General features: G+C 42.0%; 110 protein-coding genes, 1 tRNA gene, 1 pseudogene, 1 riboswitch and 4 other annotated features (2 of these 117 running past the window's edge). Of the genes and pseudogenes, 97 read left to right on the top strand and 15 right to left on the bottom strand.

Annotation, left to right across the window (positions count from 1 at the left end):
* From icd to EV579_RS08980, 18 genes are all read left to right on the top strand, one after another.
* Positions 1-1222 carry the 3' portion of an NADP-dependent isocitrate dehydrogenase gene (icd, locus tag EV579_RS09070; protein WP_024424789.1) on the top strand. It extends 50 nt beyond the left edge of the window, so the window shows 1222 of its 1272 coding nt (coding positions 51-1272); its start codon lies off the left edge, out of view; it ends in the stop codon at positions 1220-1222.
* 34 nt (positions 1223-1256) lie between these two features.
* Positions 1257-2195, top strand: a complete 939-nt coding sequence (gene mdh / locus EV579_RS09065; protein ID WP_008356047.1) for a malate dehydrogenase — start codon at positions 1257-1259, stop codon at positions 2193-2195.
* Positions 2196-2380: 185 nt separating this feature from the next.
* On the top strand, positions 2381-3109 hold the full coding sequence (locus EV579_RS09060; protein WP_024426141.1) for a response regulator transcription factor: 729 nt from the start codon (positions 2381-2383) through the stop codon (positions 3107-3109).
* Positions 3102-4844, top strand: coding sequence for a two-component system histidine kinase PnpS (gene pnpS, locus EV579_RS09055; protein ID WP_073206924.1), 1743 nt, complete (start codon positions 3102-3104; stop codon positions 4842-4844). The genes EV579_RS09060 and pnpS overlap by 8 nt, the downstream gene beginning before the upstream one ends.
* A gap of 255 nt (positions 4845-5099) precedes the next feature.
* Complete coding sequence (gene polA / locus EV579_RS09050; RefSeq protein ID WP_025092257.1) at positions 5100-7739, top strand: DNA polymerase I; 2640 nt, start codon at positions 5100-5102, stop codon at positions 7737-7739.
* A gap of 26 nt (positions 7740-7765) precedes the next feature.
* Positions 7766-8599, top strand: coding sequence for a DNA-formamidopyrimidine glycosylase (mutM, locus tag EV579_RS09045; protein ID WP_024426140.1), 834 nt, complete (start codon positions 7766-7768; stop codon positions 8597-8599).
* Between the two features lie 174 nt (positions 8600-8773).
* Entirely contained in the window at positions 8774-9406 is a 633-nt protein-coding gene (gene ytaF, locus EV579_RS09040) for a sporulation membrane protein YtaF (RefSeq protein WP_024425705.1), read from the top strand.
* Positions 9407-9419: 13 nt separating this feature from the next.
* A complete protein-coding gene (coaE, locus tag EV579_RS09035) occupies positions 9420-10025 on the top strand; it encodes a dephospho-CoA kinase (RefSeq protein ID WP_024425706.1) in 606 nt (201 codons plus the stop codon).
* A gap of 172 nt (positions 10026-10197) precedes the next feature.
* On the top strand, positions 10198-11220 hold the full coding sequence (locus EV579_RS09030; protein WP_024425707.1) for a glyceraldehyde-3-phosphate dehydrogenase: 1023 nt from the start codon (positions 10198-10200) through the stop codon (positions 11218-11220).
* A 235-nt stretch (positions 11221-11455) separates the two neighbouring features.
* The gene (gene speD / locus EV579_RS09025; protein ID WP_003216492.1) at positions 11456-11836 is read left to right on the top strand and encodes an adenosylmethionine decarboxylase; all 381 of its coding nucleotides are present in this window, start codon (positions 11456-11458) and stop codon (positions 11834-11836) included.
* 182 nt (positions 11837-12018) lie between these two features.
* Positions 12019-12405: a hypothetical protein gene (locus EV579_RS09020; protein ID WP_024425708.1), complete on the top strand. Its 387-nt coding sequence runs from the start codon at positions 12019-12021 to the stop codon at positions 12403-12405.
* A 4-nt stretch (positions 12406-12409) separates the two neighbouring features.
* Positions 12410-12868: a transcriptional regulator NrdR gene (gene nrdR, locus EV579_RS09015; RefSeq protein ID WP_003216720.1), complete on the top strand. Its 459-nt coding sequence runs from the start codon at positions 12410-12412 to the stop codon at positions 12866-12868.
* A 101-nt stretch (positions 12869-12969) separates the two neighbouring features.
* The gene (dnaB, locus tag EV579_RS09010; protein WP_073208397.1) at positions 12970-14394 is read left to right on the top strand and encodes a replicative helicase loading/DNA remodeling protein DnaB; all 1425 of its coding nucleotides are present in this window, start codon (positions 12970-12972) and stop codon (positions 14392-14394) included.
* Positions 14395-14410: 16 nt separating this feature from the next.
* The gene (gene dnaI, locus EV579_RS09005) at positions 14411-15340 is read left to right on the top strand and encodes a primosomal protein DnaI (protein WP_133744292.1); all 930 of its coding nucleotides are present in this window, start codon (positions 14411-14413) and stop codon (positions 15338-15340) included.
* 33 nt (positions 15341-15373) lie between these two features.
* Complete coding sequence (locus tag EV579_RS09000) at positions 15374-16012, top strand: TVP38/TMEM64 family protein (RefSeq protein WP_133744291.1); 639 nt, start codon at positions 15374-15376, stop codon at positions 16010-16012.
* Between the two features lie 60 nt (positions 16013-16072).
* A complete protein-coding gene (gene ytxC / locus EV579_RS08995; protein WP_133744290.1) occupies positions 16073-16942 on the top strand; it encodes a putative sporulation protein YtxC in 870 nt (289 codons plus the stop codon).
* A gap of 43 nt (positions 16943-16985) precedes the next feature.
* Positions 16986-17233 (top strand) — a binding site (T-box leader).
* A gap of 45 nt (positions 17234-17278) precedes the next feature.
* Entirely contained in the window at positions 17279-19219 is a 1941-nt protein-coding gene (thrS, locus tag EV579_RS08985; protein WP_024426134.1) for a threonine--tRNA ligase, read from the top strand.
* 155 nt (positions 19220-19374) lie between these two features.
* Positions 19375-20295: a methyl-accepting chemotaxis protein gene (locus EV579_RS08980; protein WP_133744289.1), complete on the top strand. Its 921-nt coding sequence runs from the start codon at positions 19375-19377 to the stop codon at positions 20293-20295.
* Between the two features lie 53 nt (positions 20296-20348).
* On the opposite strand, the gene EV579_RS08975 is transcribed toward EV579_RS08980, so the two are convergent.
* Entirely contained in the window at positions 20349-21128 is a 780-nt protein-coding gene (locus EV579_RS08975) for an HAD family hydrolase (RefSeq protein ID WP_024426132.1), read from the bottom strand.
* Between the two features lie 176 nt (positions 21129-21304).
* On the opposite strand from EV579_RS08975, the gene EV579_RS08970 reads away from it, so the two are divergent.
* The 8 genes from EV579_RS08970 to EV579_RS08935 all read left to right on the top strand — a co-directional run bounded on the left by EV579_RS08970 (position 21305) and on the right by EV579_RS08935 (position 26880).
* Complete coding sequence (locus tag EV579_RS08970) at positions 21305-23062, top strand: sensor histidine kinase (protein WP_133744288.1); 1758 nt, start codon at positions 21305-21307, stop codon at positions 23060-23062.
* Entirely contained in the window at positions 23059-23796 is a 738-nt protein-coding gene (locus tag EV579_RS08965; RefSeq protein ID WP_133744287.1) for a LytR/AlgR family response regulator transcription factor, read from the top strand. The genes EV579_RS08970 and EV579_RS08965 overlap by 4 nt, the downstream gene beginning before the upstream one ends.
* A gap of 137 nt (positions 23797-23933) precedes the next feature.
* Positions 23934-24377, top strand: a complete 444-nt coding sequence (gene lrgA / locus EV579_RS08960) for an antiholin-like murein hydrolase modulator LrgA (protein ID WP_024425718.1) — start codon at positions 23934-23936, stop codon at positions 24375-24377.
* A 14-nt stretch (positions 24378-24391) separates the two neighbouring features.
* Complete coding sequence (gene lrgB, locus EV579_RS08955; RefSeq protein WP_024425719.1) at positions 24392-25087, top strand: antiholin-like protein LrgB; 696 nt, start codon at positions 24392-24394, stop codon at positions 25085-25087.
* 128 nt (positions 25088-25215) lie between these two features.
* Positions 25216-25347, top strand: a sequence feature (ribosomal protein L20 leader region).
* A 71-nt stretch (positions 25348-25418) separates the two neighbouring features.
* Positions 25419-25934, top strand: a complete 516-nt coding sequence (gene infC / locus EV579_RS08950) for a translation initiation factor IF-3 (protein ID WP_024425720.1) — start codon at positions 25419-25421, stop codon at positions 25932-25934.
* A 24-nt stretch (positions 25935-25958) separates the two neighbouring features.
* A complete protein-coding gene (gene rpmI / locus EV579_RS08945; protein WP_003216324.1) occupies positions 25959-26159 on the top strand; it encodes a 50S ribosomal protein L35 in 201 nt (66 codons plus the stop codon).
* Positions 26160-26190: 31 nt separating this feature from the next.
* On the top strand, positions 26191-26550 hold the full coding sequence (gene rplT / locus EV579_RS08940; RefSeq protein ID WP_007501659.1) for a 50S ribosomal protein L20: 360 nt from the start codon (positions 26191-26193) through the stop codon (positions 26548-26550).
* A gap of 63 nt (positions 26551-26613) precedes the next feature.
* On the top strand, positions 26614-26880 hold the full coding sequence (locus EV579_RS08935; protein WP_075611749.1) for a DUF1294 domain-containing protein: 267 nt from the start codon (positions 26614-26616) through the stop codon (positions 26878-26880).
* A gap of 17 nt (positions 26881-26897) precedes the next feature.
* Here EV579_RS08935 and EV579_RS08930 read toward each other — a convergent pair whose 3' ends face one another.
* Positions 26898-27302 (bottom strand): hypothetical protein, encoded by a 405-nt coding sequence (locus EV579_RS08930; RefSeq protein ID WP_024426127.1) that lies wholly within the window; start codon positions 27300-27302, stop codon positions 26898-26900.
* 179 nt (positions 27303-27481) lie between these two features.
* Here EV579_RS08930 and EV579_RS08925 point away from each other — a divergent pair, with 179 nt between their 5' ends.
* Together EV579_RS08925 and cstA are read left to right on the top strand one after the other, a co-directional pair.
* On the top strand, positions 27482-28570 hold the full coding sequence (locus EV579_RS08925) for a M42 family metallopeptidase (RefSeq protein ID WP_073206890.1): 1089 nt from the start codon (positions 27482-27484) through the stop codon (positions 28568-28570).
* A gap of 344 nt (positions 28571-28914) precedes the next feature.
* Positions 28915-30711, top strand: coding sequence for a carbon starvation protein CstA (gene cstA / locus EV579_RS08920; RefSeq protein WP_024425724.1), 1797 nt, complete (start codon positions 28915-28917; stop codon positions 30709-30711).
* Between the two features lie 43 nt (positions 30712-30754).
* Here cstA and sspI read toward each other — a convergent pair whose 3' ends face one another.
* The gene (sspI, locus tag EV579_RS08915) at positions 30755-30976 is read right to left on the bottom strand and encodes a small acid-soluble spore protein SspI (protein ID WP_024425725.1); all 222 of its coding nucleotides are present in this window, start codon (positions 30974-30976) and stop codon (positions 30755-30757) included.
* Between the two features lie 113 nt (positions 30977-31089).
* Between sspI and EV579_RS08910 the strand changes: the two genes are divergently transcribed.
* The 3 genes from EV579_RS08910 to pheT all read left to right on the top strand — a co-directional run bounded on the left by EV579_RS08910 (position 31090) and on the right by pheT (position 35674).
* Complete coding sequence (locus tag EV579_RS08910; protein ID WP_133744286.1) at positions 31090-31833, top strand: TrmH family RNA methyltransferase; 744 nt, start codon at positions 31090-31092, stop codon at positions 31831-31833.
* A gap of 376 nt (positions 31834-32209) precedes the next feature.
* Positions 32210-33244 carry a phenylalanine--tRNA ligase subunit alpha gene (gene pheS, locus EV579_RS08905; protein ID WP_133744285.1) on the top strand — a complete coding sequence of 345 codons (1035 nt, stop codon included), beginning with the start codon at positions 32210-32212 and terminating at the stop codon, positions 33242-33244.
* Between the two features lie 15 nt (positions 33245-33259).
* A complete protein-coding gene (gene pheT, locus EV579_RS08900) occupies positions 33260-35674 on the top strand; it encodes a phenylalanine--tRNA ligase subunit beta (RefSeq protein WP_133744284.1) in 2415 nt (804 codons plus the stop codon).
* A 64-nt stretch (positions 35675-35738) separates the two neighbouring features.
* Here pheT and EV579_RS08895 read toward each other — a convergent pair.
* Together EV579_RS08895 and rnhC are read right to left on the bottom strand one after the other, a co-directional pair.
* A protein-coding gene (locus EV579_RS08895; RefSeq protein ID WP_133744283.1) for an IS3 family transposase occupies positions 35739-36889 on the bottom strand; the annotation gives its coding sequence in 2 pieces (ribosomal slippage) (positions 35739-36616 and positions 36616-36889; 1152 coding nt in all).
* Between the two features lie 111 nt (positions 36890-37000).
* A complete protein-coding gene (rnhC, locus tag EV579_RS08890; protein WP_249116575.1) occupies positions 37001-37879 on the bottom strand; it encodes a ribonuclease HIII in 879 nt (292 codons plus the stop codon).
* A 179-nt stretch (positions 37880-38058) separates the two neighbouring features.
* Here rnhC and zapA point away from each other — a divergent pair, with 179 nt between their 5' ends.
* The 15 genes from zapA to EV579_RS08815 all read left to right on the top strand — a co-directional run bounded on the left by zapA (position 38059) and on the right by EV579_RS08815 (position 54938).
* Positions 38059-38316, top strand: coding sequence for a cell division protein ZapA (gene zapA, locus EV579_RS08885; protein ID WP_012010831.1), 258 nt, complete (start codon positions 38059-38061; stop codon positions 38314-38316).
* Positions 38317-38323: 7 nt separating this feature from the next.
* Positions 38324-38857 (top strand): CvpA family protein, encoded by a 534-nt coding sequence (locus EV579_RS08880; RefSeq protein WP_024423226.1) that lies wholly within the window; start codon positions 38324-38326, stop codon positions 38855-38857.
* Between the two features lie 114 nt (positions 38858-38971).
* Positions 38972-40684 (top strand): DNA polymerase/3'-5' exonuclease PolX, encoded by a 1713-nt coding sequence (polX, locus tag EV579_RS08875; protein ID WP_133744281.1) that lies wholly within the window; start codon positions 38972-38974, stop codon positions 40682-40684.
* A gap of 21 nt (positions 40685-40705) precedes the next feature.
* Entirely contained in the window at positions 40706-43063 is a 2358-nt protein-coding gene (locus EV579_RS08870; protein WP_133744351.1) for an endonuclease MutS2, read from the top strand.
* A gap of 14 nt (positions 43064-43077) precedes the next feature.
* Positions 43078-43482, top strand: coding sequence for a DUF350 domain-containing protein (locus tag EV579_RS08865; RefSeq protein WP_007501637.1), 405 nt, complete (start codon positions 43078-43080; stop codon positions 43480-43482).
* A gap of 162 nt (positions 43483-43644) precedes the next feature.
* Positions 43645-44100 carry an Imm63 family immunity protein gene (locus tag EV579_RS08860; protein WP_133744280.1) on the top strand — a complete coding sequence of 152 codons (456 nt, stop codon included), beginning with the start codon at positions 43645-43647 and terminating at the stop codon, positions 44098-44100.
* A 99-nt stretch (positions 44101-44199) separates the two neighbouring features.
* Positions 44200-45918: an AMP-binding protein gene (locus tag EV579_RS08855; RefSeq protein ID WP_133744279.1), complete on the top strand. Its 1719-nt coding sequence runs from the start codon at positions 44200-44202 to the stop codon at positions 45916-45918.
* A gap of 168 nt (positions 45919-46086) precedes the next feature.
* Positions 46087-46671, top strand: coding sequence for a TetR/AcrR family transcriptional regulator (locus EV579_RS08850; RefSeq protein WP_024427175.1), 585 nt, complete (start codon positions 46087-46089; stop codon positions 46669-46671).
* Between the two features lie 26 nt (positions 46672-46697).
* Entirely contained in the window at positions 46698-47477 is a 780-nt protein-coding gene (locus tag EV579_RS08845; protein ID WP_025092456.1) for an enoyl-CoA hydratase, read from the top strand.
* A 31-nt stretch (positions 47478-47508) separates the two neighbouring features.
* Positions 47509-48282, top strand: coding sequence for an electron transfer flavoprotein subunit beta/FixA family protein (locus EV579_RS08840; protein ID WP_024427173.1), 774 nt, complete (start codon positions 47509-47511; stop codon positions 48280-48282).
* Positions 48283-48325: 43 nt separating this feature from the next.
* Positions 48326-49303, top strand: a complete 978-nt coding sequence (locus EV579_RS08835; RefSeq protein ID WP_073206874.1) for an electron transfer flavoprotein subunit alpha/FixB family protein — start codon at positions 48326-48328, stop codon at positions 49301-49303.
* Positions 49304-49378: 75 nt separating this feature from the next.
* Entirely contained in the window at positions 49379-50857 is a 1479-nt protein-coding gene (locus EV579_RS08830) for an alpha-N-arabinofuranosidase (RefSeq protein WP_073206871.1), read from the top strand.
* Between the two features lie 246 nt (positions 50858-51103).
* Positions 51104-51418: a thioredoxin gene (trxA, locus tag EV579_RS08825; RefSeq protein WP_007501629.1), complete on the top strand. Its 315-nt coding sequence runs from the start codon at positions 51104-51106 to the stop codon at positions 51416-51418.
* Positions 51419-51557: 139 nt separating this feature from the next.
* The gene (gene uvrC / locus EV579_RS08820; protein WP_024423216.1) at positions 51558-53330 is read left to right on the top strand and encodes an excinuclease ABC subunit UvrC; all 1773 of its coding nucleotides are present in this window, start codon (positions 51558-51560) and stop codon (positions 53328-53330) included.
* Positions 53331-53391: 61 nt separating this feature from the next.
* Positions 53392-53569: riboswitch (Lysine riboswitch) on the top strand.
* Between the two features lie 133 nt (positions 53570-53702).
* Entirely contained in the window at positions 53703-54938 is a 1236-nt protein-coding gene (locus EV579_RS08815; RefSeq protein ID WP_103131856.1) for an aspartate kinase, read from the top strand.
* A gap of 154 nt (positions 54939-55092) precedes the next feature.
* Here the strand turns inward: EV579_RS08815 and EV579_RS08810 are convergent, their stop codons facing one another.
* Positions 55093-55536, bottom strand: a complete 444-nt coding sequence (locus tag EV579_RS08810; protein ID WP_024423214.1) for a YslB family protein — start codon at positions 55534-55536, stop codon at positions 55093-55095.
* Positions 55537-55819: 283 nt separating this feature from the next.
* Between EV579_RS08810 and EV579_RS08805 the strand changes: the two genes are divergently transcribed.
* From EV579_RS08805 to EV579_RS08785, 5 genes are all read left to right on the top strand, one after another.
* Positions 55820-56428, top strand: a complete 609-nt coding sequence (locus EV579_RS08805) for a succinate dehydrogenase cytochrome b558 subunit (protein WP_024423213.1) — start codon at positions 55820-55822, stop codon at positions 56426-56428.
* A gap of 37 nt (positions 56429-56465) precedes the next feature.
* A complete protein-coding gene (sdhA, locus tag EV579_RS08800) occupies positions 56466-58226 on the top strand; it encodes a succinate dehydrogenase flavoprotein subunit (RefSeq protein ID WP_073206868.1) in 1761 nt (586 codons plus the stop codon).
* Position 58227: 1 nt separating this feature from the next.
* Positions 58228-58992 carry a succinate dehydrogenase iron-sulfur subunit gene (gene sdhB, locus EV579_RS08795; protein WP_041115060.1) on the top strand — a complete coding sequence of 255 codons (765 nt, stop codon included), beginning with the start codon at positions 58228-58230 and terminating at the stop codon, positions 58990-58992.
* Positions 58993-59113: 121 nt separating this feature from the next.
* Entirely contained in the window at positions 59114-59575 is a 462-nt protein-coding gene (locus EV579_RS08790) for an acyl-CoA thioesterase (RefSeq protein ID WP_056768074.1), read from the top strand.
* Between the two features lie 77 nt (positions 59576-59652).
* Complete coding sequence (locus EV579_RS08785) at positions 59653-60372, top strand: biotin--[acetyl-CoA-carboxylase] ligase (RefSeq protein WP_133744278.1); 720 nt, start codon at positions 59653-59655, stop codon at positions 60370-60372.
* Between the two features lie 224 nt (positions 60373-60596).
* Here EV579_RS08785 and EV579_RS08775 read toward each other — a convergent pair whose 3' ends face one another.
* A complete protein-coding gene (locus EV579_RS08775; RefSeq protein ID WP_133744277.1) occupies positions 60597-61727 on the bottom strand; it encodes a 2-methylaconitate cis-trans isomerase PrpF family protein in 1131 nt (376 codons plus the stop codon).
* 135 nt (positions 61728-61862) lie between these two features.
* Here EV579_RS08775 and EV579_RS08770 point away from each other — a divergent pair, with 135 nt between their 5' ends.
* The 10 genes from EV579_RS08770 (at position 61863) to EV579_RS08725 (ending at position 69428) form a co-directional block, all read left to right on the top strand.
* Positions 61863-62723 (top strand): LysR family transcriptional regulator, encoded by an 861-nt coding sequence (locus EV579_RS08770; protein ID WP_024423208.1) that lies wholly within the window; start codon positions 61863-61865, stop codon positions 62721-62723.
* A 153-nt stretch (positions 62724-62876) separates the two neighbouring features.
* Positions 62877-64193 (top strand): CitMHS family transporter, encoded by a 1317-nt coding sequence (locus tag EV579_RS08765; protein WP_024423207.1) that lies wholly within the window; start codon positions 62877-62879, stop codon positions 64191-64193.
* A 205-nt stretch (positions 64194-64398) separates the two neighbouring features.
* The gene (gerE, locus tag EV579_RS08760) at positions 64399-64623 is read left to right on the top strand and encodes a spore germination transcription factor GerE (RefSeq protein WP_003184172.1); all 225 of its coding nucleotides are present in this window, start codon (positions 64399-64401) and stop codon (positions 64621-64623) included.
* Between the two features lie 149 nt (positions 64624-64772).
* Positions 64773-65213 carry a MarR family winged helix-turn-helix transcriptional regulator gene (locus tag EV579_RS08755; RefSeq protein WP_024423206.1) on the top strand — a complete coding sequence of 147 codons (441 nt, stop codon included), beginning with the start codon at positions 64773-64775 and terminating at the stop codon, positions 65211-65213.
* A 7-nt stretch (positions 65214-65220) separates the two neighbouring features.
* Positions 65221-66039: a glutamate racemase gene (gene racE, locus EV579_RS08750; protein WP_481747241.1), complete on the top strand. Its 819-nt coding sequence runs from the start codon at positions 65221-65223 to the stop codon at positions 66037-66039.
* Between the two features lie 101 nt (positions 66040-66140).
* Entirely contained in the window at positions 66141-67202 is a 1062-nt protein-coding gene (locus EV579_RS08745) for a GerMN domain-containing protein (RefSeq protein WP_024423204.1), read from the top strand.
* Between the two features lie 151 nt (positions 67203-67353).
* On the top strand, positions 67354-68082 hold the full coding sequence (rph, locus tag EV579_RS08740; protein WP_024423203.1) for a ribonuclease PH: 729 nt from the start codon (positions 67354-67356) through the stop codon (positions 68080-68082).
* Positions 68083-68092: 10 nt separating this feature from the next.
* Positions 68093-68695, top strand: coding sequence for an XTP/dITP diphosphatase (locus EV579_RS08735; protein ID WP_162860205.1), 603 nt, complete (start codon positions 68093-68095; stop codon positions 68693-68695).
* A gap of 14 nt (positions 68696-68709) precedes the next feature.
* Entirely contained in the window at positions 68710-69234 is a 525-nt protein-coding gene (locus EV579_RS08730; RefSeq protein WP_024423201.1) for a YfcE family phosphodiesterase, read from the top strand.
* Positions 69235-69354: 120 nt separating this feature from the next.
* A tRNA-Arg gene (locus tag EV579_RS08725) sits at positions 69355-69428 on the top strand.
* A gap of 397 nt (positions 69429-69825) precedes the next feature.
* Here the strand turns inward: EV579_RS08725 and EV579_RS08720 are convergent.
* Positions 69826-70806, bottom strand: coding sequence for an SDR family oxidoreductase (locus EV579_RS08720; RefSeq protein ID WP_133744275.1), 981 nt, complete (start codon positions 70804-70806; stop codon positions 69826-69828).
* A gap of 114 nt (positions 70807-70920) precedes the next feature.
* Here EV579_RS08720 and EV579_RS08715 point away from each other — a divergent pair.
* From EV579_RS08715 to EV579_RS08690, 6 genes and pseudogenes are all read left to right on the top strand, one after another.
* Positions 70921-71187: pseudogene (locus tag EV579_RS08715) on the top strand (tyrosine-type recombinase/integrase); the annotation flags it as partial.
* Between the two features lie 256 nt (positions 71188-71443).
* Positions 71444-72163, top strand: a complete 720-nt coding sequence (locus EV579_RS08710) for a hypothetical protein (protein ID WP_133744274.1) — start codon at positions 71444-71446, stop codon at positions 72161-72163.
* 262 nt (positions 72164-72425) lie between these two features.
* Positions 72426-72821 (top strand): hypothetical protein, encoded by a 396-nt coding sequence (locus tag EV579_RS08705; protein WP_133744273.1) that lies wholly within the window; start codon positions 72426-72428, stop codon positions 72819-72821.
* A gap of 265 nt (positions 72822-73086) precedes the next feature.
* On the top strand, positions 73087-73683 hold the full coding sequence (locus EV579_RS08700; protein ID WP_126681507.1) for a hypothetical protein: 597 nt from the start codon (positions 73087-73089) through the stop codon (positions 73681-73683).
* An 84-nt stretch (positions 73684-73767) separates the two neighbouring features.
* Entirely contained in the window at positions 73768-74124 is a 357-nt protein-coding gene (locus tag EV579_RS08695; RefSeq protein WP_133744272.1) for an HNH endonuclease, read from the top strand.
* The gene (locus EV579_RS08690; RefSeq protein ID WP_133744271.1) at positions 74117-74437 is read left to right on the top strand and encodes a transglycosylase; all 321 of its coding nucleotides are present in this window, start codon (positions 74117-74119) and stop codon (positions 74435-74437) included. Before EV579_RS08695 ends, EV579_RS08690 begins: the two co-directional genes overlap by 8 nt.
* Positions 74438-74716: 279 nt before the next feature.
* On the opposite strand, the gene EV579_RS08680 is transcribed toward EV579_RS08690, so the two are convergent.
* The 3 genes from EV579_RS08680 to EV579_RS08670 all read right to left on the bottom strand — a co-directional run bounded on the left by EV579_RS08680 (position 74717) and on the right by EV579_RS08670 (position 76902).
* A complete protein-coding gene (locus tag EV579_RS08680) occupies positions 74717-75055 on the bottom strand; it encodes a hypothetical protein (RefSeq protein ID WP_133744270.1) in 339 nt (112 codons plus the stop codon).
* Between the two features lie 16 nt (positions 75056-75071).
* The gene (locus EV579_RS08675) at positions 75072-76619 is read right to left on the bottom strand and encodes a T7SS effector LXG polymorphic toxin (protein ID WP_133744269.1); all 1548 of its coding nucleotides are present in this window, start codon (positions 76617-76619) and stop codon (positions 75072-75074) included.
* Positions 76620-76713: 94 nt separating this feature from the next.
* On the bottom strand, positions 76714-76902 hold the full coding sequence (locus EV579_RS08670; RefSeq protein ID WP_133744268.1) for a hypothetical protein: 189 nt from the start codon (positions 76900-76902) through the stop codon (positions 76714-76716).
* Between the two features lie 191 nt (positions 76903-77093).
* Between EV579_RS08670 and EV579_RS08665 the strand changes: the two genes are divergently transcribed.
* Complete coding sequence (locus EV579_RS08665; RefSeq protein ID WP_103131868.1) at positions 77094-77273, top strand: hypothetical protein; 180 nt, start codon at positions 77094-77096, stop codon at positions 77271-77273.
* 224 nt (positions 77274-77497) lie between these two features.
* Here EV579_RS08665 and EV579_RS08660 read toward each other — a convergent pair whose 3' ends face one another.
* Positions 77498-77893 (bottom strand): VOC family protein, encoded by a 396-nt coding sequence (locus EV579_RS08660; protein ID WP_024427819.1) that lies wholly within the window; start codon positions 77891-77893, stop codon positions 77498-77500.
* Between the two features lie 343 nt (positions 77894-78236).
* Here EV579_RS08660 and EV579_RS08655 point away from each other — a divergent pair, with 343 nt between their 5' ends.
* From EV579_RS08655 to EV579_RS08630, 6 genes are all read left to right on the top strand, one after another.
* On the top strand, positions 78237-78386 hold the full coding sequence (locus EV579_RS08655; RefSeq protein ID WP_024427820.1) for a teichoic acid D-Ala incorporation-associated protein DltX: 150 nt from the start codon (positions 78237-78239) through the stop codon (positions 78384-78386).
* Positions 78387-78400: 14 nt separating this feature from the next.
* Positions 78401-79906 (top strand): D-alanine--poly(phosphoribitol) ligase subunit DltA, encoded by a 1506-nt coding sequence (dltA, locus tag EV579_RS08650; RefSeq protein WP_133744267.1) that lies wholly within the window; start codon positions 78401-78403, stop codon positions 79904-79906.
* Positions 79903-81087: a D-alanyl-lipoteichoic acid biosynthesis protein DltB gene (gene dltB / locus EV579_RS08645; RefSeq protein WP_045034129.1), complete on the top strand. Its 1185-nt coding sequence runs from the start codon at positions 79903-79905 to the stop codon at positions 81085-81087. The genes dltA and dltB overlap by 4 nt, the downstream gene beginning before the upstream one ends.
* Before the next feature lie 21 nt (positions 81088-81108).
* Positions 81109-81345 (top strand): D-alanine--poly(phosphoribitol) ligase subunit 2, encoded by a 237-nt coding sequence (dltC, locus tag EV579_RS08640; protein ID WP_024423191.1) that lies wholly within the window; start codon positions 81109-81111, stop codon positions 81343-81345.
* Positions 81345-82511, top strand: a complete 1167-nt coding sequence (dltD, locus tag EV579_RS08635) for a D-alanyl-lipoteichoic acid biosynthesis protein DltD (protein WP_025092477.1) — start codon at positions 81345-81347, stop codon at positions 82509-82511. Before dltC ends, dltD begins: the two co-directional genes overlap by 1 nt.
* 70 nt (positions 82512-82581) lie before the next feature.
* Positions 82582-83001 carry a YkvA family protein gene (locus tag EV579_RS08630; protein ID WP_133744266.1) on the top strand — a complete coding sequence of 140 codons (420 nt, stop codon included), beginning with the start codon at positions 82582-82584 and terminating at the stop codon, positions 82999-83001.
* Positions 83002-83232: 231 nt separating this feature from the next.
* On the opposite strand, the gene EV579_RS08625 is transcribed toward EV579_RS08630, so the two are convergent.
* Positions 83233-84276 carry a lactonase family protein gene (locus tag EV579_RS08625; protein WP_095409219.1) on the bottom strand — a complete coding sequence of 348 codons (1044 nt, stop codon included), beginning with the start codon at positions 84274-84276 and terminating at the stop codon, positions 83233-83235.
* A 432-nt stretch (positions 84277-84708) separates the two neighbouring features.
* On the opposite strand from EV579_RS08625, the gene ilvE reads away from it, so the two are divergent.
* The 14 genes from ilvE to yihA all read left to right on the top strand — a co-directional run bounded on the left by ilvE (position 84709) and on the right by yihA (position 103055).
* Positions 84709-85623 carry a branched-chain-amino-acid transaminase gene (gene ilvE, locus EV579_RS08620; RefSeq protein WP_122631800.1) on the top strand — a complete coding sequence of 305 codons (915 nt, stop codon included), beginning with the start codon at positions 84709-84711 and terminating at the stop codon, positions 85621-85623.
* Between the two features lie 8 nt (positions 85624-85631).
* Positions 85632-85878, top strand: a binding site (T-box leader).
* Between the two features lie 122 nt (positions 85879-86000).
* Positions 86001-87725 (top strand): acetolactate synthase large subunit, encoded by a 1725-nt coding sequence (gene ilvB, locus EV579_RS08615; protein WP_025092480.1) that lies wholly within the window; start codon positions 86001-86003, stop codon positions 87723-87725.
* Positions 87722-88240: an acetolactate synthase small subunit gene (gene ilvN / locus EV579_RS08610; RefSeq protein ID WP_007501584.1), complete on the top strand. Its 519-nt coding sequence runs from the start codon at positions 87722-87724 to the stop codon at positions 88238-88240. Before ilvB ends, ilvN begins: the two co-directional genes overlap by 4 nt.
* An 18-nt stretch (positions 88241-88258) precedes the next feature.
* On the top strand, positions 88259-89287 hold the full coding sequence (gene ilvC / locus EV579_RS08605) for a ketol-acid reductoisomerase (protein WP_024423187.1): 1029 nt from the start codon (positions 88259-88261) through the stop codon (positions 89285-89287).
* Positions 89274-90827, top strand: coding sequence for a 2-isopropylmalate synthase (locus EV579_RS08600; protein ID WP_024423186.1), 1554 nt, complete (start codon positions 89274-89276; stop codon positions 90825-90827). Before ilvC ends, EV579_RS08600 begins: the two co-directional genes overlap by 14 nt.
* A gap of 18 nt (positions 90828-90845) precedes the next feature.
* Positions 90846-91943 carry a 3-isopropylmalate dehydrogenase gene (leuB, locus tag EV579_RS08595; RefSeq protein ID WP_122631801.1) on the top strand — a complete coding sequence of 366 codons (1098 nt, stop codon included), beginning with the start codon at positions 90846-90848 and terminating at the stop codon, positions 91941-91943.
* A gap of 40 nt (positions 91944-91983) precedes the next feature.
* Positions 91984-93399, top strand: coding sequence for a 3-isopropylmalate dehydratase large subunit (gene leuC, locus EV579_RS08590; protein WP_025092482.1), 1416 nt, complete (start codon positions 91984-91986; stop codon positions 93397-93399).
* Positions 93400-93412: 13 nt separating this feature from the next.
* A complete protein-coding gene (leuD, locus tag EV579_RS08585; RefSeq protein ID WP_024423183.1) occupies positions 93413-94012 on the top strand; it encodes a 3-isopropylmalate dehydratase small subunit in 600 nt (199 codons plus the stop codon).
* Positions 94013-94137: 125 nt separating this feature from the next.
* Positions 94138-95145 carry a DNA damage checkpoint antagonist DdcA gene (ddcA, locus tag EV579_RS08580; RefSeq protein ID WP_133744265.1) on the top strand — a complete coding sequence of 336 codons (1008 nt, stop codon included), beginning with the start codon at positions 94138-94140 and terminating at the stop codon, positions 95143-95145.
* Positions 95146-95385: 240 nt separating this feature from the next.
* The gene (gene tig / locus EV579_RS08575) at positions 95386-96660 is read left to right on the top strand and encodes a trigger factor (protein ID WP_024423181.1); all 1275 of its coding nucleotides are present in this window, start codon (positions 95386-95388) and stop codon (positions 96658-96660) included.
* A 251-nt stretch (positions 96661-96911) separates the two neighbouring features.
* The gene (gene clpX, locus EV579_RS08570; RefSeq protein ID WP_024423180.1) at positions 96912-98177 is read left to right on the top strand and encodes an ATP-dependent protease ATP-binding subunit ClpX; all 1266 of its coding nucleotides are present in this window, start codon (positions 96912-96914) and stop codon (positions 98175-98177) included.
* A 136-nt stretch (positions 98178-98313) separates the two neighbouring features.
* Positions 98314-99975 carry an ATP-dependent protease LonB gene (gene lonB, locus EV579_RS08565; RefSeq protein ID WP_061109431.1) on the top strand — a complete coding sequence of 554 codons (1662 nt, stop codon included), beginning with the start codon at positions 98314-98316 and terminating at the stop codon, positions 99973-99975.
* 171 nt (positions 99976-100146) lie between these two features.
* A complete protein-coding gene (gene lon, locus EV579_RS08560) occupies positions 100147-102471 on the top strand; it encodes an endopeptidase La (protein WP_133744264.1) in 2325 nt (774 codons plus the stop codon).
* Positions 102468-103055 carry a ribosome biogenesis GTP-binding protein YihA/YsxC gene (yihA, locus tag EV579_RS08555; RefSeq protein ID WP_024423177.1) on the top strand — a complete coding sequence of 196 codons (588 nt, stop codon included), beginning with the start codon at positions 102468-102470 and terminating at the stop codon, positions 103053-103055. The genes lon and yihA overlap by 4 nt, the downstream gene beginning before the upstream one ends.
* 211 nt (positions 103056-103266) lie before the next feature.
* Here the strand turns inward: yihA and EV579_RS08550 are convergent, their stop codons facing one another.
* Entirely contained in the window at positions 103267-103752 is a 486-nt protein-coding gene (locus tag EV579_RS08550) for a hypothetical protein (RefSeq protein ID WP_133744263.1), read from the bottom strand.
* Positions 103753-103994: 242 nt separating this feature from the next.
* Here EV579_RS08550 and hemA point away from each other — a divergent pair, with 242 nt between their 5' ends.
* The 8 genes from hemA to ysxE all read left to right on the top strand — a co-directional run bounded on the left by hemA (position 103995) and on the right by ysxE (position 112774).
* Positions 103995-105362, top strand: coding sequence for a glutamyl-tRNA reductase (hemA, locus tag EV579_RS08545; protein WP_024427831.1), 1368 nt, complete (start codon positions 103995-103997; stop codon positions 105360-105362).
* Positions 105363-105369: 7 nt separating this feature from the next.
* The gene (locus EV579_RS08540; RefSeq protein WP_024423174.1) at positions 105370-106200 is read left to right on the top strand and encodes a cytochrome c biogenesis protein; all 831 of its coding nucleotides are present in this window, start codon (positions 105370-105372) and stop codon (positions 106198-106200) included.
* 37 nt (positions 106201-106237) lie between these two features.
* Entirely contained in the window at positions 106238-107170 is a 933-nt protein-coding gene (gene hemC / locus EV579_RS08535; RefSeq protein WP_098677011.1) for a hydroxymethylbilane synthase, read from the top strand.
* On the top strand, positions 107167-107958 hold the full coding sequence (locus tag EV579_RS08530; RefSeq protein ID WP_133744262.1) for a uroporphyrinogen-III synthase: 792 nt from the start codon (positions 107167-107169) through the stop codon (positions 107956-107958). The genes hemC and EV579_RS08530 overlap by 4 nt, the downstream gene beginning before the upstream one ends.
* Positions 107958-108926 carry a porphobilinogen synthase gene (gene hemB, locus EV579_RS08525; protein WP_029706177.1) on the top strand — a complete coding sequence of 323 codons (969 nt, stop codon included), beginning with the start codon at positions 107958-107960 and terminating at the stop codon, positions 108924-108926. Before EV579_RS08530 ends, hemB begins: the two co-directional genes overlap by 1 nt.
* A gap of 27 nt (positions 108927-108953) precedes the next feature.
* The gene (gene hemL / locus EV579_RS08520) at positions 108954-110246 is read left to right on the top strand and encodes a glutamate-1-semialdehyde 2,1-aminomutase (protein WP_024427834.1); all 1293 of its coding nucleotides are present in this window, start codon (positions 108954-108956) and stop codon (positions 110244-110246) included.
* A gap of 136 nt (positions 110247-110382) precedes the next feature.
* Positions 110383-111705 (top strand): LysM peptidoglycan-binding domain-containing protein, encoded by a 1323-nt coding sequence (locus tag EV579_RS08515; RefSeq protein WP_133744261.1) that lies wholly within the window; start codon positions 110383-110385, stop codon positions 111703-111705.
* A gap of 37 nt (positions 111706-111742) precedes the next feature.
* On the top strand, positions 111743-112774 hold the full coding sequence (gene ysxE, locus EV579_RS08510) for a spore coat protein YsxE (RefSeq protein WP_133744260.1): 1032 nt from the start codon (positions 111743-111745) through the stop codon (positions 112772-112774).
* 51 nt (positions 112775-112825) lie between these two features.
* Here the strand turns inward: ysxE and EV579_RS08505 are convergent, their stop codons facing one another.
* Positions 112826-113014, bottom strand: a complete 189-nt coding sequence (locus EV579_RS08505; RefSeq protein WP_003216497.1) for a hypothetical protein — start codon at positions 113012-113014, stop codon at positions 112826-112828.
* Positions 113015-113182: 168 nt separating this feature from the next.
* Positions 113183-113412, top strand: a binding site (T-box leader).
* Positions 113413-113471: 59 nt separating this feature from the next.
* Here EV579_RS08505 and EV579_RS08500 point away from each other — a divergent pair.
* Positions 113472-115343, top strand: partial view of a valine--tRNA ligase gene (locus EV579_RS08500; RefSeq protein WP_103131879.1) — the 5' portion only. The gene runs 771 nt beyond the window's last position; the window shows 1872 of its 2643 coding nt (coding positions 1-1872); it begins with the start codon at positions 113472-113474; its stop codon lies beyond the right edge, outside the window.

Raw genomic sequence — 115343 nt, 5'->3', positions numbered from 1 at the left:
AAATAATCCAATTATCCCGTTTATCGAAGGGGACGGAATCGGTCCTGACATTTGGAAAGCAGCATCAAGAGTACTTGAAGCAGCTGTAGAAAAAGCATATAAAGGTGAAAAGCAAATCACTTGGAAAGAAGTATATGCAGGTGAGAAAGCTTACAATAAAACTGGAGAGTGGCTTCCTGAGCAAACGCTTGAAGACATTCGTGAATACTTAATTGCGATTAAAGGACCACTAACAACACCAATTGGCGGAGGAATCCGTTCATTAAACGTGGCACTTAGACAAGAGCTTGATTTATTCACATGCTTACGTCCTGTTCGCTGGTTCAAAGGGGTACCTTCTCCTGTGAAACGTCCAGAAGACACAGATATGGTGATCTTCCGTGAGAACACAGAAGATATCTATGCTGGTATCGAGTATGCAAAAGGTTCAGACGAAGTGAAGAAGTTAATTGACTTCTTGAAAAACGAATTAGGTGTGAACAAAATCCGTTTCCCAGAAACGTCAGGTATCGGAATCAAGCCAGTTTCTGAAGAGGGTACATCCCGTCTTGTCAGAGCGGCTATCCAATATGCAATTGACCAAGGCCGTAAATCTGTGACGCTTGTTCACAAAGGAAACATCATGAAATTTACAGAAGGTGCCTTCAAAAACTGGGGCTACGAAGTGGCTGAAAAAGAGTTTGGCGACAAGGTCTTTACATGGGCACAATATGATCGTATTGTAGAACAAGATGGAAAAGATGCGGCAAACAAAGCGCAAAGTGAAGCAGAAGCTGCTGGCAAAATCATTGTCAAAGACAGCATTGCAGATATTTTCCTTCAACAAATCTTAACTCGTCCAGCTGAGTTCGATGTTGTGGCTACAATGAACTTAAATGGAGATTACATCTCTGATGCACTTGCAGCACAAGTTGGTGGAATTGGTATCGCACCTGGTGCGAACATCAACTACGAAACAGGACACGCTATTTTTGAAGCGACTCACGGAACAGCACCAAAATATGCTGGTCTTGATAAAGTGAATCCATCTTCTGTTCTTCTATCAGGCGTGCTTTTACTTGAGCACCTTGGCTGGCAGGAAGCAGCTGATCTAGTGATTCAATCTGTTGAAAAAACAATTGCATCTAAAGTCGTCACATACGATTTTGCTAGATTAATGGATGGCGCAACAGAAGTAAAATGTTCTGAGTTTGCTGACGAGCTCATCAAAAACTTGTCTTGATTCTTAAACTTTAAAGTTAAAGGGGAAAAAGGAAATGGCAAACAAGCGTAAAAAAGTATCTGTCATCGGAGCAGGTTTTACTGGAGCAACTACAGCATTTCTAACAGCTCAAAAAGAATTAGCGGATGTCGTATTAGTTGATATCCCGCAGCTTGAGAACCCAACAAAAGGGAAAGCACTTGATATGCTGGAAGCAAGCCCTGTTCAAGGCTTCGATGCGAACATTACAGGCACTTCTAACTACGAAGATACAGCCGGTTCTGATGTCGTGGTCATTACGGCAGGAATTGCAAGAAAGCCGGGAATGAGCCGTGACGATCTCGTGTCAACAAATGAAAAAATCATGCGCAGCGTGACACGCGAAATCGTTAAATATTCTCCAGAAGCCATTATTGTTGTGTTAACAAACCCTGTTGATGCAATGACATATGCAGTTTATAAAGAATCAGGATTACCAAAAGAAAAAGTCATTGGACAATCGGGCATTCTTGATACAGCACGTTTCCGTACGTTTGTTGCTCAAGAATTAAACCTATCTGTCAAAGATGTGACGGGCTTTGTCCTTGGTGGACATGGCGATGACATGGTTCCGCTTGTTCGTTACTCTTATGCAGGCGGTATCCCGCTTGAAACATTGATTCCAAAAGATCGTATTGATGCGATTGTTGAAAGAACAAGAAAAGGCGGCGGCGAAATCGTAAACCTATTAGGTAACGGTAGTGCCTATTATGCACCTGCTGCTTCACTAGTAGAAATGGTTGAGGCGATTTTAAAAGATCAGCGCCGCGTCATCCCAACGATTGCATACCTTGAAGGTGAATATGGCTACGAAGGCATTTACCTTGGTGTACCAACAATCGTAGGTGGAAACGGCCTTGAGCAGATCATTGAGCTTGAGTTGACAGAAGAAGAAAGAAGTCAGCTTGACCGTTCTGTTGAATCTGTTAAGAACGTCATGAAAGTATTGTCTTAATATGAAAAAAAGAAGGCTTCTCTTATGAGGGGCCTTCTTTTTGTTTACAAAACCAATCTTGTCGAAATTTTAAATTGTCCTCTTGTTAAGCTTTCGTTAAAATGAAAGAGAAAGCATGACTTCTCGCTTTTCACATAAGATACAAAAAAACGGATGCAGGGGAAATCACTAATTGGAGGCACAACATGAATAAAAAAATATTAGTTGTGGATGATGAAGAATCGATTGTAACACTTCTAAGCTATAACCTTGAAAGGGCGGGCTATGATGTCGTCACAGCAAGAGATGGGGAAGAAGCGCTTGAAAAAGCAGCAAGTGAACAGCCTGATCTCATTGTATTAGATTTAATGCTTCCGAAGATGGACGGCATTGAAGTGTGTAAACAACTGAGAATTCAAAAAATGATGTTCCCTATTTTAATGCTGACAGCAAAGGACGATGAATTTGATAAGGTGCTCGGCCTTGAGCTTGGAGCCGATGATTACATGACAAAGCCATTCAGTCCTAGAGAAGTGGGTGCTCGGGTAAAAGCCATCTTGAGAAGAGCGCAGCAATCTCAGCCTGTCCCCGCGCAAGAGGAGAAGGAAGAGGTCATTGCAGACCAAATCAAAATTGGTGAACTGCGCATTTTACCAGAACACTACGAAGTCTACTTCCAAGAAGAACGCCTAGAGCTTACGCCGAAGGAATTTGAACTGCTGCTTTATTTGGCCAAGCATAAAGGACGTGTCCTCACACGTGATCTGCTGCTAAGTGCCGTTTGGAATTATGACTTTGCAGGTGACACTCGTATTGTGGATGTACATATCAGCCACTTGCGGGACAAAATTGAAAAGAATACGAAAAAACCAACATACATTAAAACCATTCGCGGCTTAGGCTACAAATTGGAGGAGCCAAAGCCAAATGAGTAAAATTAGAACCCGTCTGTTTTCGGGCCTTATTTTTCTCCTTTTTATTGTGTTTGTTGCACTTGGCCTTTTTTTGGATCACATGTTCCATGTTTTTTATGAAACAAAATTAACGGGAAGAATGGAAAATGAATCGAGCTTTCTTCTTTCTTCCATGGATGGTGATGATCTGCAGGCGAAGCAAAACAAGGAGATCCTCAATCAGGCAAAGCAGCATCTCGATATGAATGCGTCAATTGTGGACCTGAAGGGGAATATCATACATACAACGGGTCAAGCGGAGCAAAGGGGCATCATTCAAAACACACTGAACAATGAACGCCTTCAAACAAAAGGCGTCGTCATTGAGGATGAGAAGGATGCGCTGTTTCATTACGCCGTCCCTATCCTGAAACAAAACAAACCGGTGGGCTATTTATTTCTCCATGCGTCATTCCAGCCTTTAAATGAAATTGACGGCCAGCTTTGGCTCGCATTAGCCGTTTGTCTTGGCTCGGCGATTATTATTATCGTTTTCTTTGGATACCGCATGTCGATGAAATATGTAAAACCGATAGATTATGCCACAAAGGTAGCCAAACAGCTGGAACGCGGGAACTATGATACCAATCATTATGAAGAGCTCATCATCGAAACAAGTGAGCTTAATACATCAATGAAGCGCCTGGCAGAAAGCCTTCAAGAAATGACTAGCACTGGGGAAATGCAGCGGGACCGTCTGCAAACAGTCATTGAAAACATCGGTGCAGGAATTATTTTGATTGATAAGATGGGGTATATCAACCTAGTCAATCGAACCTTCCGCAAGCAGTTTAAAGTGCAAAAGCACATTTACATGCACAAGCTGTATCATGAAGCATTTACACATGAAGAAATTATTGAGCTGATTGACGAAATTTTCATGACAGAAACGAAGGTGCGGAAGTTTTTACGCCTGGCCGTTGACATTGAACGGCGCTACTTCCAGGTGGATGGTGTTCCCATTTTAAGTACAGACGATGAATGGAAAGGAATTGTCCTTGTATTTCATGACGTGACAGAAACAAAGCAGCTGGAGCAGATGCGAAAAGATTTTGTCGCCAATGTGTCTCACGAATTAAAGACACCGATTACGTCGATTAAAGGATTCTCCGAAACTCTTCTTGATGGAGCGATTGATGACAAAGAAGCGCTGACACAATTCCTTTCCATCATTCTAAAAGAGAGTGTCCGTCTCGAAACTCTCATTCAAGATTTACTCGATCTTTCCAAAATCGAGCAGCAGCATTTCAAACTGAATATTCAAGACGCCAATGCGACAGAAATCATTCAAGAGATTGAAGTCCTTTTAAAACAAAAGGCCGCAGAAAAAGGCATTCAATTACAAGTGCGAATCCCGAAAGAGCCTGTCTATGTGATGGCAGATCCGCTGAGGTTAAAGCAAATCTTCCTCAATCTCGTGAACAATGCCCTTACCTATACACCAGAGGGAGGGAGTGTCACCATTTCGGCAAGACCGCGGAAAGGCGCCTATGAATTTGATGTCGCAGATACAGGAATCGGCATGAAGAAAAGCGAGATTCCAAGAATATTTGAGAGATTTTATCGAATTGATAAAGATAGAAGTAGAAATTCAGGCGGTACAGGACTTGGTCTTGCCATTGTCAAACACCTTGTGGAGGCGCATGAAGGAACGATTTCGGTCCATAGCAAACAAGGTAAAGGAACGACTTTTACAGTGAGCCTGAAATCAAAATAGGGAAAAAAGGAAAGTCACGTTAAAATTTACATGATCTTTACAATGGATTCATGTTTAGTTAAACAATCATTGGTAGGATGAATAGGAACCCCTTCATCCAAGGAGCCAATTTTGTAAGGACGAAAACACTTGTTGTTTTCGTCCCTTTTTTTATGCAGGTTCGACTATTTTCTTTTCAAAATAAACTTTGATAAAATGATGATACAATGTGTGAAAGAGACGGCTGAAATGGCTCAGCCGATGGAGGATTAAAACATGACAGACAAAAAGAAATTAGTACTAGTGGATGGAAACAGTCTCGCATACCGAGCCTTTTTTGCTTTGCCGCTATTATCAAATGATAAAGGCGTCCATACAAATGCCATTTATGGCTTTGCGATGATCTTAATGAAGATGCTCGAGGACGAGAAGCCAACCCATATGCTTGTCGCATTTGATGCGGGAAAAACAACATTCCGCCACGAGACATTTAAAGAATATAAAGGCGGAAGACAAAAAACGCCGCCAGAGCTATCAGAACAAATGCCGTTTATCCGTGAACTATTAGATGCCTATCAGGTGAAAAGGTACGAGCTTCCTCAATACGAGGCAGACGATATTATTGGGACATTGGCTGTGGAGGCAGAAAAAGACGGCTTTGAGGTCAAAATTTTTTCAGGAGATAAGGACTTAACGCAGCTCTCAACAGACCGTACGACGGTAGCAATTACGAAAAAAGGCATTACAGAAGTAGAATATTACACACCGGCTCATATTGAAGAGAAATATGGCCTGCGCCCAGATCAAATCATCGATATGAAAGGTTTGATGGGAGATTCCTCAGATAATATCCCAGGAGTGCCAGGTGTAGGTGAAAAAACAGCGATTAAATTGTTAAAGCAGTTTGAAACGGTTGAAAACCTGCTTGAACATATTGACGAAGTCAGCGGGAAAAAACTCAAAGAAAAGCTTGAAGAATATAAAGAGCAGGCAGTGATGAGTAAAAAACTTGCAACGATTCTTGTAGAAGCGCCAATTGATGTATCAAGCAAGGATCTCGCATATGAAGGTCCTCATATGGATCAAGTGATCTCTCTTTATAAAGAACTAGGCTTTCAAACGCTGCTAGAACGTCTAGGAGAAGCACCAGAAACAGGTGAACAGGTCGAAGTAGAAGCATTAGAAGTGAAAAAAATGACCGAAGTAACGGATGAGATGCTGACAGATCATGCCGCCCTTGTGGTAGAACAGCTTGGAGATAATTATCATGAAGCAGATTTGATTGGTTTTGCGATCCATAATGAAAATGGAGCGTTTTTTATCACGAAAGAAGATGCGCTTCAATCAGATGCATTTAAACAATGGGTACAGGATGAAACGAAGAAGAAATGGGTCTTTGATTCAAAGAGAGCAGTTGTCGCCCTCAGATGGCATGATGTCGATCTAAAAGGTGTCGATAACGATGTTCTGCTCGCTTCCTATGTCGTCAACCCTCAGAAATCGTATGAGGACGTCGCAAGTGTGGCGAAGGAATATGGTCTTAACATTGCTCTTTCTGATGAAAAAGTGTACGGAAAAGGAGCAAAGCAGGCGATTCCACCTGAAGACGAACTGAAGGAACATCTTGGGCGAAAAGCAGCGGCGATCTCTGCTCTGCATGATTTAACACTTGAAGCGCTAGAAAAAAATGATCAGCATGAACTATATGAAGACTTAGAGCTGCCGCTTGCCCTCATCTTAGGTGAAATGGAATCCCTTGGCGTAAAGGTAGATATTGAGCGCCTAGAGAAGATGGGTGAAGAGTTAACGAAAAAGCTGAAAGAATATGAAGAAACCATTCACCGCTTAGCAGGTGAAACGTTTAACATCAATTCTCCTAAACAGCTTGGCGTGATTCTTTTTGAAAAATTAGGCCTGCCGATTATTAAAAAGACAAAGACGGGCTACTCGACATCTGCGGATGTTCTTGAAAAGCTTGAAGATAAGCACGAGATCATTCGGTCCATTCTGCATTACCGCCAAATTGGAAAGCTGCAATCGACCTATGTGGAAGGCTTAATGAAAGTAACGCGCAAGGATACCCATAAAGTGCATACACGATTTAATCAAGCGCTCACACAAACAGGAAGACTAAGCTCAACAGATCCCAACCTGCAAAATATCCCGATTCGTTTAGAGGAAGGACGAAAGATTCGTCAAGCATTCGTCCCTTCAAAAGAAGGCTGGCTCATGTTTGCTGCTGACTATTCTCAAATTGAGCTGCGTGTACTCGCTCATATTTCTCAGGACGAGAATTTGATCGAAGCGTTTACGCAAGATATGGATATTCACACAAAGACAGCGATGGACGTGTTCCATGTCTCAGAAGAAGAAGTGACTTCCTCTATGAGAAGACAAGCCAAAGCAGTCAACTTCGGAATTGTATATGGAATCAGTGACTATGGATTATCTCAAAATCTTGGGATCACAAGAAAAGAAGCAGCTGCCTTTATCGAACGCTATTTAACAAGCTTTAAAGGCGTGAAAACCTATATGGAAGAGATTGTGCAGGAAGCGAAACAAAAAGGATATGTCACGACGCTTCTCAAACGCAGAAGGTATATCCCGGATATCACAAGCCGTAATTTTAATATCAAAAGCTTTGCCGAACGAACAGCCATGAACACACCGATCCAAGGAAGTGCAGCTGATATTATTAAAAAAGCTATGATTGATATGGCGCGAAAGTTAAAAGAAGAAAACTTGCAGGCAAATCTTTTATTACAGGTGCACGATGAATTGATCTTTGAAGCACCGAAAGAAGAAATTGCTATACTCGAAAAAATTGTCCCTGAAGTCATGGAAAATGCACTTCAGCTAGATGTGCCGCTAAAAGTTGATTTTGCTTCAGGCCCATCTTGGTACGACGCAAAATAATAGAGAGAGAAAAAGGAGCGAGGAGCATGCCGGAATTACCAGAAGTTGAAACCGTCCGGCGCACACTCAAGCGGTTAGTCGAAGGAAAAACGATTGAAACGGTCGATATTAAATGGCCAAATATCATCAAACGTCCTGGGGAGCCGGAAGAGTTCGCAAGAAGGATGGTAGGAGAAACGATACAAACCATTGAAAGAAGAGGAAAGTTTCTTCTCTTTCATTTAGACCATTACGTGATGGTCTCCCATTTAAGGATGGAAGGGAAATACCGTGTACATGAAGCGCATGAGCCATACGATAAACATGTCCACGTCGTCTTTACGTTTACAGACGGTACTGAGCTTCGGTATCATGATGTGCGTAAATTTGGCACGATGCATTTATTTCAGCCGGGTGAAGAAGAAAAGGAACTCCCGCTTTCACAGCTGGGGTATGAGCCTTTTGATGATCAATTCACTCCGGAATATTTATGGGAGCAATTGAAAAAAACATCCCGTGTGGTCAAAACAGCGCTGCTTGATCAAAAGATTGTCGTGGGACTAGGTAATATTTATGTAGATGAGGTTTTGTTTAAAGCAGGCATTCATCCAGAAACAAAAGCGAATCAGCTCAGCCTTGAATCGTGTAAAGTGCTCCACAGGCATATTATCGATACACTTCAAGTAGCGGTAGATGCAGGAGGCAGCACGATTCGATCATATATCAATTCACAAGGTGATATTGGCACATTTCAGCTGCAGCTTCTTGTGTATGACCGGCGGGGAGAGCCTTGTCAAACATGCGGAAGCATCATTGAGAAAACAGTAGTCGGAGGGCGCGGCACTCATTTTTGTGTGACCTGTCAAAAACGTCCTCAATAAAAATCAGCCATCAGCATGCTTCCTTTTTGCTGTGCATACGATAAAAAACATTCATTTTTCAGCAAGGTGTAGACTGACACACAGCCCACCTGCTCTTCATATAGTGAAGAAGAGTCTAAGGACGCCCAGAGACTCTTGATCATCGTTGCATGAACAGAAAGGAAGAGTTCAGGTATGATTTCGATTTCGCTCCTGTTTTTAGCTATTGCAGTCAGTATTGACAGCTTTTCTGTAGGCTTTACGTATGGCCTTCGTAAAATGAAGATTCCATTTAAAGCGATTGTCATTATTGCATGCTGTTCAGGGATTGTGCTGCTCATTTCCATGCTGATTGGCAGCCTGCTGACGACATTCCTCCCTGTCTCAGTGACAGATAAACTTGGTGGAGGCATTTTAATCGCCATTGGACTTTGGGTCCTTTATCAATTTTACAAACCAGCGAAAGAGCGTGATTTGCTTCTTCATGAAAAGACATTGCTCAATGTGGAAGTGCAATCGCTTGGTCTTGTTATTCAAATTTTGCGAAAGCCGACAAGTGCTGATATTGACCGTTCTGGGACGATCAATGGAATAGAAGCGGTGCTTCTTGGGATTGCTTTATCCATTGATGCATTTGGCGCAGGGATTGGCGCTGCGATTCTAGGCTTTTCTCCAATTGTCATGAGTATCACTGTGGCCGTGATGAGCTCACTCTTTGTGTGTATCGGGCTCCGTGCCGGGCATTACTTGGCCAATTGGCGCTGGATCGATAAACTTGCATGCTTACCAGGGCTTCTGCTCATTTTAATTGGGGTGTGGAAGCTGTAAAGGAGGAAATCAATTGACGCTTGTCATTGGATTAACAGGCGGGATTGCTAGTGGAAAAAGCACCGTCTCGCAAATGATAAAAGAGCAGGGCATCCGGGTCGTGGACGCAGATGTCATTGCAAAAGAAGCGGTTGCCAAAGGTACACCAGCTCTTCAACAAATCGTTCAAACCTTTGGCGAGGATGTTCTCCTGCCAAATGGGGAGCTGAACCGGCAGCAGCTTGGAGCCATCATTTTTTCTGATGAAGAGAAAAGAAAGCAGCTGAATGCGATTGTTCATCCTGAAGTGAGAAAAGAAATGCTCAAACAGCGAGATGAAGGGGTTAGTCAGAAGGAAACCTTCGTTGTCCTCGATATCCCGCTTTTATTTGAAAGTCAGCTGGAAAGTCTCGTCGACCGCATCATTGTGGTGTATACAACGCCTGAATTGCAGCTGTCGCGGCTCATGAATCGAAATGACCTCGACGAGGAAGAAGCGCTGAATCGAATACACTCTCAGCAGCCTCTTGAGGAGAAATGTAAAAAAGCAGACCGCGTGATAGAGAACACACAAGATCTCGCGTTTATTAGAAAGCAATTGCAGAACATATTAAATGAATGGGAACATACAGATAAGTAAGAGTACATACACGTACTCTTCTTTTTTTATGCTTTATTCTGATTTCCTTTGAAAAGAACAGCCCTTTTTAGAAAATATACGTTTATATACTGGCAATTACATTCTAATGTGATATACTAATTTCATAAATAAATTTATTGAGTATAACACATAATAGAGGAGTGACCTGTTCATGAAGGTAAAAGCAGCGATCAATGGGTTTGGCAGAATTGGACGCATGGTCTTCAGAAAAGCAATGCTTGATGATCAAATTCAAATTGTAGCGGTGAACGCAAGCTATCCTGCCGAAACGCTAGCACATTTAATTAAATATGATACAAATCATGGACGTTACGAATGTGATGTGACAGCAGAAGATGACGCCTTGATTGTGAATGGCAAAAGAGTTCTTTTGCTTAATAATAGAGATCCAAAGCAGCTTCCATGGGGAGAGCTTGGGATTGATATCGTCATTGAAGCAACAGGTAAATTTAATTCAAAAGATCAAGCGATGGGCCATATAGATGCCGGAGCGAAAAAAGTCGTTCTAACAGCTCCAGGCAAAAATGAAGACATTACGATTGTGATGGGTGTCAATGAGGATGATCTTGATCCTGAAAAGCACGTCATTATTTCAAACGCATCTTGTACAACAAACTGTTTAGCACCAGTTGTGAAACTGTTAGATGATGAATTTGGCATCGACAATGGTTTAATGACAACGGTTCATGCTTATACAAATGATCAAAAAAATATCGATAACCCGCATAAGGATCTGCGCCGGGCGAGAGCATGTGCTCAGTCCATTATTCCAACTACGACGGGTGCCGCTAAAGCGCTTTCTTTAGTGCTTCCGCACATGAAAGGGAAATTACATGGACTTGCACTTCGCGTACCAGTTTCCAATGTGTCGATGGTTGATCTTGTCGTTGACTTGAAAAAAGATGTGACAGCCGAAGAAGTCAATGCAGCCTTCTCGAATGCATCTAAAACATCTCTTGCCGGTATTTTAGATTACACAGATGAGCCGCTTGTTTCTACGGACTTTAACACAAATCCTTATTCAGCAGTCGTTGATGGACTGACAACGATGGTAATGGAAGGGAGAAAAGTGAAAGTTCTTGCATGGTATGACAATGAATGGGGTTATTCATGCCGAGTGGTTGACCTTGTAAAGTTTGTCGGCGCACAGATGAAAGAGCTGTCTGCTGTTTGAAATGAAGAAGACGATCGTCCCTTTTCAAGAAATGAGAGAAAATCCCACTAAAAACACAGCTTGCAAAATGGGTCTAAACAAAGTATACTATTTTTCGTGAACTTCTTGTTCGCAGACTCATTCGGGTATACTTAAAGGGTTAGGACCTCTTAGGACTAACTTTCCCCCGTGGTATATGTCCGGTCCGGCTGCTTAGAACTTCACTCTTTCATTCTTGTTTAAAGGGGGGTCCATGATGGAAACAATCGGACGTCACGTTATCTCCGAGCTATGGGGATGCGACTGTGATAAACTGAACGACATGGATTTTATTGAAAAAACGTTTGTAAATGCAGCTTTGAAATCAGGAGCTGAGGTAAGAGAGGTTGCTTTTCACAAATTTGCACCTCAAGGAGTAAGTGGAGTTGTCATTATTTCTGAATCTCATCTGACAATTCACAGCTTTCCTGAACATGGTTATGCGAGCATAGATGTTTATACTTGCGGTGACCTAGATCCGAATATTGCAGCAGATCATATCGGAGATGAATTAGGTGCTGAAACAAGAGAAAACATCGAAATTCCTCGAGGCATGGGACCTGTACAAGTAAAACAGGCACAAGCCAAAGCACTGTAAACATAAAAAAGATTGCAATGGGAGCTGGCCAAAAGCATTGAATGCCTTTGTGTTATGCTCCTTTTTATATTTTTTGATAAAAAATCCAACATTCCCCAGCTTGTCTATACTTTTGTTCTAGGAAAACAAAGGTTTTTTTTATAAAATAAAGAAAGAGGCATTATGGCAAAGGGGATACGTGTATGACTTTAAGACAAAAGTTTAAACGATTCATGTCAAACCATACAGAAACATCTGACGAGCATCCAGTGTCAGAACTGAAAAGCCATTACTACAAATCGACGAATGCACAAGTTTTTCAAGCGGTGGAAACCATTCTTTCCCGAAGCGATTCTTATCAAGTGACATCTGTTTCAGCAGAACGAGGTGAAATCAGCGCAAACATACGATTGCCGAAAAAAGCCTTTCTCGTGGCGACTGTCATTTCAATTCGTCCTTTTGAAACAGCTGTCGATTTTAATGTGACAACAGAAACGGCCCTGCCAACAGATTTCGGCTATAGTCAGAAGACCGTTCTGTCCCTTTATGATGAACTAGACAAACAACTTCCAAGAATAGATCGGAGCTGATGAAATGAAATGTCCCACATGTCAGCACCTTGGCACAAGGGTGCTTGATTCAAGACCAGTAGATGAAGGGAAATCCATCCGTCGTAGAAGAGAGTGCGAAAGCTGCCAATATCGCTTTACGACGTTTGAAAAATTAGAAGAATTACCGCTAATTGTGGTGAAAAAAGAAGGGATTCGAGAAGAATTCAGCCGGGAAAAAATGCTGAGAGGACTCATCAAAGCGTGTGAAAAGCGTCCTGTTGCTTTAAAGCAGCTGGAGGATGTCTGCTTTAATATCGAAAAAGAACTGCGCAATCAAGGCATGTCAGAGGTGAAAAGCGAGCTTGTAGGTGAAATGGTCATGGACGAGCTGGCGAAAATTGATGAAGTGTCTTACGTCAGGTTTGCCTCGGTTTACCGGCAGTTTAAAGACATCAATGTCTTTATTGATGAATTAAAAGATCTATTAAAGAAAGAACGCTAAAAAGAGCTGGAGATTCTTCATGCTCTTTTTCCTGCGTAAAGCGTAAAACGTAAAAAGAGTGTACAATGGAAACAATCGCAATTCATGGGGAGGATCAGCATATGACAGAGCATTGGAAGGAAGTGCTAGCCGTCGATCCGTATGTCGTCAAAAGCGCTTCATTGCTCGGTGACATCGATAGACAGCTCATCACTCTTTTATATCAGCCGCTTATTGGCATGTCCGCTTTCAGCTTATACATGACGCTGTGGGGTGAGCTGGAACAACATCGTATGTGGGGGAAACCTGCACCTCATCGGCAGCTCATGGTCATGCTGCAGACGAATTTAAATGATATTTTTGAGGAACGTTTAAAGCTTGAAGCGATCGGCTTACTCCGCACATATGAACAGGAAACGGAAGAAGGCAGACTGTTTACATATGAGCTTGTACCGCCGCTAAGACCAGATGAATTTTTCCAAGATGGTATGCTGAATGTTTTACTGTACCATCGTGTAGAGAAAGCAAAATATATGCAGCTTCGCGATTATTTCTCCTATCCGGGTGTTCCTGCAGAAGCAAAGAACATATCACGGTCGTTTGAAGAAGTCTTTCACGTATTGCAGCCAGGCGAGCGCAAGATGACAGAAGAAATTCATCAGGCGTCATCGCTTGAGCACGGCTATGAATATGTGACCGTTGGATCGAGTCAGCCGGCACCGCTCTCAGACGAATCCTTTGATTTCGATCTATTATTAGCCGGTATGTCTGACATGATGATTCCAAGGAAGGCTTTGACAAAGCAGGTAAAAGAAACAATTAAGAAGTTAGCTATTGTATACGGCATCACCCCGCTTCAAATGCAAAATATTGTAGCAGGTGCATGCGGTTCGGATCAAATGATCTCAACAGAAGAGCTGAGAAAAGCAGCAAGAGACTGGTACCAAATTGAATACAGAGGCGAACAGCCAAAGCTGATTGATCAAAAACAGCCAAGACACTTACGACAAGATGCTTCAAAGACGCCGGCAGCGGATACTCCAGATGCAAAATTGATTGAAAAGCTGGATCATATTTCGCCTAGAGAGCTGCTAAAAGACATGGCAGATGGTATTGAGCCAACTTATGCCGACTTAAGAATTGTTGAAGATATCATGCTCGAGCAGCAGCTAGAGCCAGGTGTCATGAATGTTCTCATCTACTATACATTACTCAAAACAGATATGAAGCTGTCAAAAACATATATGCAAAAAATCGCCGCTCATTGGGTGAGAAAGAAAATCAAAACCGTAGCAGCGGCCATGAAAATTGCCAAAGAAGAGAACAGACAAATGACAGAGTGGGCGCAGCAGAAAAAGCAGCGCAGCCCTTATGGTTCAGGAAAAGTTGTCCGGGAAGAGAAATTGCCTGACTGGATGAAAGAAACTGAAACAAAAGAACAGCCGTCAAAAGAGCAAACGGACAATCTGTCTACAGAAGACCTCGAACGAGAAAAAGAAAAACTGTTAGATCAGTTTAAAAATATGAAAAAGTACAATGCACATTAAGGTGAGGTGAGATGGGATGAAACCGATCGGTCGTTCATTTGAACAGCTAAAAGGACGAGTAGATTTTCGCGTGAGATACAATCAGATTAAAGAAAGTGTGTTATCTGATGAAGATGTGAAGGCCTTTTTACAGAAGCATCAAGAAGAGATACATGAAGACATGATCAAGCGCAGCTTGAACCGGCTCTTTGAATATGTGCAGCAGTCGAAGGGCTGCTCTTACTGCTTAGATGACGAAAACGTTAATGCGATTTTAGATGGGTATCACCCGAAGCTTGTGATCAAAGGTCAGAGTATTGATATTGAATATTCCCCTTGTCCAGTCAAGCTGCGGCTCGATAGACAGAAGAAACAGCAAGAGCTGATGAAAAGCATGTATATTCCGCAAAATGTCCTTCAAGCGACGTTCGCTGATCTGAACGTTGTGGGAAGACAAGAGGTCATTCAAAAAGTAGGTCAATTCCTCCAAAGCTATGATGAGACTGGAAAAGGAAAAGGCTTGTATTTACACGGAAAGTTTGGAGTAGGAAAAACGTATATACTAGCAGCTATTGCGCAGCAGCTAGCGGAGAAAGAATACCCATCTCTCCTTGTTTACGTGCCTGAATTTGTAAGAGAGTTAAAAAATTCATTAGCCGATCATACGCTAGAAGAAAAGCTGAATATGGTCAAGTCCACTCCTATTTTAATGCTTGATGATATTGGGGCAGAATCGATGACAAGCTGGGTGCGGGATGAACTGCTCGGTACGATCTTACAATACCGTATGGCAGAGCAGCTGCCGACATTTTTCTCTTCTAATTTCTCACCAAACGAGCTGAAGCATCACTTTACGTACTCACAGCGGGGAGAAAAAGAAGAGGTCAAAGCCGCTCGTTTAATGGAACGGATTCTCTATTTAGCAGAGCCAGTGCTGCTTGAAGGAGAAAACCGCCGTCATTTATAAAAGCGTATGTCACCTGAAGGAGGAGCAAATGAAATGAACAAAAGAAAATGGCTGCTTTTTCTTGGGATTGGCATTCTTGCTGCTGCGCTGTGGTGGCTGAATAAACAGCATCTTCAGCTGGCGCCGAAAGATGTGAAGAATTGGGTGCTGCAATTTGGGATGCTGGCTCCCTTTGTTTTTCTTTTCTTATCTCTTTTTCGCCCGTTTGTTCTCGTCCCGATTACGGTCTTTTCGCTTGCAGCAGGTTTGGCATTCGGCAGTGTCCTTGGGACGATTTATGCCCTCGTTGGAGCGACAGCTGGGGCAACAGGTTCTTTCATGATTGCTTCAACCTTTCGTGCAAAAAAGAAGGAAACGGAATCAAACAGCCGAAAGCTGAAAGCGGTGACGTCCCGCATTCAGGAGCATGGATTTCTTTATATTTTGTTATTGCGTATTGCACCGATTCATTTTGATTTTGTCAGCTATGCGGCAGCTGCTTCACGTGCAAATTATCGTGCATTTGTGACAGCCACCTTTTTAGGCTTAATACCGGGTACAATTGCGTTAAATGTTCTCGGCTCAAGCTTTGTCAGCGGCAATTATGCGGCTTTAGTGGTTGTTTGTTTGATTTATTTGATCTTTATCTCCGTTCCACTCATTTTAAAAAGAAAGATGCCTGATTTATTTTAGGCGTCTATTTTTTATGTTCTCCCCATATATATGTAACAGATGTCGTTAGGGGGGACAAACATGCTTGAAATAATCTTTGAAGATGAATATGATACCGCCGCTTTTTTACATCTTGCTGAACACTTGGACAGTCGGCATCACATGTCAATTCAACAAGGGAAAGACCGGCTTCTCATAGAGGCGAAGGAATCAGAAGAAGCACTTGAGCACATTGTGCGGCCATTACTGGTTCACTTTTTTTTGGAATGCAAAGAAAATGAGCGCATGCGCAGCATCCTTGAAAACACCTATTTGTTTAAAGATCCCGAAGAGCAGCACCAAATTCTTTCCATCGCACACAGTATCATGAACGGGGATTTAGATGATATTCCCGGCATTCAGCAAGACCCGCCTAGAGAAGCCCTTTTAAAAAAGGAGCTTGAGGCGATTTCTTTACAGCAAGGCGTTTTTTCAATTGGTTCATTTATGACATTTAGACTGTCAGAGTATGACCGAAGGCTTAAGAACTATGTTGAAGTGTCCATTGAAGAATACAAAATGGAGCAGGAGTATCAAAACTTCATTCAATCGCTTCGAGACTATGTGATGGCAAGAGAGCCTAGGCTCGAAAAAGTACATGTCGTGCATCAGGACCGCCTGGTGATTTGGGAATTTCGCTACGCTTCTGAGCGTGATCAAAAACAATACATAGACAGACAGTTTGTAAGAGAGCATCCAATGTATATTGATTCGCAGCTGATTGCACCGCTTGTCTCCATTGCACCGCAAAAAATTGACCTATTTACAAATGATACAGGTCACTCGATGGTGCAAACCATTCAAAATATTTTTCAAGAAAGGGTTGAGGTGTTCCCGTCTCATTCATTCCAAGAGCAGAATGTTCAATTTGTACATGCTCATTTCAACAAGAAAAGTGAAAAGCTTTCTTGATTTTCACGAAAAAACGTTTTATAATACGGTGTAACTTCATACAGAGACCGTATTGATAAGGACATGAACAAATGAACACCCGCTTAAAGAGAGGGAAGCCGCGGCTGAAAGCTTCCTAGCAGAGGACCATTTGATTTACCACCTTTGAACATCAGCTGTGAACTTTTTAGTAATGGCTGACGGGAATTCCCGTTATCGAACCGCAAGCCGTATTTGCTTAAGAAAAAGCAAGCTGCAAATACGGGAAAAAGGGTGGAACCACGATTCCGTTTATTCAACCTCGTCCCTTTCCAGGGGGCGGGGTTTTTATATTGCCAAAAAAAGGAGTGACCAGAGATGTCAGAACAAATTCAACTTACATTTCCAGATGGAGCAGTCAAGGAGTTTGACAAAACAGCTACAACAGAAGACATCGCGGCATCAATTAGCCCGGGCCTAAAGAAAAAAGCACTTGCCGGTAAATTGAACGGTAAAGAAATAGATCTGCGTACGCCGCTATTAGAAAGTGGAACAATCGAGATCATCACAGATAAAAGTGAAGAAGCACTCGACATTATGCGCCACAGCACAGCACATTTGCTAGCGCAGGCGATCAAACGCCTGTATGGAAAAGAGCATCACGTTCAGTTTGGCGTAGGTCCTGTCATCGAAAATGGCTTCTACTACGATGTGGACATCGATGTTGCCATCACACCTGAAGACTTACCAAAGATTGAAAAAGAAATGAAGAAAATCATTAACAGCAATCTGCCAATTGAGCGAATTGAAGTATCAAGAGAAGAAGCGAAAAAGCGCTTTGAAGCAATTGGTGATGAATTGAAGCTTGAGCTGTTAGAGGCGATTCCAGAAGGTGAAGCTGTGACGATTTATGAGCAGGGTGAATTCTTTGACCTCTGCCGCGGGATTCACTTGCCGTCTACAGGGAAAATTAAAGAGTTTAAACTGTTAAGCCTTGCTGGTGCATACTGGAGAGGTGACAGTAACAACCAAATGCTTCAGCGTATTTACGGAACAGCTTTCTTCAGCAAAGAAGATTTAAATGAGCATTTACGTCTGCTTGAAGAAGCGAAAGAACGCGATCACCGTAAGCTTGGAAAAGAGCTGAAACTCTTTGCAAATTCTCAAAAGGTTGGTCAAGGTCTTCCGCTTTGGCTGCCAAAAGGCGCTACAATCCGCCGCGTCATTGAGCGTTACATTGTCGATAAAGAAGTGCGTCTTGGCTATGAGCATGTGTATACACCAGTTCTTGCAAGTGTTGAATTGTATAAAACATCAGGACACTGGGCGCATTATCAAGAAGACATGTTCCCAGTAATGGAAATGGACAACGAAGATCTTGTTCTTCGCCCGATGAACTGTCCGCACCATATGATGATTTACAAAAACGAGCCGCACAGCTATCGCGAATTGCCAATTCGTATTGCAGAGCTTGGTACAATGCACCGCTATGAAATGTCAGGTGCCTTATCCGGCCTTCAGCGTGTCCGCGGTATGACATTAAACGATGCACACATCTTTGTTCGTCCAGATCAAATCAAAGACGAGTTCATCCGTACAGTTCGTTTAATTGAAGAAGTGTATCAAGACTTTGGCTTGAATGACTACACATTCCGCTTGTCTTATCGTGATCCAGAAGATACTGAGAAGTATTTCGATGACGATGCGATGTGGAATAAAGCACAATCGATGCTGAAGGATGCAATGGACGAGCTTGGTCACGACTACTATGAAGCAGAAGGCGAAGCGGCATTTTATGGGCCGAAGCTTGATGTACAAGTGAAGACAGCTCTTGGAAAAGAAGAGACATTATCCACTGTACAGCTTGATTTCTTACTTCCAGAACGCTTTGATCTCACATATATCGGAGAAGATGGAAAGCACCATCGTCCAGTCGTGATTCATAGAGGCGTTGTTTCTACAATGGAACGCTTCGTTGCCTTCTTAATTGAAGAATACAAAGGAGCCCTTCCAACATGGCTGGCACCTGTACAATTCCAAGTCATCCCAGTTTCACCGTCTGTTCATTTAGACTATGCGAAAAAAGTACAAGAACGTTTGCAGCTTGAAGGTCTTCGTGTAGAGCTTGACAGCCGCGATGAAAAAATTGGGTACAAAATTAGAGAAGCGCAAATGCAAAAGATTCCGTACATGCTTGTCGTCGGAGATCAAGAAGCAGAAAATGGCGCTGTCAATGTAAGAAAATACGGGGAACAAGATTCAGAAACAATGGATCTTGAAGCCTTTGTGAAACATGCAGTAGCAGAAGCAAAGAAATAATAAGCACAGCCAGTGATTCTCTTTAGATCACTGGCTTTTCTTTTTGGAGAACACCTCCACTAGTGATCCAATTCCTAAAAAGAGACGTTTAGATAGTACAAAAGTAAGGGTAAGTATGTACTGTTGGTTTGAGACAAATTGGGGGAATGAAAGCGATGATGCAAACAACAAACAATTTATCGTCACATGTATTGGAGCAATCAGCTGTTCTTCGTGCATTAGAGCACTCGCTGGCAATGATTGAATTTAATGTGACAGGTGAAGTTCTATGGGTGAACGATATTTTTGCAAAAGCCATGGGATATTCTAAAGAAGAGATGATCGGTCTTAAACATAGACAGTTCTGTCCTCCGCATGTTATAGAACACACGAGCTATCACATGTTTTGGAAGCGTTTGAGAGAAGGTCAAGTCTTTCAGGAAAAAGTGCAGCGGATCACAAAAAACGGCAGCAGCTTATGGCTTGAAGCGACATATTCACCTGTTCAAGATGAAGAAGGAACTGTAGTGGGTGTTGTGAAAGTGGCAACAGATATTACGGAGAGAGAACACACAATGAAACAGGTTGTAGAAGACTTAAAGGAGATGTCTGCGAAATTAATGGAACGAGCAGAAGTTGGCATTCAGCATAGTCAAAGTGTTAATGCTTCCTTTGATCATATAGCAAACGAAACCGATCAAAATATGAGCTTGCTAAAAGGATTAACGGAGCAGGTAGAGTCCATCAGATCCATTGCTGCAACCATTAACAGTATTTCGTCACAAACCCAGCTGCTCGCCTTAAATGCGGCAATAGAAGCGGCACATGCGGGTTCCTATGGAAATGGCTTTAGTGTAGTAGCAGCAGAAATTCGAAAGCTTGCGACAAATTCAAAAGAAGCGATCGTTAAGGTAGATCAATATGTGAAGGCGATCCATACAGAAGTAGAGAAGGTCAGCAGCGGAACAAGCCGGGCAAAGACAACCGTGTTTACAAACCGGGATCTTGTAAAGCAGGCAAGTGAGGAATTCATCGTTGTAGGAGAAGCAGCACGCGGCTTAGACCGGCAAGCGCAAAGTCTAGCGGCAATCATATAGCTCTAAAAATACAAAAACACCCAATCTCGTCAGGAGAAGGGTGTTTTTTTGTTCTATTTTAATATATCAAACAATTCATGTAAGTCTTTGATTTCATAATCAGGCGTCACATCTGTTTCATTTTTCTTGCCATGGCGATTGATCCAAACGGTTTGGATACCAACCCGAGAAGCACCGAGAATATCTGTTTTCGGATTATCTCCAACCATGATCACTTCGTCTTTTGTTAAGTTTAACAGCTGAAGGCAGTGCTCAAAGATACCAGGGTCAGGTTTGCCTTTTCCGTAATCTCCTGAAATCACAATTTCGTTAAAATAAGGTGCAAGCTCAGGAACACCTGCCAGTTTCTCCTTTTGAAGGCTAGGATCTCCGTTTGTTAAAAGGAGCAATTCGTAGCTGCCTTTCAGGCGGTTTAAAACAGGGTATGTTTCTTCATAGACATATGGGCGTTTTCTGCGTTCTGCTGCAAAGAAATCAGCCAAATATTGTCCAAATGCCTCATCGTCAATTCCCGCTGTCTTTAAGCCGTTGGTCCAAGCGTTTTTACGATACTCTGGTGCAATGGCGTTCAGCTTTTGAAAGCCTTCGCTAATCGGTTCACTAAAATTGGACCACAGTCCTTCGAAAGGATTAATGCCGATCATGACAGTATAATCATATGTTTCATAGGAAGAGTACAGCTTTCTTGCTTCTTCACGTACAATCTGTTCAAACGATTCTGGATCAAGTCCATATTTCTTTTCCGCTTCCCGGCAAGTTTCCTGAAAAGTTGTATGAATGCTTTTTTCGTCCCAAAGCAAAGTATCATCTAAATCGAAAAATACGGCTTTCATGATCTTCTCCCTTGTTATGTATGTGTTACCTTCAATTGCAAGTGTCAGGCTCATGTTCATTTTACAATAGAAGAAGAGGGCAATAAAGAAAAGATTTGAGAGATATTTGATCATTGACCGCACATGATAGAATAGAAAGACAATAGATATGACATACATCATTTGAGGTGGCCGGTTTGCTTCATTTAATTATCATGATGATCGAGCGTGTGGGGATCATCGTTATTTTAGGATTTGTGCTTGCCCATGTGAAGGGTTTTCGCAATCTATTGCTACATAATCAAGGGTTTCGGAAAAAGGCAATTCTTGTCTTCATTTTTGCTTCTTTTAGTATGATCAGCAATTACACAGGAATTGAAATCCAGCAGCAAATTGTCATGAATCATGAGTTTTCTTATCATCTTGGCTCGTCCAGCTCTATCGCCAATACGAGAATTATGGGGATCGAAATGGGTGGTTTGATCGGGGGGCCGTTTGTAGGGATTGGCGCAGGGCTTTTAGCTGGAATTCATCGATATTCCCTAGGAGGAAGCACTGCGCTCAGCTGTGCGATTTCTTCCATTTTAGCGGGTGTCATTGCAGGCTATGTCGGCAGCAGGTTTAAGCGGAGGAATCGAATGGTCACACCTCGCCAAGCAGCCCTTTTTGGTGTAGCGATGGAATCATTACAGATGATCATTATCCTTCTGTTTGCAAGGCCATTTGCGGATGCATGGGGGCTTGTCAGTATCATCGCTTTGCCGATGATCTTTGTGAATGGAATCGGCAGCTTTATCTTTTTATCTATTTTACAGTCAGTCATTCGGCAAGAAGAGCAGGCAAAAGCGATGCAGACACATCGAGTATTTTCGATCGCCGATCAAACACTGCCTTTTTTCCGCCAAGGGTTAAATGAACAGTCATGTAAAAGTGTGGCGGAGATCATTCATCGGTTGACTGAAACAGATGCGGTCTCCTTAACGGACACAGAAAAGATTTTAGCGCATGTCGGAGATGGAACAGATCATCATATCCCATCTAAAAGCCTGATTACGGGGCTGTCGAAACAAGTCTTGATGAGCGGCAAGATTATGAAGGCACATTCGAAGGACGAAATCAATTGTTCAGTCGCCCATTGCCCTCTTGAAGCCGCAATCGTGCTGCCGCTCACTTCTAACGGTCAAACGATTGGAACGTTAAAAATGTATTTCAATTCTCCGGTCGGATTAAGCAGGGTGGAAGAGGAGCTTGCAGAAGGTTTGGCGATGCTGTTTTCCACACAGCTTGAGCTTGGGGAGGCGGAAACCCAAAGCCGCCTGCTAAAAGATGCAGAGATCAAAGCACTTCAAGCACAAGTGAACCCGCACTTTTTATTTAACGCCATTAATACCATCTCTGTTTTATGCAGAACCAATGTGGAGATGGCAAGGAAGCTGCTGCTGCAGCTAAGTATTTATTTTCGTTCAAATATGCAAGGTGCCCGCCAGCTGCTGATTCCAATGCATAAAGAGATTCAGCATGTGGAGGCATATTTATCACTCGAACAAGCAAGGTTTCCAAATAAGTACCATGTGACCTTTCAAATTGAAAAGGAGCTGGAGCAGGTGAAGATTCCGCCCTTTGTGCTTCAGGTGCTTGTTGAAAACGCAGTGAGACATGCTTTTCCTAAACATCAAACGAATTGTGAAGTCATCGTTTCCGCTTTGATGAAAGATGGGCATGTTTATATGAAAGTGACAGATAATGGACAGGGGATTGAAGATGATAAGATGGCTCAGCTATTAAAAGCGCCTGTCAAATCACTAGAAGGAACAGGGACAGCCCTTTTTAATTTAGATCAGCGGTTAAGAGGAATTTTTGGCAGACAAGCCGCTTTATCCATTCATAGTGACCAAGGCACTGACATCTCATTTCGCATTCCGATGGACTATGTAAAAAAGGATGATTCTCGTTGATGAAGGTATTAATCGTAGATGATGAAGTGTTAGCAAGAGATGAATTAAAATACTTATTACGAAGAACGAAAGAGGAGGTTCAAATAGAGGAAGCAGAAAATATAGAATCTGCTTTTGACCGGATGGTCGACCATAAGCCGGATCTGCTCTTTTTAGACATTGATTTATCTGGTGAGAACGGATTTGATATTGCCAAAAGGCTCAACCGGATGTCTGATCCGCCAGCGGTTGTATTTGCGACAGCCTTTGATCAATATGCGCTGAAGGCGTTTGAGGTAAGTGCGCTTGATTACTTAACAAAACCATTTGATGAAGAGCGGCTGCTCCAGACCATCCAGAAGTTTAAAAAGTGGAAATCTGTTGAGACGAAAGAGCACCAGCTGTCAGATGAGAAAGCGCCACACCAGCAAAAATTAGCGATCTCAGTCGATGACTCAATTGTGATCCTGCAAGTTGAAGAGATCATGTATGTAGGACTCAGCGAGGGGAAAAAGGTCGTGAAAACAAAGAATCACATGTATGAGGTCTCAGAACCGCTTGTGGTCATTGAAAAGAAACTTCCTGAGGCTTACTTTATGAGGGTTCATCGCAGCTATATCGTGAATACCTCTCATATGAAAGAAGTACAGCCGTGGTTTAATTCGACGTATAATCTGCATATGACAGACGGGTCCATCATTCCTGTCAGCCGTACATATGCGAAAGAATTAAAGAAGTCGCTCCTGCTAGAGTAGGAGGGCTTTTTTTGTTTGTATTTCAATACTCGTTTTTTGCATTTCAGTCATTGAATCCAGCGAGTTTCATTGTAAACGCTTCATTTGTTTATTTCATGTCTTATACTGAGGGCAGTCGAAGAAAGAGGTGAAGGGGCATGAGTGCCACGAAAGTATATGGATTTCTATCTCAAGCATTTATTTTTGCAACCGTAATGTTCGTTTCTAATCTCATTTCAATGTATTTACCGATTCCGATGCCCGCATCCGTCATTGGTTTGGTTCTATTATTTGTTTTGTTAACAACGAAAATCGTCAAACTAGAGCAGGTGGAGCAATTAGGTACATCATTGACAGGACTCATTAGCTTTCTATTTGTTCCCTCTGGGATCTCAGTTATTCAATCACTAGGTGTCATGCAAGAAGTAGGTGTGCAAGTCGTCGGTGTCATTATCATTGCAACCATTATGCTACTTGCAGCGACAGGGCTGTTTTCGCAGCTTCTCATGCAATTATCAGAAAGACCGCAGAAACGTAAAGAGACAAAGGAGAGTAAATCTGCTCCTTCTCATTCAAATAAACCAGCTTCAAGTACGCATTAAAGGAGAGATGCAAAATGGGTACAAGTACGATGAGCCCTTATTTTGGCATTGTCGTCTCATTGGTCGCTTTTGGAATAGGGACATTCTTATTTAAAAAATCAAAAGGCTTCTTCTTGTTCACCCCGCTGTTTGTGGCGATGGTACTAGGCATTTTATTTTTGAAAGTTGGCGGTTTTTCCTACGCAGATTATAATGAGGGCGGCAAGATTATCAAATTTTTCTTAGAGCCTGCAACGATTGCTTTCGCTATCCCGCTTTATAAGCAGAGAGCCTTGCTTAAAAAATATTGGTGGCAAATTTTATCTGCTATTTTTGTAGGCTCACTTTGTTCCATTACGATCGTATATCTCGTAGCAAAAGGAATTCATTTAGATGCGGCTGTGATGAAAAGCATGCTTCCACAAGCAGCGACAACAGCGATTGCTCTTCCAATTGCAAAGGATATTGGCGGAATCGCAGATATCACAGCCTTTGCGGTCATATTTAACGCAGTCATTGTCTATGCACTAGGTGCCTTCTTCTTAAAATTGTTTCGCATTAAAAACCCAGTGGCAAAAGGTCTTGCACTTGGTACATCAGGACATGCGCTTGGGGTTTCTGTTGGAATTGAGATGGGAGAAGTAGAAGCAGCGATGGCAAGTATCGCCGTTGTAGTCGTAGGAGTTGTGACCGTTATCGTCATCCCAATCTTTATGCAGTTGATTCTTTGATGGCGTCATGGTGTGAAAAAGTCTTGCCCAATTCGTCTCATCGTGTTAAACTGAAAAAGTTGTTTCAAGAGTTCGGTTACTTGACGGACAAATGAAAATTGTGTAGAATAGTTAACGAATTGAATAGATATCACAAGCAGAAGCACCCGCTTCTCACCTGATTGACACATGTTTGTAGTTGACAGGTTGACCGTACATTTATTTTTTCATGCAAATGTTCGCAGTGTGGGTGTTTTATATGCCCACACTTTTTGTTTGCCTGTAAAACATACAACGAAATGGTCAAAATGAATTGTGAACTCAATTCAAAATCTCATGGAGGTGGCTCACTATTAGCAAAGATCAATTAGTTAATGAAGGTATTCGTGCGCGTGAAGTTCGTTTGATCGGACAAAATGGCGATCAGCTTGGGATTAAAACCCGCCAGGAAGCTCTGGAAATTGCTGCTAAAGCTAATCTTGACCTTGTGTTAGTTGCTGCAAATGCAAAACCACCTGTTTGCCGAATCATGGACTATGGTAAGTTCCGATTCGAACAGCAGAAGAAGGAAAAAGAGGCACGTAAGAATCAAAAAATCATTAGCTTAAAAGAAGTTCGGTTGAGCCCGACAATCGATGAACATGATTTTAACACGAAGCTCCGTAATGCAATCAAATTCCTTGAAAAGGGAGATAAAGTGAAAGCTTCTATCCGCTTTAAAGGCCGTGCGATTACGCATAAAGAAATCGGACAGCGCGTGTTAGACCGTTTCTCTGAAGCTTGCGCTGAAGTAGCAACAGTAGAAACAAAACCTAAGATGGACGGACGCAGCATGTTCCTCATGCTTGCACCAAAAGTCGAAAAGTAAAGTAACAGAGGGAGGAAACATCCAATGCCAAAAATGAAAACTCACCGCGGATCTGCTAAACGTTTCAAAAAAACAGGTTCTGGTAAACTTAAACGTTCTCATGCGTACACAAGTCACTTGTTCGCTAATAAATCTACAAAGCAAAAACGTAAATTGCGTAAGAGTGCAATCGTAAGTGCTGGAGATTTCAAACGTATCAAACAACAACTTGCAAACATTAAGTAATTTGGAATAGGAATCATAGGAGGGAATTACAATGCCAAGAGTAAAAGGCGGAACTGTGTCGCGTCAGCGTCGTAAAAAGGTTCTTAAATTAGCAAAAGGTTATTTCGGTTCAAAACATAGATTATACAAAGTAGCAAACCAACAGGTGATGAAATCTGGAAACTACGCTTTCCGTGACCGTCGTCAGAAAAAACGTGACTTCCGTAAACTATGGATCACTCGTATCAACGCTGCAGCTCGTATGAACGGTCTTTCTTACAGCCGTTTAATGCATGGCTTAAAGCTTTCTGGTATCGAAGTAAACCGCAAAATGCTTGCTGACCTTGCTGTGAATGACCTAAATGCATTCAATCAGCTTGCTGATGCTGCAAAAGCACAACTAGACAAGTAAGTTTTATAAAAGATCATTCCTTCGAGGGGTGATCTTTTTTTCTCATCATGTGAGGTGAAATGAATGAATATGGCTTTAATCCTGCTGCTTATTTTAGTGAATGGCTACGGCTTTTTTCTCATGGGTGAGGACAAACGCCGGGCCAAAGCACATAAATGGAGAATTTCAGAGGCGCATTTATGGAGTGCTGCGGTTCTTTTTGGCGCTGCCGGATCGTATCTAGGAATGCAGTATTTCCGTCATAAAACAAAGCATCCTGCCTTTCAAATCGGCATGCCTGTATTAATGATTTTGCAGTTGATTCTATTGGGATATATCCAAGTTATTTGAAAAAGGAGCAGACGCCATTAGGACGGCGTGTCTGCTCCTTTTTTTTGTTTGATTTTTTTAATAGGCTGATCCCAATCAATTTTTGTTTGAGGATAACGCTCGATAATGTTTTCCTCCAGTTTTTCAAAGTCTTCTAATGTAAATTCACTCAGCTTCTCAGGTGACTCCGTCCAAACGTAAATGGAGTGGACAAACAGAGGATGATCCTTAGAAGGAACATGCTTCTCCCCTTCAAACAAGACACCTTTATAGACGAAATTAAAATTTTTGCGCGCATTTTGCTGTTCGTCCATAAAATAAAAGCCTTCTTTTAATTGTGCTTGTTTCAGCTTTCTTCTCGGGTTTGAGAAGAATTTTACCGCCATGTAGAAGATGTAGACAAGCAGTGCAACAAGAGCTAGTCTCATGAGGATTACAAACATGACAGGATGCACCTCCAATACCGTTATCTGATGTACTACGAATGAAAACGCCAAAAGGTTTCAACTTTTTTTAAAAAAATATTTCGTAAAACGAAAAAATATTCATAAAAAGATCGTATTGAACGAAAGAGGTTTTGTATAATAAGAATGCACCATGAAGATAAAGGAGGATAAATGGAATGACAAAGCTCGATCAAACATTAACTATGCTGAAAGACCTAACGGATGCAAAAGGGATTCCAGGAAATGAACGTGATGTCAAAAAAGTCATGCAGACATACATAGAATCATATGCAGATGAAGTCTCTACAGACCGCCTTGGCAGCTTGATCGCTAAAAAGGAAGGAAAAGCAAACGGACCTAAAATTATGCTCGCTGGTCACTTAGATGAAGTAGGATTCATGGTGACAAAAATTGATGACAAAGGCTACATTCGTTTTCAAACAGTCGGCGGCTGGTGGTCACAAGTCATGCTCGCCCAGCGTGTCACCATTGTGACGAAAAAGGGAGAGATCACTGGGGTAATTGGTTCAAAGCCACCACACGTCTTGTCACCTGAAGCTCGTAAAAAGTCAATTGAGATTACGGATATGTTTATTGATATTGGGGCGTCAAGCAAAGAACAGGCAATGGAGTGGGGCGTGCTGCCTGGAGATCAAATCGTTCCTTACTTTGAGTTTACAATCATGAATGATGAAAAAATGCTCCTTGCAAAAGCATGGGACAACCGCATTGGCTGTGCAGTGGCCATTGATGTCATGAAAAACTTACACAATGCTCAGCATGAGAATATTGCTTACAGCGTCGCAACTGTCCAAGAGGAAGTAGGCCTGCGCGGAGCCAAAACAGCAGCGGCTACAATTCAGCCCGATATTGGATTTGCCATTGATGTAGGTGTAGCAGGAGATACACCAGGCATCACTGAGAAAGAAGCAACTAGCAAACTTGGCAAAGGCCCAACGATTGTTGTATTTGATGCTTCAATGGTCTCTCATAAAGGACTTCGTGATTTTGTTGTCCAAACAGCTGATGAGCTGAACATTCCTTATCAATATGACTCAATGCCTGGCGGTGGGACAGATGCTGGCGGTATTCATTTAACAGGTCATGGAGTTCCATCACTATCTATCGGGATTCCGAGCAGATATATTCATACCCATGCTGCAATGATTCACCGAGATGATTATGAAAATGCAGTGAAGCTTTTAACAGAAGTGATCAAAAGACTTGATCAAAAAACCGTTGAACAGATTACGTACGGTTCTTAAGGAAGAATGCCTTTCCTCAGTACAGAGGAAAGGCTTTTTTTATTGAATTTCCCAGGAAATGAACGGTGTGTTCAAGGTGAGCCAAAAGAACTGTTTTTGGTAAAAGAAGAGAGTGTTTCCTAGTGAATAAGGCACATGTGATCGAGCGTTTATTTTTGTAAGATGAAAGCAATAAAAAGGACAGAGCTAGAATGCCCTGTCAAAAGAGAGTTTATGGAAGTAGGTGAAGCTACCTTAAGAATAAATACATTATTCTTATTTGTCAACTTGGTTTTAAAAGAAAGAAAAATCAATCAATTTATGTTATATTTGTAACAAATTGTTTATACAAAGGGGATGGTTAAATGAATGCGGTTACAATTGTAATAGGATCTATGTGTATTTTAGCGATTGCCTATCGTCTTTATGGCACATTTATGATGGTCAAGGTATTAAAGGTCACAGATGATCATCCTACACCGGCTCACACGCTAGAGGACGGGAAAGATTATGTGCCGACAAATAAATGGGTCACTTTTGGGCATCACTTTGCTGCGATTGCAGCTGCTGGTCCGTTAGTGGGTCCGATTTTAGCCGCTCAATTTGGATATTTACCTGGTCTCCTTTGGCTTTTAATTGGTGCAGTCATAGGCGGAGCTGTACATGATCTAGTCGTCTTATTTGCGTCGATGCGAAAAAAGGGGAAATCATTATCAGAGGTAGCGAAGGAAGAGCTGGGACCTGTTGCCGGGTTTTGTACAGGGCTTGCGATGCTGTTTATTATTACCATCACAATGGCAGGTTTGTCTATGGTTGTGCTTCATGCTTTAGAACGTAACCCTTGGGGGACATTTGCAGTTGGAATCACGATTCCGATTGCAATGGGGGTTGGTCTGTATTATAAAAAAACAGGCAATTTAAAGCTGGCGACATCTGCGGGATTTATTTTGCTGATGTTTGGTGTATTCCTTGGGCCGAATATTCAAGGTACGGCACTAGGTGATTTTTTAACCCTTGATACAAAAACGCTTGCTCTTGCCCTGCCGATCTATGCCTTTTTTGCTGCGGCTCTGCCAGTTTGGCTGCTGCTTGCACCGAGGGACTATTTAAGTAGTTTTATGAAAATTGGTGTATTCATTGCGCTGATTGCCGGAATCTTTGTCGTGAATCCGTCCATTCAATTCCCGGCGTTTACAGAGTTTGTGAATGGAGGAGGACCTGTATTAGCTGGTCCTGTCTGGCCATTTATTTCGATTACCATTGCTTGCGGTGCTATTTCTGGTTTCCACGCATTTGTTGGTTCAGGGACAACACCTAAGATGCTGGACCGATGGAGTGATATGAAGCCTGTTGCGTTTGGCGCAATGCTTGTGGAATGCTTAGTTGGGATTATGGCTTTAATTGCGGCTACTGCCCTGCATCCAGGAGATTATTTTGCGATAAACAGTACGCCGGAAGTGTTCCGTACACTCGGTATGAGTGTCGAAAACCTTCCGCAGCTGAGTAAGGAAATCGGCCTCGACTTAGAAGGAAGAACGGGTGGTGCCGTGACATTGGCTGTAGGGATGGCGTATATCTTTACGGGGATTCCATTCTTTAGTCATTTGGCTTCTTACTTCTTCCAGTTCGTCATTATGTTTGAGGCTGTCTTTATTTTAACTGCTATTGATGCGGGGACACGTGTGGCACGCTATTTGATTCAAGACTTCTTAGGTGAAGCATATAAACCGCTTAAACGAACTGACTGGGTACCTGGTTCGGTGTTTGCAAGTGCGCTTGCTTGTTTTATGTGGGGATACTTACTTTACTCAGGGGACATCGGGTCTATTTGGGCGCTGTTTGGGGTTTCAAATCAGTTAATGGCCTCGGTTGGGTTAATCATCGGGGCAACCGTTGTATTAAAAATTGCAGATAAAAGGCGATATATGCTGACTTGTTTAATTCCGCTTGCTTACTTATATGTGACGGTGAATTATGCAGGCTATTGGATGGTAGCAAATGTATATCTCAATCCTGAAGCATCCGGTTACAGCGTGCTGAATGCGGTGCTGTCGATCATCATGCTGATCTTAGGTTTTGTGATTATTGTGTTTGCGATTAAAAAATGGGTTGAAATCTGGCGTGATCCAGCGCTTCGAATGGAAACGCCTATCACTGGTTAAATGAAAAAGGCCGGCTTGCTTTTATAAGCAAACCGGCTTCTTTTTATTGCTGCTGTTGAGGCTTTAAGCCTTGTTCTAATGTTTCAAGGATTTCATTTTTCTCGTTTTCTGATGCTTCTTGCCATAGCACTTCGAACAACACGCCAAGGCCTGGCAGCATTTTTTCCTCGCCGCTTTGAATAGCATCTAAAATCGTATGTTCAAGCTGTTCTTGATTATGGCCAGTAATGTTTTGAATGACTGCGCCTCTTAAATTAAAATCCATTGCCCACACTCCTTTTTTGATGGTAATAGCCCTATTCTGTCTCAAAGACAGGTTTATTATGTAGTGTGCATGAGATATAATAAATTCATGATAATTAAAGGAGTTAACGTCGCTTGAAATATATAGAATCAGCTAAAAACACAAACATTAAACAGTGGAAGAAGCTCCATACGAAAAAAGAACGAACGAAAACAGGGCTGTTTCTCGTTGAGGGAATACACTTAGTCGAAGAAGCATTAAAGAGCGGGGGCGTGAAGGAATTAATGGTCACCTCGCCCGATATGCTTCCTTCTCATATCCAGCCAGACATTGAGCTTTATGAACTGAGCGAAGAGGCCTTTTCTGCCATGACAGAAACAGAAACGCCTCAGCACATTGCCGCAGTCTGTACAGTTCCTGTTTTTGAAGAAAAGAAGGTTGAACGGCTTCTTTTATTAGACGCAGTGCAGGACCCGGGGAATTTAGGCACACTCATTCGAACAGCAGATGCCGCTGGTCTTGATGCTGTGATCTTAGGAGACGGAACAGTTGATGCGTTTAACGGAAAAACGCTCCGTTCCGCGCAAGGGTCTCATTTTCACCTGCCTATCTTAAAGCAAACTCTTCAACAGGCGATCACGGAGCTGAAAGAACGAGGCATACCTGTATACGGAAGTGCCTTAAAAGATGCGAAAGAGTATAAAAGCGTAACGGCAGAAGGTCCGTTTGCATTAATTGTTGGAAATGAAGGAGCTGGTATTGACCCAGACATTCTGCAAATGACAGATCAAAATTTATATGTACCAATGTATGGGCAGGCAGAATCTTTAAATGTAGCTGTAGCAGCCGCTGTTCTTGTTTATCATTTGCGTGGATAATGTTGCAACATGTGTTTATTTTCACTATAATAAAACTAATATTTTAAAAACCATGATAGAGGAAGATTGTTTCAAGAAGCGGCCTTTTAGGGAGAATGCATCGTAGACTGAAAGTGCATTTAAGGAATGCTGAAACAGGAATTCACCTCTGGAGTTGTCACCGGGACCGCAGGTTTTGCGTAAAGGTGAACCGGATTCGTTTGATTCCGTTATGTCAATGAAGCTTATTCGCACATGCATTTGTGCTTAACAAGGGTGGTACCGCGACCACAACTCGTCCCTTCTTTTATGGAGGAACGAGTTTTTTTATTGTCTTCAAACGATCAAACAGCCGTTTATCCGAGCGGTTTTGTATATCAAAAGGAGGATCACACTCATGCAAGAAACGTTAAAACAGCTTGAAACAGAGGCGATAGCAAAGGTTGAAGCAGCCAGCTCGCTCAAAGAGGTTAATGACATTCGTGTTCAATACTTAGGGAAAAAAGGGCCGATTACAGAAGTACTTCGCGGAATGGGCAAGCTTTCCGCAGAAGAAAGACCGAAAATGGGGGCACTCGCAAACGAAGTAAGAGAGCAGATTGCTAGTGCCATTGCTGAAAAAAATGAACAGCTGGAAGCAGAAGAAGTGAAGAAAAAACTTGCCTCTCAAACGATCGATGTTACTTTGCCGGCAAGTCCAATCAAAATGGGAGCAAGACATCCATTAACGATAGTTGTCGAAGACATTGAAGATTTATTTATCGGAATGGGCTATACCGTTGAGGAAGGTCCTGAGGTGGAAACGGATTATTATAACTTTGAAGCGCTGAATCTTCCAAAGGAGCATCCGGCACGTGATATGCAGGACAGCTTCTATATTACCGAAGATACACTGATGAGAACACAAACATCACCAGTACAAGCACGTACACTTGAGAAATATAACGGACAAGGTCCTGTGAAGATCATCTGTCCTGGGAAAGTATATAGACGTGACAGTGATGACGCGACTCATTCACATCAATTTATGCAAATTGAAGGGCTTGTCGTCGATCACAATATTAGCATGAGTGATCTAAAAGGAACGCTGGAGACAGTCGCAAGAAAAATGTTTGGGGAAGATCGTGAAATTAGACTGCGTCCAAGCTTTTTCCCTTTCACAGAACCATCTGTCGAAGTCGATGTGTCTTGCTTTAAATGCGGCGGGAAGGGCTGCTCTGTATGTAAAGGAACAGGCTGGATTGAGATTTTAGGTGCAGGAATGGTTCATCCGAATGTCCTGAAAATGAGCGGATTTGATCCAGAAACTTACCAAGGCTTTGCTTTTGGAATGGGTGTGGAACGGATTGCGATGCTGAAATACGGCATTGATGATATTCGCCATTTCTACACAAATGACATTAGATTCACAAAGCAATTCAAGCAGGACTAAGAGGAGGAAATCAACATGTTTGTTTCATATAAATGGTTAGAAGACTATGTCGATTTAGAAGGCATCAAGCCGGATGAATTAGCAGAAAAAATCACAAGAAGCGGAATTGAAGTGGAAGCCGTTGAATATAAAGGTGAAGGCATCAAAGGGGTTGTCGTTGGACACGTCATTGAACGTGAACAGCATCCGAATGCAGATAAATTAAACAAATGTCTTGTTGATATCGGCGAAGACGCACCGGTGCAAATTATTTGCGGGGCGCCGAATGTAGAGAAAGGACAGTATGTGGCCGTCGCAACGGTTGGCGCAGTCCTTCCTGGCAACTTTAAAATTAAAAAAGCAAAACTGCGCGGTGAAGAGTCTCATGGCATGATTTGTTCTCTGCAAGAATTAGGTGTAGAGAGCAAGCTCGTATCAAAGGAATATGCAGAAGGCATCTTTGTTTTCCCGAATGACGTGAAACCAGGGGATGATGCCCTTCAAGCACTTCAATTAGATGATGCGGTACTTGAGCTTGGCTTAACACCAAACCGTGCCGATGCCCTGAATATGCTGGGTGTGGCTTATGAGGTTGCCGCCATTTTAGGAAGAGACATCAAGCTTCCTGATACAGCACATGACACTTCTTCCGAAAAAGCAGCAGACTATATTTCTGTTAAAATTGAGGATCAAGAAGCGAATCCACTTTATGCAGCGAAGATCATTAAAAATGTAAAGGTTGGACCAGCACCGCTTTGGATGCAAACAAGATTGATGAATGCAGGCATCCGTCCAATTAATAACGTCGTGGATATTACAAACTTTGTACTGCTTGAATACGGCCAGCCGCTTCATGCCTTTGATTATGACCGCTTTGGTTCAAAGCAGGTGGTTGTACGTAAAGCGTCTGACAGCGAAATCATTCAAACACTCGATGAGCAAGAGCGTACATTATCATCAAAGCATCTGGTCATCACGAATGGAACGAAAGCGCACGCGGTAGCTGGCGTCATGGGCGGCTTTGAATCAGAGGTGCGTGATGAGACAACGACGATTCTTTTAGAAGCGGCATATTTCAACGGTCAAACAGTCCGTCAAGCATCTAGAGACTTAGGGCTTCGCAGTGAATCAAGCACACGATTTGAAAAAGGACTCGATCCGCAGCGTACGAAACCGGCAGCAGAAAGAGCAGCTCAATTGATCAGTATGTATGCAGGCGGTGAAGTGCTAAGTGGTACAGTTGAGGAAAATCACCTTGAAGCAAGTATGAATGTCATTCACGTATCAACTGAGCGTGTGAACAAGGTGCTTGGAATGAGCATTTCAAAAGAAGATATGATTCAGATTTTCAACAAACTAGGCTTTACAGTGGGCGAATCAAATGATGTTCTTGTCGTAACAGTTCCTTCCCGCAGAATGGATATTACGATTGAAGAAGACCTCATTGAAGAAGTCGCAAGATTATACGGCTACGATAATATTCCATCTACACTGCCTGCGACAGCCGGCACTGTTGGCGGTCTCACGCCATACCAAGTAAAGCGCAGAAAGGTAAGACGTTTCTTAGAGGGGGCAGGACTTTCTCAAGCGATTACGTATTCATTGACGAATCAGCATAAGTCCACAGCTTTTGCCCTGCATCCAGCTTATGAAACGAGACTTTCTCTGCCGATGAGTGAGGAACGCAGTGTGCTCAGACAAAGTCTTCTGCCAAACTTACTTGATTCTGTAGCATATAACTTGGCAAGACAAGCTGATTCATTCGGATTTTATGAAACGGGCTCTGTTTTCTTAGCAGAAGCTGAAGGGGCAAAACCAGTGGAAAAAGAACATGTCGCTGGTGCGCTGACAGGCTTATGGCATAAAAATCTTTGGCAGGGCGAGAAAAAAGCTGTCGACTTTTATGTAGCGAAAGGAATTGCTGAAGGATTGTTTGAAAAGCTTGGTGTGTCAGACCAAATCACTTGTGTTCAAGCAGAACGTGAGGGACTTCACCCAGGGCGAACAGCAGATGTTCACTTAAATGGTCAAGTCATTGGCTTTGTTGCCGCACTGCATCCAGTCGTTGAAAAAGAATTGGATCTAAAAGAAACGTATGTGTTCGAGTTTGATTTAACAGATGTGATGACGTCTGAAACGAAGGATATGAAATATACAGCGATTCCGAGATTCCCTGCTGTGACAAGAGATATTGCACTTGTTGTCGATCAGCATATCTCAAGCGGACAGCTGGAGCGTGTGATCTATGAAGCAGGCGGTCCATTACTCACAGACCTATCTGTATTTGATGTATATGAAGGGGAACATATGGAAGAAGGCAAAAAATCTGTTGCATTCTCTCTTCAATATTTAAACCCTGAACAAACGTTGACCGAGGAAGAAGTCACAGCTGTTCATACAAAAGTATTGAAAGCACTAGAAGATACGTATCAAGCCGTCTTACGCGGTTAAAGAAAAAAAGCTATGGCCTCATGGGGGACTGACCCCCGTTTTTGAGACAGGGATCAAAACACCTTTATACAGCCAATTGCCGATAGTTGATCGGTGATTGGTTGTTTAGTTTTGTTTGAATACGAATGTTGTTATAATAATAAATGTATTCTTTGACAGTGCGTTCTACGATGGTGGTCGTAGTTCGATCAATGCTGTTAAGATAGAACGTTTCAGACTTTAGCGAGGAATGAAACGATTCGATGGAGGCATTATCAGCGGGCGTCCCTTTACGGGACACGCTCATGGTAATGCCTTTTATATGAACAGCTTTCTGATACTCGTAAGATGTATACACAGAACCTTGGTCGCTATGTAACACACAGTTTTCAGGCAGTGCTGGGAGCTGATCAAGTGTGTTTAAAATAAAGTCTGTGTCCTGCTTATCACCAATCGTAAACGCAATCACTTCTCCATTATATAAATCCAATATACTGGAAAGGTACAATTGTTTCTGTCCATAAGGCAAATACGTGATGTCCGTTACTAGTTTTTCAAGAGGGCGATCAGACTGAAAGTTCCGATCCAGTATATTACTAGCCACAGCATAGGGCTGCCCATTTTTCTTACGCTTTTTCATTTTAACCCGGCACTGCCACTGGTTTTTCTGCATGATACGTTGAACAGTTTTATGGTTAATAAGCATTCTCACTTTTAGTAAGGCTGTGATTTTTCGGTATCCATACCGATACTTGTGCTCTCGGCACAACGTGCCGATTTGTTTCTCTAGTTGTCTTTTAGAATGATTCTGATTCAGATTCTTTTTCCATCTATAGTACGAAGCGCGTGAGACGCCTAAATGGACACAGATGTCCTGTACTGTCATTGTTTTGCACAATTCTTCTACCAGTTTGATTGACGTTTCCTTATCAACTTCCTTTCCAATTCGTTGTACTTTTTTAAAACTTCATTCTGTTGACTCAGATAGCGATTTTCTGCCTGCAGTCTCTCTAATTCGGAAGAGTACTCGGGACCCTTTCTATGGGTATATTGTTTTCCAACAGGCTGTTCGAACCGGTGTGTATCCCCAGCCTTATGCCACCTCACCCATGTCTGAACCTGCGTTTTATTTTTGATATTCAATTCCCGCAAAATCTCTTTCATTGATACGCCTGCCAATCTCATTTCTACAGCCTTCTGTTTGACTTCAACCGGATAACTCACTCTTGTCCCCATAGAAAAAACACCTCCATGTTTTATTTCGGATCACAACGATCCGTTTTCAAACTTGAAGGTGTTTTTTATTTGTCTCATCTTATGGGGTCAGTCCCTGGGCCCTAGCTTTTTTTATAGCATTTTTTTCGCTTTTTGTGTGTTGGCAAAATGCAGCTTTGTAAATTGACGTAAAGCATTTTCACCATGCATTTTGATGAGCTTGGCGGCGGCCTTATCTACATGAGGACCGGCCCCTTTTGGGATGTCAAAGCCTGCAGCCTGTGATAATTTGTCCATTTCAATTAAAAAGGCGTACCTTGCGATAATGGAAGCTGCAGCGACTGACAAATGGATGCCTTCTGCTTTTGTACTAAAATACGTCCGCTCCCGAATAATTTTTTTTCCGGCAAGATGCTTGAAATAAATGCCTGGTTCTGCAAATTGGTCAATCAAAATGGCTTCAGGCTGCTTTCCATCGAGTTTTTCTAGCACAGAGGTGATGACTTGGTTATGAAGCAGTGCCTTCATTTTTCCTTGACTCATGCCTTTTTCCTGCATCGTATTGTACTTTTCATTTCGGAGAACGAGAAGACTGAACGGAATGGTTTTGATGAGATCCTTGGCAATGTTGATAATTTGCGGGTCCTTTAATCCTTTTGAGTCTTTTACGCCAAGCTCTTTCATTAAAGCAAGCTGGCTGGCATCAACATAGGCCGCACAGACTGTGATCGGTCCGAAATAATCACCTGTACCTACTTCATCTGAACCGACGACCGACATGGAAGCAATGCCAGGCGGCGGACTGTATTTTGTGACAGCAGGTGATTTTTGACTTTTCGTATCAGCTGCTTGTAAATGGCTGAATTGACTGGCTTCAGCTTCTGCCTTTTGTCCTTGAAAGAGCACTTTCCCAGATCGATAAGCTGTAATCGTACAGCCAGGGACTTTTGCTTGAAAGAGGGCGCCTGGCGGCAAAGTGTCTGTTAAATGGTGCGCATACGCGCTTTTCATTTTTTTGAGGTCTTCTGATGTTGCTTTTAAAACGGATTGGGGCACAGTGGATAACTCCTTTTTACCTTGATATCATTGATTTCTAAAGTGTACCATAACAGGTAAGGGCTCGTCTTTCCATTCAATGTCTAAACATGTTATGATAGAGACTAGGATTCTCGTGGAATGGAGGAGAAACGTTGTCTGACGGCGGTAAAACGAAAACAACAGTTGAGATATACGGACAGTCCTATACGATCATCGGTCAAGAAACGAAGATGCATATGCGGCATGTTGCGTCAATTGTTGATGATAAAATGAGAGAAATAAATGAAAAAAATCCATACCTTGATATAAACAAATTAGCTGTACTGACAGCAGTCAATGTCGTCCACGACTACTTGAAATTAAAAGAGCAATACGAAAAATTAGAGATTCAGCTAAAAGAAAAGGAATGAAATTACCGTGATCGATATCATCATTTTGTTTTTGCTTCTTATGGGAACGCTTGTCGGTCTAAAACGCGGGTTTATTCTTCAATTTATTAAATTGATCAGCTTTGTTGTTTCTATCTTAGTGGCGTCCATGTTTTATCAGTCACTGGCACCACAGCTTACGTGGATTCCGGCACCTAATTTTAGCGGCGGTCAACCGCAGCTCGCTTTCTTTAGCGGGAATCTAGAAACAGCTTATTATAATACCATTGCGTTTATCATTCTGTTTATCTTGACCAAAATCCTGCTCGCCATCATTGGCGGATTGCTCACAACCATTGCAAGTATACCTGTGATTAAACAGGTGAACAAACTGCTTGGCGGTGTTTTAGGATTTCTTGAAACCTATTTATTTGTGTTTATTCTATTGTTTGTCGCTGCATTACTTCCAGTAGATGCGCTGCAAACAATGATGAGCAAATCAATGTTAGCAGATGTGATCGTAAACAACACCCCTTACCTGTCCGGTCTTGTCAAAGACCTATGGTCGACGTATGGAGTTTAAAAACTTCTCCTTTCCTGGAGAAGTTTTTTCTCATTCCATGACAGAAAGTTGTAGGATGAAGGGAAAGTTTGTATATTTATATAGGAAGATGCCAAAGCGGCTGGAGGATGAGAGATGAATAAAAAAGATATTATCAAACTTCTTGAAACAATTGCAGTATATATGGAACTAAAAGGAGATAATCCTTTTAAAATTTCTGCCTTTCGTAAAGCAGCAGCGGCACTGGAACAAGACGACCGCAGCCTTTCTCAAATAGATGATCTATTAGCATTACCCGGCATTGGAAAAGGAACCTTTGCTGTGATCACAGAGTATATCGAAAAAGGACAATCAGAAACACTCGAACAATTAAAAAAGGAAGTGCCTGAAGGACTTGTCCCGCTCTTAAAATTGCAAGGACTTGGCGGGAAGAAGATTGCTAAGCTTTACCAAGAGCTTGGAGTCCATGATGCACAGTCATTAAAGGAAGCATGTGAAGCGGAAAAAGTACAAGCGCTTGCAGGCTTCGGTAAAAAAACAGAAGAAAAGATTCTCGCTGCTCTTGAGGAGGCCGGAAAGCAGCCAGAACGACTGCCAATTGGCTTTGCATTAGATGTGGCAGAGCGGATTGATCATGCGCTTGAACAGATGAAGGGTATTCTTCGTTTTTCAAGAGCTGGCAGTCTAAGACGTGCAAGGGAAACTGTCAAAGATCTAGATTATATCATTGCGACCAGCGATCCTGAACAAGTCAGAGAGCAGCTCGTTGCACTTGATGATGTCAAAGACGTTATCGCAAGCGGTGATACGAAGGTATCTGTCATTCTTGCCCTTGATTTTGAGATCAGTGTAGACTTCCGTCTTGTGACAACAGACCAATTTGCCACAACGCTGCATCATTTCACCGGCTCAAAAGATCACAATATTCGCATGCGCCAGCTGGCGAAGGAACGCGGAGAGCGTATTAGTGAATATGGTGTGGAAACAATTGAAACTGGAGAAGTCAAAACGTTTGAAGACGAGGCCGCTTTTTATGCGCATTTTGAACTTCCGCTCATTCCGCCAGAAATTCGTGAAACCGGAGCGGAGATTGATACGTATAAAGAAAGTATGCAGTTTGTAGAGTTAAAAGATATGAAAGGCGACCTTCATATGCACTCGACTTGGAGTGACGGCGCATTTTCTATTCGCGAAATGGCAGAGGCATGTATCGCAAAAGGCTATGAATACATGGCGATTACAGACCACTCGCAATATTTAAAAGTAGCAAACGGTTTAACAAAAGAACGTTTACGTCTGCAAGCAAAAGAAATTGACAAGCTGAATCAAGAATTTGAGCATTTTCACATTTTCAAAGGGGTCGAAATGGATATTCTCCCGGATGGATCATTAGATTATGATGATGACTTTTTATCAGACATGGATTTTGTGATTGCGTCCATCCATTCGAGCTTTTCTCAGCCAGAGGAAGTCATCATGGAGCGCCTTGAAAATGCCCTGCGGAATCAGCATGTGGATTTAATTGCACATCCAACAGGCCGTTTGATCGGCAGACGGGACGGCTATGCCTTAAATATAGATCAGCTTATAGAGCTTGCGAAGAAAACGGGAACTGCACTAGAGCTCAACAGCAACCCGTCAAGACTTGATTTGAAAACAGAGCATTTAATGAAAGCAAACGAAGCAGGTGTAAACATCATGATCAATACAGATGCACACAATATCGCCATGCTGGATCATATGGAAGTTGGTGTAACAGCTGCAAGAAAAGGCTGGACACCAAAAGCAAATGTCGTGAATACTTTTTCTCTAAGCGAGATCAAAAAGTTTTTAACGCGTGACAGGTAGTCGTTAGGAGGCTGGACCATGCTGCAACAAAAAGTGTTAGCATCATTAGAATTTCATAAAGTAAAAGAAAAAGTCATGTCCTATACCGCATCCTCATTAGGAAAAGAAAGAGCGCAGGATTTAACGCCGCTGACGGATATAGAAACCATTCAGCATTTGCTGGAAGAGGTAGCAGAAGCACAGGATGTTATCCGCTTAAAGGGATCGGCGCCATTTGGCGGGCTGACGGATATTAGACGCGGGGTCAAACGGGCAGAAATCGGCAGTACATTAAGCCCGTCTGAGCTCATGGAAATTGCAGGACTATTATATGCTGTGAAGAATATGAAGCATTTTCTCAAGTCCATGTATGAAGATGGTGTAGACATACCACGGCTTCATACATATGCAGAGACACTGATTTTACTGCCTGAAGTGAGAAAAGAAATCGAAAGCTGTATTGGTGATAATGGAGAAGTTCTCGACCATGCCACCCCGGCACTTCGTTCATTGCGCATACAATTACGTTCACTTGAATCAAAAGTTCGTGATAAATTAGAATCCATGATTCGTTCACAATCTGCTTCGAAAATGCTGTCAGACACGATTGTCACCATTCGTAATGATCGGTTTGTGATTCCGGTAAAGCAGGAGTACCGCTCGAATTACGGCGGAATTGTTCACGATCAGTCATCATCTGGGGCAACCCTTTTTATCGAGCCGCAAGTGGTCGTGGATTTAAATAACACCTTGCAGCAAACCCGTTTAAAAGAAAAACAAGAGGTCGAAAAGATCCTGCAAATGCTGACAGAGACTGTGTCAGAACACATTGAGGAACTGCTTCACAATGTAAAGGAGCTTCAGACGCTAGATTTTATTTTTGCTAAAGCAAAATATGCAAAGGCAGAAAAAGCCACAAAGCCTGCTGTGAACGATCAAGGGGAGATTTATTTAAAGCGGGCAAGACATCCTCTATTGCCTAGGGATCAGGTTGTGGCAAATGACATTGAGCTCGGCAAAGATTTTTCAACCATCGTCATTACTGGCCCAAATACAGGGGGTAAGACAGTGACCTTAAAAACGCTTGGTCTTCTGACGCTGATGACGCAGTCAGGCCTTCATATTCCAGTTGAAGAAGGATCAGAAGTGGCGGTATTTGACCAAGTCTTTGCTGATATTGGAGATGAACAGTCGATTGAGCAAAGCTTGAGTACGTTCTCATCTCATATGGTCAATATTGTGGATATCTTAAAGAATTTGACATCTAACTCACTCGTGTTATTTGATGAATTAGGGGCAGGAACAGACCCTGCTGAAGGTGCCGCGCTGGCCATGAGTATCTTAGATGAAGTGCATCAAACAAATGCACGCGTCATCGCAACGACTCACTATCCTGAGCTGAAGGCTTACGGGTATAACCGAGAAGGTGTCACAAATGCGAGTGTGGAGTTTGACATTGAAACCTTATCACCAACGTACCGCTTGCTCATCGGTGTGCCCGGACGAAGTAATGCATTTGAAATTTCTAAACGTCTTGGTTTGCCAGATCACCTCATTGACCGGGCAAAAGCGGATATGCATGCCGAACATAATGAAGTAGACCAAATGATTGCTTCATTAGAAGACAGCAAGAAACAAGCAGAAGAAGAGCTGCATGAGACAGAAATCTATAGAAAAGAAGCAGAAAAGCTTCATAAAGAATTGCAGAGACAAATTCTTGAATGGAATGAGCAAAAGGACAAACTGCTAGAAGAAGCTGAACAAAAAGCAACAGAAAAAATTGAACAAGCCTCAAAAGAAGCAGAAGACATCATTCAAGAGCTTCGGTCGATAAAAAATGAGCATCGCTCATTCAAAGAGCATGAACTCATCGATGCGAGAAAGCGTCTTGAAGAAGCAGTTCCTGAGTTTGACCGGAAGAAAAAGCCTGAGCCGGTGAAAAAAGCAGCAAGACAGCTAAAATCAGGCGACGAAGTGAAGGTGCTCACCTTCGGGCAAAAAGGAACGCTGCTTGAACAAACAGGTGACAAAGAATGGAGTGTCCAAATGGGCATTCTGAAAATGAAAGTAAAAGAAAAAGACATGGAATTTATCAAATCAGCACCTGAATTTAAGCAGGAGAAAGCCATTACGGCAGTCAAAGGAAAAGACTATCATGTATCGCTTGAGCTTGACTTAAGGGGCGAGCGTTATGAAAATGCCTTAAGCAGAGTCGAGAAATATTTAGATGATGCTGTCTTAGCTGGTTATCCGCGAGTGTCAATCATTCACGGAAAAGGAACTGGCGCCCTTAGAAAAGGGGTTCAGGAATTACTGAAACAGCACCGAAGTGTGAAAAATGCTCGTTTTGGGGAACAAGGCGAGGGAGGATCAGGCGTTACCATCGTCGAATTAAAGTAAAAAGGAGAAAACGCATGAAAGCCTTTTGGGAAAATGAACTTGTGGAAATTGCCGCCTATTACAGCGTGGCCGTCCTATGTCTTGTCTTATTTCTAACCATTTTTGAACTCGTTACCTCCTATAAAAACTGGGAAGAAATCCAGCGTGGGAACTTAGCTGTTGCCATGGCAACAGGCGGAAAGATTTTTGGGATTGCGAATGTGTTTCAGCATTCAATCGCACAGCACAATTCCCTTCTACAAATGGTTGGATGGGGCGTATACGGCTTTGTGATGCTGCTTGTCAGCTATTTCATTTTTGAATTTTTAACACCACGATTTAAAGTAGACAAAGAGATTGAGAATGATAATAGAGCGGTCGGGTTTATTTCACTCATTATTTCAGTTGGGCTGTCTTACGTAGTAGCAGCCGGCATTTAAGGAGACGACATGGAAAAGCTAGCAAAAGTATTAATCGTAGTTGCCTGCACTTTTGCGGTCATTGGTGCCGTTTACATGTTCCTGTGAAATGAAGAAGACAAAGTGAGAAAGCTGTCAGGGATTCCTTGGCAGCTTTTATCTCACCCAAAGGCGGCGAATCACATGAAGAAAATTCTGCAAAAAGACGAACTCATAAAGCGTATTGATACTTGTCTCCAAATGACTTCTCTGCCAAGAGACATATATGAACCGTATATTGCACGCCCATTTCAAACGACTGGATTTTTTGATGATTTGAGCCCTTATATTCAAATCGATTCGAGCGGCTATATTCTCATTCAATATGAACGAGGAATCCAAATGCTGCATAAAAGAACAAAAGCGGTGGATGAAGTCATTTACTGGATTTTAGCAGACACGATCTTTCTTACAGTCTACATAGACATGATGAGGCAGTATCAAGTCGACAATATCCAGACGCATTTACCTAATGACCCGAGTATCCATCAACAGATCGTGGAGAGAGTAAATGAGTCATTTCGTGCAATTGGTGGATTATATGAACAGTGGCATCATGAGGGAAAAAGAGCATCGATCGAAACACCAGCGAAGAAATAAAGATGGCATGGAACCAAGCTCTATTTGAAAAAAGAAAACTGCCTTAAGGAAAAGTTTGCTATAATAAAATAGTACGAAAGTTCAGGAAGGAGGGTTTTTATGCAGTCAGATAAACGTTGGCTTCTGCATTACCCGAATCAAATTCCCCACGAACTCACCATCCCAAATGAGACGTTACAATCTTACTTATTCAGCTCCGCAGAGGCTGCACCTGAGCATACAGCCATTCATTTTCTAGGAAAAAACATCACCTATGAACAGCTCCAGGAAGAAGCATTGAAACTAGCTGGTCACCTGATGAAAATTGGCGTGAAAAAAGGCGACAGAGTAGCGATCATGCTGCCAAACTGTCCTCAATCTGTCATTTCTTATTATGCTGTTTTAATTGCAGGCGGCATCGTTGTTCAAACGAACCCGCTTTATACGGAGAAAGAACTGGCATATCAAATGGAGGACAGCGGCTCAAAAGTGCTGATTACACTGGATTTATTGTATCCAAAGGCCTATAAAATGAAAGCGCTGACAAGTATGGAGCACTTGATCATCACCAAACTACAGGATTATTTACCATTTCCGAAAAACATTCTGTTTCCTATCGTCCAAAAAAGAAAAAATAAAATGGTCATCCAAGTAGAGAAAAGTGAGACCATTCATCACTTCTCACAAATCATGAAAGAATCGTCAGAAGAACAGATTCCGGCGCTTGCCTTTGATCCAAAAGAGGATGTCGCTGTTTTGCAATATACAGGCGGAACGACTGGTTTACCAAAAGGGGTCATGCTGACGCATGAAAATATTTTAGCGAATACTGAAATGTGCGCTTCTTGGATGTATAAAACGACAAGAGGCAAAGAACGAATCCTTGGCATCATTCCGTTTTTTCATGTATACGGAATGACGACTGTATTAAACCTTGCTGTCAAAGAAGGGCATTCAATGATTCTCCTTCCGCGATTTGACGCAGCTGATACCCTCAAAACGATTGAAAAACAGAAACCGACGCTCTTTCCAGGTGCACCCACCATGTATATTGCCTTGCTGCATCATCCGAACATTGAAAAGTATGACCTGTCGTCCATCACTGCATGTTTAAGCGGCTCGGCGGCTCTTCCTGTTGAAGTCAAACAGAGCTTTGAGAAATTAACAGGAGGGCGTTTAGTAGAGGGGTATGGTCTTTCAGAAACTTCGCCAGTGACCCATTCTAACTTTTTATGGGGAGCAAACAAAACAGGCAGCATTGGCTGTCCGTGGCCTGGGACAGACGCAGGCATTTATTGCGAGGAAACGGGTGGCCTTAAAGAGCCGTATGAGCACGGAGAAATTATCGTCAAAGGGCCGCAAATTATGAAAGGCTATTGGAATCAGCCAGAGGAGACAGCAGCTGTATTAAGGGATGGATGGTTTTTCACCGGAGATATTGGGTATATGGATGAGGACGGTTTTTTCTATATCGTTGACCGGAAAAAAGATGTCATTATTGCGAGCGGTTATAATATTTACCCAAGAGAGGTCGAAGAAGCCCTATATGAGCATGAGCTTGTACAAGAAGTCGTGGTCGCAGGTATACCAGATCCTTATAGAGGAGAAACAGTAAAAGCGTTTGTTGTGCCGAAAAAGGATGCTTATTTAACAGAGGATGAACTCGATCGCTTTGTCAGAACGAGAATTGCTTCATTTAAAGTACCGCGCGTGTATGAATTTAAAGAATCACTGCCTAAAACGGCTGTCGGAAAAATTTTGCGCAGAGTATTAATTGAAGAAGAAAAAAGAAAGCAAGCTTCATCATCTGAGACACCTGTCGATCAATTGAAGAAATAACGGCCTTCATCATCCGGTCGAGCGGCCGGATGATTTGAATGATGACAGTCTGCTCTGGTATGATAAAGGTTGAAAAGAAAGAAGAAGATCACTTGACAAATCACCCGTTTCTTTTTAACATAAAGTTATGAATGAATGCTCATTCAATTTAGAAAGGGACGAAGCACATTGAAGCAGAAAAGACCGAAGTACATGCAAATTATTGATGCAGCAGTTGTGGTGATTGCGGAGAACGGCTATCATCAATCACAAGTTTCAAAGATTGCGAAACAAGCAGGGGTAGCAGACGGAACCATTTATCTTTATTTCAAAAACAAAGAGGATATTCTCATCTCATTGTTCAAAGAAAAAATGGGACAATTCATCGAACGGATGGAGACAGATATTCAAAAGAAGCCGTCTGCAAAAGAAAAGCTTCTACTGTTGATTGAGGAGCATTTTCGCATGCTGGCGCAAAATCATCATTTGGCTCTTGTGACACAGCTTGAACTCAGGCAGTCAAACCTTGAGCTGCGGCAAAAAATCAATGAGGTGCTAAAAGGGTATTTAAATATGCTCGAGTCGATTTTAACAGAAGGAAAGAAAACAGGAGAATTCAGACAAAATTTAGATGTCCGCTTAGCAAGACAAATGGTATTTGGGACGATTGATGAAACCGCAACAACATGGGTCATGAATGATCAAAAATATGATCTGCCTGCACTCGCAGAAAGTGTACATGATCTGCTGTTAAACGGAATACATCAATCCTAAAGACAATGTGAAAAAGGATGATTGACATGGAAAAAATACTCAGCTTACATCATGAAGGACAGACAGCGCTCATCACGATTCAGAACCCGCCTGCAAATGCCTTATCCTCTCAGCTGCTCACTGAGCTTAATGACATGTTTGATAAGCTCGAACAGAATGAAGAAGTAAGAGCGATTGTGATCCACGGAGAAGGCAGATTCTTCTCAGCAGGTGCTGATATTAAAGAATTTACGACTTTACAGGAAGAGTCTGATTATGCAAGCCTCGCTGATAGAGGACAGCAAGTCTTTGAACGGATTGAACAGTGTCCAAAGCCAGTCATTGCCTCGATTCACGGAGCAGCATTAGGCGGAGGCCTTGAGCTTGCTATGTCTTGTGATATCCGAATCGCAACAAAAGATGCAAAGCTTGGACTGCCAGAACTAAACCTCGGCATTATTCCAGGATTCGGCGGCACGCAGCGCCTCCCTCGCTACGTTGGTTCTGCTAAAGCGCTTGAAATGATGGGAACAGCTGAACCGATTACAGGTGAAGAAGCATTTACGTGCGGCCTTGTTACAAAGCTGGCAGAAACAGAGGAAGAAGCGCTCGAAGCGGCTAAAACACTTGCGGGGAAATTTGCCGCGAAAAGCCCAAAATCACTTGAATATGTGCTTGATTTATTGAACGCCACAAAATTGTATTCATATGATGGCGGAATGAAGCTGGAAGCCAAAAAGTTTGGTGAGGTTTTCCAATCAAATGACGCCAAAGAAGGCATCCAGGCCTTTATAGAAAAGCGCAAACCGAACTTTAAAGGGGAATAAGGGATAAGTACGACACAAGGGGGAGAAATAAATGAATATATTTGTTTTGATGAAGCGTACGTTTGACACGGAAGAGAAAATTTCGATTCAGTCTGGTGCAATTCAAGAAGATGGAGCAGAGTTCATTATTAATCCTTATGACGAGTATGCCATTGAAGAAGCCATTCAGCTTCGCGATGAGCACGGGGGAGAAGTGACCGTTGTGACAGTTGGCGGTGAGGATGCAGAGAAACAGCTGAGAACAGCGCTTGCTATGGGCTGTGACAGGGCCGTCTTATTAAACGTCGAAGATGACTTAGAAGAGTGGGACCAATATTCAGCTTCTACCATTCTTTATCACTATTTAAAAGACAAAGAGGCTTCCTTGATCTTAGCAGGGAATGTAGCAATTGACGGCGGCTCTGGACAGGTAGCACCGCGTCTTGCTGAATTACTCGGTTTTTCATATGTGACTACGATAACAAGTATTCAAATTGACGGCGGCTCTGTATCGATTGAACGAGATGCAGAGGGGGATGTGGAAGTCATTTCTGCCGAACTCCCGCTTGTCGTCACAGCTCAGCAAGGACTCAATGAGCCTCGCTATCCATCATTACCAGGCATTATGAAGGCAAAGAAAAAGCCTTTAGAAGAATTGGAACTTGATGATTTAGATCTGGATGAAGACGATGTACCATATAAAATCAAAACAATTGAACGTTTCTTACCGGAGAAAAAAGAGGGTGGCAAGGTGCTGAGCGGCGAGCTTCAGGATCAAGTCAAAGAACTGACAGATCTACTCAGAAATGAAGCAAAAGTCATCTAAACATCCACTTTACGATATCACGAGAACAAGGGGGAGCTTAAAGATGAGTAAAAAAGTTGTTGTACTTGGAGAAAGTCGTGACGGTAAATTAAGAAATGTGACATTTGAAGCCATTGCTGCCGCTCACAAAGTGGCAGATGGCGGTGAGGTCATTGGCGTGTTAATAGGGGATGACGTCAAAGACCTAGCAGATGAACTGCTTTACTATGGAGCGGATCATGTCATGATTGTGGAGCATCCGCACCTTTCATATTATACGTCAGATGGTTTTGCGCAGGCACTTCAAGCCATATTAGATCAGGTCGATCCGGATGCTGTGCTCTTTGGCCATACGTCGATCGGAAAAGACTTGTCGCCGAAAATAGCTGCACGTCTCCAGACTGGCTTGATTTCAGATGCGATCGATGTAAGCGTTACCGGTGAACATCTTGTTTTCACTAGACCGATTTACTCTGGAAAAGCTTTTGAAAAAGTCATTTCGACAGACCGCCTGCTTCTAGCAACCATCCGGCCAAACAACGTGGCACCACTTGAGCGTGATGCGTCACGAGGCGGAGAAGTCACGCCGGTTTCTGTCGATATTCAGAACCTTCGGACGATCGTGAAGGAAGTCATTAAAAAAACGTCAGAAGGTGTAGATTTATCGGAAGCAAAGGTCATTGTTGCTGGAGGGCGCGGGGTTAAGAGCAAGGAAGGCTTTGAACCGCTGAATGAACTCGCTGAGACGCTGGGGGCAGCAGTCGGAGCCTCGCGCGGAGCCTGTGACGCTGACTATTGTGATTATGCCCTGCAAATTGGTCAGACGGGAAAAGTGGTCACACCTGATCTTTATATTGCATGCGGGATATCAGGAGCGATTCAGCATTTAGCGGGAATGTCTAACAGTAAAGTCATTGTGGCAATCAACAAAGACCCAGAAGCGGAAATTTTCAAAATCGCCGATTATGGAATCGTTGGTGACTTGTTTGAAGTGGTACCGCTTTTGAATGAAGAGTTAAAAAAGATGAATATCCACTCGTAACGCTCATACACTCAGAATGCCTAGGTATTCTGGGTTTTTTTGTATGTGATCAAGCAGAAAAGGAGCGGTTGACAAGTGAAGGGGACAGTAAAAGTCAATGACGTGATCGGACGCATTTCTAAACACATTTATGGGCACTTTCAAGAGCATTTAGGAAGAGGGATTTATGACGGGATTTGGGTAGGAAAAGACTCAGAGATTGATCATATTGAAGGGATTCGTACCGATGTGCTAAAGGCGCTTCAAGCATTACATATTCCGGTGCTGAGGTGGCCGGGGGGCTGCTTCGCAGACGAGTATCACTGGGCAAATGGTGTAGGTGATCTCAGTGAACGAAAGCCGATGGTCAATACCCATTGGGGTGGTACGGTTGAATCTAATGCATTTGGGACACATGAATTTATGACATTGTGTGAGCTGCTTGAATGTGAGCCTTACATTTGCGGCAATGTGGGAAGCGGGTCTGTTCAAGAATTAGCCGATTGGGTCGAATACATGACATTTCCAAAAGGGACACCTATGTCAGACTGGCGCATTCAAAATGGAAAACAAGAACCTTGGAAGCTGACCTATGTTGGTGTAGGCAATGAAAGCTGGGGCTGCGGCGGGAATATGACGCCTGAATACTATGCAGATTTATATAAACGCTATCAAACGTACGTAAGAGAATTTGCAGGGCAGCGTATTTATAAAATCGCCTGCGGTGCGAACTCTAATGACGTGAATTGGACAAAAGTATTGATGGAGCGGGCTGCACCGTGGATGGATGGGCTCAGTTTACATTATTACACCGTACCTGGTACATGGGAGAAAAAGGGGTCAGCGACTGAATTTGATGAAGATGAATGGTTTATCACGCTGAAAAAGGCTTATGAGATGGAACGGCTTGTCGAAGACCATGGAGAAATCATGGATCGTTATGACCCAGACAAGCGAATCGGGATGATTATTGATGAATGGGGGACATGGTATGACCCAGAGCCAGGAACAAATCCTGGGTTTTTATATCAGCAAAACACGCTAAGAGATGCCCTTGTGGCCGCCCTCCATTTTCATATTTTTCATCGCCATTGCGAGCGGATTCATATGGCAAATATTGCTCAGACGGTCAATGTGCTGCAAGCGATGGTATTAACAAAGGACGAAAAGATGCTTCTGACACCTACGTATCATGTATTTCACATGTTTCAAGTGCATCAAGAGGAAGAAGCGCTTGAAGTGGAGTTCGTTTCACCGCCGTATGAACGAAGAGGTGAAAAAATTCCTCAGGTCAGTGTGTCAGCCTCGCGTTCATCAGGGAAGATGCATATTAGCTACTGTCACTTGAATCCGCATGAACAAACAGAGATATCCCTTGCCATTGCAGGGATTGATGAACAAACGAAAGTCACTGGACGTGTGCTGACGGCCGATCGCATGAATGCCCATAATACATTCGATGAACCTCATTCTGTTCAGCCAAAAGACTTTCAGCAAATGACTGTAAAGTCCGGCGAATTAACAGTGGAGCTGCCGCCAATGTCAGTGGTCATGATAACTGTCGACCTCGCTTAATTGCATATTTCGATGTTTGATGAGAAGAATGTTGGGGCATCATACATTGTAAATGAAGCGGAAAGGGTGTCATGTCATATGCTTAGAACCATTCTAATGATCATCGGTGCGATTGTTGTTATTGGTGCGATTATACGGTTTGTTTTTTAATTCATTTCCTAAAAAATGATTCGTAAGCATTTCATTCGCAAGTCACATTGGTAGATGCTATACTAAAAAGCATAATTTACATTGGAGGAATGAATAATGGCAATCGTAAAAGCTACTGACGCAACATTTTCACAAGAAACTGCAGAAGGTGTTGTTCTTGCAGACTTTTGGGCACCATGGTGTGGACCTTGTAAAATGATTGCTCCAGTTCTTGAAGAACTTGATCAAGAAATGGGCGACAAAATGAAAATCGTAAAAATTGATGTAGACGATAACCAAGAAACTGCTGGTAAATACGGCGTTATGAGTATCCCAACACTTCTTGTTTTAAAAGACGGTGAAGTTGTAGAAACTTCTGTTGGTTTCAAACCAAAAGAAGCACTTGCTGAACTTGTCAACAAACATCTATAAACCGATCTATGTCCAAGCGGCATAATCATTGAAGCGGTTCTCGTAAAGACGAGAGCCGCTTTTCTTTCAACATGGTATAAAACAAATGTTCGTGATACACTAGAAGGAGTGAAAGAGGAAAACAAGGACGGATGAAAATATGAACAAACTAATTAAAGAAAAGCTGTCAGTCCTGCCGGATCAACCAGGCTGTTACTTAATGAAAGATAGACAAAATACGATCATTTATGTGGGAAAAGCAAAGGTTTTAAAAAACAGGGTGCGCTCTTATTTCACTGGATCACATGACGCCAAAACGCAGCGGCTTGTCAGTGAAATTGAAGATTTTGAATACATTGTCACCTCTTCTAATATCGAGGCGCTTATTTTAGAGCTGAATTTAATCAAAAAATATGACCCAAAATACAATGTCATGCTCAAGGATGACAAGACGTATCCTTTTATAAAAATTACGAATGAACGCCATCCTAAGCTGATCGTCACCCGCAATGTAAAAAAGGACAAAGGGAAATATTTCGGTCCATACCCAAACGTACAAGCAGCTCGAGAAACAAAAAAGCTGCTCGACCGCTTATATCCACTGAGAAAATGCGCCACCCTTCCTGACCGCGTCTGTCTTTATTATCATCTTGGACAATGTCTTGCGCCATGTGTGTATGACATTTCCGAGGAAACGAATAAGCAGCTCGTGGACGAAATCACAAGGTTTCTAAACGGGGGACATCAGCAAATCAAAAAAGAACTCACCGAAAAGATGCAGGAAGCCGCTGAAAATTTAGAGTTTGAACGGGCAAAAGAACTGAGAGACCAAATCGCTTATATCGACTCAACGATGGAAAAACAGAAAATGACGATGAGTGATTTATCAGATCGAGATGTCTTTGCCTATGCCTATGATAAAGGCTGGATGTGTGTCCAGGTTTTCTTTATCAGACAGGGGAAATTGATTGAACGTGACGTGAGCCTGTTTCCAATGTATCAGGACCCTGAAGAGGAGTTCCTCACGTTCATGGGGCAATTTTATGAAAAGAACAACCATTTTCTGCCGAAGGAAATTCTGGTGCCGGACAGTGTCGATCAAGAGATGATTGAGCAATTGCTTGAGACGAACGTTCACCAGCCGAAAAAAGGAAAGAAAAAGGATTTGCTTTTACTTGCGCATCAAAATGCCAAAATCGCCTTAAAAGAAAAATTTTCGCTCATTGAGCGTGATGAAGAGCGGACAATTGGTGCGGTGAAGCAGCTCGGGGATGCGCTTAATATTTATATGCCATACAGAATCGAGGCATTTGATAACTCAAATATTCAAGGAGCAGATCCGGTTTCTGCCATGGTCGTCTTTCAGGACGGGAAACCCTATAAAAAGGAATACCGAAAATACAAAATAAAAACCGTCTCAGGGCCAGATGATTATGCATCCATGCGTGAAGTCATTAGAAGACGATATACCCGCGTGTTAAAGGATGAACTGCCGCTGCCAGATTTAATTTTAATTGACGGAGGAAAAGGACAGATCAACGCAGCTATCGATGTGCTTGAAAATGAATTGAATCTGTCTGTCCCGGTCGCAGGTCTTGTAAAAGATGAAAAACACCGGACTTCAAATCTCATGATGGGAGATACACTTGAAATTGTTGCGCTGGAGAGAAATAGTCAGGCCTTTTACTTATTGCAGCGCATCCAAGATGAAGTGCACCGCTTCGCCATTAGCTTTCACCGGCAGCTGCGCGGAAAAAATGCATTCCAGTCTATTTTAGACGATGTACCAGGTATCGGAGAGAAGCGTAAAAAGCAGCTCCTCAAACATTTTGGCTCTGTGAAAAAGATGAAAGAAGCCTCTATCCAAGACTTTCAGGAGGCTGGCATTCCGAAACAGACGGCTGAACTTTTAATGGAAGCATTAAAAAAATAGATTGTACTTTTACCAAAAGTCTGTTAAGATGTGACTAATTTAATAAATGAACGTGTTGTTTGTTGAAGATAGAGGTGCGAACTTCAAGAGTAAGCCTTCGGAGATCGATGGGATCTAAGAAGAGGGCTGAAAGGGGAGCGTCGCCGAAGTGAATAAAATCCACTCATTTTATTCGCTGGCTGTACATTGAAGAAATGTAGGGCTGTCAAGAATTCATTTCTTGGAGGGCTATCTCATTGTTTGCATCGTTTAATGATGATTTTAAAGCAATGGGAGATTTGTTCTCTCATTGCTTTTTTATTTGCAGTGAGCGGCCAGTCTCCAAAGCTGCCTCTTCTCTCACACGTGAACTTTTGAAAAAGGGTGGTAGACATGGGACTAATTGTACAAAAATTTGGCGGAACTTCCGTTGGATCGACAGAAAAAATTCGCAATGCCGCAGAGAGAGTGATCGCTGAACGCGAGGCAGGACATGATGTGGTTGTGGTTGTATCAGCGATGGGCAAATCAACGGATGTTCTAGTAGACCTAGCGAAAGAACTCACAGACGATCCAAGCAAAAGAGAAATGGATATGCTGCTCGCAACGGGTGAGCAGGTGACCATTTCATTATTAGCGATGGCGCTCCAAGCAAGAGGTTATGATGCCATTTCCTTTACAGGCTGGCAGGCTGGTATGAAAACAGAGCATGTACACGGAAATGCAAGAATCGTGGACATTGATGAATCAAGAATAAAAGATGAATTAAGTGCGGGGAAAGTCGTTGTTGTGGCAGGCTTCCAAGGAATTGCAGATGACTTACATATCACAACTCTTGGCCGCGGCGGATCAGATACAACAGCTGTGGCACTGGCTGCCGCACTAAAAGCTGATAAATGTGATATATACACAGACGTACCAGGAGTGTTTACGACAGATCCGCGTTATGTATCATCTGCGCGGAAACTTGCAGGTATTTCATACGATGAGATGCTTGAGCTGGCTAATCTAGGAGCTGGGGTTCTGCATCCAAGAGCTGTTGAATTTGCGAAAAATTATCAAGTCCCGCTAGAAGTCCGTTCTAGTATTGAAAATGAATCGGGTACGTTAATTGAGGAGGAATCATCCATGGAACAAAACTTAGTTGTCAGAGGCATTGCATTTGAAGATCAGATTACACGTGTGACAGTGTGCGGGCTTTCAAGCGGTTTAACAACATTATCGACCATTTTTACGACGCTTGCGAAACAGAATATTAATGTCGATATCATCATTCAGTCGGTCACAAGCACCAACCAGACTTCCATCTCTTTCTCTGTCAAAACGGATGATTTGTCCAAAACAGTTGAAGTATTAGAAGAATATAAAGGGGCGCTTGGCTACGAGCAGATTGAGACAGAAAGCAAATTAGCGAAAGTATCCATCGTGGGATCTGGAATGGTCTCAAATCCAGGGGTAGCTGCTGAAATGTTTGCTGTGTTAGCGCAAAAAGACATTCAAGTGAAAATGGTCAGTACGTCTGAAATCAAAGTCTCAACGGTCGTTGGCCGTGATGATATGGTCAAAGCGGTTGAAGCGCTGCATGACGCGTTTGATTTATCAAAGGTGAGCGCCGCTGCTCACTCTTAAAAAGGTAAAGAGGTGATCTTATGAAAGAGGGTCGCCTCTTTTTTCTATATGGAAACGGCTGAAACGGGCGTAAACCTATTCATTAAGTATGCTATGATAGATGTAGACATATAAAAAAGGCGTGACCTGAAGTCCGCGCCTTTTATCAAGAGTATTAGCTAGGGTCTCTTAAATCCCATTTAACGGTTAAAATGACTTTCTCAGCACGCTTTTTCACTTGTTCATAGGATTCAGCCACGTGCTCATTCAGAAGCTGAATTTGTTCAGCAATAAAACCCGCTTCCATCTGAAAGCATGGCTCCTTTTGATAGGTGAGTCGATTGGATACTAGTGGACCTTCGAGCTCAAACTCAATTTCCTGTTTTTTCGAATGGACCATTGTGAGAGTCCCCCATCCGGCATCATGGAAAAATTCGGGGATCTTCTCCCATGATTCTTGAGGAAATTTACGAGCAAGCAGTTTACCCGCAAAATACATCATAGATGAATGGTCCTGACCAAGAATATCAGGCAGCAGAACTTCGCGTATCAGCTCGTAGGCAAATCCATTGACTTCAATTTCTTTTAGCTGTTCTAAGTTAGATTCGAATTTATTCATTGTACGGCTCCCCTCTTTCAACAATTTATTATAGCTTATGTGGGCATATGATGACAGAGTTTTCCCTGAAGTCTAAGAAATTCTTATTGTAGTAAAACGAATTTTGATTTAAAACTTTTAAATTTCGGAAAATTTTAATTTATGTACGCGGTTTCTTGACGCTTTTTTGACATAGGAGTAAAATGAAATTGTCAATAAATTTGAATAAAGTGCTTACAATTGAAAGAAGCGGGGGTAAGACAATTTTCAAGCAATTGCACTTTTTTTACTAGGGGGTAAAGTAATGTCGGGGAACAAAGAATTTTTTTATCGGAGATTGCATTCTTTGCTTGGCGTCATTCCGGTCGGTCTATTTTTAATACAGCACTTAGTGGTTAACCACTTTGCGACAAATGGACCAGAGGCGTTTAACAAAGCTGCACACTTTATGGAACAGCTTCCTTTCAGATATGCACTTGAGCTGTTCGTGATTTTCTTACCACTGATCTATCATGCTGTTTATGGGGTGTACATAGCCTTTACGGCACAAAACAACACGTCTCGCTTCAGTTACTTAAGAAACTGGCTGTTCAGATTGCAAAGGATTTCAGGTATTATCACATTGATTTTTGTCTCTTGGCACGTATGGGAAACACGAATTCAAGCTCAGCTTGGAGCTGAAGTCAACTATGACATGATGGCGAATATTTTAAGCTCTCCATTTATGCTAGGTTTCTATATTGTCGGCGTTTTATCTACTATTTTCCACTTTGCTAATGGCTTGTGGTCATTTGCTGTCAGCTGGGGAATTACCGTTTCACCACGCTCACAACGAATCTCCACATATGTGACATTAGGTATATTTATAGCGCTTTCATATGTAGGGCTAAGAGCAATTTTCGCTTTTGTTTAAGAGGAAATAGATTAGTAGAAGAGGGAGAGGGGCTACAATGAGTAATTCTAGCATCATCGTTGTCGGAGGCGGCTTAGCTGGTCTCATGGCAACTATTAAAGCAGCAGAAGCGGGAACAGCTGTTCAACTATTTTCAATCGTACCTGTGAAACGTTCGCATTCTGTATGTGCACAGGGCGGAATCAACGGAGCGGTCAATACAAAAGGTGAAGGGGATTCACCTTATGAGCATTTTGATGACACTGTATACGGCGGAGATTTCTTAGCCAACCAGCCGCCAGTAAAGGCAATGTGTGAAGCAGCACCGTCCATTATCCACTTACTTGATCGTATGGGTGTTATGTTTAATAGAACACCAGAGGGATTATTGGACTTCCGCCGCTTCGGGGGAACTCAGCACCACCGTACAGCGTTTGCTGGAGCTACAACAGGCCAGCAGCTATTATACGCACTGGATGAGCAGGTTCGCCGCTATGAAGTAGCAGGACTTGTCACGAAATATGAAGGCTGGGAATTCCTTGGCGCTGTTTTAGATGACGAGGAAGTATGCCGCGGGATTGTCGCGCAGAATTTGACGACAATGGAAATTGAATCCTTCCGTTCAGATGCAGTCATCATGGCAACAGGCGGTCCTGGAATCGTTTTCGGGAAATCAACAAACTCTATGATTAACACTGGATCTGCAGCATCTATCGTCTATCAGCAAGGTGCACATTATGCAAATGGAGAATTCATTCAAATTCACCCAACAGCGATCCCAGGAGATGACAAGCTTCGTCTTATGAGTGAATCGGCTCGTGGTGAAGGCGGACGTGTTTGGACATATAAAGACGGGAAGCCTTGGTACTTCCTTGAAGAAAAATACCCAGCATACGGGAACCTTGTACCACGTGACATCGCAACGCGTGAAATCTTTGACGTATGTGTCGAGCAAAAGCTTGGCATCAACGGAGAGAACATGGTATATCTGGATCTTTCTCACAAAGATCCAAAAGAGCTTGATATTAAGCTTGGCGGAATCATTGAAATCTATGAAAAATTCATGGGTGACGACCCGCGTAAGCTGCCGATGAAAATCTTCCCAGCTGTTCATTACTCTATGGGCGGATTATGGGTCGATTATGATCAAATGACGAATATCAAAGGTCTATTCGCTGCCGGAGAATGTGATTATTCAATGCACGGCGGAAACAGACTTGGTGCAAACTCACTTCTTTCTGCGATTTACGGCGGAATGGTCGCTGGACCAAATGCGGTGAAGTACATTAGCGGTCTTGAAAAATCTGCAGAAGACCTTTCTTCTGCACTATTTGACAGCGCCGTGAAGAAAGAGCAGGAGAAATGGGACAACATCCTCAGCATGGACGGAACAGAAAATGCGTACGTGCTTCATAAAGAGCTTGGAGAATGGATGACGGATAACGTTACAGTGGTTCGTTACAATGACAAACTCTTAAAAACAGATGAGAAGATCGAAGAACTAATGGAGCGCTACAAGAAGATCAACATCAATGATACCGCATCATGGAGCAACCAAGGCGCTGCCTTCACGCGTCAGCTTGACAACATGCTACAACTGGCAAGAGTCATTACGATCGGGGCATATAACCGGAATGAAAGCCGAGGCGCACACTATAAACCGGAATTCCCAGAAAGAAACGATGAAGAATTCCTTAAAACAACGATGGCTACGTTCAAAGGAAAAAATCAAAAGCCTGCATTCCACTATGAGGACGTCGATGTATCGTTAATTGCACCTCGTAAACGAGATTACTCGAAGAAAAAGGTGGAGAAATAAGATGAGTGAAAAAAACACAATTCATTTCATAATCACACGTCAAGATACAGCAGATGGAAAGCCTTATGATGAGGAATTCGAAATCCCTTACCGTCCGAATATGAACGTCATTTCTGCACTCATGGAAATTAGACGTAACCCGGTCAATAAACAAGGTGAAAAAACAACGGCGATCAACTGGGACATGAACTGTCTTGAAGAGGTGTGCGGAGCTTGTTCTATGGTCATTAATGGAAAACCACGCCAGTCATGTACAGCCTTGATTGACCAGTTAGATCAGCCGATCCGTCTTCAGCCGATGAAGACATTCCCGGTCGTGAGAGACTTGCAGGTTGATAGAAGCCGCATGTTCAACTCCTTGAAAAAAGTAAAAGCATGGGTGCCGATCGATGGCACATATGATCTTGGACCTGGACCAAGAATGCCTGAGAAAAAACGTCAATGGGCGTATGAACTTTCTAAATGTATGACATGTGGTGTCTGCCTTGAAGCTTGTCCAAACGTAAATGATAAGTCTTCCTTTATGGGCCCTGCTCCGCTTTCGCAAGTTCGTCTATTTAACGCACATCCGACAGGTGCGATGAATAAGTCTGACCGTCTAGAAGAAATTATGGGAGACGGCGGTCTTGCGAACTGCGGGAACTCTCAAAACTGTGTGCAGGCTTGTCCGAAAGGAATCCCGCTGACAACGTCAATTGCAGCACTTAACCGAGATACAACATTACAAGCTTTCCGTAACTTCTTCGGAAGCGATCACGCAGAATAACATCACATTCAGTCCTCTTTGCCAATCATGATGAGTGTTTACAAGAGGCTGGATGGAACACAAAATAAACGCCTCTTCCAATATGGGAGGGGCGTTTATTGATGAATAAGGAGATGATGAAGTGAGACTTCCATCATATATTGAGGAACCATTTGAAGAATGGAGAGCATCCTTTCGATTTTATGTCGAAACGACTGTCCGTTTTTCAGAAACGGATATGTTCGGCCATATGAACAATGTCACCCCTTTTGTCTATTTTGAAGAAGCACGGATTGCCTTTTTTCAAAAAACAGGAATTGTGGATAAACGAATGAAACGTGTGAGAGAGACGATTACAGTCGTGGCAAATCTGCAATGTGATTACATCAAACAGGTGGAGATTGGGGAGCGGCTTCGTGTGTATGTAAAGCCGGAAAAAGTCGGATCAAGCTCACTTATCCTTCATTATTTAGGAGAAAACGAGCAGCAGGAACCATGCTTTACAGGCTCAGTCACCATGGTGCAAATTAATAAAGAAACAGGCGCATCTGTCCCATTTACAGAGGAAGAAAAAGAGACATTTCAAGCTCAGCGAAATGGGTAGCATGCAGCCTCAGCAACGTGTAAGCTTCATTTTGTTATAATAAAAAGATCATATCAAGAAGAACAAAAGGAGAACACATGAAGATTTTTCAATATGACACCATTGATAGTACAAATAATGAAGCGAAAAGGCTCATTCAGCAAGGAGAAAAACCTTCATTTGCTGTCTATGCACATCAGCAGACAGAAGGAAGAGGCAGGCTAGGCAGACCGTGGGAAACACCTGCAGGGAATGTCGCTTTGACCATGACAGTTTTGCCGCCAGAAGAACTCTCCACCCAGTCAACGATTGCTCCGCTGACGGCACTAGCGATCTACGATGTACTCAAACCTCTCATCAGGGCTGAGGATCAGCTGGCGATCAAATGGCCAAATGATATTCTCATCAATGAAGCAAAGGTATCAGGCACATTGATTGAAGCGGACCGTACCGCCATTTATATCGGGGTTGGCATCAATGTGAAGACAAAGCCGGAGCATGTTCCGTACAAAACCATTTGCCTATCAGAGCTTACAGAGGTGAATGCCGATCAGCTTGTGAAGGAACTTGCCGCCGCTTTTGAAAAATATCATACACGCTGGAAGAATGAAGGGTTTGAAACACTCACTTCCCTCTATAACAAACGGTTATATCGTCTTCATAAACCGCTGCGGATTTCGTTAGACCGTGAAAAACAAACATGGGAAGAGGGCATTTGCTACGGAGTCAACAGCTACGGTCATCTCCAGCTCAAAGATGAGAAAGGGCAGATAAAAGCTCATTCTGCCGGAGATATAGATGCACCGCTTCAGCATTAAAAAAAGCAGACGATATTCTCGTCTGCTCAGCGTGTAGACAAACCCTCGCATTCGTTGTCAGGTCTGCGCTCCGGTACTCACGAATGTCACATTCGCTCCGCTCCTGTGCTCGTCCTTCCTAGACTTCAAAGGTTTTCTATCACGCTGAATAGAAGACAAAGGGCTAAAAGAAAACCCTTTTAGCCCTTTGTCAACAATCTGAGCAGACTATATTCTCGTCTGCTTTAAGCTTCTCTTTTAATCTGAGGCTGAATCACATAATCTTGTTTTGTGAAAACAACTCCGTCTAGAATTTCTCTTGCAGTTCGAATGACTTTGACTCTGTTTTGAGAGATGTCAATTTCCGTTTGCATAATCCCGGCAGGATGCCCAATACGAAGGGTGTCATCTTGACCTTGGAACAGCTGAGAAGGAAGCGTTTCATCCAAGAAACAGCTGGCCGTCACGCAGACAGAACCGGTAATGGCAAGTGCTTGGTGCGGTCGTTGCATCGATAGCATACGAACGATGATGTCCATATCTTCTGCTCGTCTCAAGATTCCATTTGTATCTACATAATCAGCAGGCTCGCTAATGAGCGCAAGCTTTGGAACAGCTGGAGACTGTAATGTGGCCATTTCTTTTGGTGCAAAGTGACACATTTCAGCAGCGAGAGAACGAATTTCTTCTAAATCATCCAGTAATTCGTCTGTAAACTCTTCAGGTAATTCAGTTCCTTTTAATTGAATATCTTTCGCGCGAATAAAGGCAATTGGATTTGCAATGTCAACGATCGAGATTGGAATCTCCCCAAACTTTGTTTGAATCGTATCAATTTTGTTTTCAGTCGGATAGGTTTTACCTGTGACAGCTCCTTCAGGTTTCTCAAAGGATAAATAAATGGGAGAACCAGTTCCTTTTACGCCTGGAATTTCTGCCTGTCCTTCAAATTTTACTTCCCCATTTTCAACTTCGACCTCTGCCGTAATGACTTTATTTGTATTGGTATTGAGGATACGTACAGTCGTAATGGGCTCAACTGCTTGAACAAGTCCTTTAATGATCGCATATGGTCCAACGGCTGATGAGATGTTCCCGCAGTTTCCTTTAAAGTCGACATATCTCTCATTAATACTGACCTGTGCAAATGTATAGTTCACATCCACATCCGGGCGTGTGGCTTTATCGATAATGGCCACTTTACTTGTTAAAGAATTACCGCCGCCGATCCCATCGACCTGCAGCCGGTCAGGACTGCCCATAATGTCTAATAGAAATGCCTCGAGCTCATCGTGTTCATATGGTGCATTGTCAGCGTGAATGAATACTCCTTTGCTTGTACCGCCTCGCATGATTGTGATTGGAACTTTTCTCATGACTCTCACCCTCAATTTTTAATTAACTGTTTATCTAACCAAAATGGTAAAGTATAATAAGAAATAAGTTAAATACATTATTTTGAGAGAAATCAATAAAAATATTTTATAATTAGTAAAAAAGGAGGGCATACAATGGATGAAAAAGATTGGCGGTTTTTAAAGGTACTTTATGAAGAAAAGAACATCACAAAAGCGGCAGAAAAATTATTTGTCTCTCAGCCTGCCTTAAGCTATCGATTGAAACAGCTTGAAGAGGAGTTTGATATGAAACTTTTCTTTAAAAGAAAACGAGGAATTGAATTTACATCAGAGGGCGAATACTTGGCTAAATACGCAAATGACATGCTCAAACAGCTGCAGCAAACGAAAGATGGCATGCTCAATATGCAAAAAAAGGTCAAAGGAACGATTCGGTTAGGGGTCTCAAGTAACTTTGCCCAGTATAAACTGCCAGAAATATTAAAAGAATTTTCTAAGCAGTATCCACATGTTCAATTTATGGTCAACACAGGCTGGAGCACAAAGGTAATGGATTTATTAGGAACATCAAGTGTGCATTTAGGGATTTTAAGAGGCGATTATGACTGGAATGGAGAGCGTTTTTTGCTTGATAAAGAGCGTCTTTGCATCATTTCAAAATCAGAAATTCAGCTAAAGGATCTCCCGAATCTGCCGCTCATTGACTATCATACAGACAGTTCATTAAAACGGCTGATTAACAGATGGTGGCAGGAAACATTCACAATGCCTCCGCTTGTCACGATGGAGACAGACCGTCAGGATACATCAAAAGAAATGGTGAAGCATGGTTTAGGCTATGCCATTGTCCCAGAAATTTGCCTCAGACCAAGTGATGAGTTATTTGTAAAAGGACTTTCGTATAAAGATGGACAGCCTGTTTTAAGAGATACATGGCTCATGTACCAGCCAGACTCACTTCATTTGTCTGTGGTGAAAGCGTTCATTGAGTTTTTAAGAAATCAGCAAGGTTGATTATAAAAGAAATTTATTGAATATACGAAAAAATCGATATTTTCATTATAAAAAAAGCTATTATATCCTTGAAATAGAAAGCGCTAACATATAGATCGCAAGTGCAAAGGGGCGCTTGCAGATCATGTAAAGAAGAGGATGGAGGGATATAAAGTGCTAGCTATTTTAGGGATCTTGATGGTCTTGACATTTACATTTCTCATTATGACAAAACGTATGCATCCGGTGGTGGCTCTAACCGTTGTACCTATCATATTTGCATTGATCGGCGGCTTTAACAAAGGGTTAGGGGACATGATGCTTGATGGACTGAAAACTGTTGCACCATCAGCTGCTTTATTGTTATTTGCGATTTTATTCTTCGGTGTCATGCTGGATGCTGGATTGTTTGATCCTCTGATTAAACTCATTCTACGTATTGTAAAAGGTGATCCTGTCAAAATTGCTTTTGGGGTAGCGATTTTGTCTATGCTTGTTGCATTAGATGGTGATGGAACAACAACGTACATGATTACCGTATCAGCTATGCTGCCACTTTTCTTAAGAATTGGGATGAACCCATTAATTTTAGGAACAATTTCATTATTATCATTAGGAATTATGAGCGGAATGACGCCATGGGGCGGTCCAGCTACTCGTGCAATCGCGGCGCTTGGATTAGATGCAGGCGAATTTTTCATTCCATTACTCCCAACGATGGTTGGAGGCGGTCTTTTTATACTTTTTACTGCTTATGTACTTGGGAAAAAAGAAAGAAAACGGATTGGGATTGCAGAGATTCAGTACAAAGAAGAGCCGTCCATTTCTCCTGAATTGGCTGCATCAATTGAAGATGGAGTAGCTGATATCAAGAGACCGAATCTGATTTGGATTAACTTCTTCCTTACAGTTGCTGTCATGGTCACACTCGTCATGGATATCATACCAATTCCTGTACTCTTCTTAATTGGATTTGTCATCGCTCTGATGATCAACTATCCAAAGGTTGAAGATCAGCGCGAGCGAATTTTATCTCATGCAGGAAACGCATTAACGGTTATCACACTTGTATTTGCAGCAGGAATTTTCACAGGGATTTTTTCTGGAACAAAAATGGTTGAGTCCATTGCCAATTTGGTCATTTACATGATTCCGGATTCCTACAGCTCATTTTTCCCGCTGATTGTTGCTTTGACGAGTATGCCATTTACATTTGTGCTCTCAAACGATGCTTACTATTTCGGAGTGCTGCCAATCTTGGCTGAAGCCGGCGCAGCTTATGGGATTGATCCGGTGGAAATTGCACGTGCCTCTATCATAGGGCAGCCTGTTCACTTACTGAGTCCGCTTGTAGCTTCAACACTGCTGCTTGTCAGTATGCTGAACAAAGATATTGGTGATTTGCAAAAATATGCACTGCTATGGACCGTGTTAACTGCCCTTTTTACAACACTTATTGCATTGTTAACAGGCGCCATTTCAATCTTTTAAATACTACGCAAAAAAGGACGATGTCTCGGGGAGGAGACTCGTCCTTTTTTGCGTGGAGGAAAGCGCAGAAATTGGACGCTGATATGCGGGATTTCTTGATTTTAACGTCACCTACCTCAGGCACCCGGCATATGATATCTCGACTATACAGAATCCCATTCTATAGAGACTAGAGCTCTCACCTTAGCAAGGAGGGTTACAATACTTGAAGGAGAAAGAGTTTCAATCCAAGCCGCTATTAACCAAAAGAGAAAGAGAAGTATTCGAATTGCTCGTCCAAGATAAAACAACTAAAGAAATTGCAAGCGAGCTTTTTATTAGCGAAAAGACTGTTCGAAATCACATTTCGAATGCCATGCAAAAGCTAGGAGTCAAAGGCCGTTCACAGGCCGTAGTCGAGCTTCTGCGTATGGGTGAGCTAGAGCTCTAAAGTCAGCCGGTTTTCCTTCCATATCGGGAAGGAACCGGTTATTTCTATATAGTTTCCATGAGTCTCTTCTTGCATTTTCTTTAAAAAACGAGGAAAATAGACATATACGTTTTAATCAAAGTGAGATGCTATAGTGAGGTATCAATAAAATGGAAACGAATGAATCAGGCCATGTTGCAGAGATTGAAAAATCATTGCGCCACATTGCCGCAATTATTAAGCAAAAAGGCAGAGAAATCCTCAATCAATATACGATTACACCTCCACAATTCATCGGGCTTCAGTGGCTTTATGAATTCGGAGATATGACAATAGGCGAGCTGTCACAAAAGATGTACTTGGCTTGCAGCACAACCACTGATTTAATTGATAGAATGGAAAAAAGTGAACTTGTCGAACGGGTGAAAGATCCATCTGACCGCCGCGTGGTTCGCATTCATTTATTGCCTGAAGGCGAGCGGATCATTCAAGAAGTGATTGCTAAACGCCAAGAATACGTCAGTGAACTTCTAGGGGCTTTCTCAGAAGAAGAAGCCATCGTTTTCAACCAATCCTTAACGAAACTACAGCAGCAAATGAAAAGAAAATGAGGCGATTTTGTTGGATCAACCAATCGGCGTCATTGATTCCGGCGTCGGCGGTTTAACCGTTGCAAAGGAAATCATGAGACAACTGCCAAAAGAAAAAATTATTTATGTAGGCGATACAAAACGATGTCCATATGGCCCGCGGAAAGAAGAAGAAGTTCTTCAATATACGTGGGAAATGGCACACTACTTACTAAAACACCACCATATTAAAATGCTCGTCATTGCATGCAACACAGCAACGGCGATCGCACTAGATGAAATCAAAGCAACGCTTGATATTCCGGTCATTGGCGTCATTCAGCCTGGCGCCCGTACAGCGATCAAGGTGACAAATAACCAGCATATTGGCGTTATTGGCACAATCAATACGATCAAAAGCAAGGCATACAAAGAAGCGTTGCTGTCACTAAAAGCAGGTCTAACGGTTCAAAGTCTGGCGTGTCCGCTCCTTGTTCCATTTGTGGAAAGCGGTACGTTTTTAGATCAGACAGCAGAGGCAGTGGTGAAAGATTCCCTTGAACCGATGAAAGAAACAGGAATTGATACACTTATTCTTGGCTGCACACACTATCCGATTTTAAAAGAGCCGATTCAGCGCTTTATGGGCAGTGATGTCAGCATCATTTCATCAGGAGATGAGACAGCGAGAGAAGCAAGTACGATTCTTTCATATAAAGGGCTTTTAAATACTTCTAAAGAAACGCCTGTCCATACATTTTACACAACAGGGCAGCAGCAAAATTTTCAAAACATCGCTCGTGACTGGTTTGGCTACCTGCCAGGGAAGGTCGAAACCGTGTCACTTGAACACATCTACCAGCAATAACCCGCTTCTATTTGAAGTGGGTTATTTTTTTATGAAAAGGGTCTAATCCTCTGGGGGAGCTCGTATACATAGTAGTACAAACTACTAGAGGAGGGTGAAGTATGCTGAAAAAAGGATCTACAGCAGCTGTTACGTGTATCGCGTCAGCCATGCTTTTGTCAGGATGCGGATTGTTTCAAACAGACCAAGCGAAAACAGAGATTGATCCACCACAAAACGTCACATATGTGAAAGAAAATAAAGAAGATAAACAAACAGCCAAAGAAGGAAAAGAAGAGAAACAGGCAGATACGGTCATGAGAGAATTATATTTAATTGATAAAAACGGGTATGTCGTCTCTCAATCCATTCCACTGCCGAAAAATGAAGGAAGTGCCAAACAAACCCTTGAATATCTCGTGGACGGGGGACCTATTTCTAACTTAATGCCGAATGGCTTCAGAGCAGTGCTGCCAGCGGATACGCGCGTATCTGTCGATATTAAAGATGGAACGGCGGTTGTGGATTTTTCAAATGAATTTAAAAACTATAAAAAAGAAGACGAGCAGCGGATTTTGCAATCTGTCACTTGGACGTTAACTCAGTTTGATTCCATAGCCAAAGTCAAATTGAAGATGAATGGACATGAACTAAAAGAAATGCCAGTGAACGGTACACCTATCTCAGATGATTTAAGCAGAGAAGACGGTATTAATATCCAGCACGAGGCTGCTGCTGATATGACAGCGACAAAGCCAGTGACGGTTTACTATTTAGCTGAATCTGATGAACAGACGTACTACGTTCCGGTGACCAAAAGAGCGCCAAAAGACGAGGATGATCCGATTACAGCAGCGATTGATGAGCTCGTTTCTGGACCAAGCAAAAAAAGCCATCTGCTTACAGACTTTGATCAAGATGTGAAGCTGAATGATGTACCAAAAGTAAAAGATGGCCATGTGACACTTGATTTCAACGAATCTATTTTTGGCAGTGCAGATGAAAAGAAAAAGGTCATTTCACAAAAAGTTCTTGATAGCATTGTGCTCACATTAACCGAGCTGCCGGACGTCAAAAGCGTATCTGTCAAGGTGAACGGCAAGGCTGAGCTTGTGAACGAAAAAGGAGCAGAGCTCACAAAGCCGGTTTCACGACCAGAACAAGTGAATACAGGTAGTTTTTAACGTCATACATTGATATAATGAAGAAAAAGAGGCATGCATATTCGCTGCCTCTTTTTTATTCCAAGCGATTAGAACGAGCTGAGGTTGTCAAAGTTAGTAGGAGAACCCCGCTGGCACCCGCGAGGAATGTATATCGTAACGGAGGTAAAACATGAGATTAGATGAAAGACAATATGACGAATTGAGAAAAATTGAAATAGAGACAGGCTACATCACACATCCAGAAGGCTCTGTCTTAATCTCAGCGGGAAATACGAAGGTGATTTGTAACGCATCGATCGAAGACCGCGTACCTCCTTTTTTAAGAGGAGAAGGAAAAGGCTGGATTACAGCAGAATATAGCATGCTTCCAAGAGCAACTGCACAAAGAACGATAAGAGAATCATCTAAAGGAAAAGTCACAGGACGTACGATGGAGATTCAGCGTTTAATTGGACGAGCACTCCGCGCAGTCGTTGACTTAGAAAAGCTTGGCGAACGCACCATTTGGATTGATTGTGATGTTATTCAAGCAGACGGCGGCACACGCACAGCATCCATCACAGGTGCTTTTGTTGCCATGACACTTGCGATTCAAAAGCTACGAGCTGAAGGAGTCATCAAAGAAAACCCGATTACTGATTATTTAGCGGCGATATCCGTCGGAATTGATTCTCAGCAAGGTCTTCTGTTAGATTTAAACTATGAAGAAGATTCTTCTGCTGAAGTAGATATGAATGTCATCATGACAGGCGCTGGTCGCTTTGTTGAACTTCAAGGAACAGGCGAAGAAGCGACATTCTCAAGAGAACAGCTAAACGGACTGCTTGATTTAGCCGAAAAGGGCATCAAAGAATTAATCGAAAAGCAAAAAGCAGTAACAGGAGAAGTCATCGAATAAAGAGAAGGGTTTGATCAGGATGAAAACAGCCATCATTGCAACGCACAATGCGGGCAAAGCGAAAGAATTCAAAGCCATTCTTGAGCCAAAAGGATTCACGGTCAAAACACTAGCAGACATTGGCTTTACTGAAGAAATTGAAGAAACAGGACAAACCTTCGAAGAAAATGCCATCATCAAAGCGGAGGCCATTCAAGCCAAAGCAGGTGAAATGGTCATTGCAGACGATTCCGGTCTGTCCATTGATTATCTGGGCGGAAAACCTGGCGTGTATTCAGCGAGATACGCAGGTGAGCATAAAGACGATGCGGAGAATGTGGAAAAAGTGCTGAGCGAACTTCAAGGCATTGAAAAAGAAGACCGCACAGCCAGGTTCAGATGTGCCCTTGCTGTCAGCATACCGGGAAAAGAAACAAAGACGGTAGAAGGATCAGTAGAAGGCTTCATCGCTGAAAAACCTATCGGCGAAAATGGCTTCGGATACGACCCAATTTTCATCGTCAAAGACAAAGACCAGACGATGGCCGAGTTATCACCAGAGGAGAAAAACAAGATCAGCCATCGAGCGGTCGCGCTTCAAAAGCTTTCATCACTGCTAGACGCAAATGAATAAGGGGGAATGAAGCCATGAAGATACTCATCATTAGTGACAGTCATGGACTCACAGACGAACTTCAAACCATTGCCGAACGGCATGAGGCTGAAGTTGACATGATGATTCACTGCGGAGATTCAGAACTCGAAACGAACCACCCAGCACTCGAAGGATACAAAGTCGTCAAAGGAAATTGTGACTTTATGGGCGATTTTGAAGAAGAGCTCCTGCTCCCACTTGATGGAGGCGGAAAACTATTTCTCACTCACGGACATCTGCATGGCATCAAACAATCCTTGCTTCAAGTCTACTACCGTGCAGAAGAGCTGGGCGCAGACATTATCTGCTTTGGCCACTCGCACATTCCAGGCAGTGAACTGCTAAGAGGAAAACTCCTCATTAACCCAGGCAGCGTGCACTTGCCAAGAGTGCGAAAAGAGCGCAGCTATGCTATACTGACACTAGATGGAAGCGAAGCAAACGTACAGTTTTTCACGGACGAAGGTCAGGCCATACAAGACCTCGAAAACACTGTCACATTGGAAGGTATTTCATAAGGGTGCAGCATTTGCCCCTTATGAAAAAACTTTCGAAAAACCGTTGACTTTAAAGAACAATAGTAATATAATAAATCTTGTCGCTGAGGTAATACACCAAAGCACAATACATAACAACATGTCCCAGTAGCTCAGCAGGATAGAGCAACGGCCTTCTAAGCCGTCGGTCGGGAGTTCGAATCTCTCCTGGGACGTACTTTAAAAGAGCCTGAAACCCTTATTTAATAAAGGGTTTCAGGCTCTTTTGTTCTTTGGAACATAAATTCGTAACTCGCTTCAAAACAGGGTTTTGAGAGCGGGTTTATTTTAAGTATTTCCGTTCCCTGTTTTTGTTTCAAAGAAGCGTAAATTGACATAGTTGTATCCATTTTTGTATGCCCTAACCGTTCCTGAATAACTGCGATTTATTTAAATGATTGGATAATTCAGTTCATAATTTGGGTAGCAATAATAAGGCGGTCTACGTCCAATTTCAGACATTGGCCATGAATGCTCCATATAAACCATAGTAACTTTTTTCATTGAATGATTCACAAGTAATAACTCTACTTCTGGATTAAATTCATACCTCAATCCAATGACCTCCTTATATTAGGAATGTGTGGATTCCCCACCGTCAACATGCAGCACTTGACCTGTAACAAAACGTGAATCATCAGAAGCTAGATAAACAAATGTTGGTGCGAGTTCAAATGGATGGGCAACTCGTTCCATTGGGTTAAACGCTCCATATACAGCCACTTGGTCTGACGAGAAGCTTGCTGCAATGAGTGGCGTCCAGATTCGACCTGGAGCAACGGCGTTTACACGAATTCCTTGTTTTACAAGATTTTTAGCCAAAGCACGTGTCCAACCAACAATTGCACCTTTTGTGGCTGTATAATCAATCATTTGCTGCTCACCTACATACGTTACGACTGAAGAAGTACCGATAATAGAACTGCCTGGTTTTAAGTAAGGAAGCGCTGCTCTGGTTGTGTAAAAATGTGAGTATATGTTGACTTTAAAGGTGTCATCGAATTGTTCGTCTGTAATGTCAAGCAGGCTGGGTTGTTGAAATTGGATACCAACGTGGTTACATAGAATATCTAGACGTCCGAAGGTTTTTACTGTTTTCTCTACAATGGTGATACATTGCCTTTTATCTCGCAAGTCTCCTGGCATCAATAAACAACGTTGCCCAAGTTCTTCAATTCTTGCTTTTGTTCTATTAGCGTCTTCGTGTTCATCTAAGTATGCAATCGCAACGTCAGCACTTTCCTTTGCGAAGGCAATGGCTACGGCTGCACCAATACCGCTATCCCCTCCTGTAATAAGAGCAACTTTTCCCGCTAACTTACCACTCCCTTTGTAATTTGTATTTTCAATAATTGGAAGTGGTACCATTAAGCCTTCTACACCAGGATGCCGAAGTTGACGTTGTTCAGGTAAATTAATTGGGATTTCTTCATAGCGTGTGATTTTTCCGTAATTAGGGTACATGGGATAAGGTTGAGTTTTCATTTTCTCTAGAAACATCTGTTGCATTTGTTTTATTTGTTGCAACTTACGCTCATCAGATTCTTGTGTCATTGAATTCCCTCCAAACGTACTTATTCCCTTTTAATATCTATGTTGTTTACTGCTAATCCAAGTATTAATAATGAATAAACTTGTGAAGGAGTTATTTGAAGGGTTTCAGTAAGCTTATTTAGAAGCAGAGAGGGGCTAAACAAGCCTATCAGCCGCAGCAGTGCATACAATATATTGAGAGAGGCAGCGGAGTATGTTGGCCTCGATAGCATAGGGACACATACACTAAGGAAAATGTTTGGTTACTGGCATTATAAAAAATTCAAGGATGTGGCCTTGCTGCAAGAAATATTCAACCATTCAAGCCCGGATATTACACTGAGATATATCGGGATCACACAAGACACAATGGATAAAACAATGGACGATTTCGGCTTATAGGCTCATCTGTTCAAACGAAAACGCGTTTTTTGTTCGACAAATTTTGCAAACCATTTCATTTATTTGTTTTCTGTCGATAGAAAGATGGAGGTGATATATAAATGATTTATAGGTTTATATTCACGAAATAAAGCATCCATCGTTATGCTTTTTCTAACGATCTTATCTGTGTGTTAAATATTTATCGGCAGCTAAAACCAGTTTTAAATAAGGTTTATTTAGTTTTAATTGAATTTAAATAATAGGGAGATTTCAAATGAAAAGATTATTTCTTGTTTTATCTGTACTTATAGTTACATTATTTGGTTGCTCTAATCAAAGTGTTTCGAGTAGTTCTAAGTCTAGTAGTAATAACAAAAAAAAAGTATCAAGTGAAGAAAAAGAGACTAAAAAGCAGCATAATCTTTCTAGTGAAGACAAAAAAATCATTAATCTTATTAAAAATAAAGAATTTGATCATGTTATTAAAGAGACTGGGGAATTACAAAATGAATTTAAAAAAGATTATTACTTTATAGCTTCTGCTTACAAAAAGTTAGAACAGTTAAAAGGTGCTAAAGTGAGTTTAGATAATTATGATGATTATACTTATGTTGATGCAATGTTAGATAAAGTAAAATACAAAAACAGTCATGCAGATTTAGATTTTCTTCAAACTCAAGAAAATAATAAAAAACACATAGATGCTTTGCAAAATGATAAAGATGATCAAATTCAAGAAAATATTAAGGAAATAGAAGAAGCAGAAAAGTATTCTGCTATAAGGGAAAGAGCAACTGTGATAGAAGAGAGAACTAATAGTCCTCAAAGTGTTTCTGTTGGTATGTCTAAAGAAGAAGTATTAATTGAAGGATGGGGGAAGCCTGAAAAGATAAACAAAACTCAAACAGCAGATCATACTATGGAGCAGTGGATTTATAAAGGGAATAAGTATTTATATTTTGAGAATGGGATTCTAAGCACCATATCAAATTGAAATAGGTGTATAGAGTTAGTTGAAAGTCCTCGATATTAAACGTGGGCTTTTTTTGAGATTATTTTCATCAACTCACCATATCGAGAAAATGTCCAACTCATTTTAAGGAAATGACTGAGCAGCAACAGGGGCAAAGGATTTAGCAATTCCCTGAGTTAGACACAATATTAGATATGGTGAATTGGTGGATAATGTGGATAAATATTAATTTATACAAGTAGTGTTACATAATGGATTAAACAATATTGAAGAGGTGTAACAAATGGATAATGAAGTATTAATAGCAATTATTGGAGGAGTTATAACCTTATTGGTGGGGGTATTAACTGCCGTAGCTAGTTATAGTGGTGCAAGGATTCAAATAAAAAAGAGTGAAGAGAAACTCAAGAAACAAGAGAAAGAAGCTATTGATTTTAGTAAGAAAATAATTGAAAAATTTATTTTGCGGGAAATTGAAGATAATTTCTACTACTTAAGAGGTGAAGTTTTTGAATTGGATTTTATAGTTGGATCAAGTAATCACAAAAAGGCTCCTGGCCCTATGCCCTTTGAACACCTTAACTTTACCGAATTCAATAAAGTTAAATATGAACTCATAAAATATCAAAGTGATATAATCACAGAAGAATTGATATTTATGAAGCATTTCAGATTCTAAAGAGCTATCAAGGATACGTTAAAGCAATGAATGACAATGAATTTCAAAAGTTTAAGAGAGGTTTTAAATTGTGCACAGATAGGTTTGGTAGCGATATTTAAAAATGGCACACTTTTGGCACGATCTTGGCAAAGCATTTTGTCTGAGAGTGGTTATGATGGTATTAGGTGATAAATGGAGAGTGGCTTCCATTGAGAGATCGTTATTATTTGAAAAGTTCCAAACGGTCTTGAATTGTTGACAAAAAAGATAGGAGAAGAATAACTTGGATCAGTTTTCATTTATACAAAATGCTGTAAGTAAAGGGAAGTTATCGAGCGATTTGTTTTCTGTTTACATGGATATTGCATCGACATTTCAGAATTATGAAACAACCTTAAATTATTTTCATGAAAAAAGTGAAGAAGATGTAGGTGCTATGAATAGTTCAAACGGTCAGCATATTATAATAAAACCCATTATAGTTCCTTCTGTTTCCAGTGCGTTATTTACTGGAATGTATGGTGATTTTGAATACTTTCTCAATTTAATTTGTAATGCTCATAAAACAAAGCACGATTATAAGATTGATCTAAAAGATATAGCGGGAAATGGAATTGAAAGAGCTGTTTTGTATTTAACTAAAATTGCTCAAGTTAGAGATTTAAAAAATACTCTTGAATGGAATAAATTAAGGCACTGGAATAAGGTTAGAAATATTATTGTTCACAATAATCGTGTTATAAGAAATAAAGCAGATGAAGATTCAATTATTTTTTTAAACCTTAATATTAATAAAAAGCAAAATAGAGTGTATCTAAATATAAGTGATTGCAAAAGATTTCATGATCTTATATTGAATTTTCTTAGGAAATGTATTTAATAGAAAAATATTTGAATGTATGTATATTTGTATCTATAAGCATCCTTTGGGGTGCTTTTTATTTTGTGGAGGGAATCAGATTAAATGAAAAAGCCATTGAAACCATGCAACGAACCTGGATGTCCTCAACTAACGCGCGAAGGATATTGCCAGCAGCATAATAAATTGAAGCCTTTATACGATCTGCACCGTGAATCATCTGCACGTCGCGGATATAATAGCCGATGGCGTAAAGCGCGTGACGGTTATTTAACAAAGCATCCTTTGTGTCAGTCTTGCATGTTAAAAGGTAAACGTATTGCGGCTACAGTAGTAGACCATATCAAACCACATAAGGGAGATAAAAAACTATTCTGGGATTCAACTAACTGGCAGCCGCTGTGCGCGTCCTGTCACAGTAGGAAGACCGCTAAAGAAGATGGAGGGTTTGGGAATGGATAATCAAAAGTATGTATGCGATCAATGCGGAACAACATTTATTATTAGATTCGGTTCTAGGGTTATGAAGATAGGTCGTGGTATCAAACGTCATCTGCTAGTGTGTCTGAGATGTAAAGCTGAGTACACTTCCTACTATACAAACGAGGAAATCAGAAAGCAGCAAAGCAAAATCAGTAAGCTATATGATGCTATTCGAATGACGAGGAACAAGAGTCTACTTGATCAACATTATAAGAAAATGGATTCAATACAAGCAGATTTAGAAAGAGCCATGAATCAGCTTCGCATCGAAGGTGAAGGCCCCCTAGCTTAAATCCCTAGAAACGATTTGCCATAGACCGCGTCTTCCTCAACAGTTTGAAAAATTCTCTAATCCTGAATAACGATAAATGGTTTTGTATCTACGATAAGCCGAATTGGTCAGCAAAGCACAAAAAAGTAAAGTCGGGTGAAGCATTCACGATTGATTACAGTTAATGAGGCAAAAATGTACATACTGAAATCAGACCATTATATTACAGCTGCTTCAAAATATGTTGAAGTAAAGCAGAAGTAAAAGAAAGCCCTTCCGACACGGAGGGGCTTTTCAATGTTATTCATCGCTGTCAAATTCCCATAATTTTTGACCTTCTACTAAATATACAGCCTTAGGTGGATCATCATAAAGGGAAATTTCCACATAAGAATTTCCTTCTTGTATTACCCAATTACATACCCTTCCTTCATTATGAGTAGGGTGGGCAATGATGTCCTTGACAATAAAGGCAACTGCGTAATATTCTGTATAATTTATATCGTCGTCTTCTAGACCATTATCTGTTTCATAGAGTGCATCTGGTTTTCCGATAATCTGTAATCCGTTTTTCCACTCTAATCGCAAATCGTTGGCACCATATTTATTTAATATTTTGATTAAAGAGTTATATCCCAAGAGTATCAATCCTTTTTTATGGTATTGGTTTTGTTGGAACTATGTGAGCACCATCTTTTGAGTAATGTATTGTTCCTCTATCTGTTTCTATATATTTTCCAGTTTCTAAGTCATATGCTTTACCTATTTTGTGATCAAATTTAACAACTTCTCTTCCTTTTGATGGGATGTGTCCTGTACCAGCATATTTATCAAGCAATTCTTGGGCTTTTTTATTGTCACCGTAAAAGATGCTTTTTTTCTTTCCATTAGCTATCTCCTGTTTATAGTTAGGTGCATCAGGAATATGTTTTTCTTGAGCTCCTGGTTTTACTTTTGCTGGGAAACCATTTACTTCACGATAAGGACCTTTTGGTACGGAGTGTTTGCCGAAGGAAGGTGTTTTGACAATCTTCTTGGCTACTTTCTCTCCTTTCATTATTTTAAAAACGTATTTTCCAACTTTAGCGATTTTAGCTCCGGGTATCATGTACAAGCTTGATACTAGACGGTCCATGTCAGCGACTTTGTCACCTGTTACAGGGTCTCTTCCTGTGATGACTCGAATGGCATCATTTATTCCTGTAAATTCAACCGCTGTATTTAAGATGTTTGAGGTTTGTTTCAAGTCGGAAATCTTTGTGATGCTTTCAATATTCACTTTGTTTTGATCCGATATTCGTAACCGATATAGCATTCCATCTCGAATAACTTCAACTGTTTTGGCATTTGCGAAGTCAATCTTTTCATTTGTATTATATACTTTTCCATTTACGAACACAGCGTTTTGATTGTTTTTATTAGACGGTTTCCTATTTAAAATCGTATCCACATTTGATCGCTCTTTATCATTCAGCTTCTTCAGTATGATCGTCATTGGATTTTCTTTAGGGTTGTCTATTTTTTCATTCAATCCGCTGATGTTGCTGCTGATTTTTTCTTCTTTTCCACCTTTGAAAATAGAGCCTTTTTGATAACTGGTAATTTCAATTTTCGGGCTAGTGAACATCTTGCTTAAAGTATCTATGTATTGCTTCATTGTGTGAAGGGAACTTTTTGTTTCATTTAGAGCACTTGTTTGTTCTCTGTCAAATGCATGAAGTAGTCCGATGGTTTTGGACGTCTCAAGCCAAGCTTTTTGATAGCTTTGTTGGAAAGTAGATTCGTCTACATGAGGCAAATGCGCAATATGGCTGACCCTGCTGAGGGCTTGATTCACATCGGATACAATATCAGAAATAGTCCGTTCGGCTTTTTTTAACCCTTGGTCAAGCTCGTGTTCAATGAATGATTGAGAGATAAAACCATTCGGGTTTGATTCAAAAGCATGAAGTGCCTGTTTTGTCTTTTTTAGTGCACCACTGTATTCTTCAATGACGATCTGAAAGAATTGCAAAAAAGGAATGTGACACTCGATATAAAAATCTTTTATCGCTTGTCCAGCTTCTCCCTTTAATGCGCTATCTAAGGAGATGATTTGATTGATTTGTTTTTCTAGGGACTTAACATTCTGTGTTTGCTGCTTCAACTTGTTCAGCGTTTGGTCAATTCCATTCTTCAACTCAATGACATCAAGGGTTTTCATTCCGTTCTCCTTTACTTTCTGTTAGTACTCGAAGCAATTAAGCGTCCACATAAAGAAAGGGAGCTGCATAAACGACAGCTCCCAAGATGAGGAGTTAATTTTTCTTTTTTCTGTAGTCTTTTACTAAGCTTGCAACAACTAAACCCATCACACTGAAAGCCACAAGATAAAATAAAACATTTGTTACAGGTGTATCAATTTTCCCTAAGATCATCACAAGGGCAATCATAGCGCTGGGTAAAGTAATTAATAACATTTTGGATGGCGTGCTTTGCTGTGACACTTAATGACCTCCTGATTGATCCATTAAATAGATATTTTAGTTGATTTTAACATATGAAGATTGTGCGAACAACATAGGGAGATAGCAATCTACTTTAAGAGCGGACAAATGAAACTTGCTGATTTTATGGAAATCATTTCAATTAAATCTTTTGTGTAATAAAATGTATATGATTTATACAAAGGGGTGAAATGGCGGTGAAGCATTTTTTAACGGCAATTGTGGTGGCTATCATTGTGGGGATCATTGTATATGTTGCAGACGGTCGTTTAAGCATGTTTCCGTTGATGCTGATTATAGCGGTTGCGATCTATATCGTAAGCAGGATTAGCGAAGCATTGATTAAGAAATACTCAAAAGAAAATAGTTAATAGCACCGCCCTCCATTGGAAGGGCATTTTTAAATTAACCTCCCTAATGAAAAAGGCATTATAAAGCGGTAAATATGCAAAAGAAAGAATATTCTTTCTCCAACTAAAAAAAGTAAGGTGTATAAGATCAAAACGAGAACCCGCTTGCCTTCGGATTTTCTTATCATGCAATGACGAGAAACCCATGAAATCATGGGTTCTTTTATTTCTCTAATCAAACTAAATTAAGGTGCCACCAATTCAACTTTCATTCTATCAGGATCTTCAAAATAAACAGCGTAATGTTTATCGCCGCCTGCGAAGGGGTGTGTATCGGTATAAAGAATTTTAACCCCCATGCTTTTTAACTTTTCAGTCATATCATCTACTTGCTGCCTGGAACTGGCATGAAAAGCCAGGTGGTTTAGACCTGCCCTGCGTCTATGATAGGGTATGTCCATAAATCGTTCCTCCGTTTGTACAAAAACGATATAAGTTTCTCCCAATTTCCAACTTCGACCGCTTTCCCAGGTTTGATACGGCTCGTAGCCTAACTCCTCTAAAAACCACCCCCAAAAAATAATCGAATTCTTTAAATTCGAAACATTTAGTTCAATATGATGAATAAGCCCTTTTGACAATAGATGACCCCCATTTAGAAGATTAATTATTATATGATTTAATGTAACTTAATTCAGATGAATAAGGAACTCTATTAAACTCTATTTAATTATTTAGCTGTTAATGAATAAATCTAAAAAAGAATATGCTGCTTATCGAAAGCTTTCAGCAATTTTAAGGCAAATTTAAGCTCGGATTTCATTTCAAATACATTAAATCTTTGTTACAATAAGACAGCTTTGCCTAAAGACACGTTAATCGATTCTTCATCTTTTTTTCATGATTTCTTAAAATTTTTATGTTTTGAGATGAAACTCTTTGAATGAGTCATGCGTCTCTATAAGTGTCAAAAGAAAAGAGGTTATCAATATGCTATTCAAAAAGCTATCAGAAAATAAGTCTGTAAAATGGATAGGATATACAAGCTTTTACTTACTTATTTTGCTATTATTGTTCTTTATTTACGGGTTCCACACAGCAAATACGGGATCATTCATTTACAACGATTTTTAATTGGAGATTAAATTATGAAACTATTACAAACGATTCATGAATACCAGCAAACGAAACCAACACAGCCAGCATTTGTTTCTCAACAGGCGTCGATCACATATGATGAGCTTTGGCATTTATCAGACCAAATGGCTGGTGCGATCGATGCAGTCGCAGCTGGCAGTGAACCTGTCATTGTCTACGGTCATATGGAGCCAGAGATGCTGATATCTTTCTTAGGCAGTGTGAAATCAGGCAGACCTTATATTCCGGTCGACATCTCGATACCTGTCGAGCGCATCGTCTCAATCATTGAAAGCTCAAAAGCCAGTCTATTGATATGTGCAAATGAGCAGAATGTATTAGATGTAGAAGAACACATTGAAGTGAAGAGTGCGGCATCGCTTTTAGCACTTGAAAAAGAAACACCGCCAGCCACGCAGTGGGTTCAACAAGATGATGTTTTCTACATTATTTATACGTCTGGCAGTACCGGAAAACCGAAAGGCGTTCAGGTAACAGCCAATAATTTAGAAAGCTTTACAGAGTGGATGTGCCGGGATTTCCCAATTGGTGAGGGACGCACATTCTTAAATCAAGCACCATTTTCTTTTGACTTATCAGTGATGGATCTTTATCCAGCGCTTCAATCAGGCGGCACGCTTTACTGTTTAGTAAAAGATCTCGTCAATAAGCCAAAGGATATGTTTGCAGCACTTGGTCAATCTGACGTTGAAGTGTGGACATCAACACCTTCTTTTGTGCAAATGTGTTTAATGGACCCTTCCTTTACAGGGGAGCTTTTACCTGAGCTGAAAGTTTTCTTGTTCTGCGGTGAGGCGCTTCCTGTAGCTGTAGCAAGTGCACTTCTGGAGCGTTTTCCAAAGGCGCAGGTCTTTAATACGTATGGTCCAACTGAAGCAACTGTTGCGATCACATCGATTGAAGTGACGCAGGCGATTCTTGATCAGCACGATTCTTTACCAGTCGGCTATGCCAAACCTGATACAGACATCGTCATTTTAGATGAAGAAGGCAAGACACTTCCTGATGGTGAAAAAGGAGAAATTGTCATCGTGGGGCCAAGCGTCACGAGAGGCTACTTAGGTGAACAAGCCTTGACAGATAAAGTGTTCTTTGAATACGAAGGACGTCCTGCTTACCGTACAGGTGACGCAGGTGTGGCGCAGGATGGTTTAATTACGTGCCATGGCCGTCTCGACTATCAAATTAAGCTTCATGGATACCGGATGGAGCTTGAAGAAATTGAATATCATGTAAGCGAGACAACCTATGTCAATGCTTGTGTGATTGTGCCATTCCAGCCAAACGGTCATGTTGAGTACTTGATTGCAGCGATTGTTCCAGCAGCTCATTCATTTGAAAAAGAGTATCAGCTGACAAGCGCGATTAAGAAAGAAATGGCGGATTCACTGCCAGCGTACATGATCCCAAGAAAGTTTGTCTATCTTGAGCAGCTGTACATGACGCCAAACGGGAAGGTTGACCGTAAGAGAATCGCGAAAGAGGTTCTTCTATGATTCCGTTTAGTTCATTCTTTTTCTTCATTCTAATTGGTATTCTTCTTTTGCCGACGATCATTCTTGGTCTTCGCGGCAAAAGAATGCAGGGCTACAACATGTTTGCAACGGTTGTGGCGCTGGCACTTATTTTCTCAAAGGATGCCCATGGCGCGCTGCTGCTCTTCTTGTTCACGGTGTGGCAAGTCTTCATCATCCGCCTGTACCTTGCATACAGGTTAAAGGCGAATCAGGCATCTGTTTTCTATGCAGCAGTGGTGGCATCTATTTTGCCGCTTGTGCTGTCTAAGATTTTACCGTTCTTTTTAACTCATCAGCCGCACCAGCCGCCGCCAATAAACTGGCTGAGCTTTTTGGGGATCTCGTACTTAACATTTAAAGGTGTTCAGTTAATTATCGAGACAAGAGACGGCTTGATTAAGAAGAAAATTCCGATTCACCGTTTGGTCTATTTCATTGTCTTTTTCCCGACGATTTCATCAGGTCCGATTGACCGTTACCGCCGATTTGAAAAAGATATGGATACACCGCCTGAAAAGGAAGCATACAGTGATCTTCTATATGCCGGTATTCATAAAATTTTCATTGGCTTCTTATATAAGTTCATTATTGGTTATCTAATTCACACATATATTCTGATGAATATTCATCATATTAGCAGCAGTCACTTTGTTCAGCAGTTAACGTATATGTATGCTTACAGCATGTATTTGTTCTTTGACTTTGCTGGATATACAGCATTTGCTGTAGGTGTGAGTTATATTATGGGCATTAAATCACCAGAGAACTTTAATAAACCGTTTATCAGCCGAAACATTAAAGACTTCTGGAATCGCTGGCATATGTCCCTGTCCTTCTGGTTCAGAGACTACGTGTTTATGAGATTTGTGTTCTTTATGACTAAAAAGAAGTGGATCAAGAACCGAATGGCTGTATCAAATATTGGGTACTTTGTCCTCTTTCTATTGATGGGTGCTTGGCATGGTCTTGCCCTTCAATATATTATTTACGGACTATATCATGCAGTTGTCATGTCCGGTTACAATTTATTTGAGAAATGGAATAAAAAGCACAAGTGGTGGCCGGATAATAAGGTCACAATGGTTGTGTCGATCATTATTACATTCCATGTGATTTGTTTCGGATTTTATATTTTTTCAGGAAAACCATTTCATCATTAATGATTAAGGGAGTAGAAAATTATGGAATTTAAAAATCAAGTATACGGTATTATTGCAGAGGTTTGTCAGGACGACGTTGTGAAAGAAAATCCAGAGATTGCGATTTTTGAAGAAGGGCTTCTTGATTCATTTGGTACAGTAGAACTGCTTATGGCAATTGAAAGTCAACTCGGAATCACTGTTCCGATTACAGAATTCGATCGTGATGTGTGGGATACGCCGAATCATATTGCTGAGCAGCTGGCAGAGATGAAGTAATGAAAAAGCGTTTTTTTGGGCCGCTTATTTTAGCGGCTGTTCTATTCATTGGTGTTCTTCTTGTACCAAATGCATGGCTCTCACACCTGATCCCAAAAGACAAATTACAAAAGTCAGCCACAGAATTAGATCCAGGGATGTTCCAAGGGCTCTATTTACAAGATGAAATGCTAAAAGATCCAACTTATTTGCCGATCTATGGATCTTCTGAACTATCACGTTTTGATCCATATCACCCTTCGAATTTCTTTCATGAGAATCCTCAAGGGTTTACACCTTATCTTATTGGAAAAGGTGGATCGCAATCATTAATTCATGCGATGAACTTTGCAGCGCATATGGATGAATTAAAAGGGAAGAAGCTTGTATTTATCGTGTCCCCGCAGTGGTTTGTGAAATGGGGATCTGACGAGAATCACTTTGCACCTAACTATTCAGCGCTTCAAGCACTTAATCTCGCCTATAATAAAGAAATTGATCCAACTGTGAAAAAAGAGCTCATCAAAAGAATCATGAAGTTTAAAGCAGTCAAAAATGACATGGTGATTACAGAGCTTTTTAAAGCAGAGTTATCTGGGAACAAGTTCGCTTATGGCGCGATTTCTCCTATTGCGAAAATGTACTATGGCATGCTTCAAAAGAAAGACATGTACTATACGATTGGATCGGGGCATGAGCGCAAGCTTCAACCGTCTCCTTCAGTCAAAGGAAAAACATGGGCTGAGCTTGAAAAAGAAGCGAGCATTTTTGGTGCGAAAAGAGCAGGGGACAACCCGTTTTATATTAATCAAAAACTGTTTGACCACAAGCTGAAACCGATCATGAAAAAGATGAAGGATTCCCGTGAAGGTCATTCTTATGCGGAATCACCAGAATACAAAGATTTTCAAATCATGCTTGATATTTTAAAACAGGCAGGGGCAAAGCCTTTGTTTGTAACGATTCCTGTCAACGGAAAGTGGTATGACTACACCGGTTTTCCGAAAGAAGGCCGTACAGGTTATTATGAAAAAATCAATCGTCAAATTCGAGATAATGGGTATGAAGTCGCGGATTTGACTAAGCATGAGTACGATCCATATTTCTTTAAAGATACGATTCATGTGTCTTATAAAGGATGGGTGTACATCGATAAGGCAATTGAAAAGTTTTACAAAGAGCAGTAGAATGTGTCGAATCAGCGGATATCTTGTATAACTAAGGGAAAAGGGCTATGCTGTAGATGGAGGCGATATGATGAATCGTTCTGAGAAAAAAGAACTATTAAAGCGTTCGAAGAAGCATTTTAATGATCATGCCTTTTGGGAAAAGTTAAAAAAGACGGCACAAAAAGCTGGTGTCTCTCTTGTCTATGCTGTGCTATTACTTTACTATACATTGCAAAAACCCGAAGTGCCGGTCAAAGCAAAGACCTTGATTATTGGAGCACTCGGCTACTTTATCCTTCCACTTGATCTCATTCCGGATACATTGATTGGTGTCGGCTATACAGATGATTTAGGAGCCATTACATTTGCTTTGCTTCAAGTAGCAATGTACATTGATGATGATGTGAAAGGGAAAGCAAAAGACAGGCTGTCAAAATGGTTCGGCGAAAAAACCGATACGTCTTTGATTGATCAAAAGCTTGAAGATAGCGGTATGCCGTCTGTATAAAGAAAAGCCTCCGTTATTGGAGGCTTTAGCGTGTAGACAAACCCTCGCATTCGTTGTCAGGTCTGCGCTCCAGTGCTCACGAATGTTTCAATTCGCTCCGCTCCGGTGCTCGTCCTTCCTAGGGCTGCAAAGGTTTTCTATCACGCTGAAAAGAAGACAAAGGGCTAAAATGATTTTCATTTTAGCCCTTTGGCAACAATCTGAAGCCTCCGTTATTGGAGGCTTTTTTCTTTACCCTAAAAATTTCACGCAAACTGGATGAGGGACGGTAATGTCTGATTGTAAGACAGTGAGTCGTCCTGTTTCTTTGTCGCGTTTGTATAACACAAGATTGCTAGATTCTTGGTTTGAACCGACGAGGAATTCTTCTGTTGGATCAAGTACAAAATCTCTAGGCCAGTTTCCTTCAGAAGAAGCAATCTCGACAAGACTTAATTGGCCGTCAGCGTCTGCTTTAAAAATCGCAATGCTGTCATGACCGCGATTTCCTGCATAAACAAATTGGCCGTCTGAAGAGACATGAATGGCACTGCCTTGATTGTTCTCTGTAAAATCGCTTGGAATGGTCGCGATTGTTTGGATTTCTTCAAAATGACCATCTTCAAAGTAACGAAGCACAATGACCTCGGAGCTTAGCTCTGTCATGACATATGCCACAGGTTTCGTTGGGTGGAATGTGATATGACGAGGTCCGCTGCCTGGCTTTGTTTCAAATGTATGAGCAAGCTCAAGTTTGCCGTCTTCTTTCTTATACGTATAAATTCCATCTGTTCCAAGGTCAACAGCCACTGCAAATTGTTCATCTGGCGTGAGACCCATAAAGTGAGTGTGCGGTTTTTCCTGACGATCTTCGTTAGGGCCAGTTCCTTCATGCTGCGCCTGTGAGAGTGTGCGGATCACTGAGCCATTTTCAGCATCGATTTCATACATCTCTGCTGTCCCTTTATGATAATTCGCGGTATACGCCGTTTTCGTTTGACTGTCCACGCTGACGTGGCAAGGAGAAGCTCCATCGGCAAGCTCTTGGTTGATGAAGTGAAGTCTGCCTGTTGTTGAATCAATTTGATACGCAGCAAGGCCGCCCTGTGATCCTTTTTTCACAACAGCATAAACAAACTTTTGATCCTCTGACACGGTTAAATATGTAGGATTTTCAAGTTCAGCAGCAACTTCTACTTGCTCAATCTGCTGCTTGTCCGTATTTAATGTAAACGTATAAACACCTTTACTGTCTCCCTTTGTATACGTACCGATATAACCTCTGATGTTAGCCATGTATTGCCCTCCTTCTATTAGATGCTCTCATTCTATCATAAATTCATAGGAAAACGCTTTAGAAAGGCATGCCAAAAGAAAAACAAAGCCAAAGAAATCTCACAATATTCATCAAAAATGTTGTGAAAAAATATCACAAAAGTTTTCTCAAAAGAAAACCGTTCATGTAAAGTAAATAAATTGAAGAAAAAATACAAAAAATTTTAAGTTTTTTCATTCCTTGTCTAGCAAAGGTGTAAGCGTATACATTTAATTTTGATTAGTCTAAATTGTCTAATAATTTTAAAAATGCTGTTGACACTGTATGGAAAGCGGCGTAAGATGGGTTCAACAAAAGCTAAACAAACACGCAGTGCAAGCGAGAGACACTTCAATATAAAGTGTCTGAAAATTCAACTACTTTTTGTTTGAAAGAGAGGGTGCTCACTGAAAATGGAAGACCAAAAGGAACAGTGGATCTTTTTAAACGATGAACTCGTGAAAAAAGAGGATGCGAAAATTTCAGTTTACGATCATGGCTTCTTATATGGCGACGGTGTTTTCGAAGGGATTCGCGTGTATAACGGAAATATCTTTCGAATGAAAGAACATTTAGACCGCCTGTATGATTCCGCTAGATCCATTATGCTGAACATTCCATATTCACTTGAGGAACTCACGGAAAAAATGATTCATACCGTTGAAAGGAATGGCTTAAAGGATGCCTATATCCGCCTTGTCGTCTCAAGAGGAGCAGGTGATCTTGGGTTAGATCCTAACAACTGCGGGAGAGCCAATACAGTGATCATTGTAGAGCCGCTGGCCATTTTTCCAAAGCACCTATATGAAACGGGTATTGATATTGTGACGGTTCCAACAAGACGAAATCGTCCAGATGTCCTTAGCCCAAAAGTGAAATCATTAAATTATTTGAATAACATTCTTGTCCGAATCGAAGCCCATATGGCCGGTGTGAGTGAAGCGCTGATGCTGAACGATCAAGGGTACGTGGCGGAAGGTTCTGCAGACAACGTGTTTATTTATAAAAAAGGTAAGCTTTTTACACCGCCAGGTTATATTGGCGCACTTGAAGGCATCACAAGAAATGCCATCATGGAGATTGCAGAAGACTTAGGCTACGAAGTGAAAGAAGAACCATTCACAAGACATGATGTGTATACAGCTGAAGAAGTATTTCTAACAGGAACCGCAGCCGAAGTCATCGCCGTTGTAAAAGTTGACGGCCGTACAATCGGTGAAGGAAAACCTGGGTTCCACACAAACAAACTTCTTGAACAATTCCGTAAGCGAGTAGTTGAAGAGGGAGAAAAAGTCGTTTTTGCAGATGAAAACATTCATGCAAGTTAAATAGATATCGATAAACGTTGAAGAGGACTAGTAGCTTTAGAGTCAGTATCTACAGAGAGCCGGTGCTAGCTGGAAACCGGTGTTACTTTCTAAAGTGAACTCACCTCTGAGTGTCTGCTTGAAATGATAGTAGGGCAGGCCGAGTGACATTGCTCACTCGTTACCAAAATGGACGAAAGATGTCCATGAGACGGCAGCAGGGTTTGCCGTGAACAAGGGTGGTACCGCGAAAAACAAAGCTTTTTCGCCCCTTTGACCTAGTGAAAAGTAGTGTCATTGTGGGGTGAGAAGGCTTTTTTATATGGTCTCATATCTCTATCTTGAATGGAAAAGGGTGAAAGGACTTGACTGAAGCAAGACAAAGAGGAGGAAATCAAATGGGGACAAATGTACAAATGGAGACGGAAAAATCAAAAGCACCACAAACGATGAACGGTGCACTCATGTTAATTGAAGCACTCAAAAGAGAAAAAGTAGAAGTCATTTTTGGCTATCCGGGCGGAGCAGTTTTGCCAATCTACGATAAAATTTACGATTCTGGTTTATTTCATGTCCTGCCAAGACATGAGCAGGGAGCGATTCACGCAGCAGAAGGATACGCAAGAGTATCTGGTAAACCGGGTGTTGTCATTGCCACATCAGGGCCGGGAGCGACAAACCTTGTGACAGGAATTGCAGATGCAATGATTGATTCACTTCCCCTTGTTGTATTCACAGGGCAGGTGGCAACGTCAGTCATTGGATCGGATGCATTCCAAGAAGCAGATGTACTCGGCATCACAATGCCAATTACAAAGCACAGCTACCAGGTAAGGAATCCAGAGGAATTACCGGGCGTCATTAAAGAGGCATTCCATATCGCAACAACAGGCAGACCTGGTCCAGTCTTGATTGATATTCCAAAAGATGTCGCAGGCATTGAAGGAACCTTTGAATATGATCAGCCAATTGATTTACCTGGTTATCAGCCAAAAGTAGAGCCGAACTATTTGCAAATTCGCAAATTAGTAGAAGCTGTCAGTAGAGCGAAAAAACCAGTCATTCTAGCAGGAGCCGGCGTACTTCATGGCAAAGCATCTGAAGAATTAAGACAGTATGTAGAGCAGCAGCAAATCCCAGTCGCTCATACATTGCTTGGACTTGGCGGATTCCCGGCAAAGCACCCTCTTTTCCTAGGGATGGCTGGTATGCATGGCACATATGCAGCGAACATGGCTCTTCATCAATGTGATCTGCTCATTTCAATCGGAGCAAGATTTGATGACAGGGTAACAGGTAACCTCAATCATTTTGCGAAACATGCGAAGGTCGCTCATATTGACATCGACCCAGCGGAAATCGGCAAGAACATTCATACCCATATCCCGGTTGTTGGAGACAGTAAGCTCGTTCTTGAAGAACTGATCAAGCAAGACGGGAAGCAAGGGGAATCAGACGAATGGAAAAATCAATTAGATCAGTGGAAGGAAGAATATCCACTCTGGTACGTTGAAAACGAAGCTGAAGGTTTTAAACCTCAAAAGCTGATTGAATACATTCATCAATTCACAAAAGGTGAAGCCATTGTCGCAACTGATGTCGGACAGCATCAAATGTGGGCGGCACAGTTCTATCCATTTGAAAATGCAGATAAGTGGGTCACATCTGGAGGACTTGGCACAATGGGCTTCGGATTACCAGCAGCCATCGGCGCCCAGCTTGCTGATCAAGAGGCAACCGTTGTAGCGATTTTAGGAGACGGAGGTTTCCAAATGACCCTGCAAGAACTTGCCGTTATCCGTGAGCTGAACCTTCCAGTCAAAGTGATTGTACTCAATAATCACAGCCTTGGAATGGTAAGACAATGGCAAGAAATTTTCTACGAAGAACGCTACTCACATTCTAAATTTTCAGAGCAGCCAGACTTCGTCAAATTATCTGAAGCTTATGGCATTAAAGGAATCAGAATCTCATCAGACGAAGAGGCGAAAGAAAAGCTTGAAGAAGCCTTAACCTCTAGAGAGCCTGTTTTCATCGATGTCAATGTAGCGCGAGATGAAAAAGTATTCCCGATGGTAGCACCGGGGAAAGGACTTCATGAGATGGTGGGGGTGAAACCTTGAAAAGAATTATTGTGTTGACTGTATTAAATCGATCAGGCGTACTGAACAGAATCACAGGCCTCTTTACTAAAAGACACTACAACATTGAAAGCATTACGGTCGGCCATTCTGAGATTCAAGATGTATCACGCATCACGTTCGTCGTCCATGTAGACCAGGAGAAAGACATCGAACAGCTGACAAAACAGCTGAACAAACAAATCGATGTGCTGAAAGTAACAGACATTACAAACCAATCAATCGTTCAGCGAGAGCTGGCTTTGATAAAAGTCGTATCTGCACCAGCATCTAGAATGGAGATCACGGGTGTCATTGAACCGTTTAGAGCTTCTATTGTAGATGTGAGCAGAGAGAGTGTCGTCATTCAGGTGACAGGTGAGTCTTCAAAAATTGAAGCACTCATTGAATTACTTAAGCCATACGGCATTAAAGAAGTCGCCAGAACTGGCACCACGGCCTTTGCGAGAGATAATCAGCAAAAGCCGCAAACAAATAAAACAATTTCAATTGTCTAAACAAAAGGAGAGAGTCAAATGGTAAAAGTATATTATAACGGTGATATTCAAGAAAACGTATTAAATGGTCAAAAGGTAGCAATCATTGGTTACGGTTCACAAGGTCATGCACATGCATTGAACTTAAAAGAAAGCGGCGTAGATGTGATCGTCGGCGTAAGAAAAGGCGGATCTTATACAAAAGCACAAGAAGACGGCCATCAAGTATTCACAGTAAAAGAAGCAGCAGCACAAGCAGACGTCGTGATGGTACTACTTCCAGATGAGCAACAAAAGAAAGTATATGATGAAGAAATCAAAGATCAATTAGAAGCTGGCAACTCACTTGTATTCGCACACGGATTCAATGTTCACTTCCATCAAATTGTTCCTCCAAGTGACGTAGACGTGTATCTTGTAGCGCCAAAAGGTCCTGGACATCTTGTGAGAAGAACATATGAGCAAGGCGCTGGTGTACCTGCCCTATTTGCTATCTATCAAGATGTATCTGGCCAAGCGAAAGACAAAGCACTTGCTTATGCGAAAGCGATCGGCGGAGCAAGAGCGGGCGTTCTTGAAACAACATTTAAGGAAGAAACAGAAACGGATCTATTCGGTGAGCAGGCAGTTCTTTGTGGAGGCCTTACTTCACTAGTAAAAGCAGGATTCGAAACGTTAACAGAAGCTGGTTATCAGCCAGAGCTTGCATACTTCGAGTGTCTGCATGAACTAAAATTGATCGTTGACCTTATGTATGAAGAAGGATTAGAAGGCATGAGATATTCAATCTCTGATACAGCCCAATGGGGTGACTTCGTTTCAGGACCACGCGTTGTAGATGCAAAAGTAAAAGAATCAATGAAAGCTGTTTTGACTGATATCCAAAACGGAACATTTGCAAAAGAATGGATTGTTGAAAACCAAGTGAATCGTCCACGTTTCAATGCGATCAATGCAAATGAAAATGAGCACCAAATTGAAATCGTTGGTAGAAAGCTTCGTGAAATGATGCCTTTCGTTAAACAAGGAAAGAAAAAGGAAGCGGTGAGCGTCGGTGCGGAAAATTAATTTTTTTGACACAACACTTCGGGATGGAGAGCAATCACCAGGAGTGAACTTAAATGCACAAGAAAAGCTAATCATTGCAAAGCAGCTTGAGCGCCTTGGGGTTAATATCATTGAAGCGGGATTTCCCGCTTCATCCCGAGGGGATTTCTTAGGCGTACAAGAAATTGCAAGAACGATTAAAAACTGTTCTGTTGCTGGTCTTGCACGATGTGTGAAAGGTGACATTGATGCTGCATGGGAAGCATTAAAAGATGGAGTGGAGCCAAGGCTTCATGTCTTTATTGCCACTTCTGATATTCACCTGAAGCATAAACTAAAGAAAACACGTGAAGAAGTCGTAGAACAGGCTGTCGCAATGGTGAAATATGCGAAAGAACGTTTTCCAGTTGTCCAATGGTCAGCAGAAGATGCGTGCCGTACAGATCTTGCCTTCTTGGCAGAAATTGTAGAAAAGGTCATTGACGCTGGGGCGAGTGTCATTAACTTGCCAGATACAGTTGGATACCTAGCGCCAAAAGAGTACGGTAATATCTTTAAATATATGAAGGAACACGTTCCAAATATCGACCGCGTCAACTTGTCCGCTCACTGTCATGATGATTTAGGAATGGCTGTAGCAAACTCACTTGCTGCCATTGAAAATGGAGCAGATCAAATTGAAACGGCTGTCAACGGAATTGGCGAGCGCGCTGGAAATGCCGCGTTAGAAGAAATTGCAGTAGCTCTTCATATTCGAAAAGACTTTTACCAGGTCGAATCAACGATTCAATTGAATGAAATTAAGCGTACAAGTGATGTAGTGAGCAAATACTCAGGAATGATTGTGCCGCGTAATAAAGCAGTCGTTGGAAACAACGCATTTGCACATGAATCAGGTATTCACCAAGATGGTTTCCTCAAAGAAAAAACAACCTATGAAATTATTTCTCCAGAGCTTGTCGGCGTGACAACAGATGTGCTTGTCCTTGGAAAACACTCCGGAAGACACGCGTTTAAAGACCGCATGAAAACACTAGGCTTTAAACTAACGGAAGACGAAATCAATAAATTCTTTGAGACTTTCAAGAACTTGACAGAGAAGAAGAAAGAAATTACAGATGATGACTTGATCTCTATTATATTAGAAGAAAAAGTAGCAGACCGAAAAATCGGCTACGAATTTGAAAGTCTGCAAGTACACTATGGAACAGAACAAATGCCAACAGCAACAGTTTCTCTGAAAAACCAAGAAACACAGGAAGTCATTCAAGAAGCAGCTACAGGTGCAGGCAGTGTAGAGGCTGTGTACAATACGCTTGAGCGCTGTATGGAAGAAAGAATTCATTTGCTGGACTACCGCATTCAATCAAATGGAAAAGGCAGAGATGCACTAGCAGAAGTATATGTCACTGTTTCAATAGAAGGAAAAGAAACAGCAGGGCGCGGTGTAGCGCAAGATGTACTTGAAGCATCAGCAAAAGCTTACGTCAATGCAGTGAACAGACATTTAATCTTCAAATCAAATCTGATTGAAATTGAGAAACATCACGCGATCTCATAGGAAAGGAGGAAGGTTCTCATGAAAAAGAAAATTGCACTTTTGCCCGGCGATGGAATCGGACCGGAAGTCGTGACATCTGCAGTCGCAGTCCTTCAAGAGACAGCGACTCAATTTAGGCACGAATTCGAATTTGAAACTGCGCTTATTGGCGGTATCGCAATAGATGAAAAAAATAACCCGCTTCCAAAGGAAACAGTAGATGTATGCAAAAACGCTGATGCGATTTTATTAGGAGCAGTCGGCGGACCAAAGTGGGATCAAAACCCGCCAGAGCTCCGTCCAGAAAAAGGCCTGCTCGCCATTCGTAAACAGCTGGACTTATTTGCCAACATCCGCCCTGTAAAGGTGTTCGATAGCTTAAGCGAGGCATCTCCGTTAAAACAAGATCACATTAACGGAGTTGATTTCGTCATCGTTCGTGAATTAACTGGCGGTCTCTATTTTGGTGAACCAAGCGAACGCTATACGGATGATGAAGGAAAAGAAGCTGCCGTTGATACGCTCCTTTATACAAAGGAAGAAATTGTCCGCGTATTAAAAGAAGCGTTCAACATGGCCTTAACAAGACGGAAAAAAGTGACGTCTGTGGATAAAGCGAATGTTCTTGCTTCTAGTAAACTATGGCGGGATGCAGTAGAAGAAGTTGCTGCTCAATATCCAGAAGTTGAATTTGAGCATATGCTCGTCGACAATGCTGCCATGCAGCTGATTTACAAGCCCGCTCAATTTGATGTCATTGTGACGGAGAATATGTTCGGTGATATTTTAAGTGACGAAGCTTCTATGATTACTGGATCACTCGGCATGCTGCCATCTGCTAGTTTATCAAGCACTGGCCTTCATTTATATGAGCCAATTCATGGTTCAGCACCCGATATTGCGGGGCAAAACGTTGCAAACCCTCTGGCAACCATTTTATCAGCAGCAAGCTTGCTTAGAACATCCTTTGCATTAGAAGAAGAAGCGGCTGCAATAGAAGAAGCTGTCGAAGCTGTTCTTGCCTCTGGCAAACGAACAAAAGATTTAGCAGCAAAAGAGGGAACTTATCAAACGACTGAAGAAATCACTAATGCGGTTGTAGACGCACTCAAGCAGCGCGTGCAAACCATTGTGTAAATAGAATCTTGTGGAATTAGGTAGAGGGAGGAAAAGGGTTATGCCTCGAACAATCATCGAAAAAATATGGGATCAGCATGTAGTCAAAAGCGGCGAGGGAAAACCAGACCTTTTATATATTGATCTGCACTTGGTGCATGAAGTGACATCACCTCAAGCATTTGAAGGATTAAGACAAAAAGGGCGCAAGGTGAGAAGACCTCAAAACACGTTTGCGACGATGGATCACAACATCCCAACTGTGAATCGATTTGTGATCAAAGATGAGATTGCTAAAAAGCAAGTAAGTGCCTTAGAGCGCAACTGTGCGGAATTTGGCGTTCGTCTTGCTGACCTTCACAGTGTTGACCAAGGAATCGTCCATGTCGTTGGACCTGAGCTTGGATTGACACTTCCGGGGAAAACAATCGTTTGTGGAGATAGTCATACATCAACTCACGGCGCGTTTGGTGCACTTGCCTTTGGGATCGGTACTAGTGAGGTTGAACATGTACTTTCTACACAAACACTTTGGCAGCAGCGTCCGAAAACGCTAGAAATTAGAGTAGACGGAAAGCTTCAAAAAGGGGTAACCGCCAAAGATGTCATTTTAGCCGTCATTGGTGCGCACGGCGTGAAGTTCGGCTCAGGTTATGTCATTGAATACACTGGGGAAGTATTCAGAAACATGACGATGGATGAGCGGATGACCGTTTGTAATATGTCAATTGAAGCAGGCGCAAGAGCAGGATTGATTGCACCTGATGAAGTCACCTTCGAATATTGCCGCGGACGCAAATATGCACCGCAGGGTGAAGACTTCGAAGCAGCTATTAAAGAATGGGAAGAACTTAGAACAGATCCAGGTGCAACCTACGATAAAACCATTGTGTTAGATGGAAATCAGATTTCACCAATGGTTACGTGGGGAATTAACCCAGGAATGGTACTGCCTGTGGATGCATCAATCCCAGGACCTGAGGACTTTGCACAAGAAGATGATCAAAAAGAAGCAATTCGTGCTTACGAATACATGGGTGTCCACCCGCATCAGCGTATAGAAGATATTACGATTGAGCATGTCTTTATCGGCTCATGTACGAACTCAAGAATGACTGATTTACGTCAAGCTGCTTCTATGATTGAAGGACAAAAAGTAGCAGATCATGTCAGAGCGATTGTGGTGCCTGGCTCTCAAAGTGTCAAATTGCAAGCAGAAAAAGAAGGTCTTCATGAAATCTTCCTTGAAGCAGGATTTGAATGGAGAGAATCAGGCTGCAGTATGTGCCTTAGTATGAATAACGATGTGGTACCGGAGGGCGAACGCTGCGCGTCCACATCAAACCGTAACTTTGAAGGGCGTCAAGGGAAGGGTGCGAGAACGCATCTTGTCAGCCCGGCAATGGCTGCAATGGCTGCGATACATGGCCGCTTTGTCGATGTCAGGAAGTTTAATCAAGAGAAAACAGTCGTGTAAGGAGTTGTCATAGATGGAGCCTTTAGTCACTCATAAAGGGAAAGCCGCTGTGCTTAACCGGATCAATGTAGATACAGATCAAATTATTCCGAAACAATTTTTAAAAAGAATCGAACGAACAGGATATGGCCGCTTTGCCTTTTTCGACTGGCGTTATTTAGCCGATGGCAGCCCAAATCCAGATTTCGAACTAAATCAGCCGATCTATGAAGGAGCATCCATTTTGATCGCAGGAGAAAACTTTGGCTGCGGATCATCTAGGGAACATGCTCCTTGGGCGCTTGATGATTATGGCTTTAAAATTGTCATCGCACCATCATTCGCAGATATATTTCATCAAAACTGCTTTAAAAATGGGATGCTTCCGATTCGCCTTGATTATGATGTGTGGAAAACCTTCGCAGCGTCATATGAGAACAAAGGGTATGAGATGACGGTTGATCTTGAAAAACAGCAAATAGAAGATCACGAAGGGAATATCACCCCTTTTCAAGTTGACCCTCACTGGAGAGAAATGCTCCTAAATGGTTATGATGAGATTTCATTAACATTACTACTAGAAGATGACATTCAAGCATTTGAAGAAAAGCGCAGCAGCTGGCTGCGCGCTTAAGCAACGAGAAGCTGTCCGCCCGAGGTGTGACGGCTTCTTTTTTGCATGAAAACCTCTCGTTACTTGTGTTTACTAATCTTCGTTGGTAAACTGATAAAAAATATGCGCCCGAAAGGAACGTAAGCATGAAGCATGACAAGAAGAAAGATAATGTCATTTTGTTTCCTGGTCTGAAAGAAAGACTGATTGAAAAAGGAATGGCAGCATTAAAAGATAAGCAGTATCAAGAGGCGCTTCACTTGTTTTCAGAAGCTAAATCGTATGATGACGATGAAGAATCCGATATTCACCTCGGAATGGCTATTTGTTTTCTGGAGCTGGGTGAGCTGCAGGATGCAAAGCGTGTTTGTGAAAAAATGCTGCATGAAGGATATGGTCACTATTTCACTGTGCTCCAAGTGTATATGACGATCCTCATTCAGCTGAAAGAATATGAAGAAGTCAAACAGACGATTGAGGCTGTGCTTGAGGAAAACCATCTTCCGGCAGAAAGCGCGGAGCATTTTTACAAGCTGCTCGAATTTAGCAGAAAAATGATTGAATCACCTGAAGAGATTTTAGATGAAGATGAGGACGCCGGAAGTGAGGTCAACATAGATGATATGCTGAAGCGTCCGGAAGAACAGGTCCAGTTCATTCATTCATTGAAAGACCGGAATATTACACCGCATATGGGTCTATTAAATACCATATTACAAAATCCTGATGGGAACCCTTTGGTCAAATCAATGATCCTGCAGCTTCTGGCAGATCATGATGTGGCAAAACAGGTTCATGTGACAAAATTCGGTGATTCTTTAACCCTTATTCCTTCTGAGGCTGTAAAGCCAGAGCAGATGCCGCTTCTTCAGCAAGTCCTTCGTATGCTTGATGACACGCTCGGCAATGAGAATCCGACCCTTTACCAAGCCGTGGAAGAGTTATGGCGCCGGCACTTATTTGTGTTGTATCCATTTCTTCCTAAATACACAGATCCGAGTCTTTGGGCAGCGGCACTTCATAAAGTAGGCTATGAAATGCATGGGATTGAGATTGAACTCGAAGAATTGCATCTATTGTATGAATTTAACGAACGAGAGCTGAGAGAAGCTTGCACAATGCTGAAAGATATTGAAGAAATTTCTTATTTGTAATTTGTCGATTTAGTTGAAAGACGGACTTGTTATGTTATAATATAATGGTTGTATTTGTGCATATATAGTGCAGTTGTCAGATTCCAACGGTTGAAAGACGATATGTATAATCAAGTCAAATGTTGTATACATAATGCAAGCTTCTTAGCGGAGTGCGTGGTTTTTGATTGGACGAAGTCTTTATGATGCTTTAGAATGGAGCAACGCACAATCTGAATAGATTTTTGGAGGGAAACACACATGTCAGTAAAATGGGAAAAACAAGAAGGTAACGAAGGCGTACTAACTGTAGAAGTTGACGCTGAAACATTTAACAAAGCACTTGATGATGCATTTAAGAAAGTGGTTAAGCAAGTATCGATCCCTGGATTCCGTAAAGGGAAAGTACCACGTGGTCTTTTCGAGCAGCGTTTTGGTGTAGAATCTCTTTATCAAGATGCATTAGATATTCTTCTTCCGGTTGAATATCCAAAAGCAATCGACGAAGCTGGTATCGAGCCAGTTGACCGCCCTGAAATCGATGTTGAGAAAATCGAAAAAGGCGAAAACTTAATCTTCACTGCAAAAGTAACAGTGAAGCCTGAAGTAAAACTTGGTGACTACAAAGGACTTAACGTAGAAAAAGACGACACAGCTGTTACTGATGAAGATGTACAAGAAGAGCTTAAAGGCATGCAAAACCGTCAAGCTGAGCTTGTTGTCAAAGAAGAAGGCGCAATCGAAAACGGCGATACAGTTGTTCTTGATTTCGAAGGATTCGTTGATGGAGAAGCATTCGAAGGCGGAAAAGCTGAGAACTACTCTCTTGAAGTAGGTTCTGGTTCATTCATTCCTGGTTTCGAAGAGCAATTAGTTGGTCTTGAAGCTGGCGCTGAAAAAGACGTAGAAGTTACATTCCCAGAAGAATACCATGCTGAAGACCTTGCAGGTAAACCAGCTGTATTCAAAGTGAAAATTCATGAAATCAAAGCAAAAGAACTTCCAGCACTTGACGATGAGTTCGCTAAAGATGTTGATGAAGAAGTAGAAACGCTTGCTGAGTTAACTGAAAAAACGAAGAAACGTCTTGAAGAAGCAAAAGAAAACGAAGCAGAAGGAAAACTTCGTGAAGAGCTAGTTGCGAAAGCTTCTGAAAATGCGGAAGTTGACATCCCACAAGCGATGGTTGACACTGAGCTAGACCGCATGATGAAAGAATTCGAACAACGTCTTCAAATGCAAGGAATGAACCTTGAGCTTTACTTCCAATTCTCTGGACAAGATGAAGATGCGCTGAAAGAGCAAATGAAAGAAGATGCTGCTAAACGCGTAAAATCTAACCTAACACTTGAAGCAATTGCTGCTGCAGAAAACTTACAAGTGTCTGACGAAGAAGTGGAAGAAGAGCTTTCAAAAATGGCTGAAGCATACAACATGCCAATTGAAAATATCAAACAAGCGATCGGATCTACTGAAGCAATGAAAGAAGATCTAAAAGTTCGTAAAGCAATTGATTTTCTTGTAGAAAACCGTTAATATGGTGCATAATAATAAAACAGGGCGCGAGTGACTCGTGCCTTGTTTTGTACAATTTTTGACTTATCATCGCTTCTTTTGGAAACGATAGTGTAAGTCGCATCTTTCTGTCATACATATCTCAATGTGCAGTGTTAGAAACACATCGTTACCGTCTTTTAGGAAAGTATGGTAAAATGCATACATACTGGACCCAGAAAGGTAGCTGACTGTTAGCTACAGGCAAGTGAAGAAGAATAAGGGGTGAAAGAATGTTTAAATTCAACGAGGAAAAAGGTCAATTAAAATGCTCGTTTTGCGGAAAAACGCAAGATCAAGTGCGTAAACTGGTCGCAGGACCTGGCGTATATATATGTGATGAATGTATCGAGCTTTGCACGGAAATAGTTGAAGAAGAGCTCGGCACAGAGGAAGAAGTTGAATTCAAGGATGTTCCGAAGCCTCATGAAATTCGGGAGATTCTTGATGAATATGTCATCGGACAAGACAATGCGAAAAAATCCTTAGCTGTAGCGGTGTATAACCACTACAAACGGATCAATTCCAACAGCAAGATTGATGATGTTGAGCTTTCGAAAAGTAATATTTCTATGATTGGACCAACAGGAAGCGGTAAAACATTACTTGCTCAAACACTTGCACGTATTTTAAATGTTCCATTTGCGATCGCAGATGCAACATCATTAACTGAAGCGGGTTATGTTGGTGAAGACGTAGAGAATATTTTACTAAAGCTGATCCAGGCAGCGGATTATGATGTAGAAAAAGCGGAAAAAGGCATTATCTACATCGATGAGATCGATAAAGTAGCAAGAAAATCAGAAAACCCTTCTATCACTCGCGATGTATCTGGGGAAGGCGTCCAGCAAGCCCTTTTGAAAATTCTTGAAGGAACAGTCGCTAGTGTACCGCCTCAAGGTGGACGTAAGCATCCGCATCAAGAATTCATTCAAATTGATACGACGAACATCCTCTTCATTTGTGGAGGAGCCTTTGACGGGATTGAGCAAATCATCAAACGCCGCTTAGGTCAAAAAGTAATTGGATTCGGTGCGGAAAATAAAGTCGAAGATCTTGAAAAAGAAGTCCTTCTATCAAAAGTACTGCCAGAAGACTTGCTTCGCTTCGGTTTAATTCCAGAATTCATCGGTCGTCTGCCGGTTATTGCAAGCCTAGAGCCGTTAGATGAAAAAGCACTTGTAGAAATCTTGACGAAGCCTAAAAATGCGCTTGTTAAGCAATATACAAAAATGCTTGAGCTTGACGATGTAGAGCTTGAATTTGAAGAAGATGCTCTTAGCGAAATTGCGAAAAAGGCAATTGAGCGTAAAACAGGAGCTCGTGGTCTTCGCTCGATCATTGAAGGCATCATGCTTGATGTCATGTTTGACCTTCCATCTCGTGATGATATTGAAAAATGTGTCATCACTGGTGCAACGGTTGCTGATGGTGAGCCGCCGCGTCTTGTGTTAAAGGATGGCACAGTCGTCAACAAAGATACTAAAACATCTGCATAAGAGAAGTCTCGCTCCTGAATCATTTTGATTCAGGAGTTTTTTATTTATCGTAGAAGACGTGTTTATTCCGTCCAGCTCTAGGAAATACTAGCAGACAGAAACCAATACATACGATAGATGAAGGAGGGAGCACCGATTGAGCTGGACAGGAATCGTATTATTTATACAGCTGTTCTTTGGTATCGTCATCGGGCTGTACTTTTGGAACTTACTGCGAAATCAGCGCACACAAAAGGTGACGATAGACAAAGAATCAAAAAAAGAAATGGAAGCACTCAGAAAGATGCGGTCAATCAAGCTGAGTGAGCCTTTATCAGAGAGAGTCCGGCCAAAGGGGTTTCAAGATATTGTAGGGCAGGAAGACGGCATTCGTGCTCTAAAAGCAGCGCTGTGCGGACCGAACCCTCAGCATGTCATTGTCTATGGACCACCGGGGGTTGGAAAAACAGCCGCTGCCCGTCTTGTTATGGAAGAAGCGAAACGTCATGCTGATTCACCGTTTAAGAAAGATGCGGTATTTGTGGAGCTCGATGCCACAACCGCAAGATTCGATGAACGGGGCATCGCAGACCCGCTCATTGGTTCTGTGCATGACCCAATTTACCAAGGGGCGGGAGCGATGGGACAGGCAGGCATTCCGCAGCCAAAACAAGGAGCCGTTACGCATGCGCATGGCGGGGTTCTGTTTATCGATGAAATTGGGGAACTGCATCCGATTCAAATGAACAAAATGCTGAAAGTCCTTGAAGATCGGAAAGTATTTTTAGATAGCGCCTACTATAGTGAGGAAAACACTCAAATTCCGAATCACATTCATGACATTTTTCAAAATGGACTTCCGGCTGATTTTCGATTGATTGGCGCCACGACAAGAACACCTGAAGAAATCCCACCAGCGATTCGATCGAGGTGTTTGGAAATTTTCTTTAAGGACCTTGACCAGCATGAACTGAAAATTGTCGCTGCTAAGGCTGTCCAGAAAATCCAAAAGGAATTATGTGATGAAGGGCTGAACCTGTTAACCTCTTATGTGAAAAATGGCCGTGAAGCAGTCAATATGGTGCAGATTGCCGCTGGAATGGCCGTCACGGAAAACAGAAAAGACATCACGATCGCCGATGTCGAGTGGGTCATTCACTCAAGCCAGCTGACACCAAGATATGAACAAAAAGTACCGGAAAAGCCAAAAGTCGGTGTAGTGAATGGTCTGGCAGTCTACGGACCAAACAGCGGTGCCTTGCTCGAGATTGAAGTGAATATATGTAAGGCACTCGAAAAAGGAAGTATCAACATTACAGGCATTGCAGAAGAAGAAAGCATTGGCAGTCAGTCTAAATCTATTCGACGAAAAAGTATGGCAAAAGGATCTGTTGAAAATGTATTAACAGTGCTGAGAAACTTGGGTATACGGACAAATGAATATGACATCCATATTAATTTTCCAGGCGGTGCCCCTATTGATGGACCGTCTGCTGGGATTGCCATGGCGGCGGCGATTTTCTCTGCCATTCATCAAATCCCGATTGATCATCTGACAGCAATGACAGGTGAAATCGGATTGCAAGGTCAGGTGAAGCCGATCGGCGGTGTGATACCGAAGATTAAGGCGGCGAAACAAGCTGGTGCCACAACCGTGATTATTCCTTATGAAAACCAGCAGTCGATCTTAAAAGAGATTGAAGGCGTCACTATTGTGCCTGTGAAGCACTTCCAAGAGGTGCTGGATCACTGTTTGGTCAACCCGCCAGATGAGAAGAAAGATGGACTAGAAGAGGAAATGAAAAGAAAATCTGTTTAATCCCCATCACATATGGGGATTTTTTAGTGAAATAGATCTTTTTTTCTTTTTCAAGATAAAAAGAAAGGGTATACTACGGTAAGATCATCATTTCTCAAGTCTTTTACATTGTACAAGACTGAAACAGGTATATTATAATGATTCATACTAGTGACGGAGGTGTCAATCAACATGGCAGATGAAATCAAAAAGAATGTTCCGCTCCTCCCATTGCGAGGCTTGCTTGTTTATCCAACAATGGTCTTGCATTTGGACGTTGGACGCGAGAAGTCTGTTCAAGCATTAGAACAGGCGATGATGAACGATCATATGATTTTTCTAGCAACACAGCGGGAAATTTCAATAGATGAACCAGGTGAAGAGGAAATTTTCAAAGTCGGCACCTACACAAAAATCAAACAAATGCTGAAGCTGCCGAATGGAACGATTCGTGTACTCGTTGAAGGCTTAAATCGAGCGCAGATCGAGTCATATGTGGAGCTTGAGGACTATACGTCCGTCGATATTAAAGAATTGGCAGAAGAAGAGTTAAAGGACGCAGAAGCAGAAGCACTCATGCGCACTTTGTTAGATCATTTTGATCAGTACATAAAAATTTCAAAAAAAATCTCAGCTGAAACATATGCAACGGTGACGGATATTGAGGAACCGGGGAGAATGGCAGATATTGTCGCTTCTCACCTGCCGCTCAAATTAAAGGACAAACAAGAAGTACTGGAAACAGTGGATGTCAAAAAACGTCTGAATCGTGTCATCAGCTTAATCCACAATGAAAAAGAAGTGCTGGAAATTGAAAAGAAAATTGGCCAGCGCGTCAAACGTTCAATGGAACGAACGCAAAAAGAATATTATTTGCGTGAACAAATGAAAGCCATTCAAAAGGAGCTTGGAGACAAGGAAGGAAAAACAGGCGAAGTCAGTTCATTAATGTCTAAAATCGAAGAGTCCAGCATGCCTGAATCTGTTCGTGAAACGGCGCTAAAAGAATTGAACCGTTATGAAAAAATTCCTTCAAGCTCTGCGGAGAGCTCTGTCATTCGAAATTATATTGATTGGCTGATCAATCTTCCATGGGGCATCTATACAGAAGATCGTCTAGATTTAAAGCTTGCAAGTGAAATTTTAGATGATGAGCATCATGGGCTGGAAAAAGTCAAAGAACGTGTACTTGAATACCTTGCTGTACAGAAGCTGACCAATTCATTAAAAGGACCGATTCTTTGCTTAGCAGGACCTCCTGGGGTAGGGAAAACGTCACTTGCCAAATCGATTGCTAAATCACTTGATCGAAAGTTTATCCGTATCTCTCTTGGCGGGGTGCGTGATGAATCTGAAATTCGCGGACATAGAAGAACGTATGTAGGGGCGATGCCAGGCCGTATCATTCGCGGGATGAGTAAGGCAGGCACAATGAATCCAGTGTTTCTTTTAGATGAAATCGATAAGATGTCCTCTGATTTTAGAGGTGATCCGTCTTCTGCGATGCTTGAAGTGCTGGATCCAGAGCAAAATCACAACTTTAGCGATCACTATATTGAAGAGACATTTGATTTATCGCAGGTGTTATTTATTGCCACTGCCAACAATTTAGCAACCATTCCAGGTCCACTTCGTGATAGAATGGAGATTATCACGATTGCAGGGTATACAGAGGTTGAAAAAGCAGAGATTGTGAAAGATCATCTTCTGCCGAAGCAGCTAAAGGAGCACGGATTAAAGAAAGGGAACTTGCAGCTTCGTGAAGCAGCGATTTATGATATGATTCGCTATTACACAAGAGAAGCAGGAGTTCGTGGATTAGAGCGTCAGCTTGCGGCCATTTGCCGAAAAGCGGCAAGAGCGATTGTGGCTGAAGACCGCAAGCGCATCACAGTGACGGAAAAGAACTTATCTGAATTTCTCGGAAAAAGACTTTACCGTTATGGTCAGGCTGAAACGACAGACCAAATCGGGGTTGTCACAGGACTTGCGTATACGACTGTTGGCGGAGACACCTTATCAATTGAGGTATCGCTTTCTCCTGGTAAAGGCAAGCTCTTGTTAACAGGTAAGCTTGGTGATGTCATGAGAGAATCTGCACAGGCGGCATTCAGTTATATTCGATCCAAAGCAGATGAACTGAACATTGATCCTAATTTTAATGAAAAGCACGATATTCATATCCATGTTCCAGAGGGTGCGGTTCCAAAGGACGGGCCATCAGCTGGTATCACCATTGCGACGGCTCTTGTATCAGCACTCACAGGACGTCCTGTGTCAAAAGAGGTTGGTATGACAGGAGAGATAACGTTAAGAGGAAGAGTGCTTCCGATTGGCGGACTAAAAGAAAAAGCATTAGGCGCACATCGTGCAGGATTGAAAACCATTATTCTTCCAAAGGACAATGAGAAGGATATTGATGATATTCCTGAAAGTGTGAGAGAAGGACTAACCTTTATTCCGGTCTCACATTTAGATGAGGTGCTTGAGAAAGCATTGGTAGGAGAGGGAAGATGAAAGTAACAAAATCAGATATCGTCATTAGTGCGGTGAAACCAGAGCAGTACCCGAGCGGCGGACTGCCTGAAATCGCACTTGCTGGACGATCAAATGTTGGAAAGTCCTCGTTCATCAACTCATTGATTAATCGTAAAAATTTAGCGCGTACGTCTTCTAAACCAGGTAAGACCCAGACGCTTAATTTCTACATTATTAATGATATGCTCCATTTTGTGGACGTTCCGGGCTACGGTTTTGCCAAAGTATCAAAAACAGAGCGCGAAGCCTGGGGTAGAATGATCGAAACGTATATTACAATGCGTGAAGAATTAAAAGCAGTCGTCCAAATTGTGGATCTGCGCCATAAGCCATCAGTAGATGATGTGAACATGTATGAGTTCCTTAAATATTACGGAGTTCCCGTGATCGTCATCGCAACAAAAGCGGATAAAATTCCAAAAGGCAAATGGGAAAAACATGCGAAAGTCGTCAAACAGACGCTCGACATTGACCCTTCAGATGAACTCATCCTATTCTCTTCTGAAACAAAAAAGGGGAAAGATGAAGCCTGGAATGCGATTCTTGCGAAGGTAAACGGCTAAAAAAGCATCTGCGATGAGCAGATGCTTTTTTTATTCTTTGTCTTCTTTTCAGCGTGATAAGAAAACCCTTGAAGTCTAGAAAGGACGAGTACTGGCGCGGAGCGAATTTGTGATTCGTGAGCACCAGCACGCAGGACTGACACCGAATGGGAGGGTTTGTCTTTACGCTGAAGGCATCTGCCATGAGCAGATGCCTTTTTTATTGTATAAGTTATTTCCTTTTTAAAAATAATAAGAGGAGACTGACAGCAATCAGTACATAAGGCCAGTACAATTCAAAGCCGGAAACAGGGATCGAAAGGGAACTTAGCTGTTTTGTAATTTGCTGAAAGAAATAAAGGAACAAACCGAGTGCGATCAGCACAACACTTTCAATTCGATATTCTTTTTTCTGAGATGATTTCACAAAGAGTGCAAGTCCTACGATGAACACAATCATTGTAAATGTGTCAGGCCAGTGGTCCAATTTAGGCTGTAGAATAAAGTGTAGCGAAAGGCCTGCCATGAGCATACCGATAAACACATGAGCGCTTTCTTGCTCCTTTTTTCCTTGATATAAGAACGCGAGGCCAAAAAGCAGTACAAGTGTATACCATTTCTCTTGATCCTTCCAAATGTCAAATTGACCTCCTGAGAGAATGGCATATAGCGCTACAGCCAATAAAGTGAGCGGCAGCAAAATGGATTTCTTCTTCAAAGATGTCACCTTCTTTTAAGCAGATCATTTGTCCGCACGCGCCAAATCTGGTAAATTGCTTGAAGTGATGATATGGCATAATTGGTGTCGAACATTTTTCTACTATATCACAACATTTTTGAAATCTGTTCACAATTTTTATCCAGTTAAAAATGAATATATGTTATAATCATTATAAATAATAAATTCTATATTGTAATTATTATAAATTAGACAGGGCGTTGGGGGTGCAAGCTGAAGTTATGCATATTCTTGTTGTGGGTTTAGATTATAAAACAGCCCCTGTTGAGATACGGGAACAGCTGAGCTTTGAACCGAGTGAGCTCGGAACAGCGATGTCCAAGCTTAAAGAAGAAAAAAGCATTCTAGAGAATATCGTCATCTCAACATGTAATCGAACAGAGATCTACGCAGTAGTAGATCAGCTTCATACTGGACGGTTTTATATAAAAAGATTTTTAGCCGATTGGTTCGGTTTAGAAAAGGAAGATGTCTCTCCATATTTGAAGTTTTATGAAAACGATGGAGCGGTTGAGCATTTATTCCGTGTGGCTTGTGGACTTGATTCCATGGTCATTGGTGAAACGCAAATACTCGGTCAAGTGCGTTCCAGCTTTAAAGTAGCTCAAGAGGAGAAGACCATTGGTACCGTTTTCAATTATTTATTTAAACAGGCGGTAACCGTTGCAAAGCGCTCTCATGCGGAAACGGATATTGCGTCTAATGCCGTATCTGTCAGCTATGCAGCTGTTGAGCTTGCCAAAAAAATCTTTGGACGTCTTTCTGATAAGCATGTCCTGATTCTTGGTGCGGGCAAAATGGGCGAACTGGCAGCTCAAAACCTTCAAGGTCAAGGAATTGGCCAAGTAACGGTCATTAACCGAACGTTTGAGAAGGCAAAGGAATTGGCGGGTCGTTTTTCAGGAGAGCCTAAGAGCTTAAACCAATTAGAAAAAACATTATCCGAAGCGGACATTTTAATCAGCTCAACGGGAGCGAAACAATTTGTCATTACAAAAGAAATGGTCGAAAGTGCGAATAAAAAGCGGAAGGGCAGACCTCTATTTATGGTGGATATTGCTGTACCCCGTGATTTAGATCCAGCTATTTCTGAAGTAGAAGGAGCTTTTTTGTATGACATTGATGACCTTGAAGGCATCGTGGCTGCCAACTTAAAAGAACGCCGTGCAGTGGCTGAGCAGGTTGAGCTTCTGATTGAAGCAGAAATTGTGGAATTTAAGCAATGGCTGAATACGTTAGGTGTTGTTCCGGTCATTTCTGCACTTAGAGAAAAAGCACTCACGATTCAAGCCGATACGATGCAGAGTATTGAGCGGAAGCTTCCAAACCTCACAAACCGTGAAATGAAGCTGTTAAATAAACATACGAAAAGCATCATCAACCAAATGCTGAAAGATCCTATCTTAAAGGCAAAAGAAATTGCCGCGGAGCCGAATGCAGAGGAAAAGCTTTTACTCTTTAAAGAAATCTTTGATTTACAGGTTGAAGATGAAGAGCAAAAGGTCGAGCCGATGCAGGTGGAGCAAGGATCATTTCAGCTGTTCAAACCAAATATGGCGCAAGGCTTTGCTACAGTTGCCAGTGAGTGATTAAGCGATGATGGAATCCATTGTAGCGAGACTCAATGAAGCAACGATCTTAATCTATGCACTAAGTGTCTTGTTCTATTTCATAGATTTTCTTCAACACAACCGGAAGGCTGGAAAAATGGCTTTCTGGTTGCTTTCTATTGTCTGGCTGCTGCAAACAGTCTACATGTTCTATATTATGATGGAAACAGACCGATTCCCTGTGTTGAATGTAGCAGAGGGGTTATATTTTTATACGTGGGTGCTTGTGACACTTTCTCTTGTGCTCACAAAGGTATTGCGCGTTGAATTTATTGTCTTTTTTACAAATGTGATCGGTTTTTCCATGATGGCGATTCACACCTTTACACCATCTGATCTCCATTCAGCAGAACTAACGGGGAAGCTGACGAGTGAACTGCTCGTGATTCATATTACGATGGCGATTTTATCCTACGGTGCCTTTTCACTTTCATTTGCTTTTTCACTGCTTTATCTCTTTCAATATCGTTTGCTGAAAAAGAAAAAATGGGGAAAATGGCTTCTGAGAATTGAAGACTTATCAAAGCTGGATCATATGGCGTACGTATTAAACATTATTGGTGTGCCTATGCTCTTGCTTAGTTTAATTCTTGGCATCATATGGGCATATATTTCGTATGATACGTTGTACTGGACAGATGCAAAGGTGCTTGGTTCGTTTATTATGCTGTTTTTATACGGCTTTTACTTATATATCAGATTGGTGAGAAATATGCAGGGCAAAATCGTGGCACTATGGAATGTCGCTTCATTTCTTGTGCTGATGATCAATTATTTTCTGCTTGGTAGCTTATCAACCTTTCATTGGTTTCAATAATGATGAGTCTTAAAGGCATTGTCGGGAGGAAGACGTATTGCGTACAATTAAAGTAGGTTCTAGACGAAGTAAGCTGGCAATTACACAAACAAAATGGGTCATTCAAAAGCTGTCTGAACTAAACCCTTCTTATTCTTTTGAAATAAAAGAAATTGTGACAAAGGGTGATCAAATTTTAGATGTGACTTTATCTAAGGTTGGCGGAAAAGGACTGTTTGTTAAAGAGATCGAGCAGGCGATGCTGAATCATGATATCGATATGGCGGTGCACAGCATGAAGGATATGCCGGCTGCTCTTCCAGAAGGTTTAGTTATTGGCTGTATTCCTGAGCGTGAAGATGTGCGGGATGCACTAATTTCGAAGGATCATCTAAGTCTCAGCGAACTGCCTAAGGGCGCAATTGTAGGAACAAGCAGCTTACGGCGCAGCGCCCAGCTTCTTCAGGAAAGACCAGATCTTGAGATTAAATGGATTCGAGGAAACATTGATACGAGATTGGAAAAGCTGAAAAGTGAAGAGTATGACGCCATTATTCTAGCGGCTGCCGGTCTGTCCAGAATGGGATGGAGCAAAGAGGTCGTGTCGGAATTTTTATCTCCTGAGACTTGCCTTCCTGCCGTTGGACAAGGCGCGCTATCGATTGAGTGCCGCGGGGATGATGAAGAACTGCTTAAGCTTCTCGCCCAATTTACGAATGAATATACGAAGAAAACCGTCCTTGCAGAAAGAGCCTTCCTCAAACAAATGGATGGAAGCTGTCAGGTGCCGATCGCTGGCTATGCAACGATGAATGAGCAGCATGAAATTGAACTAACAGGTCTTGTTGCATCTGCTGATGGCCACACGATTATTCGAGAAACCGTCACAGGCACTGACCCTGAAGCCATTGGAACAGCGTGTGCGAAGCAGATGGCCGATAAGGGAGCAAAGGATTTGATCGACAAGGTGAAAAAGGATCTGTCTCAATGAGCATAGGCAAATCGCTTCACGGACAGACGGTGCTTGTCACTCGAAATGAACGTCAAGCGGGCGTGTTTCAGCAAAAGATCGAAGCGCTGAACGGTCATGCGGTTTTAACCTCTCTTATTCGGTTTGAGCCTACGCTCACAAAAGAAAAAGCGCAGGCCTTTTTAAAGGACTTACAAAATAGCCACTGGCTTGTTTTCACGAGTGTGAATGGTGCGTCTTTTTTTCTGAATTACATAAAAGACCATCATTTACATAAGAGCTTAACCCATTTGAAAGTGGCTGCTGTAGGAGAGAAAACCTCTGCCTATCTTGAGCAGCACGGCTTGAAGGTGGATGTGGTGCCAGAACGATTTATAGCGGAGGAACTGGCAGATGCATTACTTGACCATGTACGCCCAGGAGAGCGTGTGTTTGTAGCAAAAGGGCATCTGTCACGAGATGTGGTGAAAGAGACCCTCATTCCGCTCGGCATAGAGGTAAAAGAATGGATTTTATATGAAACAGTCAAGGATGAGGAAGGAATTGCTGCTCTTAAATCGGCAATGACGAAGCAATCATTTGATTTTATTACATTTACTAGCTCATCCACTGTTCATTCTTTTATGCATGTGATGGAACAAGACGCAGCGAAGCTTGCTGCATCTGACACCTGTTTTGTGACGATCGGTCCTCTGACAAAAGAGGCACTGCTTCAATACGGGATTTCTTCTGAAACCCCAGATACTTATACGATAGACGGAATGCTTGATTTAATGTGCCGTTTATCTGAAAGGAAGTTGAACCATTGATGAAATTTAACAGACACCGCAGATTGCGGACAAGCGCAGGAATGAGAGAATTAGTCAGAGAAACCTTTTTAAGACCATCTGATTTCATTTACCCGATCTTTTTTGTAGAGGGAGAAAATGTCCGAAAAGAAGTCTCTTCAATGCCTGGTGTATATCACATTTCTGTAGACCTCGTGAAAGAAGAAGTCCAAGAGCTTGTTGATCTTGGCATCAAATCGATCATTGTATTTGGTGTGCCGGATCATAAAGATCATGTAGGCAGTGAGGCGTATCACGATCATGGCATTGTTCAAAGAGCAACGCTTGAAATCAAAAAGCATTTCCCAGAGCTCGTGGTCATTGCAGACACTTGCTTATGCCAATATACAGATCACGGACATTGCGGAATCGTTGAAGATGGAGAAATTTTAAATGATGAATCTCTTCAGCTATTAGCGAAAACTGCTGTCAGCCAAGCGCGTGCAGGTGCAGATATCATCGCACCTTCAAATATGATGGACGGATTTGTTGTTGCCATTCGTGAGGCACTTGATGAAGCAGGCTTTATTCATGTACCTGTCATGTCATATGCGGTGAAATATGCAAGTGCTTTTTACGGTCCGTTTCGTGATGCGGCACATAGTACACCGCAGTTTGGAGATCGTAAAACATATCAAATGGACCCTGCAAACCGTTTAGAAGCACTAAGAGAAGCGCAATCTGATGTAGAAGAGGGAGCTGACTTCTTAATTGTCAAACCATCTCTTTCTTACTTAGACATTATGCGTGATGTGAAAAATGAATTTACCCTCCCTGTTGTTGCTTATAATGTGAGCGGAGAGTATGCGATGGTGAAAGCCGCCGCTCAAAATGGCTGGATTTCTGAAAAAGAGCTTGTTCTTGAAATGCTGACAAGCATGAAACGTGCAGGAGCAGAACTCATCATTACGTATCATGCAAAAGATGCAGCAAAATGGCTCTCAGAATAAAGAACGGATAGACAGGAGGACGTTGAAATGGGACGTAGCTATGAAAAATCAAAGCAAGCATTTGAAGAAGCACAGCAATTAATGCCTGGTGGTGTCAACAGCCCTGTGCGTGCATTTAAATCAGTCAACACAGACCCGATTTTTATGGAACGAGGCAAAGGCGCCAAGATCTATGATATTGATGGAAATGAATACATCGATTATGTTTTATCATGGGGACCGCTTATTTTAGGACATACGAATGACCGTGTTGTTGAAAGCATTCAGCGAGTAGCGGAAAATGGGACAAGCTTCGGTGCTTCTACGTTAGTTGAAAATGAATTAGCTAAACTTGTATCAGAACGGGTTCCTTCCATCGAAGTTATTCGCATGGTCAGCTCTGGTACAGAGGCAACGATGAGTGCACTTCGTCTAGCTCGTGGTTTTACAGGCAGAAATAAAATTGTGAAATTTGAAGGCTGCTATCATGGCCACGGTGATTCTTTGCTCATTAAAGCGGGTTCTGGAGTGGCAACGCTTGGACTGCCAGATAGTCCTGGTGTTCCTGAAGGGACGGCAAGCAACACCATCACAGTGCCGTACAATGATTTAGAAAGCATTCAAGTTGCTTTTCAAGAATTCGGAGATGATATCGCTGGTGTTATTGTAGAGCCGGTCGCAGGAAATATGGGGGTTGTCCCTCCACAAGAAGGTTTCTTGCAAGGACTAAGAGACATCACGGAGCAATATGGATCATTGCTTATTTTTGATGAGGTCATGACAGGCTTCCGTGTGGATTATCACTGCGCGCAAGGCTATTTTGGCATCACACCTGATCTGACGTGCCTTGGTAAAGTGATTGGAGGCGGTCTTCCAGTCGGTGCTTATGGCGGAAGAGCGGATATTATGAGACAAATTGCGCCAAGCGGTCCAATTTATCAAGCAGGAACGTTATCTGGTAACCCTCTTGCGATGACAGCAGGCTTAGAAACCCTAAAACAGCTGACACCTGAGTCTTATGAAGAATTTAAACGAAAAGGTGACCGTTTAGAAGAAGGCATTTCGAAAGCGGCGAAAGCATACGGAATTCCATTAACGTTTAACCGTGCGGGCTCCATGATCGGATTCTTCTTTACAAATGAAGAAGTGATCAATTATGACAAAGCGAAAACAGCTGATCTTGCTTTATTCGCTGAATTTTACAAGGAAATGGCCGATCACGGCATCTTCCTCCCGCCTTCTCAATTTGAAGGACTATTCCTGTCAACAGCTCATACAGATGAAGACATCGAATATACGATTGAGACAGTGGAAAAGGTTTTTCAAAAACTACGTCGATAAAACAAAAGGCCGATATGGAGACATATCGGCTTTTTTGCATTAGAGAAAACCAATCATATTTTCACTACCTCCCTCATACAACTGTATTGACATCTAATTTTATTTTTTAAGGATTAGATGAAAGGAGGACACCGACTTGTCTCAAAACAATCGATTACAGTTTTCAGTAGAAGAATCCATTTATTTCAAAAGCGGACAGGAAGTCAGTGAGCTGCTGTCAATTTCTCTTGACCCTGACATTCTCGTTCAAGAAGTGAATGATTATGTTTCTATTAGAGGTTCACTCGAGCTAACAGGAGAATACAACATAAATCAGGAGGAGCTATTGGGTGAATTGAGTTCCTTTCCAACATACAGGGAAGCAGATGAGGTAAAGGTCAGAGAAGACGGAACGGCGGAGCTTTTGCATCAATTTCCAGTCGATATCACCATTCCGAAGAACAAAATTAGTCATTTAAATGATGTGTTTGTGTTTATTGATGCGTTTGATTACCAGCTGACAGAGAATCGTTTGCTCACCATTCAGGCTGATTTAGCCATTGAGGGCTTGTTAGACGAGGAAACGCCTCAAGCGCCTGTAGAGGAGCCGTATGAATTTGTCCATCGTCCTGAAGTGGATTATGGCGATATGGCCTACGATTATCGGTTGCAGCCAGAACAAGAAGAACAAGAAGAGCTGCAAGGCGAAGAACGTGAGCGTGATGAGGATCAGCCTGTATTCCAACATGACACGCGCGCGGAGCAAGAGGAACAGGAAGTGCAGGAAGTACAAGAAGAAGAGGAAGAAGAAATTGAGATAGAATTGGTGAACAGGGAAGTAGAGGAAGCGTCCGACGAACCTGAAGAATTAGAAGAACCTGAAGAGCCAGAACAGCCGGAACAGCCGAATAATCAAGAAGAAGCTGTGGCGCTTGGTTATCGATCCATCCCTGAAGCTCAGGTGCAGGAACCACCATTTTTTGAACCGCCAAAGCTATTAGAAGAAGAGGAGCGGGAAGAGCCGTTCTTTGAAGTGGAAGTAAGAAAGGATCCGGAAGCTGCTGAAGAGCAGGAAGAAACGGTACAGTCGTATCCGGCTTTTGAATCACCTGCTGATCAAGTGGAGCCTGAGCATGAGGCGCACGATGATGAATATCAGCTCGGGCGGTTATATGAACGGGAAGCACCTAAAATATATGAGTCAGCTCAAGAAGAAGAGGAGCTTGAAGAAGACGTGAGAGAAACGTCTGGCAGTGAGAATTCTCTTTATTTAACAAAGCTGTTCGCTAAGCAGGAGGAGGAAGATTTTTCCCGCATGAAAATATGTATAGTTCAGCAAGAAGATACGGTCGATCGTATTTGTGAGAGATATCAGTTGAATGTGCAGCAGCTTCTTCGCACAAACTCATTATCGATTGATGCGGAGCTTGAGGAAGGGCAGATTCTTTATATTCCTGAATATCAAAAAAGCAATGCATAGCAAGCGATGACTGACCGAGAAAATGTGGTGAGTGAACGTGGATGAAATCCAATCTGTCTTATACGAATACGGACTTGAGGCTGAATATATTGAACCTGTCAGTCCTGCTGTCATTAAGGTATATACAAAGCAGGGTGTATTTGCTCTAAAGCGAGTAAAAGCCAGCCGGCATATGCAATTTACAGAACAAATGCTTGAACTGGAATCAAAGGGCTATCGCTCCTTTGTGCCGATTTATCGGACGACGAGCGGTTCCTTTTTCTCAAGTCATCGGGAAAGCCAGTATGCATACTATCTGATGCCGTGGCTGACGAATGAAAAGAGAGAAGAGCAGGACGATAAGCACGAATATTTATTTCAAGAGATTGCAAGACTTCATAAGCGGACTGAAGTCATGATGGATATCACTGAACAAGAGATAGAAGCACATTACACACAAATCAAGACCAAATGGGAAACAGAGAAAGACATGTATGAACGATTCATAGAGCGGGCAGAACAAACGTGGTATATGTCGCCATTTGAGCTGGCCGCTGCTATGTATTTTTCAGAGGCGATGTCTGCCAGTGAATTTGCGCTTGAACGTTTAGAAGATTGGCATGAAGAAATGAAAGACAAAGAGACAACGCGTGTTGTGCTAAATCATGGGCAGCTATCGATCCATCACTTTTTGTATAATGATGTAGGGACAGGACATTTCACCAATTTCGAGCGGTCTAAAAAAGCCTCCCCCATTTATGATCTTTTGACCTTTTACTTTCGGACTTTCAAAACCTATCCTACGTCTTGTCCTGAATGCACTTCTTTGTTTTATACGTATCAAAAAGGAAACCCTCTTCGGGAGGAAGAACTGCATTTGTTCCTAAGCTACCTCGCTTATCCGCAAGGGCTGTTTGATACAGTAAAAGCCTATGAAGCAGGCGGGCAGGATGAAATGGAAAGCTGCCAGCAGCTGTTAAGAGCGTATTGGCAGATGAAAAATTCTGAGCCGACGGTCATGAAAATTCACGAGATTGAGCAGGCTAGACGGCTTGAAGAAGAACAAAATGCCTCGTCATCGGCGGAATGACGAGGTTATGCTGCGTTGGCTTTATATCGGCAGGTACATAATGATGAGTTTTTAAAACCAATCAAGATGAAAGGCACAGGCGAGAAAAATAAGAATACCTAGAATGAGGACGTCAAATGTCGTAGGGAAAATGATCGTACGAAATCCTTGAAATATAGCAATCGGGAGAACGACTTGGGAAGCAACTGCCCGAATTTGTCTCAGCCAGGGGGGAAGTGTGTAAGGATTGATCTTCTTCAAATCAAACGCCCTCCTTCTTCATTTTGTTATTATCATATGGGCAAAAGGGCGAAGGGTGCCTGCCCAATTTGTATAAAGAAGAAGAAAAGCGGAAAAGATGATTGACGAAAACAAAAGGCATTTAGTAATATTAATAAAAGATGAGTATGTGCTGATGAACGTGATATATCGTAAGCGTGGATCAGGAAGAGTACGAGCAAGACCCTAAAGAGAGGGAAGCCAAGAGCTGAAAGGTTTCCTAGGATGTACTTGTTTGGAAGGTCGCCTGTGAGCTTAATTTCTTGAATGAACAAGTAGAGAAATTCGGGAGAACCCCGTTATCCTTTAGAGTGTATGGGACACGTGTATGTGTCTCGTGAAAAAAGGTGGTACCGCGAAAAAGCTTTTTCGTCCTTTTATAAGGATGGAAAGGCTTTTTTTATGTTTCATCAGCCGAAAAAATGTGGAGGTTACACAAATGGAAACAAATAATCAAGAAATGCCAACAAAGTACGATCCAAATGCGATTGAAAAAGACCGCTATACGTACTGGCTTGAAGGGAAATTCTTCGAAGCACAAAATGACAAAACGAAAGATCCATATACAGTCGTCATTCCTCCACCAAACGTGACAGGAAAACTGCACCTTGGGCATGCATGGGATTCTACACTACAAGACATCGTGACACGTATGAAACGGATGCAGGGCTATGACGTTCTTTGGCTTCCAGGTATGGACCATGCCGGTATTGCGACTCAAGCAAAAGTCGAGGCAAAGCTTCGCGAAGAAGGCGTAAGCCGGTATGACCTTGGCCGGGAGAAATTTGTGGAAGAAACGTGGAAGTGGAAAGAAGAATATGCAGATTTTATTCGCAGCCAGTGGGCGAAAATGGGTCTTGGCCTCGATTACTCCCGTGAACGTTTTACTTTAGATGAAGGTCTGAATAAAGCCGTTCGCCAAGTGTTTGTTCAATTGTATGAAAAAGGGCTTATTTATCGCGGAGAGTACATCATTAACTGGGATCCAGCAACGAAAACGGCACTTTCTGATATTGAAGTGATTTATAAGGATGTTCAAGGTGCGTTTTATCACTTGAGATATCCGCTTTCAGATGGAACAGGTTCAATTGAAATTGCGACAACAAGACCTGAAACTATGCTGGGGGATACAGCCGTAGCCGTACACCCTGATGACGAACGCTATCAGCATTTGATTGGAAAAACAGTGGTTTTACCAATTACAGGCCGTGAAATCCCAATCGTCGGTGATGACTATGTCGATATGGAGTTTGGCTCAGGTGCTGTGAAAATTACACCTGCTCATGACCCGAATGACTTTGAGCTTGGAAACCGTCATGGGCTCGAGCGTATTCTTGTCATGAATGAAGATGGCACAATGAATGCGAATGCCCTGAAATACAAAGGAATGGACCGTTTCGAATGCCGCAAACAGCTTGTGAAGGATTTACAAGAGGAAGGCATTTTGTTCAAAATTGAGGACCACATGCATTCAGTTGGTCATAGTGAGCGAAGTGGAGCTGTCGTTGAACCGTATTTATCGACACAATGGTTTGTGAAAATGCAGCCGCTGGCAGACGAAGCCATTCATCTGCAAAAAGGGGACGACCAAGTTCAATTTGTTCCAGACCGATTTGAAAAGACATATTTACATTGGATGGAAAATATCCGTGACTGGTGTATTTCTCGTCAGCTATGGTGGGGACACCGCATTCCGGCTTGGTATCATAAAGAAACGAAAGAAGTATACGTTGGACTTGAAGCGCCAGAAGATATTGAGAACTGGGAACAGGATAACGATGTACTTGATACATGGTTTAGTTCAGCGCTGTGGCCGTTTTCTACAATGGGCTGGCCAGATGCAGACAGTGAAGACTTCAAGCGCTACTACCCAACCAATCTGCTTGTAACAGGCTATGACATCATTTTCTTCTGGGTATCCCGCATGATCTTCCAAGGTCTTGAATTCACAGGAGAAAAACCGTTTAAAGATGTCCTCATTCATGGGCTCATCCGCGACGAACAAGGACGTAAAATGAGTAAGTCGCTTGGCAACGGAATTGATCCAATGGAGGTCATCGACAAATACGGTGCGGATTCATTAAGATATTTCTTAGCGACTGGAAGCTCACCAGGCCAGGATCTTCGTTTTAGCTTTGAAAAGGTTGAATCCACTTGGAACTTTGCGAACAAAATTTGGAACGCATCCCGTTTTGCTTTAATGAATATGGATGGTTTAACGTATGATGAGCTTGATTTATCAGGAGAAAAATCAGTTGCTGATCAATGGATTTTAACACGCTTAAATGAAACAATTGAAAGTGTCACACAG

Origin of the sequence: Bacillus sp. BK450, assembly GCF_004364885.1 — a bacterium.
Lineage (GTDB): Bacteria > Bacillota > Bacilli > Bacillales > Bacillaceae > Bacillus > Bacillus safensis.
The sequence above is the reverse complement of the archived record's forward strand: the minus strand, read 5'-3'. Positions and strand labels throughout refer to the sequence as shown.

What these genes read in the sequence shown, in the direction of transcription:
- mdh (WP_008356047.1), top strand. Translation starts at nt 1,257, where the DNA reads ATGGCAAACAAGCGTAAAAAAGTATCTGTCATCGGAGCAGGTTTTACT.
- EV579_RS09060 (WP_024426141.1), top strand. Translation starts at nt 2,381, where the DNA reads ATGAATAAAAAAATATTAGTTGTGGATGATGAAGAATCGATTGTAACA.
- pnpS (WP_073206924.1), top strand. Translation starts at nt 3,102, where the DNA reads ATGAGTAAAATTAGAACCCGTCTGTTTTCGGGCCTTATTTTTCTCCTT.
- polA (WP_025092257.1), top strand. Translation starts at nt 5,100, where the DNA reads ATGACAGACAAAAAGAAATTAGTACTAGTGGATGGAAACAGTCTCGCA.
- mutM (WP_024426140.1), top strand. Translation starts at nt 7,766, where the DNA reads ATGCCGGAATTACCAGAAGTTGAAACCGTCCGGCGCACACTCAAGCGG.
- ytaF (WP_024425705.1), top strand. Translation starts at nt 8,774, where the DNA reads ATGATTTCGATTTCGCTCCTGTTTTTAGCTATTGCAGTCAGTATTGAC.
- EV579_RS09030 (WP_024425707.1), top strand. Translation starts at nt 10,198, where the DNA reads ATGAAGGTAAAAGCAGCGATCAATGGGTTTGGCAGAATTGGACGCATG.
- speD (WP_003216492.1), top strand. Translation starts at nt 11,456, where the DNA reads ATGGAAACAATCGGACGTCACGTTATCTCCGAGCTATGGGGATGCGAC.
- EV579_RS09020 (WP_024425708.1), top strand. Translation starts at nt 12,019, where the DNA reads ATGACTTTAAGACAAAAGTTTAAACGATTCATGTCAAACCATACAGAA.
- nrdR (WP_003216720.1), top strand. Translation starts at nt 12,410, where the DNA reads ATGAAATGTCCCACATGTCAGCACCTTGGCACAAGGGTGCTTGATTCA.
- dnaB (WP_073208397.1), top strand. Translation starts at nt 12,970, where the DNA reads ATGACAGAGCATTGGAAGGAAGTGCTAGCCGTCGATCCGTATGTCGTC.
- dnaI (WP_133744292.1), top strand. Translation starts at nt 14,411, where the DNA reads ATGAAACCGATCGGTCGTTCATTTGAACAGCTAAAAGGACGAGTAGAT.
- EV579_RS09000 (WP_133744291.1), top strand. Translation starts at nt 15,374, where the DNA reads ATGAACAAAAGAAAATGGCTGCTTTTTCTTGGGATTGGCATTCTTGCT.
- ytxC (WP_133744290.1), top strand. Translation starts at nt 16,073, where the DNA reads ATGCTTGAAATAATCTTTGAAGATGAATATGATACCGCCGCTTTTTTA.
- thrS (WP_024426134.1), top strand. Translation starts at nt 17,279, where the DNA reads ATGTCAGAACAAATTCAACTTACATTTCCAGATGGAGCAGTCAAGGAG.
- EV579_RS08980 (WP_133744289.1), top strand. Translation starts at nt 19,375, where the DNA reads ATGATGCAAACAACAAACAATTTATCGTCACATGTATTGGAGCAATCA.
- EV579_RS08975 (WP_024426132.1), bottom strand. Translation starts at nt 21,128, where the DNA reads ATGAAAGCCGTATTTTTCGATTTAGATGATACTTTGCTTTGGGACGAA.
- lrgA (WP_024425718.1), top strand. Translation starts at nt 23,934, where the DNA reads ATGAGTGCCACGAAAGTATATGGATTTCTATCTCAAGCATTTATTTTT.
- lrgB (WP_024425719.1), top strand. Translation starts at nt 24,392, where the DNA reads ATGGGTACAAGTACGATGAGCCCTTATTTTGGCATTGTCGTCTCATTG.
- rpmI (WP_003216324.1), top strand. Translation starts at nt 25,959, where the DNA reads ATGCCAAAAATGAAAACTCACCGCGGATCTGCTAAACGTTTCAAAAAA.
- rplT (WP_007501659.1), top strand. Translation starts at nt 26,191, where the DNA reads ATGCCAAGAGTAAAAGGCGGAACTGTGTCGCGTCAGCGTCGTAAAAAG.
- EV579_RS08935 (WP_075611749.1), top strand. Translation starts at nt 26,614, where the DNA reads ATGAATATGGCTTTAATCCTGCTGCTTATTTTAGTGAATGGCTACGGC.
- EV579_RS08930 (WP_024426127.1), bottom strand. Translation starts at nt 27,302, where the DNA reads ATGTTTGTAATCCTCATGAGACTAGCTCTTGTTGCACTGCTTGTCTAC.
- EV579_RS08925 (WP_073206890.1), top strand. Translation starts at nt 27,482, where the DNA reads ATGACAAAGCTCGATCAAACATTAACTATGCTGAAAGACCTAACGGAT.
- cstA (WP_024425724.1), top strand. Translation starts at nt 28,915, where the DNA reads ATGAATGCGGTTACAATTGTAATAGGATCTATGTGTATTTTAGCGATT.
- sspI (WP_024425725.1), bottom strand. Translation starts at nt 30,976, where the DNA reads ATGGATTTTAATTTAAGAGGCGCAGTCATTCAAAACATTACTGGCCAT.
- pheS (WP_133744285.1), top strand. Translation starts at nt 32,210, where the DNA reads ATGCAAGAAACGTTAAAACAGCTTGAAACAGAGGCGATAGCAAAGGTT.
- pheT (WP_133744284.1), top strand. Translation starts at nt 33,260, where the DNA reads ATGTTTGTTTCATATAAATGGTTAGAAGACTATGTCGATTTAGAAGGC.
- rnhC (WP_249116575.1), bottom strand. Translation starts at nt 37,879, where the DNA reads ATGAAAAGCGCGTATGCGCACCATTTAACAGACACTTTGCCGCCAGGC.
- polX (WP_133744281.1), top strand. Translation starts at nt 38,972, where the DNA reads ATGAATAAAAAAGATATTATCAAACTTCTTGAAACAATTGCAGTATAT.
- EV579_RS08865 (WP_007501637.1), top strand. Translation starts at nt 43,078, where the DNA reads ATGAAAGCCTTTTGGGAAAATGAACTTGTGGAAATTGCCGCCTATTAC.
- EV579_RS08860 (WP_133744280.1), top strand. Translation starts at nt 43,645, where the DNA reads ATGAAGAAAATTCTGCAAAAAGACGAACTCATAAAGCGTATTGATACT.
- EV579_RS08855 (WP_133744279.1), top strand. Translation starts at nt 44,200, where the DNA reads ATGCAGTCAGATAAACGTTGGCTTCTGCATTACCCGAATCAAATTCCC.
- EV579_RS08845 (WP_025092456.1), top strand. Translation starts at nt 46,698, where the DNA reads ATGGAAAAAATACTCAGCTTACATCATGAAGGACAGACAGCGCTCATC.
- EV579_RS08840 (WP_024427173.1), top strand. Translation starts at nt 47,509, where the DNA reads ATGAATATATTTGTTTTGATGAAGCGTACGTTTGACACGGAAGAGAAA.
- EV579_RS08835 (WP_073206874.1), top strand. Translation starts at nt 48,326, where the DNA reads ATGAGTAAAAAAGTTGTTGTACTTGGAGAAAGTCGTGACGGTAAATTA.
- trxA (WP_007501629.1), top strand. Translation starts at nt 51,104, where the DNA reads ATGGCAATCGTAAAAGCTACTGACGCAACATTTTCACAAGAAACTGCA.
- uvrC (WP_024423216.1), top strand. Translation starts at nt 51,558, where the DNA reads ATGAACAAACTAATTAAAGAAAAGCTGTCAGTCCTGCCGGATCAACCA.
- EV579_RS08815 (WP_103131856.1), top strand. Translation starts at nt 53,703, where the DNA reads ATGGGACTAATTGTACAAAAATTTGGCGGAACTTCCGTTGGATCGACA.
- EV579_RS08810 (WP_024423214.1), bottom strand. Translation starts at nt 55,536, where the DNA reads ATGAATAAATTCGAATCTAACTTAGAACAGCTAAAAGAAATTGAAGTC.
- EV579_RS08805 (WP_024423213.1), top strand. Translation starts at nt 55,820, where the DNA reads ATGTCGGGGAACAAAGAATTTTTTTATCGGAGATTGCATTCTTTGCTT.
- sdhA (WP_073206868.1), top strand. Translation starts at nt 56,466, where the DNA reads ATGAGTAATTCTAGCATCATCGTTGTCGGAGGCGGCTTAGCTGGTCTC.
- sdhB (WP_041115060.1), top strand. Translation starts at nt 58,228, where the DNA reads ATGAGTGAAAAAAACACAATTCATTTCATAATCACACGTCAAGATACA.
- EV579_RS08785 (WP_133744278.1), top strand. Translation starts at nt 59,653, where the DNA reads ATGAAGATTTTTCAATATGACACCATTGATAGTACAAATAATGAAGCG.
- EV579_RS08775 (WP_133744277.1), bottom strand. Translation starts at nt 61,727, where the DNA reads ATGAGAAAAGTTCCAATCACAATCATGCGAGGCGGTACAAGCAAAGGA.
- EV579_RS08770 (WP_024423208.1), top strand. Translation starts at nt 61,863, where the DNA reads ATGGATGAAAAAGATTGGCGGTTTTTAAAGGTACTTTATGAAGAAAAG.
- EV579_RS08755 (WP_024423206.1), top strand. Translation starts at nt 64,773, where the DNA reads ATGGAAACGAATGAATCAGGCCATGTTGCAGAGATTGAAAAATCATTG.
- EV579_RS08745 (WP_024423204.1), top strand. Translation starts at nt 66,141, where the DNA reads ATGCTGAAAAAAGGATCTACAGCAGCTGTTACGTGTATCGCGTCAGCC.
- rph (WP_024423203.1), top strand. Translation starts at nt 67,354, where the DNA reads ATGAGATTAGATGAAAGACAATATGACGAATTGAGAAAAATTGAAATA.
- EV579_RS08730 (WP_024423201.1), top strand. Translation starts at nt 68,710, where the DNA reads ATGAAGATACTCATCATTAGTGACAGTCATGGACTCACAGACGAACTT.
- EV579_RS08720 (WP_133744275.1), bottom strand. Translation starts at nt 70,806, where the DNA reads ATGACACAAGAATCTGATGAGCGTAAGTTGCAACAAATAAAACAAATG.
- EV579_RS08710 (WP_133744274.1), top strand. Translation starts at nt 71,444, where the DNA reads ATGAAAAGATTATTTCTTGTTTTATCTGTACTTATAGTTACATTATTT.
- EV579_RS08705 (WP_133744273.1), top strand. Translation starts at nt 72,426, where the DNA reads ATGGATAATGAAGTATTAATAGCAATTATTGGAGGAGTTATAACCTTA.
- EV579_RS08695 (WP_133744272.1), top strand. Translation starts at nt 73,768, where the DNA reads ATGAAAAAGCCATTGAAACCATGCAACGAACCTGGATGTCCTCAACTA.
- EV579_RS08690 (WP_133744271.1), top strand. Translation starts at nt 74,117, where the DNA reads ATGGATAATCAAAAGTATGTATGCGATCAATGCGGAACAACATTTATT.
- EV579_RS08675 (WP_133744269.1), bottom strand. Translation starts at nt 76,619, where the DNA reads ATGAAAACCCTTGATGTCATTGAGTTGAAGAATGGAATTGACCAAACG.
- EV579_RS08665 (WP_103131868.1), top strand. Translation starts at nt 77,094, where the DNA reads ATGGCGGTGAAGCATTTTTTAACGGCAATTGTGGTGGCTATCATTGTG.
- dltA (WP_133744267.1), top strand. Translation starts at nt 78,401, where the DNA reads ATGAAACTATTACAAACGATTCATGAATACCAGCAAACGAAACCAACA.
- dltB (WP_045034129.1), top strand. Translation starts at nt 79,903, where the DNA reads ATGATTCCGTTTAGTTCATTCTTTTTCTTCATTCTAATTGGTATTCTT.
- dltC (WP_024423191.1), top strand. Translation starts at nt 81,109, where the DNA reads ATGGAATTTAAAAATCAAGTATACGGTATTATTGCAGAGGTTTGTCAG.
- dltD (WP_025092477.1), top strand. Translation starts at nt 81,345, where the DNA reads ATGAAAAAGCGTTTTTTTGGGCCGCTTATTTTAGCGGCTGTTCTATTC.
- EV579_RS08630 (WP_133744266.1), top strand. Translation starts at nt 82,582, where the DNA reads ATGAATCGTTCTGAGAAAAAAGAACTATTAAAGCGTTCGAAGAAGCAT.
- EV579_RS08625 (WP_095409219.1), bottom strand. Translation starts at nt 84,276, where the DNA reads ATGGCTAACATCAGAGGTTATATCGGTACGTATACAAAGGGAGACAGT.
- ilvE (WP_122631800.1), top strand. Translation starts at nt 84,709, where the DNA reads ATGGAAGACCAAAAGGAACAGTGGATCTTTTTAAACGATGAACTCGTG.
- ilvB (WP_025092480.1), top strand. Translation starts at nt 86,001, where the DNA reads ATGGGGACAAATGTACAAATGGAGACGGAAAAATCAAAAGCACCACAA.
- ilvC (WP_024423187.1), top strand. Translation starts at nt 88,259, where the DNA reads ATGGTAAAAGTATATTATAACGGTGATATTCAAGAAAACGTATTAAAT.
- leuB (WP_122631801.1), top strand. Translation starts at nt 90,846, where the DNA reads ATGAAAAAGAAAATTGCACTTTTGCCCGGCGATGGAATCGGACCGGAA.
- leuC (WP_025092482.1), top strand. Translation starts at nt 91,984, where the DNA reads ATGCCTCGAACAATCATCGAAAAAATATGGGATCAGCATGTAGTCAAA.
- leuD (WP_024423183.1), top strand. Translation starts at nt 93,413, where the DNA reads ATGGAGCCTTTAGTCACTCATAAAGGGAAAGCCGCTGTGCTTAACCGG.
- ddcA (WP_133744265.1), top strand. Translation starts at nt 94,138, where the DNA reads ATGAAGCATGACAAGAAGAAAGATAATGTCATTTTGTTTCCTGGTCTG.
- tig (WP_024423181.1), top strand. Translation starts at nt 95,386, where the DNA reads ATGTCAGTAAAATGGGAAAAACAAGAAGGTAACGAAGGCGTACTAACT.
- clpX (WP_024423180.1), top strand. Translation starts at nt 96,912, where the DNA reads ATGTTTAAATTCAACGAGGAAAAAGGTCAATTAAAATGCTCGTTTTGC.
- lon (WP_133744264.1), top strand. Translation starts at nt 100,147, where the DNA reads ATGGCAGATGAAATCAAAAAGAATGTTCCGCTCCTCCCATTGCGAGGC.
- yihA (WP_024423177.1), top strand. Translation starts at nt 102,468, where the DNA reads ATGAAAGTAACAAAATCAGATATCGTCATTAGTGCGGTGAAACCAGAG.
- hemA (WP_024427831.1), top strand. Translation starts at nt 103,995, where the DNA reads ATGCATATTCTTGTTGTGGGTTTAGATTATAAAACAGCCCCTGTTGAG.
- EV579_RS08540 (WP_024423174.1), top strand. Translation starts at nt 105,370, where the DNA reads ATGATGGAATCCATTGTAGCGAGACTCAATGAAGCAACGATCTTAATC.
- EV579_RS08530 (WP_133744262.1), top strand. Translation starts at nt 107,167, where the DNA reads ATGAGCATAGGCAAATCGCTTCACGGACAGACGGTGCTTGTCACTCGA.
- hemB (WP_029706177.1), top strand. Translation starts at nt 107,958, where the DNA reads ATGAAATTTAACAGACACCGCAGATTGCGGACAAGCGCAGGAATGAGA.
- hemL (WP_024427834.1), top strand. Translation starts at nt 108,954, where the DNA reads ATGGGACGTAGCTATGAAAAATCAAAGCAAGCATTTGAAGAAGCACAG.